This window comes from Kosakonia sp. BYX6 (assembly GCF_038449125.1).
Lineage (GTDB): Bacteria > Pseudomonadota > Gammaproteobacteria > Enterobacterales > Enterobacteriaceae > Kosakonia > Kosakonia calanthes.
Map to the genome: position 1 here is coordinate 1,255,339 of NZ_CP151800.1, position 115,343 is coordinate 1,370,681.

A 115,343-nucleotide genomic window follows, 5' to 3' on the forward strand; every position below is an offset into this window, starting at 1 on the left:
TAGACTTTCCTCAGAATGTTCATGCGGGAGATTCTTTATTCCTGCTCCCGACTAAGACCAGCTACAATAGCACACTATATTAAACGGCGAAGCCGTAAAACCCAACGTTAACGAAGAAGCTGTATATGGCACAACTGGTACAACTCACCGCAACGGTATCCGAAAATCAACTCGGTCAACGCTTAGATCAGGCTTTGGCCGAATTGTTCCCGGATTATTCACGTTCGCGCATAAAAGAATGGATTCTCGACCAGCGCGTGCTGGTCAACGGCGTTGTCAGCGACAAGCCAAAAGAGAAAGTGTTGGGTGGAGAACGCATTGCTATCAATGCGGAGATTGAAGAAGAAGCACGCTTTGAGCCGCAAGATATTCCGCTGAACATCGTCTATGAAGATGATGATATCCTCGTCATTAACAAGCCGCGCGACTTGGTTGTTCACCCCGGCGCAGGCAATCCTGATGGCACCATTCTTAACGCACTGCTGCATTATTATCCGCCGATCGTTGATGTTCCGCGTGCCGGTATCGTGCATCGTCTGGACAAAGACACCACCGGTTTGATGGTGGTGGCAAAAACGGTTCCGGCGCAAACGCGTCTGGTTGAATCTTTGCAGCTGCGCGAAATCACCCGTGAATATGAAGCGGTAGCAATTGGTCATATGACCGCTGGCGGTACTGTTGAAGAGCCTATCAGCCGCCATCCGACTAAACGCACGCATATGTCGGTGCACCCGATGGGTAAACCTGCGGTAACGCATTACCGCATCATGGAACATTTCCGCATACATACCCGTCTGCGTTTGCGTCTGGAAACGGGGCGTACGCATCAAATCCGCGTTCATATGGCGCATATCACCCACCCGCTGGTGGGCGATCAGCTTTATGGTGGCCGTCCTCGCCCGCCGAAAGGCGCTTCGGACGCGTTCATCGACGCGCTGCGTAAGTTTGACCGCCAGGCGCTACACGCAACGATGTTGCGCCTTTATCACCCAATCAGCGGTATTGAAATGGAATGGCATGCGCCGATCCCACAAGATATGGTCGATTTGATCGATGCGATGCGCGCGGATTTCGAAATCCATAAAGACGACGTAGCCTGGTTATGACCAAACTGATCCTCCCGGACTGGCCGCTGCCGAAAGGTGTTGCGGCGTGTAGTTCGACGCGTATTGGTGGCGTAAGCCTGCCGCCATATGACTCGCTGAACTTGGGCGCGCACTGCGGTGACAATGCTGAGCATGTGGAAGAAAACCGCAAACGGCTGTTTGCCGCCGGCGGTTTTCCTTCCAAACCCGTATGGCTTGAGCAAGTGCATGGCACTGATGTTCTTAAGCTTAGCGGCGAACCTTATGTGTCGAAACGGGCGGATGCGTCATACAGCAACACGCCCGGCGCGGTCTGCGCGGTAATGACTGCCGACTGTTTGCCGGTGCTTTTTTGTAACCGAGACGGAACCGAAGTTGCCGCCGCACATGCCGGCTGGCGTGGTTTATGTGCCGGTGTTTTGGAAGAAACCGTTGCCTGTTTTGCCGACAAACCAGAAAACTTGCTGGCGTGGCTTGGCCCGGCGATTGGTCCGCAAGCCTTCGAAGTTGGCCCGGAAGTGCGCGAAACGTTTATCGCTCATGATGTGCAGGCCGACAGTGCATTTCGCCCACACGGTGAGAAATACTTTGCTGACATTTACCAGCTCGCGCGCCAAAGGCTGGCGAGTGTGGGTGTGGAACAGGTGTTCGGCGGCGAGCATTGCACCTTTAGCCAGAAGGATGATTTTTTCTCATACCGCCGGGACAAGACGACCGGACGTATGGCAAGTTTCATTTGGCTGATATAACCTAAAGAATCAAGACGATCCAGTACGCGTAAGTTTTCTTTCGCATAATTCAGGTCATTCACCTTGAATAATTGAGGGATGACCTCATTTAATCTCCAGTAGCAATTTTGACCTGTTATGGGAGGAGTTATGCGTCTGGATCGTCTTACCAATAAATTCCAGCTTGCTCTCGCCGATGCCCAGTCACTCGCACTGGGGCACGACAACCAATTTATCGAACCCCTTCATTTAATGAGCGCTTTGCTGAACCAGGAAGGCGGTTCGATTCATCCTTTATTAACCTCTGCCGGCGTTAACGCTGGCCAGTTACGCACAGCCATTGAACAGGCGTTGAGCCGCTTACCGCAGGTGGAAGGCACTGGCGGTGATGTGCAGCCATCGCAGGATTTGGTACGTGTGCTTAACCTTTGCGACAAGCTGGCGCAAAAACGGGGTGACAATTTTATCTCGTCGGAACTCTTTGTTCTGGCGGCGCTGGAATCACGCGGCACGCTGACAGATTTGCTTAAATCAGCGGGTGCAACGACGGCCAATGTGACTCAGGCGATTGAACAAATGCGTGGGGGAGACAACGTGAACGACCAGGGGGCTGAAGATCAACGTCAGGCCTTGAAAAAATTTACTGTGGATCTGACTGAACGTGCTGAACAGGGCAAGCTTGATCCGGTGATCGGCCGTGACGAAGAGATCCGCCGTACTATCCAGGTGTTGCAACGCCGTACCAAAAACAACCCGGTGTTGATTGGTGAACCGGGCGTCGGTAAAACCGCCATCGTAGAAGGTCTGGCGCAGCGTATTGTTAACGGCGAAGTGCCGGAAGGTCTGAAAGGCCGCCGTGTACTGGCGCTGGATATGGGGTCGCTGGTGGCCGGGGCGAAATACCGCGGTGAGTTTGAAGAGCGTTTAAAAGGCGTCCTCAACGATCTGGCGAAACAGGAAGGCAACGTCATTCTGTTTATCGACGAACTGCACACCATGGTCGGTGCGGGTAAAGCCGACGGCGCAATGGATGCGGGCAATATGCTGAAGCCTGCGTTGGCACGTGGTGAACTGCATTGCGTCGGTGCAACCACGCTGGATGAGTATCGTCAATATATAGAGAAAGACGCTGCCCTTGAGCGTCGCTTCCAGAAAGTGCTGGTGGCTGAGCCAACGGTGGAAGACACCATCGCTATTTTGCGTGGCCTGAAAGAGCGCTATGAATTGCACCATCATGTGCAAATCACGGACCCGGCGATTGTCGCGGCGGCAACGTTGTCGCATCGCTATATTTCCGACCGGCAACTGCCGGATAAAGCCATCGACTTAATCGATGAAGCCGCGTCCAGCATTCGGATGCAGATCGACTCAAAACCGGAAGAACTCGACCGGCTCGATCGCCGTATCATTCAGCTCAAGCTGGAACAGCGGGCATTGATGAAAGAGTCTGACGAGGCCAGTAAAAAACGTCTCGAAATGCTTAATGAAGAGCTGGAAGATAAAGAGCGTCAGTACTCCACGCTGGAAGAAGAGTGGAAAGCTGAGAAAGCTTCCCTCTCCGGAACGCAGACAATTAAGTCCGAACTGGAGCAGGCGAAAATCGCCATGGAACAAGCTCGTCGTAGTGGTGACCTGGGAAGGATGTCGGAATTGCAGTACGGCAAAATTCCGGAGCTGGAAAAACAGCTCGCTGCGGCAACGCAGGCAGAAGGGAAAACTATGCGACTGCTTCGTAACCGTGTTACCGATGCCGAAATTGCCGAAGTACTGGCGCGTTGGACCGGCATTCCTGTGGCACGGATGATGGAAGGCGAGCGTGAAAAATTACTGCGGATGGAGCATGACCTGCACCATCGCGTAATTGGTCAGGATGAAGCGGTTGAAGCGGTATCGAACGCCATTCGTCGTAGCCGCGCAGGTTTGTCGGATCCGAATCGGCCTATTGGCTCGTTCCTGTTCCTTGGGCCTACTGGCGTGGGTAAAACTGAGCTGTGCAAATCGCTGGCGAATTTTATGTTCGATAGCGACGATGCAATGGTGCGTATCGATATGTCCGAGTTTATGGAGAAACACTCCGTTTCGCGCCTGGTCGGTGCGCCTCCGGGATATGTCGGTTATGAAGAGGGCGGTTACCTGACAGAAGCGGTACGTCGTCGTCCTTATTCCGTCATCCTTCTGGATGAAGTGGAGAAAGCGCATCCGGATGTATTCAACATTCTGTTGCAGGTGCTGGACGATGGTCGTCTGACGGACGGGCAGGGCAGAACGGTCGACTTCCGTAATACGGTGGTCATTATGACGTCCAACCTTGGCTCTGATCTGATTCAGGAGCGCTTTGGCGATCTGGATTACGGTCATATGAAAGAGTTGGTACTGGGTGTGGTCAGCCAGAGCTTCCGCCCGGAATTCGTCAACCGTATTGATGAAGTGGTGGTGTTCCATCCGTTAGGCGAAAAACATATTGCTTCTATTGCGCAGATTCAGTTGCAGCGTTTGTACAAACGTCTGGAAGAGCGTGGTTATGAAGTAACGATCTCTGATGAGGCGCTGAAACTACTCAGTGCGAATGGTTATGATCCGGTGTACGGCGCGCGTCCATTAAAACGTGCAATCCAGCAGCAGATCGAAAACCCGCTGGCGCAGCAAATCCTCTCCGGCGAACTGATTCCGGGCAAAAGGGTTCAGCTTGTCGTGAAAGACGATCGCATAGTTGCCGTGCAGTAAGTGATGAAAAAACAAAAACGGGCTCTTCGGGGCTCGTTTTTGTTTAAAAAGCAGGCGGAAATGTTTGTGCTACACTCATTTAGCTCGAAAAATAAGCAGGCGGTAACTTTTTCCAAATTAGGGGTTGCCAGCCGGAATTAACTCCCTATAATGCGCCTCCACTGACACGGCACAACGGCAGACACACCGGCCTGTCAGGTGAATAATTCTGAAAATAATCAGTTGACTTCACGGCGGGAAAGCGTAATATGCACACCCCGCGCCGCAGCGAAAAGCGAGGCGGCACTGCTCTTTAACAATTTATCAGACAATCTGTGTGGGCACTCAGGGGATATGGATTCTTGAACGTCGCAAGACGCTAAATGAATACCAAGTCTCACGGGTGAACACGTAATTCATTACGAAGTTTAATTCAGTGAGCATCAAACTTAAATTGAAGAGTTTGATCATGGCTCAGATTGAACGCTGGCGGCAGGCCTAACACATGCAAGTCGGACGGTAACAGGAAGCAGCTTGCTGCTTCGCTGACGAGTGGCGGACGGGTGAGTAAAGTCTGGGAAACTGCCTGATGGAGGGGGATAACTACTGGAAACGGTAGCTAATACCGCATAACGTCGCAAGACCAAAGAGGGGGACCTTCGGGCCTCTTGCCATCAGATGTGCCCAGATGGGATTAGCTAGTAGGTGGGGTAAAGGCTCACCTAGGCGACGATCCCTAGCTGGTCTGAGAGGATGACCAGCCACACTGGAACTGAGACACGGTCCAGACTCCTACGGGAGGCAGCAGTGGGGAATATTGCACAATGGGCGCAAGCCTGATGCAGCCATGCCGCGTGTATGAAGAAGGCCTTCGGGTTGTAAAGTACTTTCAGCGGGGAGGAAGGGGAAATGGTTAATAACCATTTTCATTGACGTTACCCGCAGAAGAAGCACCGGCTAACTCCGTGCCAGCAGCCGCGGTAATACGGAGGGTGCAAGCGTTAATCGGAATTACTGGGCGTAAAGCGCACGCAGGCGGTCTGTCAAGTCGGATGTGAAATCCCCGGGCTCAACCTGGGAACTGCATTCGAAACTGGCAGGCTTGAGTCTCGTAGAGGGAGGTAGAATTCCAGGTGTAGCGGTGAAATGCGTAGAGATCTGGAGGAATACCGGTGGCGAAGGCGGCCTCCTGGACGAAGACTGACGCTCAGGTGCGAAAGCGTGGGGAGCAAACAGGATTAGATACCCTGGTAGTCCACGCCGTAAACGATGTCGACTTGGAGGTTGTGCCCTTGAGGCGTGGCTTCCGGAGCTAACGCGTTAAGTCGACCGCCTGGGGAGTACGGCCGCAAGGTTAAAACTCAAATGAATTGACTGGGGCCCGCACAAGCGGTGGAGCATGTGGTTTAATTCGATGCAACGCGAAGAACCTTACCTGGTCTTGACATCCACAGAACCTGGCAGAGATGCCGGGGTGCCTTCGGGAACTGTGAGACAGGTGCTGCATGGCTGTCGTCAGCTCGTGTTGTGAAATGTTGGGTTAAGTCCCGCAACGAGCGCAACCCTTATCCTTTGTTGCCAGCGGTCCGGCCGGGAACTCAAAGGAGACTGCCAGTGATAAACTGGAGGAAGGTGGGGATGACGTCAAGTCATCATGGCCCTTACGACCAGGGCTACACACGTGCTACAATGGCGCATACAAAGAGAAGCGACCTCGCGAGAGCAAGCGGACCTCATAAAGTGCGTCGTAGTCCGGATTGGAGTCTGCAACTCGACTCCATGAAGTCGGAATCGCTAGTAATCGTGAATCAGAATGTCACGGTGAATACGTTCCCGGGCCTTGTACACACCGCCCGTCACACCATGGGAGTGGGTTGCAAAAGAAGTAGGTAGCTTAACCTCCGGGAGGGCGCTTACCACTTTGTGATTCATGACTGGGGTGAAGTCGTAACAAGGTAACCGTAGGGGAACCTGCGGTTGGATCACCTCCTTACCTGAAAGAACCTGCCCCTGCAGTGCCCACACAGATTGTCTGATGAAAAGCAGAAAGCAAGGCGTCTTGCGATTGAGACTTCAGTGTCCCCTTCGTCTAGAGGCCCAGGACACCGCCCTTTCACGGCGGTAACAGGGGTTCGAATCCCCTAGGGGACGCCACGCGTTAACTGATGAGGTTGAACCTCGCAGGGGACGCCACTTGCTGGTTTGTGAGTGAAAGTCACCGGCCCTGATATTTCAAAACTGACTTGTAAAGTCACGTTTGAAATATCTGCTCTTTAAAAATCTGGATCAAGCTGAAAATTGAAACGCGGAACAGTGCGAACTGTTCCGTGAGTCTCTCAAATTTTCGCAACGTGATGATGCGTAAGAAACATCTTCGGGTTGTGAGGTTAAGCGACTAAGCGTACACGGTGGATGCCCTGGCAGTCAGAGGCGATGAAGGACGTGCTAATCTGCGAAAAGCGCCGGTAAGGTGATATGAACCGTTATAGCCGGCGATGTCCGAATGGGGAAACCCGGTGCACTCAGGTGCATCATCACAGCATGAATCCATAGTGCTGTGAAGCGAACCGGGGGAACTGAAACATCTAAGTACCCCGAGGAAAAGAAATCAACCGAGATTCCCCCAGTAGCGGCGAGCGAACGGGGAACAGCCCAGAGCCTGAATCAGTTTGTGTGTCAGTGGAAGCGTCTGGAAAGTCGCGCGATACAGGGTGAAAGCCCCGTACACGAAGATGCACATGCTGTGAGCTCGAAGAGTAGGGCGGGACACGTGGTATCCTGTCTGAATATGGGGGGACCATCCTCCAAGGCTAAATACTCCTGACTGACCGATAGTGAACCAGTACCGTGAGGGAAAGGCGAAAAGAACCCCGGCGAGGGGAGTGAAAGAGAACCTGAAACCGTGTACGTACAAGCAGTGGGAGCCTCATTAATGGGGTGACTGCGTACCTTTTGTATAATGGGTCAGCGACTTATATTCTGTAGCAAGGTTAACCGTATAGGGGAGCCGAAGGGAAACCGAGTCTTAACTGGGCGTTAAGTTGCAGGGTATAGACCCGAAACCCGGTGATCTAGCCATGGGCAGGTTGAAGGTTGGGTAACACTAACTGGAGGACCGAACCGACTAATGTTGAAAAATTAGCGGATGACCTGTGGCTGGGGGTGAAAGGCCAATCAAACCGGGAGATAGCTGGTTCTCCCCGAAAGCTATTTAGGTAGCGCCTCGTGAATTCATCTCCGGGGGTAGAGCACTGTTTCGGCTAGGGGGCCATCCCGGCTTACCAACCCGATGCAAACTACGAATACCGGAGAATGTTATCACGGGAGACACACGGCGGGTGCTAACGTCCGTCGTGAAGAGGGAAACAACCCAGACCGCCAGCTAAGGTCCCAAAGTCATGGTTAAGTGGGAAACGATGTGGGAAGGCCCAGACAGCCAGGATGTTGGCTTAGAAGCAGCCATCATTTAAAGAAAGCGTAATAGCTCACTGGTCGAGTCGGCCTGCGCGGAAGATGTAACGGGGCTAAACCATGCACCGAAGCTGCGGCAGCGACGCTTATGCGTTGTTGGGTAGGGGAGCGTTCTGTAAGCCGTTGAAGGTGTGCTGTGAGGCATGCTGGAGGTATCAGAAGTGCGAATGCTGACATAAGTAACGATAAAGCGGGTGAAAAGCCCGCTCGCCGGAAGACCAAGGGTTCCTGTCCAACGTTAATCGGGGCAGGGTGAGTCGACCCCTAAGGCGAGGCCGAAAGGCGTAGTCGATGGGAAACAGGTTAATATTCCTGTACTTGGTGTTACTGCGAAGGGGGGACGGAGAAGGCTATGTCGGCCGGGCGACGGTTGTCCCGGTTTAAGCGTGCAGGTGGAACGACCAGGCAAATCCGGTTGTTTTTAACACTGAGGCGTGATGACGAGGCACCACGGTGCTGAAGTGACAAATGCCCTGCTTCCAGGAAAAGCCTCTAAGCATCAGGTAACACGAAATCGTACCCCAAACCGACACAGGTGGTCAGGTAGAGAATACCAAGGCGCTTGAGAGAACTCGGGTGAAGGAACTAGGCAAAATGGTGCCGTAACTTCGGGAGAAGGCACGCTGGTGCGTAGGTGAAGTGACTTGCTCACGGAGCTGAAACCAGTCGAAGATACCAGCTGGCTGCAACTGTTTATTAAAAACACAGCACTGTGCAAACACGAAAGTGGACGTATACGGTGTGACGCCTGCCCGGTGCCGGAAGGTTAATTGATGGGGTCAGCGCAAGCGAAGCTCCTGATCGAAGCCCCGGTAAACGGCGGCCGTAACTATAACGGTCCTAAGGTAGCGAAATTCCTTGTCGGGTAAGTTCCGACCTGCACGAATGGCGTAATGATGGCCAGGCTGTCTCCACCCGAGACTCAGTGAAATTGAACTCGCTGTGAAGATGCAGTGTACCCGCGGCAAGACGGAAAGACCCCGTGAACCTTTACTATAGCTTGACACTGAACACTGAGCCTTGATGTGTAGGATAGGTGGGAGGCTTTGAAGCGTGGACGCCAGTCTGCGTGGAGCCGACCTTGAAATACCACCCTTTAATGTTTGATGTTCTAACGTGGACCCGTGAACCGGGTTGCGGACAGTGTCTGGTGGGTAGTTTGACTGGGGCGGTCTCCTCCTAAAGCGTAACGGAGGAGCACGAAGGTCAGCTAATCCTGGTCGGACATCAGGAGGTTAGTGCAATGGCATAAGCTGGCTTGACTGCGAGCGTGACGGCGCGAGCAGGTGCGAAAGCAGGTCATAGTGATCCGGTGGTTCTGAATGGAAGGGCCATCGCTCAACGGATAAAAGGTACTCCGGGGATAACAGGCTGATACCGCCCAAGAGTTCATATCGACGGCGGTGTTTGGCACCTCGATGTCGGCTCATCACATCCTGGGGCTGAAGTAGGTCCCAAGGGTATGGCTGTTCGCCATTTAAAGTGGTACGCGAGCTGGGTTTAGAACGTCGTGAGACAGTTCGGTCCCTATCTGCCGTGGGCGCTGGAGAACTGAGGGGGGCTGCTCCTAGTACGAGAGGACCGGAGTGGACGCATCACTGGTGTTCGGGTTGTCATGCCAATGGCACTGCCCGGTAGCTAAATGCGGAAGAGATAAGTGCTGAAAGCATCTAAGCACGAAACTTGCCCCGAGATGAGTTCTCCCTGAGACTTAAAGTCTCCTGAAGGAACGTTGAAGACGACGACGTTGATAGGCCGGGTGTGTAAGCGCAGCGATGCGTTGAGCTAACCGGTACTAATGAACCGTGAGGCTTAACCTTACAACGCCGAAGATGTTTTGGTGTGAGAGAGAGAAGATTTTCAGCCTGATACAGATAAAGCCGGGTGCGGAGGAGAAGTCTGCACGCGGTAAACAGAATTTGCCTGGCGGCAACAGCGCGGTGGTCCCACCTGACCCCATGCCGAACTCAGAAGTGAAACGCCGTAGCGCCGATGGTAGTGTGGGGTCTCCCCATGCGAGAGTAGGGAACTGCCAGGCATCAGACAAGTGAAGAGGCCATCCGTCGGGATGGCCTTTTTGCGTTCTGTCTTCTGGTTGTCGGTGGGCATTCCACCGGCAGCCGGAACAAACAGACAAGCCTCATGCGAAAGCATGAGGCTTGTTGTTACTCTTCCCCATCGGGGCATATTCTCATTTCATTATCCTGCTAAGCTAAATTGTGATATGCATCACTAATCGGTGATAACAAATATGTAACATTCCTACCTTTGCACAGTGGTGAGCATGGATGTTCACTGTCAGAAAGCAATCCTTAGCGTTGGCAGGAGTAAAATTAGAATGGCTGAAAGCAGCATGACAACCCGCGAATCGCTCACCGGTAGCGATACCCGACGCCGGGTGTGGGCAATTATCGGTGCCTCATCGGGTAACTTAGTGGAATGGTTTGATTTTTACGTCTATTCCTTTTGCTCTCTTTATTTTGCCCATATCTTTTTTCCAGCAGGAAATACCACCACTCAGCTACTACAAACCGCAGGTGTTTTTGCTGCAGGCTTTCTGATGCGACCAATCGGCGGCTGGCTTTTCGGCCGCATTGCCGACAGGCGCGGACGTAAAACATCGATGCTGATCTCCGTTTGCATGATGTGTATGGGTTCGCTGGTGATTGCTTGCTTGCCTGGCTACGACAGTATCGGTACGTGGGCTCCTGCGTTATTACTGTTGGCGCGTCTGTTTCAAGGGCTCTCGGTTGGTGGAGAATATGGTACCAGCGCCACTTATATGAGTGAGGTCGCGGTTGAAGGGCGCAAAGGGTTTTATGCCTCATTTCAGTACGTTACCCTGATTGGTGGTCAATTATTGGCGTTGCTTGTTGTAGTTATATTGCAGCAGGTTCTGGAAGATGAGGCTCTGCGATCCTGGGGCTGGCGTATCCCGTTTGCCATCGGCGCAGTACTGGCCATCGTCGCGCTTTGGCTACGTCGTCAGTTGGATGAAACCTCGCAACAGGAAGTCCGTGCTTTGAAAGAGGCCGGTTCGATGAAAGGGTTGTGGCGAAACCGCAAAGCTTTTCTAATGGTGCTTGGTTTTACCGCCGGTGGTTCGCTCACGTTCTACACTTTTACGACTTATATGCAGAAGTACCTCGTTAATACAGCGGGTATGCATGCAAACGTGGCGAGCATCATTATGACTGTCGCCTTGTTTGTCTTTATGTTGATCCAACCGGTTATCGGCGCTTTGTCCGATCGCATTGGCCGCCGTACTTCAATGCTGCTTTTTGGTGGGCTGGCGACGATATTTACCGTGCCGATCCTGAGTGCGCTGCATAGCGTAAACTCACCTTATATAGCATTTGCGCTGGTCATGCTGGCTCTGATAATTACCAGCTTCTATACCTCGATCAGTGGGATCCTGAAAGCAGAGATGTTCCCGGCGCAGGTTCGTGCGTTAGGGGTTGGGCTGTCCTATGCCGTAGCGAATGCGGTGTTTGGCGGCTCAGCCGAGTATGTCGCCCTGTCGCTGAAATCCGTCGGTTTCGAAACCGCTTTCTTCTGGTACGTCACTGTGATGGGCGCGTTAGCGTTTCTGGTTTCTCTGATGCTGCATCGCAAAGGAAAGGGTATTCGTCTTTAGTGTTCCGCCAGTTGCCACACGGCATAGCCCGTTGTGGCACCAGCAACGTCCCACGCAAAATCCTTCCAGCTCCAGCCGCTCCCCGCCGGGCGGCTGTCCCACAGTTCTTTCGAAGCCCCAAGACTCAAGGAAAACATCACCCCTAATACCGCGCTACGATCGCGACTGATGCCCTGATGCTGTGCATACTCATTTCCGGCTGCGGAAAGCATCGCTGAGCCAAGAAAGTGTTGCGCTTTATCCTGACCAGTCCAGTTATCGTTTGCCATATGGCTGCAACCCGTCAGCAGTAATGCGCTTAACAAGAAGGTGTATTTCATGAGGGAAGCCTGAAAAAAAGCCCTGTCGCAGGACAGGGCTTTGATTTAAAGAATACGGCTAATTAACTTATCGATGCGGATACGGCGCAAGCGGCGAATCAGCTTACGCACTTTCACCGGATAATCGGCAATGCTTTGCAGATCGCGATAGTGATTAACGACCGTGGTATGTGTGCGGATAAGCTCAAGCTCTTTATCACGCTGTGCCGCCAGTTCGTGCTTCGGATCGTGGATCAACACCGCGTTTTCCAGGTCCAGGCGCCAGGCGCGCGGGTTCAGGTTATTCCCCGTCAGCAAGATCCACTCATCATCAACCCACATGCCTTTCAGGTGATAGCTGTTATCGTCATCTTTCCACAGCCGAACCACTAGCTGATCGGTATTCACGTAATATTGCAGGCGGCTCAAAAAGCGGCGCAGGTTGATCTCATAGAGATAAGGCAAAGCGCCGATGATTTTAAACGGCTGATCTTCAGGGATAAAAAAGTCATTCGCCGTTTTATCACCCACGATAATTTCTACCTTCTTGCCTTCGCGGAGTAGCTGGATAACATTGCGCACCAGCACTGCGGGCAGGTTGAAGTACGGTGTACAAATGGTCAATTTGTGTTCCGCACACGGCATCAGGTGGAAAATCGTTTTGTTCAGCAGGCTGGATTTACCCAGACCGACCAGCGGCGTTACGGCCAATTGTTCATTATCGGCATCGCCCTGGAAATGGAATGTGGCATCACGCAATTCCTGACGGAACTGACGAATATCATTTTTGATTTCCGGGCTTTTCGGTCGCAGAGGATCGTCAAGACGATTAACGCCTCGACCCTGAATCAGGTTTTTATCCACCCAATCACGCATCACATCCGCCATTTGCGGGTTGCGGATCAGCTGATAACGGTCATAACGATATTTTTCATGCTGATGCAGGTAAACATCATTAATGCTCGCGCCGCTATACAGCACACTGTCATCAATGATGAAACCTTTGAAATGGAGTACGCCGAGCGCTTCACGCGTATTGACTGGTACGCCATAAACCGGAACGACGACGCCAGGATTTTCCTGAGCGAGGTGGCAATACCAGTCGGCGTTGGTGTTTGACGCCGCCGCGCCAATGCGCCCACGCTGTGCGCGGTGCCAGTCGACGAGGACACAAACATCCAGTTCAGGGCGCTGGCGTTTTGCTTCATACAGCGTGTTCAGAATTCCTTTCCCGCCATCGTCCTGTTCAAGATACAGGGCAATGATATAGATTCGGCGCGTCGCGCTGGCTATCTTCGCAAGCAGCGTCTCCCGGAAATCAGCCGGTGCATAGAAGAACTCTACATCATCAACTGACTGGGAAATCTTGGGTAGTTGGGCAAGGTGTTGTTGATGTTTATTACGCTTAAATTTTGACAACATCACAGTGCGTTTCTTCTCTGTTTATTGAAGGGTCTTCTGTACCATGCAGACGACATAAGCGGGCAATAATAACACCGTGCCTACTAAAGTGGTCAACATTTCCAGTACCTTACTCAGGATTGATCCGTCTGCGCCAGCGGGAGCGACAAGCCCACGATCCCATCTTCCAGCTGAATATCGACATCGAATCCCAGTTTACGCGCCAGTGTCACCATGCCGCGATTGTTGGGCATAGTAATACCATTCAAGCGTTTAAGTCCGTGATCCCGGGTATAACTGATAAGCTTCTCAAGCAAACGCCGCCCAAGCCCGAGTCCTTTTAAATCAGAACGTACTAATACGGAAAACTCCGCATCAATATTGTCCGGATCGGATATTGCGCGGGTGACCCCCAGAATCTCTTCGCCTTGCTCCGTGTGGCGCACTGCTACAAATGCCATTTCCCGATCGTAGTCGATCTGCGTCATATTCGCTAAATCATCGTGGGTAAATTCGTTGATCTCGCTAAAGTAGCGGTAATAAAGATCCTCTTTCGTCACGCGCGCGATAAACTGCTGGAGCTGCGGCTCATCTTCAGGAAGGATCGGTCGGAACAGACAAAGTTCGCCATTTTTCATCCTGACTTGCTCTTCAAGGTGTTGCGGATAGGGGCGGATAGCCAACCGAGATTCGCCATTTTTGACCGATGATGTGATGGTCATGCTTACATCCAGCGCCGTAAACTCGCTGCCGGATGCCAGCAGCGGGTGAATATCGAGCCGTTCGATTTCCGGGCAATCAACAATCAGGTTTGAAACCTGCACCAGAAACTGGCTTAAACCGGCGATGTCCAGCGCGCGTAACGCGCTACGACCGCGGATCTTTTTGCTTTTGATCGCCTGAATAACCAGGTAACGCGCAAGGTTCATATTCAGCGGGGGCAGGGCGACAGCTGCTTGATCTTCCGCCCGCCATTCAACGCCGCCTTCACCCAGCATAATCAGCGGGCCAAATACCGGATCGTGCTCGACCACTACGCGCAGCTCCTGCGCGCCGGCACGGTTCGCCATACTTTGCACCTGCAAACCGTGGATCCGCGCCTGAGGCCAGTTTATCTTCACGCGTTCGATAATCGCATCTGCCGCCTGTTGAACCTCCTTCGCGGTGCGTAGATAAAGCATGACTCCCTGAACTTCCGATTTATGCGGAATATCCGGCGAACGCAATTTCAACGCGACCGGGTAGCCAATTTGTTCGGCAATATGTACCGCCTCGATGCTGTCGCTGGCGATCCATGTCGGCAGCGTTTGCAAACCCCAGGCACGCAAAATCGGTTGCACTTCGTGGGTGTCCAGCAGGGTTGCGCCGTCGGCGAGCGCTTGTTGCAGCAAGTTATGCGCTTCGGCGGTATCTGCCGTCAGGCTCAGCGAAATTGCCGGCGTTTCACGTAGCTGTTTTTGGTTGCGGCGGTACTCCACCATATGCATAAACGCGGTGATGGTGCCTTCCGGCGTGCGGTACGTTGGCAACCCCGCTTCGCTAAAGAAACGCCGTGCTTCCTGGGATGAAAATTCACCACACCAGTTGGTCAGCACTGTGACATATTTCCCGCGAGGATGATTTTTCAGCACATCAATCAACGCCTGCGCACTTTGGCTACCCGGTGCTGCCGCGCTTGGGGAATGAATCACCATTAACGCATCGTAATCATGGCTGTTCAGTAGAATGTTGAGTGCGGTGGCATAGCGCGCATTACCGGCATCATCCCGCAAATCCAGCGGATTACCGGGCGTGACATACTCCGGGAGCGCCGCGCGGAGTTGCGCCAATGTCTCTTCGCTAAGCGTTGCCAGCTTGCCATTGCGTAACCACAGTTCATCAAGCGCCAGCGCGGCTGGCGCTGCACCGTTACTGATGATCATCAAACGCTCACCGCGCAGCGGGCGCATATGGCTAAGGGTTTCAACGGCTGAAAACAGTTCATGGGTGTCCTGAACGCGCAGCAGACCGGCACGTTGAATAGCCGCGTCCCAGGCCGGATCAAGGCCCGAATGCGTATGTAAAAGGCGCTGGGCTTCCGGGCTGCGGCCGCTTTTGATCACCAAAATAGGTTTGTTACGCGACGCACTACGCGCAGCCGATACAAAACGGCGCGCATCGCTTAAATGTTCAAGATAAAGAAGAATGGCGCTGGTTTTACTGTCACGGGCAAGGAAATCCAGCAGTTCATCGACATCAATATCGAGGCTATCGCCCAGCGCGATAAAGTAGGAAAAGCCCATTTCCCGCTGCTGCGCCCAATCGAGAATGGTGTTGGACACGGCAGCAGATTGGGAAATAAACGCCAGTTTGCCGCGCGTAATCGGTACCGGAGAGAAACTGGCATTCAGACCTTGCCACGGTGCCAATAAACCCAGGCTGTTGGGGCCAAGCAGGCGCATTTGGTAGCGGCCCGCGCAGGCGAGCAGTTCTGCGTGTTGCTCAGGCGGCGCGGAAAGAATAATGCAGGTCTTACAGCCTTTTTGCCCGAGAGCGTCGAGCAATTCCAGGTTTCGTTTGTAGTGGGTGCATAACACTGCGAGGTCGGGGGTAAAAGGCAAGCTGGCGATATCCGGCCAGGCCAGCACGCCTTGTACGGCTTTATACGCCGGTGTCACCGGTAATACTGGCCCGGCGAAACCGCCTGCCAACAAGTTGCGCATCATCAGGAAACCGGCGCGATCTGGTTTCATCGACGCGCCCACTACCGCAATCGATCGGGGACGCAATAACGCTTCCAACCCTCGTTGGCTCATACCGGCCTCCACAAATGAGTGACCCGATGATATTAAACGCTTTCGGCTGCGTTTGCTGTGACGGTTGACGAATGATGCGGTTTCCCTGCCAGGTAACGCTCGCGAAAGAGAGTGAAATGGTCGCTTAGTGCCTGCGCAGCGGTGTTATCACAGGCCAAATCCAATAGCGCAATCGCCACTTCCGCCGTGCAGTATTGATCGTCGGCGTGGGCTTCACGCAACCGGTAAGCGGAAACGCGCGATAAATCGACGGAAATAACCGGTAATGCATCCAGATAAGGGCTTTTGCGAAACATTTTGCGCGCCTCGGTCCAGGTTCCGTCGAGCATAATAAACAGCGGTGGTTTGCCCGTTGGCGGTGCGCTCAGAACCTGGCGCTCACTGCCTGCATAAGAAGCTGGAAATACCACCATTGGCTGGTATTCGTCGCTGGCACATAAGTCAATAAGCGCCTGCGGCGGCTCGGTGCGCGACCACTGAAAAGCCAGCGTGTCCGGTAACACATCGGCAATCAATCGCCCGGTATTGCTGGGTTTCATGGGTTCGGTATCAAACATGACCAGGCAAAATCGGCTGGTGGCCGTCGACGGTTTTAGCGTTTCACACAGGCATTGACGCAGTGGCAGCAAGCAGCGCTGGCAGCGGCGGATTCGATTGCCACGCGCAAGAAACGGGCGAGTCGAGCGGGCAAGACGCTCAGCGCGGAGTTGGAGAACGGCGTTATGGTTCATGGGCATCGCGTTAGAAAAACGCCATTGTCGCAGAGGTAAAAACGGGGCACAAGATGCGCCCCGGTAGGATCACAGCGATTCGTTGAGCCAGCTGTCAAACGGTGCTTTCGGCATTGCGCCGCTCAGCATGTCCACCACTTCGCCATTTTTGAACAGCATAATGGTCGGAATGCTGCGGATGCGAAAACGCGCGCTCAGTTCACGTTCTGCTTCGGTGTTCACTTTGACGAAACGTACTTTACCGCTGCGCTCTTCCGCCACGTCTTCAAAGATCGGCGCAAAGTTGCGGCACGGGCCACACCACGGTGCCCAAAAATCCACTACTACGGGCAGATCGTCTTTCAGCAGTTTATCCAGCGTTTCGCCGGTGGCGTTAATCACATCGCCATCAAACAGCTCATGTCCACACCGTCCACATTTGGCGCTGTCGTTCATTCTTTCCTGTGGAATGCGGTTCAACGCCTGACAGCTTGCACATACGGTATTCATAACTAACCTCAGGGAAGCGATGATACAAAGCGGCTTGTCGCCGTTATGTTTCTACAATGTTACATATTATTGATGGGAAGGTTTTAAACGACAATGTGTTTTATTCAATGGGTACAATAGTCGAGAGCTTTTGAACGAATTAATGGCGAAGCGACAGGACATCAGGTAATCTGCGCGCTTCGCGCAGCGCTGGTGGAGAAAAGCATGAACGATGAATTAAAGAATAAAAGCGGCAAGGTCAAAGTGATGTATGTCCGCAGTGATGATGATTCCGACAAACGAGGTCACAACCCGCGTACCGGGAAAGGCCCAGCGCGTTCAGGATCGTCCTCGCGTGCCGATGATGGCCGTCGCCCTTCGCGTGATGACAAAGGTCGTCCGGGCCGTGACGACAGAAGCCGTTTTTCCCGTGATGATAAAGGTCGTTCTGCTCGCGATGACAGAAGTCGCCCTCAGCGTGATGATTTCAGCTCCCGTGGTGATTCGCCGTGGCGCACCGTTTCCCGCGCACCGGGCGACGAGACGCCGGAAAAACCGGATCACGGCGGTATTAGCGGTAAAAGTTATATCGATCCAGAAGTTCTGCGCCGTCAGCGTGCAGAAGAGACACGCGTTTATGGTGAAAACGCCTGCCAGGCGCTGTTCAGCAGCCGTCCGGAATCCATTGTTCGCGCTTGGTTTGTGCAGAGCGTGACCCCACGTTTTAAAGAAGCATTGCGTTGGATGGCTGCGAACCGCAAGGCTTACCATGTGGTTGATGAAGACGAGCTGGCGAAAGCGTCCGGCACTGAACACCATGGCGGTGTTTGCTTCCTGATTAAAAAACGCAATGGCTTGAGCGTCCAGAAATGGGTTGCCAACGCGGGTGAAGAAGATTGTGTGCTGGCGCTGGAAGATGTGGGCAACCCGCATAACCTCGGCGCAATCATGCGTAGCTGTGCTCACTTCGGTGTGAAAGGCGTGGTATTGCAGGATGCGGGCGTGGTTGAGTCCGGCGCGGCAGTGCGTACGGCAGAAGGCGGTGCGGAACATGTTCAGGCGATCACTGGCGATAGCTTTGTTGATGCGCTGGAAGATTTCCGTCAGGCCGGTTATGCGTTAGTCACCACCTCCAGCCATAATGGTACTTCGTTGTTCAAAGCCGAGTTGCCGAAAAAGATGGTGCTGGTTTTGGGCCAGGAACGCGACGGTCTGTCTGATGCAACGCTGTCCCGCGCGGATCTCAGTGTGTCAATTGATGGTACCGGCAACGTTGAAAGTCTTAACGTTTCTGTGGCAACCGGCGTGTTGCTGGCAGAGTGGTGGCGTCAGAATAAAGTGTAATAATAATGCCCGGTAGCATTTATGCTTCCCGGGCATTCCAAATCACGAACTACTCACTTTCCGCCGGTAATGTCGGCATCCAGTCGATCTGTTTCTCGCCGTGTTGCTCCAGCCACTGGTTCGCCAGCACAAAATGATTGCTGCCAAAAAAACCGCGGTGCGCCGACAGCGGCGACGGATGCGGCGCTTTCAGCACATGATGGCGATTGCGGTCAATAATCGCGCCTTTCTTCTGCGCATGTGAACCCCAAAGTAAAAACACCACGCCTTCGCGATGTTCGTTAATCAGGCTAATGACCTTATCGGTGAAGGTTTCCCACCCGAGACTGGCATGTGAATGCGCCTGGCCTGCTCGCACAGTAAGCACCGTATTAAGTAGCAACACGCCCTGACGCGCCCAACTTTCCAGATACCCATGATCAGGACGAACAAATCCCGGCACGGTATTTTCTAATTCTTTATACATATTCAGCAGGGAAGGGGGAATGGCGACACCAGGGCGCACAGAAAATGCCAAACCGTGCGCTTGTCCCGGACCGTGATAAGGATCCTGGCCGAGGATTACGACTTTAACGTCACCCAATTCGGTGAAACGAAAGGCATTGAACACCTCTTTCTGCGGCGGGTAAATTGTCACGCCGGCCTGGCGCTCAGTAGCGACCGTACTGAGGGTGTTAATAAAGTAAGGCTGCTGCTTTTCGTCTGCCAGCACATCATGCCATGTCAATGAAGTGGTCATCCCGCTCTCCTGCGAATTTTGTTAGCCGTAGCTTAACTGCTTCTTTCCCCGGAACAAAATGCACAGTCATCTTTGGTGGTCAATCCTAAAATAATTTTGAAAATTTACGCAAATTTTAAGTTCGGCAAAATGGCCTAACTTGATATAAAACAAGAACAATCCCTTATCGCCATTTTCGCTACGTGGTTTTTATTGATTTAAATCAAAGATTGGCTCGTATCGGGCTGGTATATAAACAACCAGACAACAATGGTTTTACCAATTGGCCGGAAGGCGTCCGGCTAATCAAATAATGTGCCTAAGGGAGGCTATTCATGATTACTGGTATCCAGATTACTAAAGCTGCTAACGATAACCTGTTGAACTCGTTCTGGTTGCTTGATAACGAAAAAGGCGAAGCGCGTTGTGTTTGTGCAAAAGCTGGTTATGCAGAAGATGAAGTGGTTGCCGTCAGCAAACTGGGCAACATCGAATACCGTGAAATTCCGATGGAAGTGAAACCGGAAGTTCGCGTAGAAGGAGGCCAGCATCTGAACGTTAACGTACTGCGCCGTGAAACCCTGCTCGACGCCGTTGAGCACCCGGAAAAATACCCGCAGCTGACGATTCGTGTATCCGGTTACGCTGTGCGTTTTAACTCTCTGACGCCAGAACAGCAGCGCGACGTTATTGCTCGTACTTTCACTGAAAGCCTGTAATTTCAGACGCTAATAAAAAAACGCCGGGTTCCCCCGGCGTTTTTTTATTCTTCATTTTTTTGCTGTTCGTTGTTCGCAGCGCTGGGCTTACGTCGCTTACCAATATTCTTGGTATCACGGTGGCGTTGCTTGACGCGCGGTTTCTCTTTGTCTTTCTCTTTCTTCTTCTCTTCGCGCTTCGCCAGCACTTTTTTCGATGGCTTGCCTTGCAGCTTTTCGCTTGGCGCGCGGGTCGTTGGGCGTAATTCATCAATTACGCGGGCTTTTAGCGGCTCTTCAACATAGCGGCCCACTTTACCCAGCAACAAATAATCGTGCGCTTCGACCAGTGAAATGGCGATGCCTTTACGACCAGCACGGCCGGTACGGCCGATACGGTGCAGGTAGGTATCGCCACTGCGCGGCATATCGAAGTTGAAGACATGGCTAACGTCAGGAATATCAATCCCGCGCGCGGCAACATCGGTAGCAACCAGTACGTTAACGCGGCCATCCGTCAGGCGTTTAATCGCTTCATTACGCTTCGCCTGCACCATCTCACCTTCGAGGTAACAGTTATTGATGCCCGCTTCGCGAAGCCAGTTTGCCAGCTCATGCACGCGCTCACGTTTGCGCACAAAGACGATGGAACGGCTGGTTTCAGGCTGTTTCAGCAGATGCACCAACAACGCGGTTTTATGCTGAACATCATCGGCACGGTAGTACCATTGATGGATTTTCTTACGCTCGCGTGTGGACGGTGTGGCGGATACTTCCACCGGATCTTCCAGCAGACGTTCTGCAAAATCTTTAATCGCATTGCCTTCAAGCGTTGCGGAGAACAGCATGGTCTGTTTACGCCAGCGCGTTTCGCCAGCGATTGTCTCAATGTCCTGCGCGAAACCCATGTCGAGCATGCGGTCGGCTTCATCCAGGATCAGCGTTTCAACCGCGCGGCAATCGAAGTTCTCTTCTTTTATGTATTGCAGCAGTCGGCCTGTGGTCGCTACCACAATATCCTGGTTTTCGCTGAACACTTCGGCGTGGTTCATATATGCAACGCCGCCGGTGATGGTGGCGATATCAAGATGAGTATTAACTGCCAGTTCACGCGCGTGATCGGCAACTTGCATCGCCAGCTCACGGGTTGGCGTCAGGATCAGGATACGCGGCGGGCCGGATTTCTTACGCGGAAAGTCCAGAAGGTGTTGCAACGCCGGCAGCAAATAGGCTGCGGTTTTACCTGTCCCGGTTGGCGCGGAACCGAGGACATCACGCCCCTCAAGCGCAGGCGGAATGGCAGCAGCCTGGATGGCGGTCGGGCGTGTGAAGCCTTTATCCTGGAGCGCGTCCAGAAGGCTGTCGTCAAGTTCGAGTTCGGAAAAAGTCGTTACAGTCATGATCTACCTCTGTGTGGGGCGCTGATTATAGACGTTACGGCTGCAATCTTCATCTGTTGTCTGCTTATCGCTTTTCCAGCGCTACGCTTTCCCCTATGCTACACCGGTTTCCGTATTGAGGTTGTTAAGATGTCTCAGTCAAAGGCCCAGTTCCGCCGCGATGGCTTCACGTTCAAAGAGTGCTTTATCGCGCACGATCGCTGTGCCATGAAAGTCGGCACCGACGGGGTCATGCTGGGTGCCTGGTCGCCCGTTTCAAAAGCCCGACGTGTATTAGATATTGGTACTGGCAGCGGTTTGTTGGCTCTGATGTTAGCCCAGCGCACGCCTTCGACGGTGACCATCGATGCGGTCGAACTTGATGAAGAAGCCGCAGCGCAGGCGCAGGAAAATGCTCAGGCTTCACCGTGGGCGGATCGCATTACGGTGCACAGCGCGGATATTCGCCAGTGGAGTAAAGAGAATACGACGCGCTACGATCTGATTGTCAGCAACCCTCCCTATTTTGAGGAAGGAGTGAAATGTGCGACGCCAGAACGGGAGCGCGCGCGTTACACCACGACGCTCGATCATCAAGCGTTGCTGGAAATTGCCGCGACACTGATCACCGAAGAGGGTTTTTTCTGCGTGGTTCTGCCGATCGAAGCCAGCGACGCGTTTACCGCGAAGGCGCTCAATCTCGGCTGGCATCTGCGTTTACGTACGGATGTCGCCGAAACCGAAGGCCGCTTGCCGCACCGCGTGTTATTGGCGTTTTCGCCTCGCCAGTGCGAGCTCTTTGCCGATCGGCTGGTGATCCGCGGGCCGGATCAGCGTTATTCAGATGGCTACACCGCACTGACCGAGGCTTTTTACGTGTTTATGTGAGTTTGCGGCGAGAGTACTGTTGGGCCGGATTCTGGCAGCAAATCCGGGTAATCGAGCGTGTAATGCAGGCCGCGGCTCTCTTTACGCGCCATCGCGCAGCGGACAATCAGCTCCGCCACCTGCACCAGGTTACGCAGTTCGAGCAGGTTATTGGAAACGCGGAAATTGGCGTAATACTCATCAATTTCCTGCTGCAATAACGTAATGCGGCGCAATGCGCGCTCAAGGCGTTTAGTTGTGCGCACAATGCCGACGTAGTCCCACATAAACAGCCGTAACTCATGCCAGTTGTGCTGCAAAATAACCCGCTCATCGGCGTCATCTACGCGGCTTTCATCCCACGCCGGTAATGCTGTGGCGGTTTCTGTTTGCGGCATACGCCGGGAAATATCTTCCGCTGCCGACCAGCCGTATACCAGGCACTCTAACAATGAATTAGACGCCATGCGGTTCGCGCCGTGCAAGCCGCTATAACTCACTTCACCCACCGCATACAGACCATCCACATCGGTACGCCCATGATCGTCGATCATCACGCCACCGCAGGTATAGTGCGCTGCTGGCACAATCGGCACCGGTTCTTTTGTTAAGTCGATCCCCAGACCGAGCAGTTTTTCATAGATTGTCGGGAAGTGATGGCGAACGAACTCTTGCGGCTTATGGCTGATATCCAGGTACATACAGTCCACACCGAGACGCTTCATTTCATGATCGATCGCGCGGGCGACAACATCGCGCGGCGCTAATTCGCCACGGGGATCAAAATCCGGCATAAAACGCGTGCCATCAGGGCGTTTCAGATGCGCCCCTTCGCCGCGCAGCGCTTCCGTCAGCAGGAAGTTTCGCGCCTGCGGATGAAACAGCGCCGTTGGGTGAAACTGGTTGAATTCAAGATTTGCTACCCGGCAGCCCGCGCGCCAGGCCATCGCGATGCCGTCGCCCGATGAAATATCCGGATTGGTGGTGTATTGATAAACTTTCGACGCGCCGCCGGTCGCCAGCACAACGGCCGTCGCGCGGCAGGTTTCGACATGTTCTTTATCACGGTTCCATATCCATGCGCCCACAACGCGGCGTGTTCCGGGCAAACCGATTTTGTCGGAAATAATCAGATCCACCGCATTGGCGCGTTCCAAAACACGAATATTGGGGTGATTGAGCGCCTGGCTGACCAGCGTGTTTTCCACCGCTTTGCCTGTGTGATCGGCGGCATGCAGAATACGGCGATGGCTGTGGCCGCCTTCGCGAGTCAGATGATAACTGGCGTCACCATTCTCGGTGATTTCAGTATCGAACAATACGCCCTGGTCGATCAGCCATTGCACGCAGGTGCGCGCGTTGCTGGCGACAAATTCTGCGGCATGGCGTTCAACGATACCCGCACCGGCAATCAACGTGTCTTCGACGTGGGATTCAATGCTATCGGTTTTATCGAACACCGCAGCAATGCCGCCTTGTGCATAGAATGTCGAGCCTTCGCTAATCGGCCCTTTACTTAAAACGATGACATTGTGATGTGCCGCCAGGCGTAATGCCACCGAGAGACCAGCCGCACCGCTGCCGATGATCAGCACATCACAGGAGAGTTCAGGAGTCATTTTCATGGTGTGTTTAATTTACTAAACAAATGATTGCTGAGCATAGCACCGGGGTCGCTTTATGCGCACTGTTTTTTGATTTTTTGTACTGCTCACTAAACGGTGCTGTGATGAGATCAACGCCAATAGCCGAAAAAAATATTAAGAAGCAGTTTGTTAGCTAAGGTGTATTAGAGATGAAAAAAAAGCGGTATTAGGATACTCTCTGGCGATCTTGATGACTTTCGTTAAGAACACACAATGTTCAACGTTTGCAGATTTATAACGAGCGATAATGAAATTCTGTGGAACGATGCACAAAAACAAAGGCGTAACGGAACTTTATTACAGACCTGCTCTCTAAATGGCTGCTTGCTCATAGTGCAGTATTGGAGTGGCGTTTCTGGATACGCGTGGAAATTGGTTTTGGGGAGACTTTACCTCGGATGAGCGAGCAGTTAACGGATCAGGTTCTTGTTGAAAGGGTCCAGAAAGGAGATCAGAAATCGTTCAACTTACTGGTGGTGCGCTACCAGCATAAAGTGGCGAGTCTGGTTTCCCGATATGTCCCTTCAGGCGATGTGCCTGATGTCGTACAAGAATCATTTATAAAAGCCTATCGCGCGCTTGATTCATTCAGGGGGGATAGCGCTTTTTATACCTGGCTATACCGTATTGCTGTCAACACAGCGAAAAATTACCTGGTTGCCCAAGGGCGCAGGCCGCCATCCAGTGATGTGGATGCAAATGAAGCAGAAAACTTCGAAAGTGGCGGTGCACTGAAAGAAATTTCGAACCCTGAGAACTTAATGTTGTCAGAAGAACTGCGACAAATAGTTTTCCGAACCATTGAGTCGCTCCCGGAAGATTTACGCATGGCAATTACGTTGCGGGAGCTGGATGGCCTAAGCTATGAAGAAATTGCGGCCATAATGGATTGCCCGGTAGGTACAGTGCGTTCACGTATCTTCCGTGCTCGTGAAGCTATTGATAATAAAGTTCAACCGCTTATCAGGCGTTGACGATAGCGGGATACTGGAAAAGGTATTAGGCATGCAGAAAGAAACACTTTCCGCTTTAATGGATGGCGAAACGCTGGATAACGAGCTGCTCGTTGAGCTGTCTCAGGATCCTGAAATGCAGAGAACCTGGGAGAGTTATCATCTCATTCGCGATTCTATGCGCGGTGATACTGCCGATCTCCTCCATTTCGATATCTCAGCCCGTGTGATGGCCGCGATCGAGAATGACGCTGTTCAACCTACAACACTGTTGATTCCTGAAGCGCAGCCCGCACCGCATCAATGGCAGAAAATGCCGTTCTGGCATAAAGTTCGCCCGTGGGCAAGCCAACTTACTCAAATGGGCGTAGCGGCGTGCGTATCACTGGCTGTCATTGTGGGCGTCCAGCACTATAATGGGCAAGCTGAATCAACCCAACAACCCGAAGCGCCAGTGTTTAATACGCTGCCGATGATGGGGAAAGCCAGTCCGGTTAGTCTGGGTGTTCCTTCTGATGCAACGGCGAGTGCCGGTCAGCAACAGCAGGTGCAGGAACAGCGTCGTCGCATCAATGCGATGCTGCAGGATTACGAACTGCAACGCCGCCTGCACTCCGAACAGCTTCAGTTTGAACAGGCACAAACGCAGCAGGCTGCGGTACAGGTGCCAGGAAATCAAACTTTAGGAACGCAATCGCAGTAATGAAGCAACTTTGGTGTGCCATGTCTTTTGTGGCTACTGGCCTGTTCTTCTCTGTTAACGCCTCGGCTGATGTTTCGTCCGGGGCGTTGTTGCAGCAAATGAATGTGGCGAGTCAGTCCCTCAATTACGAACTCTCTTTTGTCAGCATCAATAAGCAGGGTGTTGAGTCGTTGCGTTATCGTCATGCGCGACTGAACGACCAGCCTCTCGCACAACTGTTGCAAATGGATGGTCCTCGCCGCGAAGTCGTACAACGGGGCAACGAAATTAGCTATTTCGAGCCAGGTCTTGAACCGTTTACGCTCAACGGCAATTACATTGTCGATTCGCTACCCTCGCTGATTTATACCGACTTTAAACGTCTGTCCCCGTATTACGATTTCATCTCCGTAGGGCGTACGCGCATTGCCGACAGGCTGTGCGAAGTGATCCGCGTTGTCGCGCGTGACGGGACCCGCTATAGCTATATCGTGTGGATGGATGAAGAAACCCGTCTGCCAATGCGCGTCGATCTGCTCGATCGCGATGGTGAAACGCTGGAACAGTTTCGCGTCATTGCTTTCACGGTGAACGGCCAGGTAACCAACAGCATGCAAACGCTGGCAAAAGCCAGTTTGCCGCCGTTGCTCTCTGTACCGGTCGGCGACAAAGTGGACTTTAACTGGTCAGCGTCCTGGTTACCGCAAGGTTTCAGCGAGGTCTCCAGCAGCCGTCGTCAATTGCCAACGATGGATGTGCCTGTTGAGTCGCGCCTCTATTCTGATGGGTTATTCAGCTTCTCGGTTAACGTCAATCGCGCTAACCAGAACAGCGCCGATCAGATGCTGCGCACCGGACGGCGTACCGTCAGCACAACCGTGCGTGACAATGCCGAAATCACGATCGTCGGCGAACTGCCACCGCAAACCGCAAAACGTATTGCGGATAGCCTCAAATTCAAGGCCGCACAATGATTAAAGAGTGGGCAACCGTCGTTTCCTGGCACAACGGCAACGCACTGGTTGAATGTGATGTTAAAGCCTCCTGCAGCAGCTGCGCCTCGCGCGCCAGTTGCGGTAGCCGCGTGTTGAACAAACTCGGCCCGCAAATAACGCATACTATCGCCGTACCCAGCGCTGAGCCGCTGGTGGTCGGGCAAAAAGTTGAATTGGGTATCGCCGAAAGCAGTTTGCTGGGTTCGGCGGTGCTGGTTTATATGTCGCCTCTCCTTGGGCTGTTCGTGATGGGCGCTGTTTTCCAGACGTTGTTTAGTCAGGATCTCGCCGCGTTATGCGGTGCGGTGCTTGGCGGCGTGGGCGGTTTTTTACTGGCGCGCGGTTTGTCACCAAAGCTGGCTACCCGTAGCGAATGGCAGCCCATTATCCTGAGCGTAGGTTTGCCTCCAGACCTTGTTCGCGTCGACGATGCATCCGCTGAAAGCCGCCCGTAATTCCGCCGTTTAAGTCTTACGATACCAGGCTGGTATGAGCATTTCCCCGCATTGTGGTTGTAGTGTAGAATGCGGCGTTTCAGTACATTGACGTCAGGCGCGAACAGGCCTCTTAGTTACCCGTAAGGCATAAAATCTCACTATATGAAGAATATTCGTAACTTTTCGATCATCGCTCATATCGACCACGGTAAGTCGACGCTGTCTGACCGTATCATCCAGATTTGCGGTGGTCTTTCCGATCGCGAAATGGAAGCCCAGGTTCTGGACTCCATGGATCTTGAGCGCGAGCGCGGCATTACTATCAAAGCACAGAGCGTGACGCTGGATTACAAAGCCACCGACGGTGAGACTTACCAGCTCAACTTTATCGATACCCCAGGTCACGTCGACTTCTCCTATGAAGTTTCCCGTTCTCTTGCCGCCTGTGAAGGGGCACTGCTGGTGGTTGACGCCGGTCAGGGCGTGGAAGCGCAGACGCTGGCGAACTGCTACACCGCTATCGAAATGGATCTGGAAGTTGTGCCAGTACTGAATAAAATCGACCTGCCGGCCGCCGATCCAGAGCGCGTAGCGGAAGAGATTGAAGATATCGTCGGCATCGATGCCACCGACGCGGTGCGCTGCTCGGCGAAAACCGGCGTCGGCGTACCGGATGTGCTGGAGCGTCTGGTGCGTGACATTCCGCCGCCGGAAGGCGATCCGGACGCGCCGTTGCAAGCGCTGATTATCGACTCCTGGTTCGATAACTACTTGGGCGTTGTTTCTCTGGTGCGTATCAAAAATGGCACTATGCGCAAAGGTGACAAAATCAAGGTGATGAGCACCGGTCAGGTTTATAACGCTGATCGTCTCGGCATCTTCACGCCGAAACAGGTTGATCGCACTGAACTGAAGTGCGGTGAAGTAGGCTGGTTGGTCTGCGCCATTAAAGACATCCTCGGCGCACCGGTAGGGGATACCCTGACTGCCGCCCGCAACCCGGCGGATAAAGCGCTGCCTGGTTTCAAAAAGGTCAAACCGCAGGTCTATGCCGGCCTGTTCCCGGTCAGCTCCGACGATTACGAAAACTTCCGCGACGCGCTCGGCAAACTGAGCCTGAACGACGCATCTCTGTTCTACGAACCGGAAAGCTCCACCGCGCTGGGCTTTGGTTTCCGCTGCGGCTTCCTGGGTCTGCTGCACATGGAGATCATTCAGGAACGTCTGGAGCGTGAATATGACCTGGATCTGATCACCACCGCGCCAACCGTGGTGTATGAAGTTCAGACCACCAACAAAGAAGTGATTTACGTCGACAGCCCATCCAAGCTGCCGCCTCTGAACAATATTGAAGAGCTGCGCGAGCCTATCGCGGAGTGTCATATGCTGCTGCCGCAGGAGTATCTGGGCAACGTCATCACGCTGTGTGTGGAAAAACGCGGTGTGCAGACCAACATGGTTTACCACGGTAAACAGGTCGCGCTGACGTACGAAATCCCAATGGCGGAAGTGGTGCTGGACTTCTTCGATCGTCTGAAGTCGACCTCGCGCGGTTACGCCTCGCTGGATTACAACTTCAAACGCTTTCAGGCTTCCAACATGGTTCGCGTGGACGTGCTGATCAACAGCGAGCGTGTTGATGCGCTGGCGTTGATCACCCACAACGATAACGCGCCGTATCGCGGTCGTGAGCTGGTGGAGAAGATGAAAGAACTGATTCCACGCCAGCAATTTGATATCGCGATCCAGGCGGCCATCGGCAACCATATTATTGCCCGTGCGACCGTGAAACAGCTGCGTAAAAACGTTCTGGCAAAATGCTATGGCGGCGACGTTAGCCGTAAGAAAAAGCTGCTGCAGAAACAGAAGGAAGGTAAGAAACGCATGAAGCAGGTCGGCAACGTCGAACTGCCGCAAGAAGCGTTCCTCGCCATTCTGCACGTCGGCAAAGAGAGCAAATAACCTTAAGGAGTTGGCATGGCGAACATGTTTGCCCTGATCCTGGTGATAGCGACCCTGGTGACGGGATTTTTATGGTGCGTGGATAAATTTATTTTTGCACCGAAACGCCGGGAACGTCAGGCCGCTGCGCAGGTTGCGACAGGTGATGCACTCGATTCGGCGACGTTGAAAAAAATCGGTCCGAAGCCAGGTTGGCTGGAGACCGGTGCATCGGTTTTCCCGGTGCTGGCGATTGTGCTGGTGGTGCGTTCGTTTATTTACGAACCGTTCCAGATCCCGTCGGGTTCAATGATGCCAACGCTTCTGATCGGTGATTTTATTCTGGTGGAGAAATTCGCCTACGGAATTAAAGATCCGATCTACCAAAAAACGCTGATTGAAACGGGTCATCCGAAACGTGGAGATATCGCGGTATTTAAATATCCGGACGATCCGCGTCTGGATTACATCAAACGCGTGGTGGGTTTGCCTGGTGACAAAGTCAGTTACGATCCGGTGAGCAAACAGGTTACCGTGCAACCGAATTGCAGCTCCGGTCAGGCATGCGGTAACGCATTGCCTATCACCTACAGCAACGTTGAAGAGAGCGATTTTGTGCAGACCTTTGGTCGCCGTAGCGGCGGTGAAGCGAGCAGCGGTTTCTTCCAGTTGCCGAAAGGTCAGACCATGTCTGATGGCGTGCGTCTGACGGAGCGTAAAGAGACATTGGGTGATGTCACGCACCGTATTTTGACCGTGCCTATCGCGCAGGATCAACTGGGGATTTATTATCGCCAGCAGAACCAGCCATTAGCCACGTGGATTGTGCCGCCGGGTCATTATTTTATGATGGGCGACAACCGTGACAACAGCGCCGACAGCCGCTACTGGGGCTTTGTGCCGGAAGCGAATCTGGTTGGCCGCGCCACGGCAATCTGGATGAGTTTCGAAAAACAAGAAGGTGAATGGCCGACAGGTGTACGCCTGAATCGTATCGGCGGAATTCATTAATTAAGCGGGGCGCAGTTTTTCAGGTTGCGCCCCGAATTATTTCCAGGATTATTCCCTTCAGACTAACGACAACCCTCATCGTTGCGTATAGAATATTCCCCCGAAGTTTAAGGCTGGTCCCTAACGGGTGCCACAGCACACGAAACCGCGTTGGTTTTCTCAGGTCGGTTTCGTGTGCTGCATTGTTGACGCATTTATCTATTGGTATCGCATGAATCCCATCGTAATTAATCGGCTTCAACGGAAGCTGGGCTACACTTTTCAACATCACGATCTGTTGCAGCAGGCATTAACCCACCGCAGCGCCAGTAGCAAACATAATGAGCGTCTCGAATTCCTGGGCGACTCCATTTTAAGTTTTGTGATTGCGAATGCGCTTTATCACCGCTTCCCGCGCGTGGATGAAGGGGATATGAGCCGCATGCGCGCAACGCTGGTGCGCGGCAATACGCTGGCGGAAATCGCACGTGAATTCGAACTGGGCGAATGTCTGCGTTTAGGGCCGGGTGAATTGAAAAGCGGCGGTTTTCGCCGTGAATCGATTCTCGCGGACACCGTTGAGGCATTAATTGGCGGGGTATTTCTCGATAGCGATATCCAGACCGTCGAACAACTGATCCTAAGCTGGTATCAGACTCGCCTGGACGAAATCAGTCCTGGCGATAAACAAAAAGATCCGAAAACGCGCCTGCAGGAATTTTTGCAGGGTCGCCATCTGCCGCTGCCGTCTTATCTGGTGGTGCAGGTGCGTGGCGAAGCGCACGATCAGGAATTTACTATCCACTGCCAGGTTAGCGGCCTGAGTGAACCGGTGGTTGGCACGGGTTCCAGCCGTCGTAAGGCGGAGCAGGCTGCCGCCGAACAGGCGCTGAAAAAACTGGAGTTGGAATGAGTACTGAAACAGAAAAAACATATTGTGGGTTTATCGCTATCGTTGGGCGTCCTAACGTTGGCAAATCCACCCTGCTGAACAAACTGCTCGGGCAGAAGATCTCGATCACGTCCCGCAAAGCACAAACCACGCGCCATCGCATTGTTGGCATCCATACCGAAGGGGAATATCAGGCGATTTACGTCGATACCCCGGGTCTGCACATGGAAGAGAAACGTGCGATCAACCGTCTGATGAACAAAGCTGCCAGCAGCTCCATCGGCGACGTTGAGCTGGTGATTTTCGTTGTGGAAGGCACGCGCTGGACGCCGGACGATGAAATGGTGCTGAACAAGCTGCGCGACAGCAAAGTGCCGGTGATCCTCGCGGTCAACAAAGTGGACAACGTGCAGGAAAAAGCCGATCTGCTGCCGCACTTGCAGTTCCTGGCAAGCCAGATGAATTTCCTCGACATCGTGCCGCTCTCTGCGGAAACCGGTACCAACGTCGACACTATCGCAAGTATCGTGCGTAAACATTTGCCGGAAGCGATCCATCACTTCCCGGAAGATTACGTCACCGATCGTTCACAGCGCTTTATGGCCTCCGAAATCATCCGCGAAAAGCTGATGCGTTTTCTCGGCGCGGAACTGCCGTACTCGGTTACTGTTGAAATCGAACGTTTCATTACCAACGAACGTGGCGGGTATGACATCAACGGGCTGATCCTCGTTGAGCGCGAAGGACAGAAGAAGATGGTGATTGGTAACAAAGGTTCCAAAATCAAAACCATCGGCATCGAAGCGCGTAAAGACATGGAAGAGATGTTCGAAGCCAAAGTTCACCTCGAACTGTGGGTGAAAGTAAAATCCGGCTGGGCCGATGATGAACGCGCCCTGCGTAGTCTCGGTTATGTAGACGACCTTTAAATACAGAGGTTATTCTCTATGACTTTCGGGTTGCAGGAAGGCGGCAAGGCCGGAAATCCCCAGGCGCTTACACAGGTAAGTGACTGGGGTAAGCGGGTGCAGCCAATGTACCTGAAGCCCGAAAGACGACGAGAATAATATGGAAGGTTGGCAGAGAGCCTTCGTTCTGCATAGTCGTCCCTGGAGCGAAACCAGCCTGATGCTGGACGTCTTCACGGAAGAGTCGGGTCGCGTGCGCCTGGTTGCCAAAGGCGCACGTTCCAAACGTTCCAATCTGAAAGGTGCGCTTCAGCCTTTCACCCCTCTGTTGGTACGCTTTGGCGGGCGTGGCGAGGTCAAAACGCTACGCAGCGCAGAAGCGGTTTCACTGGCACTGCCGCTCAGCGGCATCACCCTCTATAGCGGTCTCTACATTAACGAACTCATCTCCCGCGTGCTGGAGCATGAGACGCGCTTCTCTGAACTCTTTTTCGATTACTTGCATTGTATCCAGGCGCTGGCGGGCGTCACCGGCACACCTGAACCGGTGTTACGCCGCTTCGAGCTGGCGCTGCTCGGCCATTTGGGTTACGGCGTGGATTTTCTCCACTGCGCGGGGAGCGGCGAACCGGTTGATGATGAGATGACCTACCGTTATCGGGAAGAGAAGGGGTTTATCGCCAGTATCGTGGTGGACAACAGCACGTTTACCGGGCGGCATTTGCGCGCTCTGGCCGAGCGGGAATTCCCCGATGCCGACACGCTCCGCGCGGCAAAGCGCTTTACCCGTATCGCGTTAAAGCCGTATCTTGGAGGCAAGCCGTTAAAAAGCCGGGAACTGTTCCGGCAATTTGTGCCAAAACGTTAGCGGTTGGTTAACTGGCCAGGCGAGGCGAAGACCGCGCCGGAACCAATGAAAAATACTGAGGATTGTCATGGCTGAATTACTGTTGGGCGTCAACATCGATCATATCGCCACCCTGCGCAACGCGCGTGGAACGGCGTATCCCGATCCGGTACAGGCTGCGTTTATTGCCGAGCAAGCCGGTGCTGATGGCATCACCGTGCATCTGCGCGAAGACCGTCGCCATATTACCGACAGAGACGTGCGCATTTTGCGTCAGACACTGCACACGCGTATGAACCTCGAAATGGCGGTCACGGAAGAGATGCTGGCAATTGCCTGCGAAACCAAACCGCATTTCTGCTGCCTGGTGCCGGAAAAACGCCAGGAAGTGACCACTGAAGGCGGTCTGGATGTTGCCGGTCAGCGCGAGAAAATGCGCGACGCCTGCCAGCGTCTGGCGGCGGCGGGTATTCTGGTGTCGCTGTTTATTGATGCGGATAACGAGCAGATCAAAGCCGCCGCTGACGTCGGCGCGCCGTATATCGAAATTCACACCGGCTGTTATGCCGATGCCGAAAGCGATGCAGATCAGGCGAAAGAGCTGGAGCGCATTGCTAAAGCGGCGACCTACGCAGCAAGCCTTGGGCTGAAAGTGAATGCCGGTCACGGCCTGACCTATCACAACGTGAAAGCCGTTGCGGCGCTGCCGGAAATGCACGAGCTGAATATCGGCCACGCCATTATTGGCCGTGCGGTGATGAGCGGCCTGAAAGACGCGGTAGCGGAAATGAAACGCCTGATGCTGGAAGCGCGCGCGTAATGGCGATTCTGGGATTAGGTACGGACATCGTTGAGATAGCCCGCATCGAAGCGGTGATCGCCCGCAGCGGCGATCGCCTCGCAAAGCGGGTACTGAGCGCCAGCGAATGGGCGATTTACCAGGCGCACCAGCAACCGGTACGCTTTTTGGCGAAACGCTTCGCGGTCAAAGAAGCGGCGGCCAAAGCTTTAGGGACAGGCATTCGCAACGGGCTGGCATTTAATCAGTTTGAAGTGTTCAACGATGAACTCGGCAAACCGAGCCTGCGCTTGTGGGATGAAGCGCAGCGGATGGCGCAGCGGATGGGCGTGCGGACAATGCACGTGACGCTGGCGGATGAGCGTCACTACGCCTGTGCAACGGTGATTATCGAAAGTTAGATTTTGTCGGCGTGGTGCATAAGGACAAACTTGTCCCATAGCTGTTCTTCTGTTTCCACGCGCGTCGGATCTTTTAGGATGGTATTGGGGATCGGGCACACTTTCTGGCAAGTCGGGGTTTCATAATGGCCGACACACTCGGTACAACGATCGCTGTTAATTTCATAAATGCTGTCGCCCATCGAAATCGCCTCGTTCGGGCATTCCGGTTCGCACATATCGCAATTAATACAGCGTTTGGTAATTAATAAAGACATTTCAAAGGATTACCGCTAAAGCAATTAAAAATCAGTAAGTTACAAAGGTTTTGTATTATCCACTATTATTGGCTTACTGTCATCCGCGCTCACCAGAAAAATCTTTGTCGCTTGCGCAGGAAAACAATGCCATCTTCAGATGGCATCGCTTTATCGCTATGCTTTTTTCAATAAGTACTTTCTAAAGAGCGAACTCAGCTTTTTCTCTAATAAATAATATGAAATAAAAGCAAGGACATAAGAAAGTATGACCGAAAGAGCAAACATCGTTATCCCGGCGTATACCGAATGAGTAAAGTTGAATCCTTTTTTGAGTAAAGATTTTGCCCGGAAGTGAACAAGGTAAAGCGAAAAGGAAATTTTACCGGTTGTCAGCACGGGTTTGGGAGCCCGGAAGGAATAGAGCGATTCGTGATTTGCCAGGGTAAAAACAAGCGCAAAAGCAGAGATAATATAAACAAGGCCACCTATTCTGCTGCAATGGGACAATACCACAAAAAGAAATAACACGAAGCTTAACGTCATTAATACATAGCTGATGTTTTTTCCGTAAGTGATTTTTTTATTAATAACCAGCCAGGCCGTAAACGTTCCGACAACAAACTCAAGCATTAAACTATTGGTGAAAGTAGCCAGGTAGCCTGGATAGTTATAATTATTTGCAGGGGAGATCGCGGTATTATTAATCAATGCGGGAATGGCCACCGCTAATATCAATGTAATAAAAAGGACGATATTTTTTCTTGAGCGGAAAAGCATGCACACTGTAAATAGCGTATAAAAGATAAATTCGTAATTTAACGTCCAGCCAACGAATAATTTAGCCACGCCAAACCAGGGGGCAGGTTGCGTAATGTCTAATGGAATGAAGAGTAATGATTTCGCCGTTTGCAGCCAGGACTCAATACTGTTCCCGGCGACCAGCAGTGTAATTGCAAAATAGGGTGGGAATACGCGGCAAAACCGTTTAAGAAAAAATCGCTTTGCTGATGCGAGCCCTCCGTTATCGTCCTGGGTTATATAATATATTATGAACCCGCTGATAACGAAAAACAGATCAACGCCGATATCGCCATTGAGAAATAGCTTATCTCCCCAGCCCTCAAATGATTGATTAATGTAGCTCTTAAAGTGAAAACACATCACTAACACAGCAGCAAGCGCTCTCAACGCTTGTATTGAGTAAAAATTCTTATCAGTCATTCCATCATCCGTATTGTTTTAAAATTCTAAAAATAAAAAATATTAAATTGATGCACCTGTTTGAATCGTAGCGCATCCTTTTATTTTATTAATCGCGCTATTGTTTTTTGTGAATTAGCGCATCTGTCGTAATGGCGATAGTTTCGGTAATTGACAACGCCATCAGGAAAATCTCAGAAACATGACTAACAGGGCGGGACCTTGCTCAAACCAGTTTTTTCACCAGCTCCTCGCTATGGCGAATGCGCTCTGGCGCATGTTCCAAATCCTGCTGTACCAATGCCATAAACAGTAAATCCGTCAGCATCAATTGTGCGCTGGTGGAGGATATTGCCGCGCTGCGCGTGGCCTGCTCTTCTGCGATAGTGTAAAGGCAACGAGTCGCGCGTTGCTGCAACGCATTGGGCGTGAAACCGGTGATTGCGAGGATCTTCCCGCCAACGCGCAGCGTTTCATCCGCCGCCATGTTGATCTCGCGCCGTTCGCCGGAATAAGAGACCGGCAGCAGAAGATCGCCAGGTTCCAGCGCTTGCACGGTCGCCAGCAGGGCGTGCATATCCTGTTCAACAATCGCGTTAAGGCCGATTTTCATCAGCTTCCAGCCAAAGTTACGCGCCACCAGGCCGGACGCGCCAATGCCGGTCAGGATAATGCGTCGCGATTCGCGCAGCAGACGTACGCACTCCAGCAGCTTCTCTTCGCTATTCACATCCAGCGAAGCGTGCATCGCGCTTTGGTACTCTTTGATCAGTTTTTCCCCGACGACGCGTAGCGGATCGTCGCCGCGAATCTGGTTATGCACTGGTACTGACCAGGGGTTGGAATTGCTGGCCAGAGCTTCGCTGATGGCCAATTTCATCGCCGGAAAGCCTTTGAAATCCATCTTTTGGGCGAATTTCACCACACTGGACTGACTAACACCGGCTTCGGCGGCGAGTTGTTGTGAGCTTAAATGGCGGGCGCGGTCGGGGTTTTCCAGCAAAAACTCCGCCAGCTTTTTATCACTCTGAGCAAGGCTGGGGTAGCGCTGGCGAATGCGGATTAAACAATTCATCGGATCTCCGGAGGTTCACGTTATTCACTGTCGCAGTGCATCACGCGGGTGAATTAACTATTCCATCCATAGATGGTGATTATGAATTAAAAATTCTATTGATACAAAGCTTCAATTTCCTGCTTTTGATAGCGATCAAGGAGAACCGATGGTGCTGCCCGTTTTCACCTGCGGTGAATTATCCAGGCGGCGAATAGCGGGAACCAGGCTGGCAGCCGCGCAGGCTAGCACCACGGCCAGCGCCGACGCCTTCAGCACGTTGCCGCTGCCATAATGCAGCGCCAGCGGTCCGGCGGCCAGTTCACCGACTGGAATGGCGATAAACGATCCCATCGCATCGTACGCATACACACGAGCCAGTTTCTCTGGCGGAATATGCGTTTGCAGCGACTGCGCCCACGCGACGCCGAACAGGCCAAACGTCACGCCAGCAATAAAAAATCCCGCAATCAGCCACGGCGTCGCGGCAACCTGGCCGAGCAGATAAATCGGTACTGCGCAAAGTGCCACCAGCATCACACCAATAAACAGATCGCGCCGAGGACGCCAGCGCAACGCAAGGAATGAACCGACAATCAGGCCAACGCTTTGCGCGGCGACAATCATGCCCCACTGTGCGCGGCCAAATGAGGTATCGGCAATCACCGGGCCGAGCACCATCACGATGCCGCTAAACGCTGCATTAATAATGGTGAACTGCACGACAATCGACCAAACCCAGGCGCGGCTGATGAACTCTTTCCAGCCGTCGCGCAAATCTTGCAGGATGTTGGTGGCGGACGCCGCCGCCTGGATGGCGCCAATGCGAATGCACAGGTAGAGCGGCGCAGAAGCGGCAAATCCCAGCGCATCAATCGCCAGACCCCAGCCAGGCCCGACCGCGCTGGTGAGAATGCCGCCCAACGACGCGCCGATCACCGTTCCGCTATAAATGCCTAATTGAACGAGCGCATTCGCTTCCCGCAAGTTATGTGTCGGCACAGTTTGCGGCACTAGCGCTGATGACGCGGGCAACGCAATACCCGCCGCCGCGCCATTGATCATCCCCAATATCGCCAGTCCCATCACGCTGGCGGAACCCTCAAGCACCAGCCAGGCGACAACGCCTTGTGATAAAGCGGCAACCAGCGAAGAGAGCACCAACACCAGGCTTCGCGAATAACGGTCTGCCAGCACGCCGCCAAGCAACAAAAACGCGACGTTAAACAGCGAGCGGGCTGCAACGACAATGCCGAGATCGGCCGCCGAACCGCCAATGTCCAGCACCGCGAAAGCCAGTGCAATCGGCGCAATGCCATTACCGAGCACGGTAAGCAGGCGAGCAAAAAAGAGATGGCGAAAAGCGGCGTAGTGAAAGGCGCGTCGGGGCATTGTTGTTTTGGCTGTCGTCATTGTCGCAAGGGCTTATTTAAGGTGAGGGCGGTACAGGCTGTACAACCCGGCGCTTATTATTACAGGGATTTGTGACAGGTTGTTACCGGAAAAGTGAGGTTCTATCTGTTAGGCTGTTTAGAGAGCGATCGCCAAACGGAACCGCCGGCGGTTGGGGTTTAATCAGTAGAGGAATACCATTTGGCTACCAGTGAACGCCGCGTCGTTTTTTTTGACCTCGATGGAACATTACATCAGCAGGACATGTTCGGGACGTTTCTCCGTTATGTTTTGCGTCATCAGCCCATAAACTTGCTGTTAGTGTTGCCGCTGCTGCCGGTGATTGTCGGTGGGCTGGTGATTAAAGGTCGCGCCGCGCGCTGGCCGATGAGTTTACTGCTGTGGGGCTGCACTTTTGGTCACAGCGAAAAGAAGCTGACCGCATTGCAACAGAAGTTTGCCAGTTGGTTTCGCGGGCATGTGACGGCGTTTCCGGTGGTGCAGATGCGGCTCACCAACTACCTTGCGGCGTCCGATGCGGATATCTGGTTGATCACCGGTTCGCCGCAGCCGCTGGTCGAACAGGTCTATTTTGATACCCCCTGGCTGCCGCGCGTGAATGTTATCGCCAGCCAAATTGAACGTCGTTATGGCGGTTGGGTGTTAACGATGCGCTGCCTCGGTCACGAAAAAGTGGCTCAGCTTGAGCGTAAAATTGGCACTCCGCTGCGCTTGTACAGCGGTTACAGTGATAGCAAGCAGGACAACCCGCTGCTCTATTTTTGCCAGCATCGTTGGCGCGTGACGCCGCGCGGTGACTTACAGCAACTCGAGTAGTGTCGAACAGGTGAGGGCTGTGTATAATGCGCCCCGCCTGAATCACTGGAGTACTTTTCTTTGTCCAATCCCGAACTGAATCACGATTATTGGATGCGTTATGCGTTGACGCTGGCGAAGCGTGCCCGGGACGAAGGTGAAGTGCCTGTCGGCGCGGTGCTGGTGCATAACAATCAGGTGATTGGCGAGGGGTGGAACCGCCCGATTGGTCGCCACGATCCGACGGCGCATGCGGAAATTATGGCGCTGCGTCAGGGCGGGCTGGTGTTGCAAAACTATCGTCTGATTGACACCACGCTCTATGTCACGCTGGAACCTTGCGTGATGTGCGCAGGCGCAATGGTGCACAGCCGCATTGGGCAATTAGTGTTCGGCGCGCGTGATGCCAAAACCGGCGCGGCCGGTTCGCTGATGGATGTGCTGCATCATCCGGGAATGAATCACCGGGTGGATATCACCGAAGGGGTATTGCGCGACGAATGCGCCGCGATGCTCAGCGATTTTTTCCGCCAGCGCCGGCAGGAGAAAAAAACGCAGAAATTATTGAAATCGTAGGCCGGATAAGCGCAGCGCCATCCGGCAATCTGCCATCCGGCAACCTTCTTACCGGTTCACTTTCAACTGCAATGCATCCGGTACCGGTATGGGGTTGTGCGAGAACGCCTCATTGCCGGTAAAGGCGCTAAACGGCAGCACGCCGTAAGCCGGGCGATTGAGCTCATCCGTCGACACCGCCGGGTAGCTTTGCGCCAGTTGCAGCGCTTTGGCGGCCTCTTTCTCTTTCTCCAGCAAATACCCGACCAGGCTTATCTCGTATTTGCGGATATTTTCCACATAAGCATAGGCTTCATGCCCGCGGGCATAACCGTAGGTGAGTTTGCTGTAATACTGTTTTTGGCTCAGCATCGGCAGGCGCTGTTTCACATCGGCCCAGCTATCCGGGTTGCCTCTGGTTTTCGCCGTCAGCGCGCGGGCATCCAGCATATGCGCATAGCCCATGTTGTAAGCCGCCAGCGCAAACCAAATCTTCTCATCCTGCGGCACCGTGTCCGGCACTTTGCTCATCATATCCTGCAAGTAACGTGCGCCACCGCTGATGCTCTGCTCGGCGTCGGTACGATCGCTTAAGCCCAAACTTTGCGCCGTGTTACGCGTCAACATCATTAGCCCGCGCACGCCGGTCGGCGAGGTGGCCTGCGAATCCCAGTGTGATTCCTGATAAGAGATAGCCGCCAGCAAACGCCAGTCGATCTCCTGGGCATACTTTTCAAACAGCGGTTGTAAGTCTGGCAACACGCTGTCGACGGCGCGCAAAAAAGTGCGGGTATCAACATAATCGAAATCTTCGCCGTGCCCGAGGTACTTCTCTTCCAGCCGGGCGAGCGTACCGTCTTCATTAATATTGTTGAAGAAGTCGAGCATCGCCGCTGACAGGGTATTATCGTCGTCGCGCTGACTAAACCAGGTCACCGGTTGTTCATCGGTAATATCAAGCGCCACCGCCAGTTCGGGATGCACGCGCTGGAACAGACTGATCGCCACGGAATCCGCGACGGTATAGCTCAACTTGCCTTCCACGACCTGCTCAAGCAGCGCGGTCGTGCCGAGTTTCGGATCCACTGTCCAGCTTAAGTTCGGGTATTTCTTCTCTTTTAGCTCGCGCAGATCGTCCAGCGCCACATGGCCTGGCGCGACGGTTAACTGGCCTTCGTCGACGTTTTCCAGGGTGCGTGGTCGATAGCTGCCCACGCGATACACCAACTGCTGGGAAACCGAATAGTAGACCGGTCCGGTCTGGTAACTCTTCACGCGTTCATTGTTATACACCAGCCCGGCGGCGAGCATATCGGCGTTGTCATTATCCAGATCGTCAAACAGTTGGCTGATGTTTTGTCGCACCGTCATTTTCAGTTTGACGCCAAGATAGTCGGCGAAATGCTGTGCTAAATCGTAATCCAGCCCATAAGTTTTGCCGTCGATAGTGGTGTAAGTGAGCGGCGTGGCAATGGTACTGACGCGCAATTCCCCGCGCGCTTTAATCGCCGCGATGCGGTTGTCGGCTTTGCCGAACCAAGGGATTGACGGCCACAAGGCCGCTGCCAGCAGCAGGGTGACGATGCCGATGAGCAGATAATTAATCTTAAATCTTTTCAAGGAGTTAATTCTCTGCGCCGTGCTTTGCCTCAGGGGGTTTTTGACGTTAAACCAGTAAGGTTTATCGGTGATTGAGCGGCATTTTGCGCAACAAAACGCCAATTGGCAACTAATTAGAGTGTTTAGGTAACAGCTATTGTTAAAAATTGGTGGGGATTTTATTTCGACGCAAACGGTTTCGTCGGCGCGCAGGATTCTCTATAATGACGCCCGTTTTCCCCTGGTGCACACTTTAAGCGTCCCCGACGCTTCGTAATCGAAGACGAGAGACTTATGATGGAAATTCTGCGTGGTTCGCCTGCATTGTCCGCTTTCCGTATCAACAAACTGCTGGCACGCTTTCAGGCCGCCAACCTTCCGGTGAGCAATATTTACGCTGAGTATGCTCACTTCGCCGATCTGAATGACACGCTCACCGAAGAAGAATATGCCCGGCTCCAGCGCCTGCTGAAATATGGGCCAAGCCTCAGCAGCCACACGCCGACCGGAAAATTACTGCTCGTCACTCCTCGTCCTGGCACCATCTCTCCCTGGTCTTCCAAAGCTACCGATATCGCCCATAACTGCGGCCTTGACAAAATCAATCGCCTCGAGCGCGGCGTGGCGTACTACGTCGACGCGGCCGGGCTGAGCGACACCCAGTGGAATGACGTGGCTGCATTGCTGCATGACCGCATGATGGAGAGCGTATTCGCAGCGCAATCCGACGCCGCACGCCTGTTCGAACACCACCAGCCTGCGCCGGTACAGAGCGTGGATTTACTCGGCGAAGGCCGCCAGGCGCTGATCGACGCTAACCTGCGTCTCGGCCTGGCGCTGGCCGACGATGAAATTGATTACCTCCAGGATGCATTTACTCGCCTGGGGCGCAACCCGAACGACATTGAACTCTACATGTTCGCGCAGGCGAACTCGGAGCACTGCCGTCACAAAATTTTCAACGCCGATTGGATTATCGACGGCGAGCAACAGCCGAAGTCGCTGTTCAAAATGATCAAAAATACCTTCGAACAAACGCCGGATTTCGTGCTGTCTGCCTATAAAGACAACGCGGCGGTGATGGAAGGTTCAGAAGTCGGGCGCTTCTTCGCCGATCGCGGGGAAGGCCGTTACGATTTCCATCAGGAACCGGCACATATTCTGATGAAAGTCGAAACCCATAACCACCCGACGGCCATTTCGCCGTGGCCGGGTGCCGCAACAGGTTCCGGCGGTGAAATCCGTGATGAAGGCGCAACCGGGCGCGGCGCGAAGCCAAAAGCGGGGCTGGTCGGTTTCTCTGTCTCGAATTTACGCATTCCGGGCTTTGAACAGCCGTGGGAAGAAGATTTTGGTAAGCCGGACCGTATCGTCAACGCGTTGGATATCATGACCGACGGCCCGCTCGGCGGCGCCGCGTTTAACAACGAATTTGGTCGCCCGGCGCTGAATGGCTACTTCCGTACTTACGAAGAGAAAGTGAACAGCCACAACGGCGAAGAGCTGCGCGGTTACCACAAGCCGATCATGCTGGCAGGCGGCATTGGTAACATTCGTGCCGACCACGTGCAAAAAGGCGAGATCACCGTTGGCGCGAAACTGATCGTCCTCGGCGGCCCGGCGATGAACATTGGCCTCGGCGGTGGCGCGGCATCCTCTATGGCGTCTGGTCAGTCTGATGCGGATCTCGATTTCGCCTCGGTACAGCGCGACAACCCGGAAATGGAGCGTCGTTGCCAGGAAGTGATCGACCGTTGCTGGCAACTGGGCGATGCCAACCCGATCCTCTTTATTCACGATGTTGGTGCGGGCGGTTTGTCCAACGCCATGCCGGAGCTGGTGAGCGACGGCGGTCGCGGCGGGCGTTTCGAGCTGCGCGATATTCTCAGCGATGAGCCGGGCATGAGCCCGCTGGAAATCTGGTGTAACGAATCTCAGGAGCGCTATGTGCTGGCGGTTGCCGCCGATCAACTGGCGCTGTTCGACGAACTGTGCCGCCGCGAGCGCGCGCCGTACGCGGTCATCGGTGAAGCCACAGAAGCGCAGCACCTGACGCTCAATGACAACCATTTCAACAACCAGCCGATCGATATGCCGCTGGATGTGTTGCTGGGCAAAACGCCGAAAATGACCCGTGATGTGGCGACGCGTCAGGCGACGGGCGACAGTTTTGACACCCGCACGATTACGCTGGCTGACGCGGTAAACCGCGTGCTGCACTTGCCAACCGTGGCGGAAAAAACCTTCCTGGTGACTATTGGTGACCGTACCGTTACGGGTATGGTGTCGCGTGATCAGATGGTTGGCCCGTGGCAGATCCCGGTCGCAAACTGCGCCGTTACGACCGCCAGCCTCGACAGCTACTATGGCGAAGCGATGTCGCTGGGCGAACGCGCGCCGGTCGCGCTGCTGGACTTCGCCGCCTCTGCCCGTCTGGCGGTCGGTGAAGCATTAACGAACATCGCGGCGACGCAGATTGGCGATATCAAACGCATCAAACTGTCGGCGAACTGGATGGCGGCGGCGGGTCACCCTGGCGAAGACGCCGGTCTGTACGCCGCGGTAAAAGCCGTGGGTGAAGAACTCTGTCCGGCGCTCGGCCTGACCATTCCGGTCGGCAAAGACTCAATGTCGATGAAAACCCGCTGGCAGGAAGGCAGCGAGCAGCGCGAGATGACGTCACCGCTGTCGCTGGTGATCACCGCGTTTGCCCGCGTGGACGATGTGCGCGGCACCGTTACACCGCAACTCTCCACCGAAGAGAACGCCCTGCTGCTGATTGATCTTGGCAACGGCAGTAATGCGCTGGGTGCAACGGCATTCGCGCAGGTTTACCGCCAGTTGGGCGACAAACCAGCAGATGTGCGTAACGTAGAACAACTGAAAGGTTTCTTTGATGCGATTCAGGCGCTGGTCGCGGATCGCAAACTGCTGGCATATCACGATCGTTCCGACGGTGGTTTGCTGGTAACGCTGGCTGAGATGGCTTTCACCGGGCATTGTGGCGTCAACGTGGATATCGCCGCGCTGGGTAGCGATCATCTGGCTGCACTGTTTAACGAAGAGCTGGGTGCGGTCATTCAGGTTCGGGCGGCCGATCGCGAAGCGGTTGAAAGTGTGCTGGCAGCCTACGGTCTTGGCGATGCGGTTCACTATCTGGGTCACGCGGTTGCGGGCGATCGCTTTGTTATCGAAGCCAACGGCCAAACCGTGTTCAGCGAAAGCCGCACTACGCTGCGTATGTGGTGGGCGGAAACCACCTGGCAGATGCAGCGCCTGCGTGATAACCCGGAGTGCGCGGATCAGGAGCATGAAGCGAAAGCCAATGACAACGATCCGGGCCTCAACGTGAAGCTCACGTTCGATCTCAACGACGATATCGCCGCACCTTATATCGCCACCGGCGCGCGTCCGAAAGTCGCGGTGCTGCGTGAGCAGGGTGTTAACTCCCATGTGGAGATGGCGGCGGCGTTCCACCGCGCTGGTTTCGACGCGTTCGATGTGCATATGAGCGATCTGCTTGCCGGGCGTACTGGGCTTGAAAACTTCCAGGCGCTGGTGGCCTGCGGCGGTTTTTCCTACGGCGATGTGCTGGGCGCGGGTGAAGGCTGGGCGAAATCCATTCTGTTCAACGACCGTGTGCGTGATGAGTTCGAAACCTTCTTCCATCGCCCGCAAACGCTGGCGCTCGGCGTGTGTAACGGTTGCCAGATGATGTCTAACTTGCGCGAACTGATCCCAGGCAGCGAACTGTGGCCGCGCTTTGTGCGTAACCACTCCGATCGCTTCGAGGCGCGTTTCAGCCTGGTGGAAGTGACGCAAAGCCCGTCATTGCTGCTGGGTGGCATGGTCGGTTCACGCATGCCAATCGCGGTTTCTCACGGCGAAGGCCGCGTGGAAGTGCGCGATGCGGCGCATCTGGCTCAGTTGGAAAGTAAAGGGCTGGTGGCGCTGCGCTATGTCGATAACACCGGCAGCGTGACGGAAACCTACCCGGCAAACCCGAACGGTTCACCAAACGGTATCACCGCCGTGACCAGCGAAAGCGGCCGCGTAACCATTATGATGCCGCACCCAGAACGTGTATTCCGCACGGTTTCCAACTCTTGGCACCCGGAAAACTGGGGCGAGGACAGCCCGTGGATGCGTATTTTCCGCAACGCCCGTAAGCAATTGGGGTAAGCGACGTTCGGTAGTGAAGAAGCCTTCTTCCTTTTAGGGAGAGGGCTTTTTTATTGCCAGCGAGAATACCTGCCAAAAGTGTCTTCATTTCCCGACATCAGACATTTATCAGTGTCGCCAAACGGAGACATTTAATTTATTGATTTTTAATGTTTTATTTTTTGTTCCGAATGGGTGTAGCTAAATAGCGACAGGTCGTTGAAATAATGAGCAGAAGAGTATTTTGAAGATTGACTATAAAGCCATTAATAATCAATGCATTAAATTAGTTGTTTGTAAGTTGGCATAGTACGTGCATAATACCCGGCAGTGGCTCATTCACCTTCTTATGTCAGCCCCTTCGGGACGTGCTACATAAACTTCGAATGACGCACTTAAAGGTGCCTGCCGTCCACCTGCTGATCATCGCGTAAGCTTTATCAGACATCGGGCGAAACGTCGAGTTAGGCACCGCCTAATTTCATAACAAAGCCGGGCTTTTGCCCGGCTTTGTTGTTCTTTACCCCGGCACTCAGCTAGCATCTCTGTACCTTTTATTGTGAGAGTACTGCATTGAAACGCTGGCCTGTCTTTCCCCGCTCGTTACGCCAACTGGTGATGATGGCGTTCCTGCTGATTTTGCTGCCGCTGCTGGTACTGGCCTGGCAAGCGTGGCAGAGCCTGAACGCACTTAGCGCGCAGGCATTACAAACCAACCGAACCACCCTGATTGATGCCCGTCGCAGCGAAGCGATGACCAACGCCGCGCTGGAAATGGAGCGCAGCTATCGCCAATATTGCGTGCTGGATGACGCGACGCTGGCACGTGTCTACCAGAACCAGCGTAAACGCTACAGCGAAATGCTGGACGCCCACGCGGGCGTGCTGCCGGATGACAAGCTCTACCAGGCGCTGCGCCAGCATCTCAACGAGCTCGCTCAACTGCAATGTAACAATAGCGGCCCCTCAGCGGCGGCTTCCGCGCAGCTTGAGGCTTTTGCCGCCGCCAACACAGAAATGGTGCAATCGACCCGCGCGGTGGTTTTCTCCCGTGGGCAGCAGTTGCAGTTGGAAATCGCCGAGCGCGGCCAGTTTTTCGGCTGGCAGGCGTTGGTCCTGTTTTTGGTCAGCCTCGCGCTGGTACTGCTCTTCACCCGCATGATTATCGGCCCGGTTAAAGGCATCGAACGGATGATTAACCGGCTGGGAGAGGGACGTCCACTTGGTCACACAGTGGTGTTTAAGGGGCCGCGCGAATTGCGCTATGTCGGCGAGCGTATTATCTGGCTCAGCGAAAGGTTGGCCTGGCTGGAATCTCAGCGCCATCAATTTTTGCGGCATATCTCACACGAACTCAAAACGCCGCTCGCCAGCATGCGCGAAGGCACGGAATTGCTCGCCGATCAGGTCGTTGGGCCGCTCTCGGCGGAACAAAAAGAGGTGGTGGAAATTCTTGATGCCAGCAGCCGAAATCTGCAAAAACTGATTGAGCAACTGCTTGATTACAACCGCAAACTGGCAGATGGCGCAGTTGAGCTTGAGCAGGTTGATTTAGCGCCGCTGGTCGATATGGTGATCTCCGCCCATAGTTTGCCGGCGCGAGCTAAAATGATGCATACCGATGTCGCCCTGGAAGCAGCGACTTGCCAGGCGGAGCCGATGTTACTGATGAGCGTACTGGATAATCTTTACTCCAACGCGGTGCACTATGGTGCTGAATCCGGTAACATTTATCTCCACAGTTATCTCGCCGGCGCGCGGCTCTGTATCGATGTGGCGAACACCGGCACATCGATTCCTGAAGCGGAACGCGAAATGATTTTTGAGCCCTTTTATCAGGGAAGTCACCAACGAAAAGGGGCTGTTAAAGGCAGCGGGCTGGGGTTAAGTATTGCCAGAGATTGTATTCGCCGCATGCATGGCGAATTGCATCTGGTCACTGACAGCAAGGCTGATGTCTGTTTCCGTATTGAGTTACCGCTCAATGCGCCGGAAAAATCCACTAAATGAATCTAAAACTGGTGAGTATGTCGCATGTTTTTTCCCGCGTTGTTAACGCGATCGCACAGCAAAACACCTGGCTTCGCGCGCTTCCCTGCCTGTTACTGGCCGGATGCGTGACGCAAACGCCGCAAAGCGCCATCCATGACAACCAGGAAGAACGGCTCCCTGAGCATCAATTGGCTGATTTTCTCTCTACGGATTGCAATGAAATTTGGTCGCTGTCCGGCGAAAACGTCGACAGCAACCCGCTTTACTGGCTACGCGGGATGGACTGCGCTCAGCGCTTATTGCCCGCTTCTGCGCGCGCCGAAGCGCGTTCGTGGTCGGACAATAACTGGCAGGCGACATTCCGGCGCGGCATTTTATTGTCGAACGCTAAAATCTCGCCGCTGGAACGCCGGGATTACACCGAGCGGCTGGATGCCCTCAGCCCGTCCATTCCCGCGCAAGTGCGCCCGATATTCCAGCTATGGCGCGATGGGGAAATAGCGCAGTTACAGTTATCGGAAGAGCGCAGCCGCTACGGCAAGTTGCAACAATCTACCGATAGCGAGCTGGACAGCCTGCGCCAGCAGCAACAATTTTTGCGCGAGCAACTGGAAACCACCACGCGCAAGCTGGAGAACCTCACCGATATCGAACGGCGTCTCTCCACGCGCAAACCTGCCGCCACCGATCTGCCGGATAGCACACACCCGTCCAAAAGCGACGGGAATCAAGAGGACGTGAAACCATGACGAGCCGCAAACCTGCCCACTTATTGCTGGTGGATGACGATCCTGGCCTGCTCAAACTGCTGGGGCTGCGCCTCACCAGCGAGGGCTACAGCATTGTCACCGCAGAAAGCGGGCAGGAAGGGCTACGCATTCTCGGGCGTGAAAAGATTGACCTCGTGATCAGCGATTTGCGCATGGACGAGATGGATGGCATGCAGTTGTTCGCCGAAATCCAACGTGTGCAGCCGGGCATGCCGGTGATTATCCTGACGGCGCACGGTTCGATTCCGGACGCGGTCGCTGCCACGCAGCAAGGCGTGTTCAGCTTCCTGACCAAACCGGTCGATAAAGACGCGCTGTATAAAGCCATCGATGATGCGCTGGAACACAGCGGGTCGGCGAGTGACGATCAATGGCGTGAAACCATTGTCACCCGCAGCCCGGCGATGTTGCGTCTGCTCGAGCAGGCGCGGATGGTCGCGCAATCGGATGTCAGCGTGCTGATCAACGGCCAAAGCGGGACCGGGAAAGAGATTCTGGCGCAGGCCATTCACACCGCCAGCCCGCGCAGTAAAAGCGCATTTATCGCCATCAACTGCGGCGCGTTGCCGGAACAACTTCTGGAATCAGAACTGTTTGGTCATGCTCGCGGCGCGTTTACGGGCGCTGTGAGCAGCCGGGAAGGGCTTTTCCAGGCCGCAGAAGGTGGCACGCTTTTCCTGGATGAGATTGGCGATATGCCGATTCCTTTGCAGGTCAAATTGTTACGCGTTTTGCAGGAGCGCAAAGTGCGTCCGCTTGGCAGCAATCGCGATATTGATATCAACGTGCGGATTATTTCGGCGACGCACCGTGACTTACCGGAAGCGATGGCGCGCGGCGAGTTTCGTGAAGATCTCTACTATCGTCTGAATGTGGTGAGCCTGAAAATCCCGGCGCTCTCTGAACGCGCGGAAGATATTCCCCTACTGGCAAACCACCTGCTGCGCCAGTCGGCGGATCGGCACAAACCGTTTGTCCGCGCCTTTTCGACCGACGCCATGAAACGCCTGATGACCGCCAGTTGGCCCGGAAACGTGCGCCAATTGGTTAACGTGATTGAGCAATGCGTGGCGCTGACCTCTTCGCCGGTGATCAGCGATGCGCTGGTGGAACAGGCGCTGGAAGGGGAGAACACCGCGTTACCGACCTTTGTCGAAGCGCGCAATCAGTTCGAACTCAACTATCTGCGCAAGCTGCTGCAAATCACCAAAGGTAACGTGACGCACGCCGCGCGAATGGCCGGGCGCAACCGCACTGAATTTTACAAATTACTCTCGCGCCATGAGTTGGACGCCAATGACTTTAAAGAGTAAAGGCGAAATGATTATGGTACTGTGAGCAACCGATTACGATGCAGCAGATTGGCAAGAACGTGTAAGGAACGACCATGAAAAAGATTGATGCGATTATTAAACCTTTCAAACTGGATGATGTACGTGAAGCCCTGGCTGAAGTCGGCATCACCGGGATGACGGTAACGGAAGTGAAAGGTTTTGGTCGCCAGAAAGGCCACACCGAACTGTACCGTGGCGCAGAATATATGGTGGATTTTCTGCCGAAAGTGAAAATTGAGATCGTGGTGACCGACGATATCGTTGATACCTGCGTCGACACCATTATTCGTACCGCGCAGACCGGCAAAATCGGCGACGGTAAAATCTTCGTCTTTGACGTCGCGCGCGTGGTACGTATTCGTACTGGCGAAGAAGACGACGCCGCCATCTGATATTTCTCCCTCACCCCGCCGGGTGAGGGAATCTCGCGTTACAGCACTTTATGTGGACCAAAGCATTCGTAGTGAATGTGCTCTTTGGCAATTCCCAGCGTGACCAATTGTTGCGCCGCAAACTGCATAAACCCAACCGGGCCGCACAGGTAAAACTGCATCGCCGGGTCACTAAAATTCCCTTCCAGCGACATTAAATCCATCAAACCCGTACTGTGAAAACACCCGGCTTTTTCATCCGCTGCATTTGGCTGGCGATACCAGACATGCTGATAAAAACGCGGCAGCGCAGCGCCGAGCTGGTTTACTTCGTCGGCAAAAGCATGAACTTCGCCGTTTTCAGCAGCATGGAACCAGTTCACCTGCGCGCTGTGCTGTGATTGCGCCAGCACATTTAGCATCGCTAACATCGGTGTTTGACCCACGCCCGCGGAAATCAGCGTCACTGGCGCGTTGGCGGCGACATCCATAAAGAAATCCCCGGCTGGCGCGGCCAGATGCACGATATCGCCCGGTTTTGCGTCGTTATGCAACCAATTCGATACCTGGCCACCATCTTCACGTTTTACCGCGATGCGGTAACTTTTGCCGTTCGGCTGACGAGTCAGTGAATATTGACGGATTTCCTGATGGACAAAACCGTCAGGTTTCAGCCAGATAGCGAGATACTGGCCTGGCTGGTAAGCCGCAACGGGTTGGCCGTCCACTGGCGCAAATTCAAAACTGGTGATCAGCGCGCTTTGCGGCGTTTTTTCCACTAAACGGAAGGCACGAGTCCCTTGCCAACCACCCGGTTTTTCGGCGTGCTCGGTGTAAATCTGCGCTTCGCGGTTGATAAACACACCCGCCAGCACGCCATAGGCTTTCCCCCATGCCTCTAATACTTCCTGCCCTGGGCTGAACATTTCATCCAGCGTCGCCAGCAGATGCGCACCGACAATGTCATATTGCTGTGGCTGAATCTGGAAACTGGTGTGCTTCTGGGCGATTTTCTCAACCGCTGGTAACAGCGCGGCGAGATTGTCGATATTGCTGGCATACGCCGCAATGGCATTAAACAGCGCTTCACGCTGATCGCCATTGCGCTGGTTGCTCATGTTGAAAATCTCTTTTAACTCGGGATTGTGGGTAAACATCCGATCATAAAAATGGGCGGTCAGTTTGGGGCCAGTCGCGGCGAGCAGGGGAAGGGTGGCCTTCACCGTAGCGATGGTTTGCGCGTCGAGCATGAGTGCTTCCTTAACAAATGATGATTTAAAGTTGTATTTTAAATGCATCTTATAATCTTCAGCCGATAGTTGTAAAGAGAACGCCCCCGCGGCGAAGAGTTTCATCGTGAAGAAGTTGCATCACAAACCTGAAAAGAAATCCGCTTAAATGGCGAAGTATGTTATCGCTCAAACCCTTGTGTGGCGCGGAGCCAATCGTTTGCGCAAAAACCTTTGTCAAGACCTGTTATCAGAATATTAATCAGTTATACTGTCAGCCGTTCCCGAAATTGGGCCCTCATTTAGAGTTGTTTTTGTTAGCTGAGTCAGGAGATGCGGATGTTAAAGCGTGAAATGAACATTGCCGATTATGATGCCGAACTGTGGCAGGCTATGGAGCAGGAGAAAGTACGTCAGGAAGAACACATTGAACTTATCGCCTCCGAAAACTACACCAGCCCGCGTGTAATGCAGGCTCAGGGTTCTCAGCTGACGAACAAATACGCTGAAGGTTACCCAGGCAAACGCTATTACGGCGGTTGCGAATACGTTGATATCGTTGAACAACTGGCAATCGATCGCGCGAAAGAGCTGTTCGGCGCGGATTATGCCAACGTGCAGCCGCACTCCGGTTCTCAGGCTAACTTCGCGGTTTACACTTCTCTTCTGGAGCCGGGCGATACCGTACTTGGTATGAACCTGGCGCACGGCGGTCACCTTACGCATGGTTCCCCGGTTAACTTCTCCGGCAAGCTTTACAACATTGTGCCTTACGGCATCGACGAAACCGGCCACATTGATTACAACGACCTGAACGAGCAAGCGCAGAAACACAAACCGAAAATGATCATCGGTGGCTTCTCCGCTTATTCCGGCGTGGTTGATTGGGCAAAAATGCGCGAAATCGCCGACAGCATCGGGGCTTACCTGTTCGTCGATATGGCGCACGTTGCCGGTCTGGTTGCCGCAGGCGTTTACCCGAACCCGGTTCCGCACGCGCACGTTGTTACCACCACTACCCACAAAACCCTGGCAGGCCCGCGTGGCGGCCTGATCCTGGCGAAAGGCGGTAGCGAAGATCTGTATAAAAAACTGAACTCCGCTGTGTTCCCTGGCGGCCAGGGCGGCCCGCTGATGCACGTGATTGCCGGTAAAGCGGTCGCATTGAAAGAAGCGATGGAACCGGAGTTCAAAACCTACCAGCAGCAGGTTGCGAAAAACGCCAAAGCGATGGTGGAAGTGTTCCTGAACCGTGGCTACAAAGTGGTTTCTGGCGGTACCGACAACCACCTGTTCCTGCTCGATCTGGTCGACAAAAACCTGACCGGTAAAGAAGCAGATGCCGCGCTGGGCCGTGCGAACATCACCGTTAACAAAAACAGCGTACCGAACGATCCGAAAAGCCCGTTTGTCACTTCCGGTATCCGCATCGGTAGCCCGGCGGTAACGCGTCGTGGTTTTAAAGAAGCGGAAGTGAAAGAGCTGGCTGGCTGGATGTGTGACGTGTTGGATAGCATCAATGACGAAGCGGTCATTGAGCGCACCAAACAGAAAGTACTGGATATCTGCGCCCGTTTCCCGGTTTACGCATAAGATTCAGGTAGCAATAAGCCCGCTTTATCAAGCGGGCTTTTTTTGGCTTATTGCAGCCCGGCATAGCCGTGAACGCCCATATACACACCGACAAGTGCTATCAATACGCTGGAAAAATAGGGCGCTTTGCGGGCGAGGGTATTAAAGCCGGACCAGCGTTTCGCCGCTTGTTGCACACTGATTGCCGCTCCCACACCAACCGCCACCAGCGTCAGCGCCAGGCCAATACTGAAACAAATCACCAGCGTCGCGCCTAGCGTTATCGCCTTCAACTGAATACAGATCAGCAAAATCGTGATCGCCGCCGGGCAGGGGATTAACCCGCCGGTCAAACCGAATAGCAGGATCTGCCCGTTGGTCACCTCGCTGCCGGTAAAACGCCGTTCGATATCCCTTGCGTGCGCCAGTTCGTGCGCATCCTGATACGCCTCCTGTGGCGCCATTTTGCGGATCGACAGGATCGCGGGTTGCCCCTGCACAACAACAGATGGCTGCGGCTGGAGGATCTTCGCCTGATGATGGTGATGAGCGTGATGATGCCCGGCGTGCCAGCCACTTTCCCCTTGCCAGGTACGCCTGAACATCCACGCGGCGGTTGAAATAATTACCACTGCGGAAACCAGTTGCAGCCAGGGTTCCACCGCTTGCGCCGTAAATTTATTGCTGAGATACATGCCGCCGAGGGCGATTAACCACACCACAATTGTGTGCGACAGCGTGGCGGCCAGCCCCAGCATAATGGCTTGTTTGATAGTGCCTTTGATGGCGATGATAAACGCCGCCATCATGGTTTTTGAGTGACCCGGTTCCAGGCCGTGCAGGGCGCCGAGAAGTATTGCGCTGGGGATAAAAAACCAGGCATTCCCTTGCTGAAAAAGTGTGGTGAAGTCATTCATGAGAGACGTTCTCGTAACTTTTAAGTGCGCTCAAATCTACTCCCCCCCAGTAAAAAATACTACCTCCCAGTAGAATTAAACTCCCCCCAGTTGATGCGTGGTATGCTAACGCTCGTTTACGCACAGTCGATTGAGGTTTGTATGTCGCATACCATTCGGGATAAAAAAAAGCTGAAAGCGCGGGCGAGCAAAATTGAAGGGCAGGTGGGCGCTCTGAAGAAAATGCTGGATGAACCTCATGAATGCGCTCAGGTTTTGCAGCAAATCGCGGCGATCCGTGGCGCGGTAAACGGGTTAATGCGCGAAGTCATCAAAGGTCACCTGACCGATCATATTGTTCATGAGAACGACGAAATCAAACGTGAAGCTGACCTGGATGTGGTGCTCAGCGTGCTGGATTCCTATATTCGTTAATTACCTGCGCCAGCGCAGGTTTGTTATCTGATTGTTACTTGCCAGCTCAGACGTTTACCGCCAGACTATCGCCTCCATTCCAGGAGGAAATCATGGTTCTGCAGTCCACGCGCTGGCTGGCGCTCGCTTATTTCACCTACTTTTTTAGCTACGGCATTTTCTTACCTTTCTGGAGCGTCTGGCTCAAAGGCGTTGGGCTGACCCCGGACATCATCGGTATGCTGCTTGGCGCAGGCCTTATCGCCCGTTTTCTTGGCAGCCTGCTTATCGCCCCGCGCGTGAGCGATCCTTCCCGGTTGATTACCGCGTTGCGCGTGCTGGCGCTGGCAACATTGCTGTTCGCGCTGGCGTTTCATGCCGGTAGTCATGTCGCATGGCTGGCGGTGGTGATTGTTGGTTTTAACCTCTTTTTCTCGCCGCTGGTGCCGCTTACTGACGCGCTGGCGGGCACCTGGCAAAAACAGTTCCCGATGGATTATGGCCGCGTGCGGTTATGGGGTTCGATTGCCTTTGTGATTGGTTCGGCGCTGACCGGCAAACTGGTCAGCCTATATGATTACCCGGCGATTCTGGCGATGTTGACGCTAGGCGTTGCCTCGATGTTACTTGGAATGCTGCTGCGACCCTCTATTTTGCCGCAGGGTGAAAGCCGTCATCAGGACGGCGCGGGCTGGCCGGCGTGGCGGGCGTTGATTGTGCAGAACTGGCGTTTTCTGGCCTGCGTGTCGATGCTGCAAGGTGCGCACGCGGCCTATTACGGTTTCAGCGCCATTTATTGGCAGTCGGCGGGGTACTCCGCATCAACCGTCGGTTATTTGTGGTCGTTAGGCGTGGTAGCGGAAGTGGTGATTTTCGCGCTCAGCAACCGGCTGTTCCGCCGCTTCAGTGCGCGTGATTTGCTGCTGCTTTCTGCCGTTTGTGGGCTGGTGCGCTGGAGCCTGATGGGCTGGACCACCGAGCTGCCGTGGTTGATCGTCACGCAAATCCTGCACTGCGGAACGTTCACCGTTTGCCACCTGGCCGGCATGAGGTATATCTCTGCGCGGCAGGGCAGCGAAGTCATCCGTTTGCAGGCGATTTACTCCGCCGTGGCGATGGGCGGCAGTATCGCGCTAATGACCATGTTCGCCGGTTTCTTGTTCGAGTATCTGCACCAGGGGCTGTTCTATGTCATGGCGTTACTGGCTATTCCGGCGCTGTTTCTGCGCCCGGCCGTCGCACCTAAGGTGAGTTAGCCTTCCAGCATGGCGCGGATGTGCTGCTGTTGCTGCTCACTCAACGGCCCGTCGGTATGAATCAACGGCGGCGAAAAGAGCGGCAACGGCGTGGTGTAAGGTGTGATGATTAATGTCACGTCTTTTGGGGCACCGGCGTTGCGAAACTCGGTCAGCGACAGGTATTTAATGGTGAGCGGCAGCAGCGTCAGTTCACGCAATTGCTGTTCGATCTCCTGCTCTCTGGCGCTATCTTCCCCGGTAATCAGTATCACCTGCTTTTCATGCAGGTCGCTCTCTTGCATCAGCCAGGCACCAAAAATGACCGCCACCAGCCCGGCTTCTTCATCGCTCAAGCGCAGACCATACTCCTGTTCCAGACTTTCCAACGCGATGCGAGTGGTGCGCATCAATCGTGGGTAAAGCTGGTGGATCTCCTCGGGCAGCGTGTTATCAATGCCGATGCCAAAGAAACTGCGATCCAGCGCCTGCGCCAGGTGGACATAAAGCTGGGCCGTTAGCCCTTGTTCGTCGCTGAAACGCATCTCGGCGAGTTGGCGAAACCGCGTAATCATTCGACTGATGGCGCGTTGTAAGCGGCGATCTTGCTGGTGATCGTCACGGGTCGGATCCGGTGTGCGCACCAGCATAAACATCAGCGATAGAAAGAAATGCTCATTCTCATGAGCATGGGCAGAAACCCGCCGTTCCCAATGGCGCACGATATCCTGTGCAACCTGATATTCGACGCGCATTTGCGTCCACTTTTGCTGCACCGGGTTGAATTCGGGCGTATGGCCGTAATGGTGTTGCAGCAAACAGTACTGCAAATAGAGGCGCAAAAACTGCATATCGCGGCATTCAAATGAGCGCTGCAACCGGCGCGAGCAGAGGTTAATCAAGGCGCGCAGGTTGGTATCGTCATAAAGTGTGCGAGCAATGCCTTGTGCTTTCAGCGCATTTTTTAACGCCGGGGTAAAGTGTTGCGTGATAAATTGCGGGCACAACCGTAATGCGCGGCGCAGCCAATGCAGCAGGCATAAGCGCTGATCGAGTAGTGTGCCTTCAATCCGGTAGCTGCCGTTGGCGTGGGTGACAATGGAAAGCCGGTGGTAACGTTGGATTTCGCTTTGCGTTTCTGCAAGATCCTGTTGAGCCACCGCGTCGTCCACTCCGTTTATGGCGCTGATATTTTCCATGGTGGTACTTTGCCCGGGTAACGCGAGCATCAGCAACACCTGGCAGCGACGCTGCGGACTGGAGAGTGCAGATGGCGGAGCCAGTGTAATAGTCATCTGTCAGATTCCAGGTAGGGTATTTGATAAGCGTAGTTAAAGGTATGCTTAGCGACAGCGCAGCCGGAAGTGTTTCAATCAGGATTGCCGGAGAGCATCACAGAATTTTTCACGTGAGGAATACATGCAAGCAGTTAAACAATGCGCCCTGGGGCTGTTTCTCGCACTTTTATCGCTTTCTGCCAGTGCGCACCCGCATAGTTTTATTCGTATGAAAACGCAGGTGTTAGCCGACAACGGCCAGTTCACCGGCCTGAAAATGCGCTGGACGATGGACGAGATTACCTCGGCGGATCTGCTGTATGACGCGGGTAATGCAAAACCCGGTGATGAGATTTGGAAAAAGCTGGCGGCGGAAGTGATGGCGAATGTGCTTGGTCAGCACTATTTCAGCGAAGTCTGGCATAACGGGCAGAAGGTTAAGTTTCTTAATCGCCCAACCGAATATGGCATGGAACGCGAAGAGCACCAGGCGGTGCTGACGTTCATTCTTCCGCTGGCGCAACCGCAGCCGCTGAGCGGCCAAAAATACACCCTTGCGACGTTCGATCCCACGTATTACGTCGACATGAGTTACGAACAAGATAGCGATGCGATGCTGCCCGCCTCGTTACAAACGACCTGCAAAATAAGCATTCATACTCCTCATCCTGGCGAAGAGGTACTGAATTACGCCCAACAGCTTGATAAATCCGATGCCCCGGAGGAAGACATGCAACTGGGTAAACAGTTTGCTCAAACGGTGACATTGCTATGTCAGTAATCACTGGTCAGGTCATACGCAAACGGCGTTTGCTGCAACTATGGCCGTTGCTGCTGTTTCTCGTCTGTGTCGCTGTTGGCGGTTTTTGGCTGTGGCAGGCGTGGCCGCAGGTGCTGATGAAAAGTGTGCTCTGGCAGCGTGAAGTGAATATGCAGATGAGCACATTACTAAAACGCGTAGCGGAAAACCCGACGAAAGCGGGCGGTTCGCTGCTGCTATTTAGCTTCGTTTATGGCGTGCTGCATGCGCTCGGGCCGGGACATGGCAAAGTGGTGATCACCACCTGGCTTGCCACGCATCCTTCGAAACTTAAATCCGGGATTGCGCTGACGCTGGCATCGTCGCTATTGCAAGGGCTGGTGGCGATTGGGTTGGTAGTCGTGATGTTGAGCATACTGGCACTGCCTGCGCGGCAGTTGCATTTGAGTGGTTACTGGCTGGAGAAGGGCAGTTATCTGCTGGTTGGTGTGCTGGGTTTATTGTTGTGCTGGCGAGCGGTGAAGACATTACGCGCGCTGCTTAATGCGCCAAAATTCCGCGCTTTTACCCCGCATCATGTGCACCACGACGGTTGCGGTTGTGGCCATCAGCATGTGCCTTCGCCATCGCAACTGAAAAGCGGCGAGGACTGGCGCGCCCGTTTAATGATTATTTTGTCGATGGGCATGCGCCCGTGTTCCGGGGCTATCATGGTGCTGTTGTTCAGTAAAGTGATTGGCGTGTTTGCCTGGGGCGTGGCGTCGGCGCTGGCGATGGCCGCAGGAACGTCGTTAACCATCAGCGCGCTGGCGTTGCTGGTGCACGGTTTTCGTCATCTGGCGGTGAAATTGAGTGGTCATCAAACACCTGTTTTGTGGCGACAGGTTGGCTGGACGACGCTGGCGTTAGCCGGCGGTGTTGTGCTGGTGAGTGCGGCGGTGGTGATGTGGGTCAGTGCGTTGCCGCCGGGCGGCGGATTAAGACCATTTTGATAATGCCTTATCAGGCCTACAAATTTCGTAGGCCTGATAAGCGCAGCGCCATCAGGCATTTCACCTTATCCGGCCTACAAACCCTGCAACAACTGGCGGATTAACGCTTCAGCGCGTCGCTCAGTTCTTCGCGCATATTCGCCAGCATCGATTTCACAACGCGTGGGTTACCTGCAACGAGGTTGCCGGTCATCATATAGTTATGACCGCCGGTGAAATCACACACCAGACCGCCCGCTTCACGCACCAGTAGTTCGCCGGCGGCGAAATCCCACGGCTTCAGCGCGATTTCAAAGAAACCATCAACACGGCCAGCAGCAACATAGGCCAGGTCCAGCGCGGCGGAACCGGTGCGACGGAAATCGGCGCATTCGGTAAACAGTTTGCCAACGATGTTCATGTAGGTCTTTGCGTGTTGTTTGGCTTTGAACGGGAAGCCGGTCGCCAGGATGGTGCCATCCAGATCGCGAGCCGTGCTGCCGCGCAGACGATAACCGTTCAGCTGTGCGCCTTGACCGCGCGTTGCGGTGAACAGTTCGTTACGCATGGGATCATAAACCACCGCGACTTCAGTGCGGCCTTTAATACGAACGGCGATAGATACCGCGAAGTGCGGCAGACGTTTGATGAAGTTGGTCGTGCCATCCAGTGGATCGATAACCCATTGAACATCCTGATCTGTGCCTTCATGCTCACCACTCTCTTCAGTGATGATGGTGTGTTGCGGGTAAGATTTGCGGATGGTGTCGATAATTACAGCTTCGGCTGCTTTATCAACGTTGGTCACGAAATCATTGCTCCCTTTTTGACTTGTTTCGACGGTGTCAGGGGTTTCGTAGTTTTTGGCAATTAAATTACCCGCCTTGCGCGCAGCACGCACGGCGATGTTCAGCATCGGATGCATCGGTCTCTCTCACTGGATGTTAAAGAACGGAAAACGGCGCGTATGATAGCAGTGAATTCGAATTATGTCTCCGCTTTATGATAGTATCCGCCAATATTCTTTAGCCGTTGAAAATCTATGCTGCAAAATATTCGAATCGTACTGGTGGAAACTTCCCACACCGGCAACATGGGCTCTGTTGCCCGTGCAATGAAAACAATGGGTTTAACGAATCTCTGGCTGGTCAATCCGCTGGTGAAACCGGATTCTCAAGCCATCGCGCTGGCCGCAGGTGCCAGCGATGTGATTGGCAATGCGCAAATCGTCGATACGCTGGATGAAGCGTTAGCTGGTTGCAGCCTGGTGGTTGGCACAAGTGCGCGTTCCCGCACACTGCCATGGCCGATGCTCGATCCGCGCGAATGCGGCCTGAAAAGCGTCGCCGAAGCGGAACATGCGCCAGTCGCGCTGGTATTTGGTCGCGAACGCGTTGGCCTGACCAATGACGAATTACAGAAGTGTCACTATCACGTAGCAATTGCCGCCAACCCGGAATACAGCTCGCTGAACCTGGCGATGGCGGTGCAGGTTATCGCGTATGAAGTGCGCATGGCTTGGCTTGCGAAACAAGAAAGTGATGCGCCGGCAGTAGAACATGAAGAGACGCCTTATCCGCTGGTGGACGATCTCGAACGCTTCTATGGGCACCTGGAACAAACGCTGCTTTCTACCGGTTTTATTCGCGAAAACCACCCCGGCCAGGTGATGAACAAACTGCGCCGCCTGTTTACGCGCGCTCGCCCGGAAAGCCAGGAACTGAATATTCTGCGCGGTATTTTGGCGTCTATTGAACAGAAAAATAGAGAGTAACAGGGGCTGAATCGTAGGCCGGATAAGGCTTCGCCGCCATCCGGCAACACATTGAGCACGAAACGGCAAATACTTGACTAAAACAGTCAACTAAATAGTTGACCAATTTAGTCGGGAATGTCAGACTTGCCTCTGCTATGCAACATTAACATATTAAAAATACACCCCGGGCAGGGGCGAGTTTGAGGCTTGTAAGACATGAGACTGACATCTAAAGGGCGTTATGCCGTGACCGCAATGCTGGACGTTGCACTCAACTCCGACGCGGGCCCGGTTCCGTTGGCTGATATTTCCGAGCGTCAGGGGATTTCCCTGTCCTACCTGGAACAGCTGTTCTCCCGCTTACGTAAAAATGGCCTTGTGTCCAGCGTACGTGGTCCGGGCGGCGGTTACCTGCTGGGTAAAGACGCGAACAGCATCGCTGTTGGCGAAGTTATCAGCGCTGTTGACGAATCCGTTGACGCCACCCGTTGCCAGGGTAAAACCGGCTGCCAGGGCGGTGATAAATGCCTGACCCATGCTCTGTGGCGCGATCTGAGCGACCGTCTGACGGGTTTCCTGAACAATATCACGCTCGGCGAACTGGTGAATAATCAAGAAGTTCTCGACGTGTCTGACCGCCAGCACAGTAACGAATCCCATCGCACCACCCGCGCTCAAGACGCAATCGACGTTAAACTGCGCGCATAATAAAAAACAGAATTCAGAATCGGGCCAGGGCACAGATATGTGCCCTGTTAACACGGTCGTACATCCAGCCGGTTGCCTGATTCCTTGCATTAGAGCGATGTACGGAGTTTAAAGAGCAATGAAATTACCGATCTATCTCGATTACTCCGCAACCACGCCGGTGGATCCGCGTGTTGCCGAGAAAATGATGCAGTTTCTGACCCTGGACGGGACCTTTGGTAACCCTGCTTCCCGTTCACACCGTTTTGGCTGGCAAGCTGAAGAAGCGGTAGATATCGCCCGTAACCAGATTGCTGAACTGGTTGGCGCTGACCCGCGTGAAATCGTCTTCACTTCCGGTGCAACCGAATCCGATAACCTGGCGATCAAAGGTGCTGCCAACTTTTATCAGAAAAAAGGCAAGCACATCATCACCAGTAAAACCGAACATAAAGCCGTGCTGGACACCTGCCGCCAGCTGGAGCGCGAAGGGTTTGAAGTGACCTATCTCGCCCCGCAGCGCAACGGCATTATCGACCTCAAAGAGCTGGAAGCCGCGATGCGTGACGACACCATCCTGGTTTCCATCATGCACGTGAACAACGAAATCGGCGTGGTGCAGGACATCGCAACCATCGGCGAAATGTGCCGTGCTCGCGGCATTATCTATCACGTTGATGCGACCCAGAGCGTGGGCAAACTGCCTATCGACCTGAGCCAGCTGAAAGTGGATCTGATGTCCTTCTCCGGCCATAAAATCTACGGCCCGAAAGGTATCGGCGCGTTGTACGTACAGCGTAAACCGCGTATCCGCATTGAAGCGCAGATGCACGGCGGCGGTCACGAGCGCGGTATGCGTTCCGGTACGCTGCCTGTTCACCAGATCGTCGGCATGGGCGAAGCGTATCGCATCGCGAAAGAAGAGATGGCGAGCGAAATGGAACGTCTGCGCGGTCTGCGTAGCCGTCTGTGGAACGGCATCAACGATATCGAAGAAGTTTACCTGAACGGTGACCTCGAACACGGCGCGCCGAACATCCTTAACGTCAGCTTTAACTACGTTGAAGGCGAGTCGCTGATCATGGCGCTGAAAGACCTGGCTGTTTCCTCCGGTTCTGCCTGTACTTCTGCAAGCCTGGAACCGTCCTACGTGCTGCGCGCGTTGGGCATGAATGATGAGTTGGCGCACAGCTCCATCCGTTTCTCTTTAGGGCGTTTCACCACCGTAGAAGAGATCGACTACACCATCGAGCTGGTACGTAAATCCATCGGCCGTCTGCGTGAACTCTCTCCGCTGTGGGACATGTTCAAGCAGGGCGTGGATATCAATTCCATCGAATGGGCTCATCATTAATTTAGGTTGCGGAAACAGGAGAATTTAAAAATGGCTTATAGCGAAAAAGTAATCGATCACTACGAAAACCCGCGCAACGTTGGCTCCTTCGACAATGGCGACGACAGCGTAGGTAGCGGTATGGTTGGCGCACCGGCTTGCGGCGACGTCATGAAGCTGCAAATCAAAGTTAACGATAAAGGCATTATCGAAGACGCGCGTTTCAAAACCTACGGCTGTGGCTCTGCCATCGCGTCCAGCTCGCTGGTAACCGAGTGGGTGAAGGGTAAATCCCTGGACGAAGCGCAGGCGATCAAGAACACCGATATTGCCGAAGAGCTGGAATTGCCGCCGGTGAAAATCCACTGTTCTATCCTCGCTGAAGATGCGATTAAAGCCGCGATTGCGGATTACAAAAGCAAACAAGACGCGAAATAAGGCGGGAGGTTGTTGTCATGTCCATTAGCCTGAGCGACAGTGCTGCTGCACGTGTGAACGCCTTTCTGGCCAACCGCGGTAAAGGGTTTGGCCTGCGTCTGGGGGTCAGAACCTCTGGCTGTTCTGGTATGGCCTATGTACTGGAATTTGTCGACGCGCCGAACGAAGAAGACACGGTGTTCGAAGACAAAGGCGTGAAGGTAGTGGTTGACGGCAAAAGCCTGCAATTCCTTGACGGCACTCAACTGGACTTCGTGAAAGAAGGCCTGAACGAAGGGTTCAAATTCACGAACCCGAACGTGAAAGACGAGTGCGGTTGCGGCGAAAGCTTCCACGTCTAATCGCCATCTTCTGTTTACCCCACCGCAGCGCCCTGCGCGTGGGGTTTATTACGATTGCACACCCGGAATTGTTATGGATTACTTCACCCTCTTTGGGTTACCGGCCCAATACCCGCTCGACATTCAGGCGCTGGCAACACGTTTCCAGGATCTGCAACGTCAGTTCCATCCTGATCGCTTTGCAAGCCGCCCGCAGGCGGAGCAACTCGCTGCCGTTTCGCAATCCGCGACCATTAATCAGGCATGGCAAACGCTGCGCAATCCGTTGACGCGCGCTGAATATCTGCTGTCGCTACATGGCTTTGATTTAGCCTCTGAACAGCACACCGTGCGCGACACCGCTTTTTTAATGGAACAGCTTGAGCTGCGCGAAGAGCTGGACGATATCGAACAGGCTGAAGATACGGCCCGTCTCGAAACGTTCCAGAAACGCATCAAAGGGATGTATGACGCACGCCATCAGCAGATGGTAGAACAGCTCGATACTCAGGCGTGGGACGCGGCGGCGGATACCGTGCGCAAACTGCGTTTTCTCGATAAACTGCGCAGCACAACAGAACAACTCGAAGAAAAACTGCTCGGTTTTTAATTTTTTTGGAAGCACACAATGGCCTTATTACAAATTAGCGAGCCGGGTCTGAGCGCCGCGCCGCACCAGCGTCGGCTGGCGGCGGGCATCGATCTTGGCACCACCAATTCGCTGGTTGCCACCGTGCGTAGCGGTCAGGCTGAAACACTGGCCGACAGCGCCGGGCGCCATCTCCTCCCCTCAGTGGTCAACTACCAGGCCGATAGCCATAGCGTTGGCTTTGACGCGCGCAACAATGCGGCGCTGGACTCGGTAAACACCATCAGTTCCGTCAAACGCCTGATGGGCCGCAGCCTCGCCGATATCCAGGCGCGTTACCCGCATCTGCCGTGGCAATTCCAGGCCAGCGAAAACGGCCTGCCGATGATTGTCACCCGTGGCGGTCTGGTTAACCCGATCCGCGTCTCTGCCGACATCCTCAAAGCCCTTACCGCGCGCGCGCAAGAATCCCTTGCCGGCGATCTTGATGGCGTGGTGATCACCGTTCCTGCTTATTTCGACGACGCACAGCGTCAGGGCACCAAAGACGCCGCGCGTCTGGCGGGCCTGCATGTGTTGCGTTTGCTGAACGAACCGACCGCCGCGGCGATTGCCTACGGTCTGGATTCCGGCAAAGAGGGCGTTATCGCCGTTTACGATCTGGGCGGCGGCACTTTTGATATCTCTATTCTTCGCCTCAGCCGTGGCGTGTTCGAAGTGCTGGCGACCGGCGGTGATTCGGCGCTTGGCGGCGACGACTTCGACCATCTGCTGGCGGATTACATTTGCGAGCAGGCGGGAATCACCGAACGTGGCGACGCTCGCCAGCAGCGCGAACTGTTGGATGCGGCAATTGCCGCCAAAATCGCCCTTAGCGATGCCGAAAGCGTAAACGTCAACATTGCAGGCTGGCAGGGCAGCGTGACGCGCGAGCAGTTTGACGCGCTGATCTCGACGCTGGTCAAACGCACGTTACTCTCTTGTCGCCGCGCGCTGAAAGATGCGGGCGTTGAAGCGCAAGACGTGCTGGAAGTGGTGATGGTCGGCGGTTCAACCCGCGTACCGCTGGTGCGTGAACGCGTGGGCGAATTCTTTGGCCGCCCGCCGCTGACCTCCATCGATCCCGATAAAGTCGTGGCTATCGGCGCGGCTATTCAGGCGGATATTCTGGTCGGCAATAAGCCGGACAGCGAAATGCTGCTGCTGGATGTCATCCCGCTGTCGCTGGGGCTGGAAACGATGGGCGGGCTGGTTGAGAAGGTTATCCCGCGCAACACCACTATTCCGGTGGCGCGCGCGCAGGAGTTCACCACTTTTAAAGACGGGCAAACCGCGATGTCGATCCACGTGATGCAGGGCGAGCGTGAACTGGTGAGCGATTGCCGTTCGCTGGCGCGTTTTGCGTTGCGCGGCATTCCGGCGATGCCGGCGGGCGGGGCGCATATTCGCGTCACCTTCCAGGTGGATGCTGACGGTCTGCTGAGCGTCACTGCGATGGAAAAATCGACCGGTGTCGAAGCCTCCATTCAGGTGAAGCCGTCTTACGGCCTGACCGATGGCGAAATCGCCAACATGATTAAAGACTCCATGAGTTTCGCCGAGCAGGACGTGAAAGCACGTATGCTGGCGGAGCAGAAAGTGGAAGCCGCGCGCGTACTGGAAAGTTTGACCGGTGCGATCGCTGCGGACGCCGCGCTGTTAAGCGCCGCAGAGCGAGCGGTTATCGACGAGGCGGTGGCGCAATTGCGCGCCGTTGCCGACGGCGATGATGCCGACGCAATAGAACACGCCATTAAAAATGTAGATAAACAAACCCAGGAATTCGCCGCGCGCCGTATGGATCAATCCGTACGTACCGCGCTGAAAGGCCATTCCGTCGACGAGGTTTAATATGCCTAAAATTGTTTTTCTGCCTCATCAGGACCTCTGTCCGGATGGCGCAGTTTTGGAAGCAAAGAGCGGTGAAACCATTCTGGATGTTGCCCTGCGCGGCGGCATCGAGATTGAGCACGCCTGTGAAAAATCCTGCGCCTGCACCACCTGCCACTGTGTGGTTCGTGAAGGTTTTGACTCCCTGCCGGAAAGTACGGAAGACGAAGACGACATGCTGGATAAAGCCTGGGGTCTGGAGCCGGAAAGCCGCTTAGGTTGTCAGGCACGCGTCACCGATGAAGATCTGGTGGTCGAGATCCCGCGTTACACCATCAACCACGCGCGGGAGCATTGATATGGGGCTGAAGTGGACCGACAGCCGTGAAATCGGCGAAGCGCTGTATGACAGCCGCCCGGATCTGGATCCAAAGACCGTGCGTTTCACCGATATGCACCAGTGGATCTGCGAGCTCGATGAGTTCGACGATGATCCGAATGCATCGAATGAAAAAATTCTCGAAGCGATTCTGCTAGTCTGGTTAGACGAAGCATCGTAATCATTCAACGGGCTGCCTTCGGGTGGCCCGTTTTCATGAATGCAACCGTAGTCCGGAGAAGGCAACGACGCCATCCGGCATCTGCTGATAAGGACAAATACAATGACAGAAGCTATGAAGGTCACGCTGACCACGCAACCTGCCGACGCGCGCTGGGGTGAAAAAGCCGCGTACAGCATCAATAACGACGGCATCGCACTGCATTTGACGGGAAAAGACGACCTGGGGCTTATTCAGCGCGCCGCGCGCAAAATCGACGGTCTTGGCGTCAAGCATGTGGCCCTGAGCGGCGAAGGCTGGGACGCGGATCGTAGCTGGGCATTCTGGGCCGGTTACAAAGGGCCGAAAGGCATGCGCAAAGTGGAATGGGCACAATTGGGCGAAGCCGAGCAGAAAGAGCTCGATAGCCGCCTGAAAGTGATCGACTGGGTGCGTGACACCATTAACGCGCCAGCGGAGGATCTGGGGCCGGAACACCTGGCGCAGCGCGCCGTCGATCTGCTGTACAGCGTTGGCGGCGACAACGTTTCTTATCGCATCACCAAAGGTGAAGATCTGCGCGAGCAGAACTATATGGGTCTGCATACCGTGGGTCGCGGTTCTGAACGCCCGCCGGTCTTGCTGGCGCTGGATTACAACCCGACCGGCAACCCGGACGCGCCGGTGTATGCCGCGCTGGTGGGTAAAGGCATTACTTTTGATTCCGGCGGTTACAGCATCAAGCAGAGCGCCTTTATGGATTCGATGAAATCCGACATGGGCGGCGCGGCGCTGGTCACCGGCGCACTGGCGTTTGCCATCAACCGTGGTCTGAACAAGCGCGTCAAACTGTGGCTGTGCTGCGCTGACAACATGGTTAGCGGCAATGCGTTCAAATTGGGCGATATCATTCATTATCGCAACGGCAAAACCGTTGAAATCATGAATACCGATGCCGAAGGGCGTTTGGTGCTGGCCGACGGGCTGATTGACGCGTCAGCGCAAAAACCGCAGCTGATTATTGATGCCGCCACCCTGACCGGTGCCGCGAAAACCGCGCTGGGTAACGATTATCACGCGCTGTTTAGCTTCGATGACGCGCTGGCTGGCCGCCTGCTGAGCAGCGCAACGGCGGAAAACGAGCCGTTCTGGCGTCTGCCGCTGGCCGAGTTCCACCGCAGCCAGTTGCCGTCCAACTTCGCCGAACTGAATAACACCGCCAGCGCGGCGTTCCCGGCAGGCGCGAGCACCGCTGCCGGTTTCTTGTCGCACTTTGTTGAAAACTACCAGCAAGGCTGGCTGCATATCGATTGCTCGGCAACCTACCGTAAAGCCGCTGTTGATCAATGGGCGGCAGGCGCGACAGGCCTTGGTGTGCGTACTCTTGCCAATTTGTTAACCGCAGAGTAAGGGTTGTGCCGGGTGGCGCTTCGCTTACCCGGCCTACAAACTGCAGCCCAAGAGTAGGCCGGATAAGACGGTAGCCGCCATCCGGCAATAAAACGAATCAGAGAACCTATGTCACAAACCAAAAATGAATTAGAAACCCTGCTGGAACAGGCGGCGACCGAGCCTGCTTACCGTCCGGCATTTTTCCGCACCCTGCTGGAATCTACCGTTTGGGTACCCGGCACCGCGGCGGAAGGTGAAGCCATTGTTGAAGACAGCGCACTCGATCTCCAGCATTGGGAAAAAGACGACGGCGCGTCGGTGATCCCGTTCTTTACCTCGCTCGAAGCCTTGCAACAAGCGGTGGAAGAGGAACAAGCCTTTGTGGTGATGCCCGCGCGAACACTGTTTGAAATGACCCTTGGCGAAACCCTGTTTCTTAACGCCAAACTGCCGACCGGTAAAGAGTTCACCCCGCGTGAAATCAGCCACTTAGTCGGTGAAGAGGGCAGCCCGCTTAGCCAGCAAGAAATACTGGAAGGCGGCACCGCGCTGTTGCTGTCGGAAGTCGCCGAACCGCCCGCGCAAATGATTGATTCCCTGACCACGCTATTTAAAAGCATCAAAACCGTGAAGCGCGCCTTTGTCTGCTCCATCAAAGAGAAAGCGGACGAGCAGGCCAACCTGCTGATTGGTATCGAAGCCGAAGGCGATATCGAAGAGATTATTCACGCGGCGGGTAGCGTGGCGACAGACACTCTGCCGGGCGATGAACCGATCGATATCTGTCAGGTTGTTGAAGGCGAAAAAGGCATCAGCCACTTTATGATGGCGCACATTACGCCCTTCTATGAACGCCGCTGGGGCAGCTTCCTGCGCGATTTTAAAACCAACCGCATTATCTGATTACCAGGCAGCGCGCGCGTTTTCAGGGTGAATTTTTATGGATAAAAAAAGCCTGTTCTACTGTTTTGGTCTTCCGCTTCTGTTACTCGCCTGGTCATTATGGCAATGCTCGCGCATCAGTGAGAATGAGGCCTGGGTGGTTATCGAGTGGGGAACGCGCGCGCATAACCTCCACACCGAAATTTCTCGCCTCTGGCTGGCATACCTTTCCCTCTTCCTTTCGGCGCTCGCGCTGTTTGCCAGCACGAGCGCCGTTATTTTATGTTTGCGAAGCGTGCAAAAAGCGCGTTTGTCGCGAGACCAGCTTGTCGCCGCGTTTAAGCGTTGTCGTAACATTCTGCCGGTCGCGATGGTTACCCTCATGTCGGGAATCGGTTTTGCCCTGGTTTGCCTGCTGTTTTCTGAATACTTATCCGTACTCACTTTCAAGGACACCACCGTTATTCCCGGCACTGTGCTTCTGCTGCCGGGGATAATCCTGGCTTCGCTGATTTTTATGGTGTTACGCAGCCTGGTGCGGCTCAAACGCTGCTTCACGCTTTTTCAGCCGCAGGACAGGCAGGTGTATGGCGCGGCGGTTTTGGATATAGACGCGCCGGAGCTCTGGCGTTGGGTGAGGGAACTGGCGCAGCGCGCGCAGGCTCTCACACCGGATAACATTGTCGTTGGCCTGTTCGAGGGCTTTTACGTGACCGTAAGCCCGGTGCAACTGGCCAGCGGCGCGAGGCTGACCGGCAAAACGCTTTACTTCCCATTGGCCTACGCCGCGTTGATGAACCGACAAGAAGTCGCCGCCGTTATTGTTCATGAACTGGCACACTTCACCGGCCGCGACACGGATTACACGCTGCATTTCGCCGGGCTCTATTCCGGCATGGAAACCAGCCTCGATTATTTCCACCGCGATCTCACTAACAGCGACTGGCTCGACAGATTGGCGCTTTATCCGACCTTACATCTTGGCGTCTGGTTCTTTAACCAGTTTCACGAAACGGTCAATGGCTGGAGCCGTGAGCGCGAACTGGCGGCAGATGCGCTCGGGGCGAGTATCAGTTCCCCGAGGGCGCTGGCCTCTTCATTGCTGCGTCTTCCGGCGTTAGACGCGCATTTCGATGTAATAAAGACGATGTTTTTTGAGCGCAAACTCAGGACCACCAATCTGGTGGACACGTTTTACAATTCGCTGCGCGACATCAAAGGGCTGGATGTTTCCGCGTCACTGGACCAGACGCTGGCGCACCCGACCGACAGCCATCCGCCGACGGGCGTGCGTATTGCGCATTTAACTATGACGCTGGATGAAGCGCTGCTGATGCAGGCTTCCCGCCCCGCTAGTGAAGCCGACTATGCATGGATGCGCAGTCTGTTTCGGGATAGTTACGCGATTTGTGAAGTATTGACCGGCGCAATGAACAATCAGCTGGCCGCGCAATACGGCGCTTACCGGGAAAAGCTGGAAAACATCGCGGCGCAGGCGATGGATTCCGTGGTGGTGACGATGCCAAAAAACAACGTTTGGGGGTTTGTGGTTATAAGCATTCTCTTTGGCATCAGTTCGGGAGTGTTATGGGGGTTAAGTCGGTTCTGGCACATCAGGATCGATCAGGTAGACATCATTGTGGTGGGTTTGCTGGTGCTGGCGGCGAGCTTCGGTTTTGGCGGCTGGTGTAGCTGGAAACGAATACGCCATCCCTTACTTACGCTGCATCCGCAGCAGATTACCAGCGACGAACTCAGTGCGCCGCTCGCGCTGGCGAGTATCGAAAATACCCATTTCGGTAAAAGGAAGGGTCAGCTGTTTATCGATCTGTACTGGCGTGAGGGTTATCAACCGCCAAAAAGTACGGTTAGCCGGTATTTGCGGGCCTTCATCATTACACCAAAAAAGCGCCGGGTTTCGATAAGTATGCTAAGCAAGGTATTGAGAAATGCGCAGGGCGAAAAAATCGCATCCGCCGAGCTTTACGCATTGATCAACGATTACATCCGCGCCGCCCACGCCCGCGAAGCGTTGAACAATTCGTAGGCCTGATAAGCGCAGCGCCATCAGGCAATGGCGTGGATTGTGCCGGATGGTGGCTAACGCCTTATCCGGCCTACAAATTCGACCCAACTCCGACAACAAACCCGTAGGCCTGATAAGCGCAGCGCCATCAGGCGTTTTTCGGCCTATGTTTGCGTCGCTTCCAGCAGCAATAAATCCATCAACAGCACCAGGTTCGATTCAAACGAGGTGATCCCCGCCGCTTCTGCCGCGAAATGCACCGCTTCGTCATACAACGCAAAATGCACATCCGCTAATGCCGCCAGGGAATTCGCTGACGCGCGAGTAAAAGCCACGACGGTCATGCCGACCGTCCGTGCAATACGCGCTTTATCCAACACTTGTTCGGTTTCGCCGCTGCGTGAGACGGCGATAAACACCTGGTAGCGCGCGGCATTACTGAGAAAAATATTGCGGCTGTCGCCAGGGCCGGAAATAAAGGCCGTTTTCCCCAGCACCTGCAATTTCTTGGTCAGGTACTCGGCAAACAGATACGAAAACCCGGCGCCATACAGAAAAAAGCTTTCCCGGTCACGCAACAGGCTGGCGAACTGGCGTCGCCTCTCTTCGGTCACCCACTGAAACGTGTGCTGGTAATTGACCATAAACTGCTGGAAAAGCGCGGGCAGCTCGCTGGTCTTTTCGCTATGCCGCTCGGCAATGTGCGGCGTATCCGATAACAACTGTTTGCAGTGCCAGATAAATTCGCTAAAACCGCTAAACCCCAGCTTCTGGCACAGGCGAATAATGGTGGCGGTCGACACATACGTCGCTTGCGCCAGCGCGCGCACGGTAATATTGCCAACCAGCAACGGATGTTCTGTCAGGTGCGCGAGCACGCGGTATTCGGCGCGGGAAAGCGATTCCCCGCGCGTCAGCAAAGGCGCAAGTCGGTTATCCATTTACGCCGGTTCGACTGGCAAATCGTCGCGTGCGCCCCATTCACTCCAGGAGCCGTCATACAGCGTCACGTTGCCAGCGCCAAGCGTTGCCAGCGCCAGCATCACTACCGCTGCTGTCACGCCAGATCCGCAACTGGCAATGATCGGTTTATGCAGGTCAACGCCCTGGCGGCGGAAAATCGCCTGTAGTTCATCGGTGGTTTTCAGTTCGCCTTCCACCACCAAATCAATCCACGGCACATTCAGCGCACCGGGAATATGGCCGCGTTTGAGGCCAGGGCGAGGTTCATCCACTTCGCCATTAAAGCGGGGAGCAGGGCGAGCATCGACAATTTGCGCCGTGCCTTCGTGGCTTGCCAGCAGCACATCGGTCAGCTTTTTGACCACAGAAGGGTCGAAATTGGCGGTGAAATCAGACTCCGGCAGCGGAACATCACCTTTTTGCAGCGGCAGCGCATCGCGTTGCCAGCCCGCCAGGCCACCGGCCAGAATTGAGACATTCTCCACGCCGACATTACGCAACATCCACCATGCGCGCGGGGCGGAGAACAGATTGCCTTCGTCGTAAACCACCAGATGCTTATCCTGGCTGATGCCTAACTCGCGCATCGCCACGGCGAACGCCTCCGGGCGCGTCAACATATGGGGCAGCGGTGAGGTGTGATCGGAAAGGGCTTCGATATCAAAAAAGACCGCACCGGGAAGGTGCCCGGCGCGATACTCCGCTTTCATATCGCGATGCTCCTGGCCAACCGGGGCCATCCTGGCGTCAATCAGCTGAATTTCAGGGTCATCGCTGTGTTCTATTAGCCAGTCGGCCGCGACAAAAAACGAGGTGGACATGGTCGTCTCCGGGTTATCAACGTTAACCTGAATTGTTAACGTTTTTTCACGACCCGACAAGCGACCTTCGCCAACCTCGCGAGCAACCTCGTAATTTTATATTTCCTTACCGTTCTCCCAGGCTTTTTGCAGCGCGGGCCAGTAATCCCGGTTGGCCTCGATCATCTCATCAAGAATCGCTTTCGCATGCTGCATGGTCGGCACGGTGCGGTTTAGCGTGAACGCCTGCAACGCCTTTTCGTAACTGCCTTCGAGGGTCGCTTCCACCAACAGTTGCTCCGACGCCAGTTGCTGCATCAGCAAGGTTTGATGGAACAGCGGCACCGCGCCCATGCGTACCGGCTCCGGCCCATGATTTGTGATATACGCCGGGACTTCCACCATCGCGTCGTAAGGCAAATTGGCAATGGCGCCTTTGTTTTCAACGATCACCAGGTGACGCTGGCGCAGGTTGAACGCGAGCGAGCAGGCGACATCGACAATAAACGCGCCATGCACGCCAACATGGAACGCATCGGGCAAAATTCCGCTGCGCTTGTACTCTGCGGCCGCGGCAAACAGCTTTTTCTCACGCCCGTCCATCACTTCATTCGCGCGGGTGTAATGCGGATCCTGATGCGCAACAATTTCGTTGGGCATCAGGTAATACTGCAAATACGGGTTTGGCAGATACTGCGGGAAGTGATCCATCATCGGCTTAATGTTGCGCCAGGTTTTCACCCACGACGGGTCGGCATGTTGCGGATCCGTCTGCGCCGCGTCTTCGGTAAGCAGGCCAAAACGGGCGACATGTTCGCGCAACTCCGGCAGACGATCTTCGCCGTCGACGCGCACCTGCGTAAACCAGCCGAAGTGGTTCAGACCAAAGTAGTCGACTTCCAGCTTATGGCGATCAACCCCGAGAATCGCGCCCATATTGCGCATCGCCGCCACCGGCATATCGCAGATGTTCAATACGCGCGCGTCCGGTCGCAGGCGGCGCACCCCTTCGGCAACAATCGCCGCCGGGTTGGAGTAGTTCACGATCCAGGCGTTTTTATCAGCGTAGCGCTCCACCAGATCGATCAGCTCCACCATCGGCAAAATGGTGCGCAAACCGTACGCCAATCCGCCGGGGCCACAGGTTTCCTGGCCGACAACCCCGTGGCGCAGCGGGATCTTTTCATCCTGCTCACGCATTTTGTACTGCCCAACGCGCATCTGCGCAAAGACAAAGTGCGCACCGCTGAAGGCCGTTTCGGCATCGCTGGTGACGATAAATTTGATGCTCTGGCTGTGGTCGCGAATCACTTTTTCCACCACCGGCGCAATGGTGTCCTGGCGGGCTGCGTCGATATCGTAAAGGCGAATTTCCGCCAGCGGGAAATCTTCCAGCCGCACCATCAAGCTTTTGACGATGCCCGGTGTGTACGTGCTGCCGCCACCGGCGATGGATAAAATAAACGGGGGTTTAACCATTTCTGGACTCCTTCAGAGAAACATCTCAACGGCTTCTCGCATTTTTTTGACATGCAGCCCGTAGACCACCTGAACGTTATTACCTTGTTTGATAATGCCTTTTGCGCCCGTGGCTTTCAGTTGCGGTTCGTTGATTGCCGCCACATCTTTCACCGTTACGCGCAGGCGGGTGTAGCAGTTGTCGACCACTTCGATGTTGGCCCGTCCTCCCAGCCCATCAATAATGGCTTCGCCAACCGCGTCGTTATTGCCTTTCGCCTGATACTCCTGCTTGCTGTACAGCCGCGTCTCTTCGTCGTCCTCCTCGCGCCCCGGGGTTTTCATCTGGAAACGTAAGATCAGGAAACGGAAGATAAAGAAGTAGAGGGTGAACATGACAAGCCCGACGAGGATGTACATCGGCCAGTTCGATTTTTCGGTGCCGAGCGGCAGGTTATAGAGAATGAAATCGATAATGCCGTTCGCGCCGATGGCGTGAACCCCGAACAGCGAGAACAGCATCATGCCGATACCGGTCAGCACGGCGTGCACCACAAACAGCAGCGGCGCGACAAACAAGAAGGAAAACTCAATCGGCTCTGTGACCCCGACCAGCAGCGAGGTCAGTGCGGCGGGGATCAGAATCGCTTTTGCTGCGGCCTTACGCTCTGGTTTCGCCGTCACATACATTGCCAGCGCAGCGGCGGGCAGACCGAACATTTTGCTGATGCCACGCGCATCCCATACCACCGTGCTACTCAGTTTTGTGACACTGGGACAGGCCATCTCGGCGAAGTAAATATTACGCGCGCCCTGATACGTGCTACCGCAAACGTCCGCCGTGCCGCCCAGTTCGGTATAAAGGAAAGGGGTATAAACCAGATGATGCAGCCCGGTCGGCACCAGAATGCGTTCAAGAAAACCGTACACCGCCACGCCAAACGGCCCGGCGCCTTTAATCGCCATCGCCAGCGCGCTGATGCCATGCTGAGCGAAAGGCCACAGTTCGCTCATCACTACGCCGAGCACCATCGACACCGGCAACATGATAATGGCGACAAAGCAGTGACCGGAGTAAATCGCCATCGCCCCGGAAAACTGCACGCTGGAGTATTTATCGTACAGATAACCCGACAGCGCGCCGGTGAGGATCCCGGCGAACACGCCCATCTCCAGCACCTGCACGCCCAGCACCATGCCCTGACCTGCGGCTTTCATCTGATCCGCCGGGGCGAGAGCGCCTTGTAGTTGCAGGGTGACATTCATCGCATTGATAAAAACGATAAAGGTCACCAGCCCAATCAGCGCCGCATAGCCTTTGTCGCGTGTTGCCAGCCCGACCGGGATCCCCACGGCAAAGACCAGTGCCAGGTTGGCGAGCACTGAAACGGCGGATTTGGCGATGAGCTGGCCAACGTTCTGAATGATCGGGTGGCCCAGAAAGGGCAAATATTCCGCTAAATTCCCGTTGCCAAAAATATTTCCGAAGGCAATAAACAAGCCGACGATGGGTAAAATGAGCACCGGACCAAAAAGAGACTTACCAAAATTTTGTAGGGCGTTCACGGCTCTGGACATAATGTTCTCGCTTATTAGCACCGCGTATAAAGGGATACAGACACCCTAACGTTAGCAGCCGGGCAGGCTTTCGCACCATCTATCTTATTGTTTTAAAAACAAATGACTCGCAACGTCACATGTTACGTTGCGGGATGTGATCGGGTTAACAGCGCGAAGAGATGAGGAAAAATCTGCTTTGCGAGGCGCTTTCCAGAATCGCCCCGCCGTTTTGTAATTCACGACGTTGCGACTAATAATGTTCAGGCATCTTTCAACAGGTTGATGAACCAGGGATAAAGAATGAAACTGCTACGTTATGCGGCGCTGACTTTTGCGCTACTCACTACTTTCACGCTCGCTGGCTGTGATAATAACGACAAACCGACAGCCGCCAGCGCGCCGGAACCTGCATCGGCGTCATCCACAGCGCAAAAACCACAGGCCGCAAAGCCGGACAAAGCGAAACTTGCCGAACTTGCCGCGCGTAGCGAAGGGAAACCTTTAACCTTGCTGGATGCCTCAGAAGTGCAACTGGAGGGCGCCGCCACGCTGGTGCTGACTTTCTCTGTACCGCTGGATCCCGATCAGGATTTTGCCTCCACGGTGCACCTGGTGGACAAAAAGAGCGGCAAAGTCGACGGGGCGTGGGAACTGGCGCCGAACCTAAAAGAGCTGCGCCTGCGTCATCTGGAGCCAAACCGCGAACTGTTGGTGTCGGTGGATAGCGGCCTGAAGGCGCTTAACAAAGCCACCTTTGGCAAAGATGACGAAAAGACGCTCACCACCCGCGATGTGCAGCCGAGCGTCGGCTTTGCCAGCCGCGGTTCGCTGCTGCCGGGCAAAGTGGTGGAAGGGTTACCGGTCATGGCGCTGAATGTCGATAATGTCGACGTCAATTTCTACCGCGTGAAGCCGGAATCGCTGGCGTCGTTTGTCAGCCAGTGGGAATACCGCAATTCGCTCTCAAACTGGGAGTCCGACACGTTACTGAAAATGGCCGATCTGGTTTATACCGGCCGTTTTGATCTCAAACCCGCGCGCAATACCCGTGAAAAGCTGATGCTGCCGTTAAGCAGCATCCAGCCATTGCAACAGGCCGGGGTGTACATCGCGGTGATGAACCAGGCGGGGCATTACAACTACAGCAATGCCGCCACGCTATTCACCCTCAGCAATATTGGCCTTTCTGCGCACCGTTACCATAACCGGCTGGATATCTTCACGCAGGGGCTGGAAAACGGCGCGGCGCTTTCTGGCATTGATGTCACGCTGCTCAATGAAAAAGGGCAAAGCCTGGCGCAGGCCACCACCGATGGCGACGGTCACGCCACGCTGAATACCGATAAAGAAGCGGCGCTGGTGCTGGCGCGCAAAGACGGCGAAACCACGCTGCTGGATCTGAAACTTCCGGCGTTGGATCTCGCGGAGTTCGCCATTTCCGGCGACCCGGGCTACAGCAAACAGTTCTTTATGTTTGGCCCGCGCGATCTCTATCGCCCTGGCGAAACGGTGATCCTCAATGGCCTGCTGCGCGACAGCGACGGCAAACCGCTGGCAGAACAGCCGGTGAAGCTGGAGGTAGTGAAACCGGACGGGCAGGTGATTCGCTCGGTGGTCAGCCAGCCGCAAAATGGGCTGTATCACTTTAGCTACGCGCTTGATACCCGCGCGCAAACCGGCATGTGGCATATCCGTGCCAACACCGGTGATAACCTGTCGCGCGACTGGGGCTTCCAGGTTGAAGATTTTATGCCTGAGCGCATGGCGCTGAATATCACGCCGCAGCCGACGCCTCTTGCTCCGGCTGCGGATGTGATCTTTAACGTGAACGGTCATTATTTGTATGGCGCACCGGCCAGCGGCAATACTTTGCAGGGCCAGCTTTTCCTGCGCCCACTGCGCGACGCCGTTGCAGCGTTGCCAGGCTTCCAGTTTGGCGATATCGCCGAAGAGAACCTCAGCCGCAGTCTGGATGAAACCCACCTGACGCTGGATAACCAGGGCAAAGGTGAAGTCACAACCCCAAGCCAGTGGCAGGAAACGCATTCGCCGCTCCAGGTGATTTTGCAGGCCAGCTTGCTGGAATCAGGCGGTCGCCCGATCACGCGCCGTGCTGAACAGGCAATTTGGCCTGCGCCATCGTTGCCGGGGATTCGCCCGCAGTTCGCCTCCAAAGCGGTGTATGACTACCGCACCGATACCACTGTCAATCAGCCGATTGTCGACGAAGGCGGAAACGCCGCATTCGATATTGTCTATGCCGATGCCACTGGCGCGAAAAAAGCGGTCAGCGATTTACACGTGCGTTTGATTCGTGAACGTCGCGACTACTTCTGGAACTGGTCGGAAAGTGAAGGCTGGCAGTCGCAGTTCAACCAGAAAGATTTGGTGGAAGGCGAGCAAAGCCTGAACCTGGCGGCGGATGAAACGGGCAAAGTCAGTTTCCCGGTGGACTGGGGTTCTTACCGCCTGGAAGTGAAAGGGCCGAACGAGACTGTCAGCAGCGTGCGTTTCTGGGCTGGTTATAGCTGGCAGGACAACAGCGACGGTGCCGGTGCGGCGCGACCGGATCGCGTCACCATGAAGCTCGACAAACCGGCTTACACAGCGGGAGATACCGTGAAGCTTCACGTCACCGCGCCTGCCGCCGGCAAAGGCTACGCGATGATTGAGTCCAGCGAAGGCCCGTTGTGGTGGCAGGCGATTGACGTGCCGGCCGACGGCCTCGATCTCAGCATTCCCCTCGATCAAAAATGGCAGCGCCACGATCTCTATATCAGCACGCTGGTGGTCCGTCCTGGCGATAAATCGAAATCAGCCACGCCAAAACGCGCGGTTGGCTTGTTGCACCTGCCAACGGGCGATGAAAACCGCCGTCTGGATATTGCCCTTGATACGCCACCCAAAATGCGCCCCAACCAGCCGCTGGCGGTCAAAGTAAAAGCGACGGCGAAAAACGGCGAAACACCAAAACAGGTTAACGTTCTGCTCTCCGCCGTGGACAGCGGCGTGCTGAACATTACCGACTACGTGACGCCGGATCCGTGGCAGGCGTTCTTCGGGCAAAAGCGCTACGGCGCGGATATTTACGACATTTACGGGCAGGTGATTGAAGGGCAGGGGCGTCTTGCCGCACTGCGCTTTGGCGGAGATGGCGATGAAATGAACCGTGGCGGTAAACCGCCGGTGAATCACGTCACCATTATTGCCCAGCAGGCGCAGCCGGTAATACTTGATGAGAACGGCGAAGGCACCGTGACTCTGCCGATTGGCGATTTCAACGGTGAATTGCGCGTGATGGCGCAAGCCTGGACCGCAGATGATTTTGGCAGCAGCGAAAGCAAAGTGGTGGTGGCCGCGCCGGTGATTACTGAACTCAATACCCCGCGTTTCCTCGGTAGCGGCGACACCTCACGCCTGACGCTGGACATCAGCAACCTGACCGATCAACCGCAAACGCTGAACGTCGCGTTGACGGCCAGCGGGTTGCTGTCACTGGAAAGTGCTCAGCCCCAGCCGGTGCATCTGCCAGCCGGGGAACGCACCACGCTGTTTATCCCGGTGCGGGCGCTGGATGGCTTTGGCGACGGTGAAATCAGCGCGCAAATCAGCGGCCTGGCGCTGCCGGGTGAAACTTTCGCGCCGCAGCAGAAACAGTGGAAAATCGGCGTGCGCCCACCGTTTGCCGCGCAGACCATCAACAGCGGCGCCATGCTCAACCCAGGCGAAAGCTGGCGTGCGCCGGGGCAGCATTTAGCGGGCATTTCACCCGCGACCGTGCAGGGGCATTTGCTGCTTAGCGGCAAACCGCCGCTGAACATTGCGCGTTACATTCAGGAACTGAGAGCTTATCCGTACGGCTGCCTTGAACAAACGGCCAGCGGGTTATTCCCCTCGCTCTATACCAATGCGGCGCAGTTAAAAGCATTGGGCATTAAAGGCGAAAGCGACGAACAGCGCCGTGCGGCGGTGGATATTGGTATTTCCCGCTTGCTGCAAATGCAGCGTGACGATGGCGGCTTTTCGCTGTGGGATAAGAGCGGGCCGGAAGAGTATTGGTTAACGGCTTACGTCACGGATTTCCTGGTGAGCGCCTCGGCGCAGGGGTATAGCGTTCCGGTGGAAGCCCTGAACAATGCCAACAACCGCTTGCTGCGTTACTTGCAGGATCCGGCGGCTATGGCTGTGCGTTACAGCGACGATGTTCCGGCGACGAAATTTGCCGTGCAAAGCTACGCCGGGCTGGTGCTGGCGCGCCAGCAAAAAGCACCTTTGGGAGCACTGCGTGAAATATGGCAGCGCCATGATCAGGCCAAAGCGGCATTGCCGTTGATGCAATTGGGCATTGCTCTGAAACTGATGGGGGATGCGCAGCGCAGCGAACAGTCTCTGGCGCTGGCGCTGAAAACATCGCGCCCGCAATCTAACCGTTGGTTGGCGGATTACGGCAGCGAACTGCGTGATAACGCGCTGATGCTAGCTTTGTTGCAGGACAATAAATTGTTGCCACAAGAACAGCCGCGCCTGCTGGCAACGCTGTCTGAGCAGGCTTACGGCCAGCGCTGGCTATCAACGCAGGAGAGCAACGCGCTGTTTATGGCGGGACGCAACCTGCAAAACAGTTCCGGAGCATGGCAGGCGCAAACCTCGCTGGAAGCTGCGGCGCTGGGCGGCGATAGCGCGCAAACCCGCAATCTCGATGCGGATCAACTGAGTGCCTTACAGGTTACCAACAGTGGCAGCACGCCGCTGTGGCTGCGCCTCGATAGCGCCGGCTACCCTGAACAGGCACCGACACCATCCGGCAATGTGCTGCATATTGAACGCAACATTCTCGGTACAGACGGGCACAGCAAATCCCTCTCATCGCTGAAAAGCGGTGAACTGGTGCTGGTGTGGCTGGAAGTGACGGCCAGCCAGAATGTGCCGGATGCGCTGGTAGTGGATCTGTTACCTGCCGGGCTGGAACTGGAAAACCAGAACCTGGCCAGCAGCAGTGCCAGTTTGCAGGAGAGTGGCAGTGACGTGCAGGAGTTGCTCAACCGCATGCAGCAAGCGGATATCCAGCATATGGAGTTTCGCGACGATCGCTTTGTGGCAGCGGTTCCGGTAAATGAAGGCCAGCCGGTCACGCTGGTTTATCTGGCGCGAGCGGTGACGCCAGGGACTTACCAGCTTCCGGCGCCGCAGGTGGAATCCATGTATGTTCCGCAGTGGCGGGCAACCGGTGCGACCAGCGGCCCGCTGATTATCGTGCCGTAACGTGAAAATCGTATATCTGATTCGCACCCGCTGGCGCTGGCTGGTGGGTGTGCCCCTGCTGTTGGTACTGGCGGTTATCGCCGCCGATAAAATTTGGCCATTACCGCTTAGCGAGGTCGACCCGGCGCGAGTGGTGGTGGCTGAAGATGGAACACCGCTGTGGAGATTTGCCGATGCCAACGGCATCTGGCGCTACCCGGTGACCATCGAAGAGGTTTCGCCGCGCTATTTGCAGGCACTGATTCAATATGAAGACCGCTGGTTCTGGGATCACCCTGGCATCAATCCGTTTTCGATTGCGCGCGCGGCCTGGCAGGATTTGCGTTACGGGCGCGTTGTCTCCGGGGGCAGCACGCTGACCATGCAGGTGGCACGTCTGCTTGACCCGCATTCGCGCACGTTTGGCGGCAAGGTTCGTCAGGTTTGGCGCGCCTTGCAACTGGAGTGGCACCTTTCTAAACGTGACATCCTGACGCTCTATCTCAACCGCGCGCCCTTTGGCGGCACGCTGCAAGGCATTGGCGCGGCAAGCTGGGCTTATTTGGGCAAACCGCCTGCGAAACTCAGCTATGCAGAAGCGGCGCTCTTAGCCGTGTTGCCGCAAGCGCCAAGCCGTTTGCGCCCGGACCGCTGGCCGCAACGTGCGCAGGCCGCACGAGACAAAGTGTTGGATCGCATGGTGACGCAAAACGTCTGGCCCGTTTCGCAGGTTAAAGAGTCGCGGGAAGAACCGGTCTGGCTGGCTCCCCGGCAGATGCCGCAACTGGCGCCGTTGTTCGCCCGGCGCATGCTGGGGGTTAACAATGCTCTGAAAGTGACAACGACGCTGGATGCCAGCCTGCAAAGGCAGCTCGAAGAACTGGCGTTAGGTGTGAAATCTCGCCTGCCGGCGCGCAGCTCGCTGGCGATGATTGTTGTTGATCACACCAATATGAAAGTGCGCGGCTGGGTGGGTTCGGTGGATATTAACGACGACAGCCGTTTCAGCCATGTCGATATGGTCAGCGCCGTTCGCTCGCCGGGGTCAGTATTAAAACCGTTTATTTATGGCCTCGCGCTGGACGAAGGGCTGATCCACCCAGCGTCGTTATTGCAGGATGTGCCGCGCCGGGTTGGGGATTATCGGCCCGGTAACTTTGACAGCGGGTTTCACGGCCCGGTGAGCATGAGTGAGGCGCTGGTGCGCTCGCTGAATCTTCCTGCTGTGCAGGTGCTGGAAGCCTACGGGCCGAAGAAGTTCGCCGGGAATCTGCGCAATGCCGGTTTGCCGCTGATCTTGCCGCCGGATGCTGAACCTAATCTGTCATTGATCCTCGGCGGTGCGGGCGCACGGCTGGAAGATATCGCGGCGGCTTACAGCGCCTTTGCCCGCCACGGCAAAGCCGGAAAGCTGCGTCTGACGCCGGGTGCGCCGCTGGTGGAGCGCCGACTGATGTCGCCGGGCGCTGCATGGATTATCCGCCGTATTCTGGCAAACGAAGCTCAGCCAGTGCCGGATAATGCGCTAGCACAGGTGGTGCCGCTCGCCTGGAAAACCGGCACCAGTTACGGCTACCGTGATGCCTGGGCGATTGGCATTAACGCTCGCTATGTGATTGGCATCTGGACAGGGCGACCGGACGGTACGCCTGTTGCCGGGCAATTTGGTTTTGCCAGCGCAGTCCCGTTGCTTAACCAGGTCAATAATTTGTTGCAGCCGCGCTCAGCGCTTGAAAGCGCGCGCTTGCCACGCGACCCCAGACCACAAACGGTCAGTAGCGGCGTGATCTGCTGGCCGGGTGGGCAAAGTTTATCGCCAGGCGACAGCAACTGCCGCCGCCGTCTGTCCACTTGGTTGCTTGAGGGGAGCCAGCCGCCGACGCTATTAATGCCGGAGCAAGAAGGGCTACACGGCATTAATTTCCCGCTATGGCTTAACCGCGAAGGGCACCGTGTGGCGGTAGATTGCCCCGACGCGCAGCAAAAAACCTGGATCGTCTGGCCGTTACCGCTGGAGCCATGGTTGCCCGCGGGCGAACATCGTGCCGCACGTTTACCGGCGGCGGATAAAGTTTGCCCGCCGCGCGATGATAATGCGCCACCGCCACTGTTACTGAGTGGCGTGCGCGAAGGCGCGGTCATTAAGCGTGTTCCCGGCCAGGCGTTTGCGTTGCTACCGTTGCAAAGCAGCGGCGGGGAAGGCGGGCGCTGGTGGTTCTTAAACGGCGAACCGCTGTCGGCGCATAGCCATTTATTGAGCCTGAAACTTGATAAAAGTGGGGAGTATCAGTTGTTGGTGATGGATGATGCGGGGCAGGTCGCAACGGTGCACTTCGTTGTGCAATAAACACTTAAATAGCGAGTTTAGTGAATGGTGTTGCTCAAACTCGTCTTATTTTAAAAAAATGTTACCTTCATCCATAGGCAACGCCCGCATTGCTCTTTATAATCCGCGCCACACCTATTCAGGGCAACAGAACAACTTACAGAGGTAAACATGGCTATTGAACGTACTTTTTCCATCATCAAACCGAACGCGGTGGCAAAAAACGTTATTGGCAACATCTTCTCTCGCTTTGAAGCGGCAGGGTTCACCATCGTTGGCACCAAAATGCTGCATCTGACTGTTGATCAGGCGCGTGGTTTTTACGCTGAGCACGAAGGTCGCCCGTTCTTTGACGGTCTGGTCGAGTTCATGACTTCCGGCCCGATCGTGGTTTCCGTACTGGAAGGCGAAAACGCCGTTCAGCGTCACCGTGATCTGCTGGGCGCAACCAACCCGGCAAACGCGCTGGCTGGCACTCTGCGTGCTGACTACGCGGACAGCTTTACCGAGAACGGCACCCACGGTTCCGATTCCCTGGAATCTGCCGCGCGTGAAATCGCTTACTTCTTCGCTGAAGGCGAAGTTTGCCCGCGCACCCGTTAATTTCCGGTTAATCGTGTAACGAGATTTACACTTTAATTTGTGAAATGCCGCGTGCAAACGTGGTATCTGTGCGTCAGAATTTGTACAATGCTGCGCCCCAGGATGAGCCGATGCTTGCCTGGGGCGCTTCTTTTTAACCCTCCACGGGCCACAACGTGTAATAACGAGGCCGGAATAGATTATGTCTGAACAAATTGCCATGCCTGAGAACGACGCTCTCACGGTTCCAAACAAAGATGCAAAAATCAACCTGCTGGATTTAAACCGTCAGCAGATGCGCGAATTTTTCAAAAACTTAGGCGAAAAACCCTTCCGCGCCGATCAGGTGATGAAGTGGATGTATCACTATTGCTGCGACGACTTTGATGAGATGACTGACATCAACAAAGTTCTGCGTGGCAAATTAAAAGAGGTCGCGGAGATCCGCGCGCCGGAAGTGGTAGAAGAACAGCGCTCTTCCGACGGCACCATCAAATGGGCGATTGCCGTAGGCGATCAGCGCGTTGAAACCGTCTATATCCCGGAAGAAGACCGCGCGACACTGTGCGTCTCTTCACAGGTGGGTTGTGCGCTGGAGTGTAAATTTTGCTCCACGGCGCAGCAGGGCTTCAACCGTAACCTGCGGGTTTCTGAAATCATCGGCCAGGTGTGGCGCGCCGCGAAAATTATTGGTGCGGCGCGTGTAACCGGCAACCGCCCGATCACTAACGTCGTGATGATGGGTATGGGGGAGCCGCTGCTCAACCTGACCAACGTGGTTCCGGCGATGGAAATCATGCTGGATGACTTCGGTTTTGGTCTCTCTAAACGTCGCGTTACGCTCTCCACCTCCGGCGTGGTTCCGGCACTGGATAAACTGGGCGATATGATTGACGTTGCGCTGGCTATCTCTTTGCATGCGCCGAACGACGAAATCCGCGATGAAATTGTGCCGATCAACAAAAAGTACAATATTGCGACCTTCCTGGCGGCGGTGCGTCGTTACCTGGATAAGTCCAACGCCAACCAGGGCCGCGTGACTATTGAGTATGTGATGTTGGATCACGTCAACGATGGTACTGAACATGCGCATGAACTGGCTGAGTTGTTGAAAGATACGCCGTGCAAGATCAACCTGATTCCATGGAACCCGTTCCCGGGCGCGCCGTATGGCCGCAGTTCGAACAGCCGTATCGATCGTTTTTGTAAAGTGCTGATGAGCTATGGTTTTACCACCATCGTGCGTAAAACACGTGGTGATGACATCGACGCGGCGTGTGGACAGTTGGCAGGCGATGTGATTGACCGTACCAAACGTACGATGCGTAAGCGTATGCAGGGCGAGCCGATCGAAATCAAAGCGCTGTAAGCATAGGATTTGGCACGAATAATGTGCTGTGTTTTGCGATTATGTTGAATATATGGCCTGTACATATACAGGCCATTAATAATTACGGTGCGTTTCTTCTGACTTTGAGGCAGTATGTAGTGATGGAACAACGGCTTAGCAAAAAGTGCTGAAAGCTGTTCTGTTATGACGAGCCTGACAGTCTTATACTGTGGGTCTACTTTTAACTGACCCGGTTTTTTCGCGGCGCGTGTAGGCAATGCAGTTATGCGCGCCTGAATGTTTACTTTCACGTACCAGTAGTTGTAGCGAATGAATACTGAAGCCACTCAAGACCAAAACGAAGTACAAACCACTGGCGTACGTTTGCGCAGCGCCCGTGAACAACTTGGACTCAGCCAGCAAGCGGTTGCCGAACGCTTGTGTCTGAAGGTCTCCACGGTACGCGATATCGAAGAGGACAGGTCGCCCGCCGATCTGGCTTCGACGTTTGTGCGTGGTTATATCCGCTCCTATGCCCGCCTGGTGCACATTCCTGAAGAAGAACTGCTGCCCATTCTCGAAAAGCAAGCGCCGATCAGAGCCGCAAAAGTGGCGCCGATGCAGACTTTCGCGCTGGGCAAACCGCGTAAAAAACGCGATGGCTGGTTGATGAGCTTTACCTGGCTGGTGCTGTTTGTCGTGGTTGGCCTTACCGGTGCCTGGTGGTGGCAGAACCATAAAGCGCAACAGGAAGAGATCAGCACCATGGCCGATCAATCTTCTGCCGAACTCAATGCTGGAAACAGCAACGCGCAGAGTGTGCCGCTGGATACCACCGATACTAATACCGCTCCGGTAGACAACTCTTCAACGCCGGTTGAAACCCCGGCACCTGGCGTAACCGCGCAAGCGCCGGATGTTGCAACGCAAGTGCCAGCCAATACCGCTAACCAGAACGCAGTGGTTCCGCCTTCGCAAGCCAATGTCGACCCGGCAACGCAGCAGCCTGCCGCTACGGCGGATAACAGTGCGCAGTTGCCGACCGATCAGGCCGGTGTTGCGGGCGCGCCTGCCGAGACCAATGCGCTGGTAATGAGCTTTAACGCTGATTGCTGGCTGGAAGTGAGCGATGCAACCGGTAAAAAATTGTTCAGCGGATTGCAACGTAAAGATGCCACGCTGAACCTCACTGGCCAGGCACCGTACAAACTGAAAATTGGCGCACCGTCAGCAGTACAGATCCAGTATCAGGGAAAACCTGTTGATCTGAGTCGTTTTATCAGAACTAACCAGGTTGCGCGTCTGACCCTCAATGCCGAACAATCAGCAGCACAGTAACAGACGGGCAACGCGGGAGATCATTCATGCATAACCAGGCTCCGATTCAGCGTCGGAAATCAAAACGGATTTATGTTGGTAATGTGCCGATTGGCGATGGTGCTCCCATCGCCGTGCAGTCTATGACAAACACCCGCACCACGGATGTTGAAGCAACGGTCAACCAAATCAAAGCGCTTGAGCGCGTCGGCGCGGATATTGTCCGCGTTTCCGTTCCCACCATGGACGCGGCTGAAGCATTCAAACTTATCAAACAGCAAGTGAATGTTCCGCTGGTCGCGGACATCCATTTCGACTACCGCATCGCGTTGAAAGTCGCAGAATACGGCGTCGATTGCCTGCGTATCAACCCAGGCAACATCGGCAATGAAGAGCGTATTCGCACGGTTGTTGATTGCGCCCGCGATAACAACATTCCTATCCGTATCGGCGTGAATGCCGGTTCGCTGGAAAAAGATCTACAGGAAAAATACGGCGAACCGACGCCGCAGGCATTGCTCGAATCCGCAATGCGCCATGTGGATCATCTCGATCGTCTCAACTTCGATCAATTCAAAGTCAGCGTTAAAGCCTCGGATGTGTTTCTGGCCGTCGAATCCTATCGCCTGCTGGCGAAACAGATCGATCAACCGTTGCATTTGGGCATTACCGAAGCCGGTGGCGCACGCGCAGGCGCGGTGAAGTCAGCCATTGGCTTGGGGCTGCTGCTTTCAGAAGGGATTGGTGACACGCTACGTATTTCTCTTGCCGCCGATCCGGTTGAAGAGATCAAGGTTGGTTTCGATATCCTGAAATCGCTGCGTATTCGTTCGCGCGGTATCAACTTTATCGCCTGTCCTACTTGCTCCCGCCAGGAATTCGATGTTATCGGCACGGTTAACGCCCTTGAGCAGCGACTGGAAGATATCATCACGCCAATGGATGTTTCCATTATTGGTTGTGTGGTTAACGGCCCGGGCGAAGCGCTGGTCTCCACGCTTGGCGTAACAGGCGGCAACAAGAAAAGCGGCCTGTACGAAGACGGTGTGCGCAAAGACCGCCTCGATAACGGCGATATGATTAGCCAGCTTGAAGCCCGTATTCGCGCGAAAGCGTCAATTCTGGACGAAGCGCGTCGTATCGATGTGCAGCAGGTAGAAAAATAAGGTTGCCGCCAAGGCTGGCTTCCCGTGTATTATGAACCCGCCCGGCGCGACCCATGTTTGTCGTCGCCCTGAGGGTTCATTTTTTGTATCAATAAAGAGAATAAACGTGGCAAAAAATATTCAAGCCATTCGCGGCATGAACGATTATCTGCCTGGCGAAACCGCCATCTGGCAGCGCATTGAAGGCACCCTGAAAAACGTGCTCGGCAGCTACGGTTACAGTGAAATCCGTTTGCCGATTGTAGAGCAGACCCCGTTGTTCAAACGCGCGATCGGTGAAGTCACCGACGTGGTTGAAAAAGAGATGTACACCTTTGACGATCGCAACGGCGATAGCCTGACACTGCGTCCCGAAGGTACGGCGGGCTGTGTACGCGCCGGCATCGAACATGGTCTTCTGTACAATCAGGAACAACGCTTGTGGTACGTCGGGCCGATGTTCCGCTACGAGCGCCCGCAAAAAGGCCGCTACCGTCAATTTCATCAGTTGGGTGTGGAAGTGTTTGGCCTGCAAGGGCCGGATATCGACGCCGAACTGATTATGCTCACCGCCCGCTGGTGGCGCGAGCTGGGCATCGCTTCTCACGTTGCTCTCGAACTCAACTCTATCGGTTCGCTGGAAGCGCGCGCGACGTATCGCGACGCGCTGGTGGCTTTCCTTGAACAGCATAAAGACAAGCTGGACGAAGATTGTCTGCGTCGCATGTATACCAACCCGCTGCGCGTGCTGGACACGAAAAATCAGGACATTCAGGCGCTGCTCAATGATGCGCCGAAACTGGGTGATTACCTCGACGAAGAATCCCGTGAACACTTTGCTGGCTTATGCGCTTTCCTGGATGCCGCCGGTATCGCGTATACCGTTAACCAACGTCTGGTGCGCGGTCTGGATTACTACAACCGCACCGTTTTCGAATGGGTGACGACCAGCCTTGGCGCGCAGGGAACTGTCTGTGCGGGCGGCCGTTATGACGGTCTGGTTGAACAACTTGGTGGCCGCGCGACCCCGGCGGTTGGCTTCGCGATGGGCCTCGAACGACTTGTTTTGTTAGTTCAGGCAGTTAATCCGGAATTTAAAGCAGAATCCGTTGTCGATATATACCTGGTGGCGTCTGGCGCCAATACGCAGTCCGCAGCCATGTTGTTGGGCGAACAGGTGCGCGATGCGCTCCCTGGCGTACGGCTGATGATGAACCACGGCGGCGGCAATTTTAAAAAGCAATTCGCACGTGCTGATAAGTGGGGCGCTCGCGTCGCACTGGTGCTCGGCGAATCTGAAATTGCCGACGGTAATGTTGTGGTGAAGGATTTACGCTCTGGTGAGCAGAGTACGGTAACGCAGGAGAGCGTTGCGGCGCATTTGCGCACACTACTGGGCTAATCTCCCCGGTAAATTATCGTTAAGGAGAAGGACTGCGTGGAAATTTACGAAAACGAAAACGACCAGGTAGACGCGATTAAGCGCTTCTTTGCCGAGAATGGCAAAGCACTGGCCGTTGGGGTTGTTTTAGGTATCGGTGCGCTGGTTGGCTGGCGCTACTGGACCAGCCATCAGGCGGATACGTCCAGAGCCTCTTCGCAGGCTTATGAAAACGCGGTTTCCGCGCTTCAGGCGGATAAGTCAGACTCGTTCGCGGCGGCGGAAAAATTCGCGGCTGACAACAAAAACACTTACGGTGCACTGGCTTCGCTGAAACTGGCGCAGCAGTACGTTGAGAAGAACGAGCTGGATAAAGCCGCAGCCCAGTTACAGCACGGGCTTGCTGCCACATCGGATGAAAATCTGAAGTCGATGATCAATGTCCGCCTGGCGCGCGTTCAGGTACAACTGAAGCAGCAAGACGCGGCGCTCAAAACGCTGGATGCCGTGAAAGGTGAAAGCTGGTCGGCGATCGTTGCGGATTTACGCGGCGAAGCTCTGCTGAGCAAAGGCGACAAACAAGGTGCGCGCACCGCATGGGAAAACGGCATCAAAAACAATGCTTCTCCTGCGCTGAGTGAAATGATGCAGATGAAAATTAATAATTTGTCCATCTAAGAGGGACCCGATGCAATTGCGTAAATTACTTCTGCCAGGGCTGCTTTCCGTCACGTTATTGAGCGGTTGTTCTCTGTTCAATAGCGAAGAAGATGTTGTCAAAATGTCCCCGCTGCCGACGGTTGAAAATCAATTCACCCCTTCAACGTCGTGGAGCACTTCCGTTGGCAACGGTATCGGCGATTTCTACTCTAACCTGCATCCGGCATTTGCCGATGGCGTGGTTTACGCCGCCGATCGCCACGGCGTGGTGAAAGCGGTCAGCATTGATGACGGCCGTGAAATTTGGTCGGTGAATCTGGCTGAAAAAGATGGCTGGTTCTCGACTCGCTCTGCACAGCTTTCCGGCGGCGTGACCGTTTCCGGCGGTCATGTGTTTATCGGCAGCGAAAAAGCGCAGGTTTATGCGCTGAACACCAGCGATGGTTCTCAGGCCTGGCAGACGAAAGTCGCCGGTGAAGCGCTTTCCCGCCCGGTTGTGACCGACGGCCTGGTGCTGATCCATACCAGCAACGGCCAGTTGCAGGCGCTGAATGAATCCGATGGTGCTGTAAAATGGACCGTCAACCTGGATATGCCTTCGCTCTCTCTGCGCGGTGAATCCGCACCGACCTCCGCGTTTGGCGCGGCGATTGTCGGCGGTGATAACGGTCGCGTTAGCGCAGTGTTGATGCAACAGGGTCAGCTGATTTGGCAGCAGCGTATATCCCAGGCTAACGGCCCGACTGAAATCGACCGCCTGAGCGACGTGGATACCACGCCGGTAGTGGTCAATAATGTGGTGTACGCGCTGGCGTATAACGGCAACATGACGGCTCTGGATCTGCGCAGCGGTCAGATCATGTGGAAACGCGAATTGGGTTCAGTGAGCGATTTCGTTGTCGACGGCAACCGTATCTTCATCATCGATCAGAACGATCGCGTGCTGGCGTTAACCACCGACGGTGGCGTGACGCTGTGGACGCAAAGCGATCTGCTGCATCGTAACCTGACCGCTCCGGCGCTCTATAATGGTTACATTGTGACAGGCGATAGCGAAGGCTATGTTCACTGGATCAACGTTGACGACGGGCGCTTTGTCGCGCAGCAGAAAGTCGACAGCTCTGGTTTCCTGACCGAGCCGGTCGTTGCCGATGGCAAACTGCTGATCCAGGCGAAAGACGGCACGCTGTACGCTCTCTCGCGCTAAGCGCGCTGAGGTTGTCGTTTCTGAAAGACGGCTCCTGTTGCAGGGGCCGTTTTCCTGTTTTTAAAACGCCGCGTAAACCGCGACGTTTTGCTAATGAATTTTCTGTAATGAGGCTTTAAAAATGGTACCTGTGGTCGCGCTTGTCGGTCGCCCTAACGTTGGGAAATCCACGCTTTTCAACCGTCTGACGCGCACTCGTGATGCGCTGGTGGCGGATTTTCCGGGTCTGACTCGTGACCGTAAGTACGGTCGTGCTGAAGTAGAAGGCCGCGAATTTATCTGTATCGATACCGGCGGTATTGATGGCACGGAAGATGGTGTGGAAACGCGCATGGCGGAACAGTCGCTGTTAGCGATTGAAGAAGCCGATGTGGTGCTGTTTATGGTAGATGCCCGCGCGGGCCTGATGCCAGCCGACACCGCCATCGCTAAGCACCTGCGTTCTCGTCAAAAACCGACTTTCCTGGTGGCGAACAAAACTGACGGTCTGGACCCGGATCAAGCTGTTTCTGATTTCTACTCGCTGGGCCTGGGAGATATCTACGCTATCGCCGCTTCTCACGGACGCGGTGTGACCAGCTTGTTGGAACACGTGCTGATGCCGTGGATGGATGAGCTGAACCCACCGGAAGAGGTGGATGAAGAAGCGGAATATTGGGCGCAGTTCGAAGCGAATGAAAACGGCGAAGCAGAAGAGCCGGAAGACGATTTCAACCCGCAGGATTTGCCGATCAAGCTGGCGATTGTTGGGCGTCCGAATGTCGGTAAGTCCACACTAACCAACCGTATTCTCGGTGAAGACCGCGTGGTGGTGTACGACATGCCGGGCACCACGCGTGACAGCATCTACATTCCGATGCAGCGCGATGAACGTGAGTACATACTTATCGATACGGCGGGCGTGCGTAAGCGCGGCAAAATCACCGACGTGGTTGAGAAGTTCTCCGTAATCAAAACGTTGCAGGCAATTGAAGATGCCAACGTGGTGATGCTGGTGATCGATGCCCGCGAAGGCATTTCCGATCAGGACCTGTCGCTGCTGGGCTTCATTCTGAACAGCGGCCGCTCACTGGTGATTGTCGTCAACAAGTGGGACGGCCTGAGCCAGGAAGTGAAAGAGCAGGTGAAAGAGACGCTGGACTACCGTCTGGGCTTTATCGACTTTGCGCGCGTGCATTTTATCTCTGCGCTGCACGGCAGCGGCGTGGGCAACCTGTTCGAATCTGTGCGCGAAGCCTACGATAGCTCAACGCGTCGTGTAAGTACCGCGCTGCTGACCCGCATTATGAACATGGCGGCAGAAGATCATCAGCCACCGCTGGTGCGTGGTCGCCGCGTCAAGCTGAAATACGCCCACGCCGGGGGGTACAACCCGCCGATTGTGGTGATCCACGGCAACCAGGTGAAAGATCTGCCGGACTCCTATAAACGCTATCTGATGAACTACTTCCGCAAATCGCTGGAAGTCATGGGTACGCCAATTCGTATCCAGTTCAAAGAAGGGGAAAACCCGTTTGCTGACAAACGTAACACCCTGACGCCGAACCAGCTGCGTAAGCGTAAGCGCCTGATCAAGCACATCAAGAAAGGTAAGTAACCGTTCACTTAACCCGCCGCTGGCGGGTTTTTCGCTTCTGGCGGTGTATGATTGAGCCAGTGCGAAAGCGTCATTATCAGGAGTGCGTTATGGATCTTAAATGCCCGACATGCCACAACCCGCTGGAGCTGGTGGGAACACACGCTCACTGCTACGGCTGTGATAAAGATATTGAAGTGCAGGCGTCCTGCCCGGAGTGCCATCAGCCTCTGGAGGTGTTGAAAGCCTGTGGTGCGGTGGACTATTTTTGCCAGCACGGTCACGGGCTGATTTCGAAAAAGCGCGTGGAATTTACACCGCTTTAGGGCTTGCAGATACAGGCTTCACCTTCGCGCCACAGTTCGACAAACGACGGTGGCGCTTTGCTTTCTGGGATCAGCAATAGCATGTCTGGCTGCTGTGAAGTCCAGGTGATTTGCAATCGGTAAAAGCGCTGATCGCCGCGTCCCGGCGAATCGGTTTTCCCCGGCTGCTGCCCGAGCGGCAGCGCCTGGTGCAGGATGTCGACCAGACGCTGGCGCTGCTCCGCGCTGAGCTGGGCAATCACAATGCGCCGTGTGCCCGCGAGCTTCGGGATAAAAGCCAACCCGCCTTCACGGGCTAGCTCGACCACCGCATCGTCGGTTAATTCGGGTTCGTTCATCATAATACTCCGACATCTTTCCAGGCCTGTTCGATAGCCGCCGCCACCTGTTTACCGGAACGTTTCTCGCCATGCTTGATGGTCAGCTTCGCGAAGGCGGCAAAATCCGCATTTTGCGCCAGCGACTTATCGCAGACGGTATCGTACCAGGCGTAACCGGTTTTTTCCCACGCATAACCGCCAATTGCTGTTGCCGCCAGATAAAACGCGCGGTTAGGAATGCCGGAATTCAGATGGACGCCGCCGTTATCTTCCCGGGTTTTCACAAATGCATCCATATGCGCGGGCTGCGGATCTTTGCCGAGTAACTCATCATCATATGCGGTGCCGGGTTCAGACATTGAGCGTAAGCCCTTGCCGTTAATCCCTTTTGCCAGCAAGCCTTCACCGATGATCCAGTCCGCCTGTTCCGCTGTTTGCTGCTTGTGGTATTGCTTGACCAGCGAGCCGAACACATCCGATAACGACTCGTTCAGCGCCCCGGACTGCTCAAAGTAGATCAGCGCCGCTTCCGATTCTGTGACGCCGTGGCTAAGTTCATGCGCTACCACATCAATGGCGATGGTAAAACGGTTGAAAATTTCCCCGTCGCCATCGCCAAACACCATCTGCTGACCATTCCAGAACGCGTTCTGATATTCATGCCCGTAATGTACCGTGCCGCTCAGCACCAGACCCTGGTTATCCAGCGAGTTTCGTTTCCACGCTTTCCAGAAAAAATCATGCGTGACGCCGAGGTAATCATAAGCTTCATCAACCGCCACATCGCCATTTGACGGCTGACCTTCATAACGCACCTGTTCGCCCGGCAGTGTCTCTTTTTGTTGAGCATCATAAATGTCGCGTATCAGCTCGCCACGCGAAGTGGCCTGCGGCGCGCTGGGTTTCCCGTGGCTATGCGCCATCAGCGTTTGCACATGGGTTAACGTTTGTTGGGCGCAGCGCTTTTGCAGCTCGGAGCCCTGGTCAATGATGCGACGAAGGATATAGGGAGGAATAACGCTATGCAGCCGACGTGGGTCCATGTTGATCTCCTTGATAAATCATGAAAGAACAACAAAAAGTATAGGTTCGTTAAACCGACTGGTCGGACAAATTACGGGGTTTTACGCTTGCGGGGCTTTTTCGCCGGGATAATGCCGCTGACTTCGCTCTCGACCCAGCCATCATTGAGCCGGGTGGTCAGCTTATCGCCCGCTTTCACCTGTTTGGTTTGCTTGAGCACTTTGCCGTCTGTTGCGGTGGTCACGCTGTAACCGCGCGCCAGCGTCGCCAACGGGCTAACCGCTTCCAGGTGGGTAATCGCCGTGCCAAAACGCTCGCGCGTGTTGCTCAGCCGATCGCGAATATTCTGGGCAAGGCGATATTCAAGCTGCTGCACGCGCGTTTGCGCCCGGTGAATATGCGGCTGTGGGTTTTGTTGATTCAGACGTTGCAGAACACGTTGCTGGCGTGTCGAAGCGCGCTTCAACTGGTTATCCAGCGCGTGCTGCATCCGCTGCTGTAACCTGTCGAGCACCGTTTGCTGGCGCGCCAGGCGAAGCTGCGGATGTTGTTGTTGCAGGCGATGGTTAAGCTGCGCAAAGCGGCGGTTGCGGCCCGCGAGATAATAATCCATCGCCATTTCCAGGCGTTGCTGCATCGCTTGCACCTGGCGCAACAACTCAAGTTGGTTGCGGCTGACAATTTCCGCCGCGGCGGAAGGCGTTGGTGCGCGCAGGTCGGCGACAAAATCCGCGATAGTGACATCAGTTTCGTGGCCTACAGCGCTCACTACCGGAATGGCGCTTGCGAAAATGGCCCGCGCGACGCGCTCATCGTTGAAGCTCCATAAATCTTCCAGCGAACCGCCGCCGCGCCCGACGATTAACACGTTGCACTCCTGGCGGCTATTGGCAAGGGCGATGGCACGAACGATTTGTGCAGGCGCATCTTCACCCTGTACAGCGGTGGGATAAATCACCACCGGCAGTGACGGATCGCGACGTTTAAGAACATGCAGAATATCGTGCAGCGCCGCACCGGTTTTTGAAGTGATCACCCCAACGCAGTGGGCAGGCGAGGGCAGGGGGTGTTTGAATTGCTGATCGAAAAGCCCTTCGGCCGCGAGCTTGCTTTTAAGCTGCTCGTATTTCTGTTGCAGCAGGCCTTCGCCAGCAGGCTGCATACTTTCGACGATGATTTGATATTCACCGCGCGGCTCATAAAGCGTGATATTGGCACGCACCAGAACTTGTTGGCCGTGCTGCGGGCGAAAAGTGACGCGGCGGTTGCTGTTGCGAAACATCGCACAGCGCACCTGCGCGGTGTCATCTTTTAAAGTGAAGTACCAGTGACCCGAAGAGGGCTGGGTAAAATTGGAGATTTCGCCGCTGATCCATACTTGCCCCATTTCACGTTCCAGCAGTAATCGCACCGACTGGTTAAGGCGGCTGACTGTAAAAATGGAAGGAGTTTGGAACGATGACATGTGAGCTAGATCAAATTTTAAATCAGCAGGTTATTCGTTCGATAGTAACCCGATACGAGGCGATAGCAAGTATTTTTCTAAAAAAGTGTGGATGCAATCGGTTACGCTCTGTATAATGCCACGGCAATATTTAACCATCCAGGTCAGAGATATTGCCCATGCTACGTATCGCTAAAGAAGCCCTGACGTTTGACGACGTCCTCCTCGTTCCCGCCCATTCTACCGTTCTGCCGAATACTGCCGACTTGAGCACTCAGCTCACCAAATCCATTCGCCTGAACATTCCTATGCTCTCAGCGGCGATGGATACCGTGACGGAAGCGCGCCTGGCGATTGCCCTGGCACAAGAAGGCGGCATTGGCTTTATTCACAAAAACATGTCTATTGAACGCCAGGCGGAAGAAGTTCGCCGCGTGAAAAAACATGAATCCGGCGTGGTTAAAGATCCGCAAACTGTTCTGCCGACCACCACGCTGCGCGAAGTGAAAGAACTGACCGAGCGTAATGGTTTCGCCGGTTACCCGGTTGTAAACACCGACAACGAACTGGTTGGCATCATCACCGGTCGTGACGTGCGTTTCGTGACCGATCTGAACCAGCCAGTTAGCGTTTATATGACGCCGAAAGAGCGTCTGGTTACCGTGCGTGAAGGTGAATCCCGCGAAGTGGTTTTCGCGAAAATGCACGAAAAACGCGTTGAAAAAGCGCTGGTTGTCGATGACAGCTTCCACCTGCTCGGCATGATCACTGTTAAAGATTTCCAGAAAGCAGAACGTAAACCGAACGCCTGTAAAGATGAGCAGGGTCGTCTGCGCGTTGGCGCGGCGGTCGGTGCGGGCGCCGGTAACGAAGAGCGTGTTGATGCGCTGGTTGCCGCAGGCGTTGACGTGCTGCTGATTGACTCCTCCCATGGCCACTCCGAAGGCGTGTTGCAGCGCATTCGCGAAACGCGCGCTAAATACCCGGATCTGCAAATCATCGGCGGCAACGTCGCCACTGGCGCAGGTGCTCGCGCACTGGCCGAAGCGGGCGTAAGCGCGGTGAAAGTTGGTATCGGCCCTGGCTCCATTTGTACTACCCGTATCGTAACTGGTGTGGGCGTTCCGCAAATCACCGCTGTCTCTGACGCGGTTGAAGCGCTGGAAGGCCTGGGCATTCCGGTTATCGCTGATGGTGGCATTCGTTTCTCTGGTGATATCGCGAAAGCGATCGCCGCTGGCGCAAGCGCGGTGATGGTTGGCTCTATGCTGGCAGGCACCGAAGAATCTCCGGGCGAAATCGAACTCTTCCAGGGCCGTTCTTACAAATCTTATCGTGGCATGGGTTCGCTGGGCGCGATGTCCAAAGGCTCTTCCGACCGCTACTTCCAGACCGATAACGCCGCCGACAAACTGGTGCCGGAAGGTATCGAAGGGCGTGTGGCGTATAAAGGCCGCCTGAAAGAGATCATTCACCAGCAGATGGGCGGCCTGCGTTCCTGTATGGGTCTGACTGGCTGTGGTACTATCGACGCCCTGCGCACTAAAGCGGAGTTTGTGCGTATTAGTGGTGCGGGCATCCAGGAAAGTCACGTTCACGACGTGACCATCACCAAGGAATCCCCGAACTACCGCATGGGTTCTTAATGATTTTCGCGCCCGGTTTTTACCGGGCGCTGACCTTTCGCCTTTTGCCTCGGAACAAACGTCAATGACGGACAATATTCATAAACATCGTATTCTCATCCTCGACTTTGGCTCGCAATACACACAACTGGTCGCACGTCGCGTGCGTGAACTGGGCGTCTATTGTGAACTGTGGGCGTGGGATGTCACCGAAGCGCAGATCCGCGGCTTCAATCCAAGCGGCATCATCCTTTCCGGTGGCCCGGAAAGCACCACAGAAGATAACAGCCCCCGCGCGCCGCAATATGTTTTCGAAGCCGGTGTTCCGGTGCTGGGTGTGTGCTACGGCATGCAGACCATGGCGATGCAACTCGGCGGCCACGTTGAAGGTTCCAACGAGCGCGAATTTGGTTACGCGCAGGTTGAAGTACAGACCGACAGCGCGCTGATCCGCGGTATTGAAGATTCCCTGACCGCAGAAGGCAAAGCGCTGCTGGATGTATGGATGAGCCACGGCGATAAAGTGACGGCGATCCCGTCCGACTTCGTGACCGTTGCCAGTACCGAAACCTGCCCGTTCGCGATCATGGCGAATGAAGAAAAACGCTTCTATGGTGTGCAGTTCCACCCGGAAGTGACGCACACCCGCCAGGGTTTGCGCCTGCTGGAGCGTTTTGTGCGTGATATCTGCCAGTGCGAAGCGCTGTGGACACCGGCCAAAATCATTGATGACGCCGTTGAACGCATCCGCCAGCAAGTGGGTGGCGATAAAGTCATTCTCGGCCTTTCCGGCGGTGTTGATTCTTCCGTTACCGCGATGCTCCTGCACCGCGCAATCGGTAAAAACCTGACCTGTGTCTTCGTCGACAATGGCCTGCTGCGCCTGAACGAAGCTGAGCAGGTGTTGGATATGTTCGGCGACCATTTCGGCCTGAACATTGTTCACGTTCCGGCAGAAGAGCGCTTCCTGAGCGCGCTGGCGGGCGAGAACGATCCAGAAGCGAAACGTAAAATCATCGGCCGCGTGTTCGTTGAAGTGTTCGACGAAGAAGCCCTGAAACTGGAAGATGTGAAATGGCTGGCGCAGGGTACGATTTACCCGGACGTTATCGAATCTGCTGCTTCCGCCACCGGCAAAGCGCACGTCATCAAGTCTCACCATAATGTCGGCGGCCTGCCGAAAGAGATGAAGATGGGCCTGGTTGAGCCGCTGAAAGAGCTGTTCAAAGATGAAGTGCGTAAAATCGGTCTGGAACTCGGCCTGCCGTACGACATGCTGTACCGCCACCCGTTCCCAGGCCCAGGCCTTGGCGTTCGCGTGCTGGGCGAAGTGAAGAAAGAGTACTGCGACCTGCTGCGTCGTGCCGACGCCATCTTTATTGAAGAGCTGCATAAAGCCGATCTCTACAACAAAGTGAGCCAGGCGTTCACCGTCTTCCTGCCCGTTCGCTCCGTTGGCGTGATGGGCGACGGTCGTAAATATGATTGGGTTGTCTCTCTGCGCGCAGTGGAAACCATCGACTTTATGACCGCGCATTGGGCACACCTGCCGTATGATTTCCTCGGTCGCGTCTCCAACCGCATCATCAACGAAGTTAATGGCATTTCCCGTGTCGTGTATGACATCAGTGGCAAGCCGCCAGCAACGATTGAGTGGGAATAAGATTCCTGCCAGTTGAATAAAACGAAACCCGCGAAAGCGGGTTTTTTTATGACATTGCCCCAGCGCTAAACCCGACGTTACGGTAAATACACACAAAAAAATGTTCGTCCGATTTTCGGTTGTGAGGGTTCAGTTGGATGCCCTAGATTCATCCTGGTCACCACATAAGGAGAAAATCATGGATTTCACTGAACTTCATCATCAAAACAAACCGTTACTTATCGCAAATGTCTGGGATGCTGGCAGCGCGCGTGCAGCGCAGCGGTCGGGCTATCAGGCTTTGGGAACATCAAGTGCAGCGATTGCCGCGATGTTAGGTTATGAAGACGGCGAAGCTATGTCATTTGATGAGCTGTTCTACATTGTTACCCGTATTAAATCAGCCACTTGCCTGCCATTAAGTGTTGATGTTGAAGCTGGCTTTGGTGAGACGGCAAACGAAATGACCACGAATCTTAAACGTCTCGCCCAGCTTGGCGTTGTGGGTGTCAACCTTGAGGATAGCCGCGTTGTTAATGGTGTAAGACAACTCGATAATGCCGTGACATTTGCCAGCAGATTAAAAGAGATTCGTAAGCAGCTGGCTGATGAGAATTATCCATTGTTTATTAATGTTCGCACCGATACGTTTCTTCTTAATCATCAACAGGCATTGCAGGAAACACTGTTACGTGGTCGATTATATGAGCAATCTGGCGCCGACGGCCTTTTTGTTCCCTGCCTGACGGCTGAAAACGATATTGAGACCCTGTCCCGGGAGATTAATTTGCCGCTAAACATCATGTGCATGCCCGATCTTCCGAGGTTCGACAGACTAGGACAATTAGGTGTGAATCGAATTTCTATGGGTAATTTTGTTCATTCGGCTCTTCAATTGAAGCTTGAAAATATCATGCAAACTATCCAGTCGCAGCAGTCCTTTGCCGGAGTAGTTGGTTAATGAAAGTTCTTGATAATGACCAATGCAATGTCTGGTACCAGGCACTTCTTGAGCGTGATTCGGAGTACACGGGGGTGTTTTTTGTTGGTGTTAAAACGACCGGCGTATTTTGTATTTCTGTCTGCCGGGCGCGAAAACCGAAGCGCGAAAATGTTGAGTTTTATAAAGACGTTAAATCTGCTCTGGATGCAGGGTTTCGCCCTTGTAAGGTTTGCAAACCAACGGAAAATGCCCATAGCGCCCCGCTTTTCATTGAGCAAGCGCTTGAACTGGTGCGTGCCAATCCTAAAGCACGCATAAGTGATACCGAGCTTCGTAAGCAAAGCATCAGCCCCGAGCGGGTGCGGCGCTGGTTTCTACAACATCACGGTATTACCTTCCAGGCTTTTCAACGCATGCAGCGGGTGAATATCGCACTTCAGGAGCTGAAAGGAGGGCGTTCCGCCACCGAGGTTGCTTTTGATAGCGGCTACGAATCATTAAGCGGTTTTGGCTATACCTATAAACGGATTACGGGAGCAGCCCCGACTGAACAACGCGATGTGATCATGATTCACCGTTTTACCACGCCGCTTGGCCCCATGTTTGTTTGCGCAACCGAACGTGGCGTTTGCCTGCTGGAATTTACCGACCGTCGCATGCTGGAAACCGAATTTCGCGATCTCCAGCGTTTACTCAAAGCGCGAATCATGTCCGGGCAAAATAGTCATACCCGGCAAGCGGAAAATGAGATGAGCGAGTATTTTTCCGGGACGCGCCAGCAGTTTGACCTTCAACTTGATACGCCTGGCAGTGATTTTCAGCAGGCGGTCTGGCAGGGACTGCGTGCGATTCCTTATGGTCAAACATCGCACTATCAAGCACTTGCTGGGCAAATCGAAAAGCCCAATGCCGTAAGAGCCGTCGCCGCTGCAAATGGTGCAAATCGAGTGGCAATCGTCATTCCTTGCCATCGGATTATCGGCAAAGACGGCACGATGACCGGCTATGGCGGCGGTGTCGCGCGCAAGGAGTGGCTTATTAAGCATGAACAAACAATGTGTCATGATGCCGACCAAAAACAAAAGTAAGTAAGCCGGGAGCACAATATTTCTATCGATCACTATGTGACAGAAATAATGAATCGACGCGCTGTGGCGAAATGAAAGTAACGAAACCGATAATGCCATGAGCCCCGGCTTTATTAATGTTTGCATAACGACACTAGGCCCGTGTAATCACGAGCCTTTTTCCGGGTATTATTCAAATCTCAGTTCATTCTCATCATCACGTTTTCTTTCTTCTTCTCGTTCAGCTTCGATCCGCTGCAAAATCGTCACTATGGTTTTGGCCGCTGCTTCTGCAATCCGCTTATCGTGATGGTCTGCTAAGGTTTCGAAGATTTTTACCCTCGTTTGCAGTACTTCAGAGCGAGGGCCAGACCATGACATGGGCTCAATTTGGTGTGCGTACATTTGCAAAATTTGCCCGACGTCAGGGGCTTCTTCCAAAAAATGCAGCGCTTTCGGATTTAACGTTAGAGAGCCCTCATTCCCAGCGTTTACCCATAAAGGAATACCGCTGGCAATGACCTGCCAGGCATCAGATATCGCTTGTTTCTGGCACCAACGAATGAGGATCTCTACATCTATATCTGCCAGAGGAAGGTTTTTTTGATCCTCGTTTTGAATGAACAATTTGCGTTTTCGTTGTGACTTTTCATCACCGGAGAATATTCGTTGCAGAAATGCTTCCGGCATTTTTGCAGCGGTCGCCTGGAAGGTACGCTCGAAGTCATGTGCGTATCCGTAGTGTGTGTCGATGTAGGCGAAAATGGCGTCAAGCCATGAAACTTTTTCTTGCTCGTTACCCTGAAAGGACAGCACTGCGTCTATCACTATCTCAATGTTGTAATCCTGCTCTCGTCCAGCTTGTTGTAAGCGCTGAGCAGCAGCTAATAAGCCGATACGACGTAATTCCGCTCCAAGGACATCTTTATTGGGATCTTTATTATGAAGTTTCATCGCGAGCCCATCCAAAACGAAGCTCGCTCCTAAATCCTTTTCAAGTAATCGCTCTGCAAGCGTAATGATTTGATTTTGCGAGAGCGAATAAGATTCTCTCCACAGCATTCTTTCATACAACCAACCACTGACGTCCTCATAATTCAATGCTTGCATGCAGCGTTGGAATGCATTGTTGTCAAAGTATTGTTCAGGTTGTAACCCAACCAAAATAGCCCGAAGCTGACTACTTTCCAGACATTGATCTAAGAGTTCTTCCGCCATTGGGCGAGCTTGCAGAGTAAGTTGTTCGATAAAGCCACATAGCAAGGCGATGTTAAAACTGGAGTAACCCAAGGTATGCAGGAACGTAACCAACTCTTCCCAGGTTGCCTTAGGATCATGGGAACCTTTTGCTAAACCTTTGCCAAACGCTTCTCGGTGGGGCATTCCTTTTGGTGAAAACAGATCTGCTCCCAGCATCGATACCGGATTACCAGAGCAAGCATAAGCTTCACCTAACTCTTCAGCTTTTGCCGCTAATCTTTCTTTTACAAGACGATGTCGTTCGCCCGCGTCGCCATCAAATTCGCCATCCATTACCCAATGTGCATGCCCATCTCCAAGAACAAATGCTTTAATATTGTCCATCAGATCTGTTGGCGTGAGCTCAGCTGCAAGCGCAACCAGGTCGACTGGAGGTTGCGGTACACTTCCATCGGCCTGCTTATCGTTGTAGTCATATTGGATAATTAAACGAACGGCGCTCCATCCTTCGATCCACGTTTGACTGCGGTTTAAGGTCCTTGCTGCTTCTACTAATTTTTCCCGGATCGCCTGATGACGCCATAGTGAGCGGAATTTTTTAGCAAAAACCGATCTCGCCCTGGTTGCCAGTTCGACATGACTATTAAGCCCAATAGCAACCGCGAGATCGATAAACTGATGCCGCCAGGCGACGAGTTCCTCTTTATTGGGTTCATAACCATAATCTCGTGGGCGAGCGCCAAAATCATGCATCACCGCCCCATGCCAGGGGGGTCCATCTAAGGCGGAAGAAAGCATACGTAAACCAAGCGATTGTCTCTTGGGATCACTGGATAACAATGTGTCCTTAACCATCGATAATCGTTGCGTCAAAGAAGCACGCGTACCGGACAAATAAGGCTGAAATAAACCGAGGATTTTAGTGTGTGATGACTCAAAATTATTCGATTCATCCTCAAAATCAGCCATCCGGAGAAGAAGAGAAACACACCTGTTGAACATGTCAGCGTCATAAGCAATTAACTCAAGAAGATTAAGTATTGTTACTCGGCAAGGGCTATAAGCCGGCTTTATTCCGCAAAAGGCGGCGGCGCTTATTACCTCATCAATTCTTTTGAGAACTGCATTCGGCACAACAGGAGCAATGTATTCAAGAATACGCAGTTCTCGATCCTCAAGATCGAGAAGGTTATAGAGGAAACCACCCTCAGTAAGCCATGCTTCGGCAATGTTTTGCGCTACCGGATGCTCATGCAAATATCCCAATCGGTGAGCAAACGACATCAGAAGCCTTTCACTGCCCGGCGCCTCAAATGTATTTTGTAGCATCTCTATGGGGATGTTGGTCAGCGCTCCGCTTGCCAATCTATTCGCTATTGCATGAGGAAGAATCGCTCGCCAGTGCGCGCGTTTTTGGGCAATGTGACGCGCGATAAGTGTGCCAACAGAACGAAATAACTGCGTTCGTGTTATCTCGCATAGAGAGGCGAGAACGGCTAACTCATCAATCTCTGTTTTTGAAGAATCATCGGAAAACGAATAGACGAGTGAAAGCGATTCTGCATGCGCTCGCAGATTTTCATCAGGTTGGTTCCTTTGCTCAAACAAGCGATCAAACAACTGGTTATCTGAAAGGTGAGCGAGTGATTCTCCCACTTCAACCCTTTCAGCCACAGCAAGGGAAATCCGGGCGTTACCATCAGCGAAATCCGCTATTTTTTTTGCATTCAACTGACCTATTTTCGGAAAGCGGCGCAGCAATAATGTTTCGGCCATTTCAGCATGTGCCGCTTCGATATGAATCACGTCAGTCTGCTGGGGTTTGTCATCTCTGATGTCATATTCGACGGTGATTAAAGAAACTTGTGATCGTTGCGAGACTAAACGTGAGGCCAGTTGAGCGTGTAGATCTGAAGGGCAGTTGTCGAGCACCATAATGGCGCGTCTGCTTTCAGCCAGAAGCGTTTCCAGCATCGATGTTGCAGAAGGCGAAGGCCCTTCACCGACATCGGCATAAATAGCGACAGTTTTGTCGAGTGCTTCAGCACCAAACTCCTCTTCGAAAAGAGACTGGACTATTCGGGTTTTCCCTGTACCTGATAACCCTGCGATACGAATCGCTTTGCGTGTCGATCTGACCAGCTCACGAATGTGTGGAATGGCCTCTTTAAGTCCTGACCGGATGCCTGAAGGCATCGTGACTGAAACGCCTGGCGCGAGGATTAATGTATCGTCAGCACCGAGAGGAGGGTTGCTCCATGCGCCAAACGGTCTCCAGCCTGAGTGGCTCAACCCCAGCACACTGCGCACCCACAGCATCACTGCGGGGTGCTGCCTTAACCATTGATGTAACTTTGAGGGATCAAAGAAATCTAAATGAAGGTTGTGACCGTTTGGATCACTCTTCACTGCTTCACGCATTGCCTGTAAGCGGGATTTTCTCATGGGCGGAGAACAATCATCTTCAAGGCTTACGATGACGTAGCTTCCACCCGTTGCGGCGAGTTCGGCGAGAGTGGCTGACAATATCCCTTTGGGACACATCTCTTTTTTAATTGATGAGGCCTTCATGGAATGCTTTTTGGCTTGAAAAACGGTATTCGGCTTGACGATAAACCCAGTTTTGAAATCTGCGTTGGCAACATTTACCAAAATATCGATTCCGTCGTCTGGTGCGGTAATTGAACCACCCCAAAAAACCTGCGCGGGGCTTTCTCCGACAGATGCTAATTCGGCTTCAGCCAGGCGAGCAATCAGCTCTTCTAACTGCTCATCGGAAAGCTGTCGCAACTTTTCCTTTTCCAAATCAAAAATGTTCACCCACGCTCCTTGCCGAAATTAACTGCGATGATGGCATGAATATACACCCAGTGGTTGAGGCATTCATATTTATGATAAAGACATGAGTCATTTCCGCGCGTTACAGATGACGCCCCGCCTTTTTACGGCTACGCTTTTACTGCCTAAAACCTCACTCAACAAGACAATCGCCATGTTTAAACGCCTCCTTTCTGCTATCACCAGCAAAAATTCACCTGAACCTGAAAGCCCCGCAACCGAGCCCCAGCAAAACGAAGCGTTGATCGTCGCGTATGACGCGTACGGGCGCGAGATGCATATCACCCGCAGCGAATGGCGTGAAAAAGTGTTCCTGCCTTCGTTACAGGAAAAGTGGCACGATGCCGCCGAACTTTATGATGCGATCCTTTCTGGTCTGAACGATGGCTTTGTCGCCGATCTGATCCCCGCGGCGGAGCGGTTGGTCGAAATCGATGACATCCCGGAACGCAGCCACACCGCGCAGGGCATTGTGTTGATGGAAAACGGTCAGCTAGATGCGGCGGAAAATTCGCTGCGTGCCGGTATCGGTAAAGTCGGAGCGACGGGCACGTTGCTGACCAATCTGGCGAAAGTATTTGCCGGGCGCGGGGAAGACGATCGTGCGGACGAAATTTTGTGGCAGGCTGTGCAGGCGGATCCCAATCAGGACAACGGCTTGCTGTGGTGGGCGACGATTGCGCGTGAGCGCGGCGGCGAGGCCGGTTACCTGGCAGCGTTGAACACCGCTTCGGCATTGCCCGGCAGTTGGCGGGCGCAATTATGGTTAGCACGTCATCATCTGGAAAATAAAGAGGTTGCGGCGGCGCGTGCCTTATATGAACAGGTGCTGGCAGGTGGCAAGTACGACGGCGGCGCGCTGATGATGATTTCCGGCGATCTTGGCAACAATGGCGAGATCGCGCTGATCGGCGAATTGATCGCCCCCGTTTATGACGAACACAAACACGATCCGATGGCCGGCCTCAATTTGCTGCGGGCCTGGCAGGCGCTCGGCAATGTAGAAGAGGGCGAAAAACTGCTCGCGCGCCTCTACGCGCTGGGTTACGCGCCGCTGAAACAGCCTCTTGATGAGTTCGCGAAGGCTTTTCAGCAGATGCGTCAGCAGGAAGCGCAGGCGGTGCCTGCCGATCCGCAGCAGTTGCAAGTCAGTACGCTGGCATTGACCCAACCGATTTGGCACTACGGTTTGGCCAGCGCCGACTGGTTGTTCACCCATAAACCGGAAGGTGCACCGCAAGTCGGTTTCTTCGCGCTGTCTAAGATTTCCAATGGTATTGAGCGCACTGAATCGCAACGTGAAGATGATATCGGGCGGTTGACGCGCGCCATTCCGCTCTATTTTGCCGAAGCGGTGCATTACTGGAGCGATTACGCAAGCTGCTGCTATGTGCAGGTGGTCGAAGGCGGCGGTCCGGTTGTTTTAGGTGGCGAACTGGATGGCAATGACCTGTTCACCATTGTACCGCCGACCATGAAGTATTTTGTCACCGGTGAAATGGGCTATACCGGCGAAGGCGACGTGCGGGAATGGCAGATATCACTCAGCCTCTGGAACTGCATCACCCGCGAAAAACAGGCGACCGAAAGCGCTCGCGTCGCGCAACCGGAACTCGGCGCGTTAATTCTGGGCCTTGAGCAACGACTACTCGCGCATGTCGGCGAACAACGTGAACAGCCGCAGGATGCGTTCTACCTGCGTCCTTCCACGGAAGCGATGGACATTTACCTGAGTGAGCTGGGCCAGGCGTTCACCCTGACGCTGGTCGCCAATGAAAAATTGCCGCGCTCGGCGATTTGGGGCGAACGGGCAATGCTCGACTGGCCGCTGCATATGGCATTGCAATGGCCGCAGACGGAAGTGTCAAAGCTGATGTATCTTTCGGGGCTTGGCAAAGCGTTCGATTACAAATCCGACGTGCTGGCGGAGTACCAACAACGCAGTCTGGAGCTGCTGCGCGATGCCGAAACAACCCAAAGTGTGGCGGCAAAACTCGCGCCGCTGGTGTGGAAGATTTTCGGCATGACGGATGAATTCAACGCGCATCGGCAGAACTTGCCCGCAGAAGCGAACGACGCGTATCTCGCCTGGCTGGCGCGCGTTGCTGAAAAATAATCCCAGGTGATGTTATCGAAATCGTCAGCCAACGCGTCTGTGTTGCTGACGATTTTTCTTTTTGGCGTGCTGACTTTTTTCAGGCGTACAAAAAAACCACGCTAGTTAGCGTGTCAATAAAATCGAAGAAAATCTTAGCGTTGTGCGGTGGGATCGATAGTTTGACTGATAGGTTGCAGTTGGTTTTTTTCCTGGTGATGGTACCAGGCACCAATAGAGGAATAGACGAAACGGCCGAAGAAAAAGAGGAAACTGATAAGAAGTACGATACGGGTCATGCGACTGTCAAATCGATGTCGTTTTCGCATACTGGTTGCCTGACTCACAATGGTTCCTTTAGGAATACCCGATCAACGGGCGACTCGGACATTAAGGCACACTCTTTCGAGAAGATCAATTAAGCCTGGTGCAAAAACGCATTGAATAAAATATCAGCAAGATTTATATAAGATAAATTAAATATTTATCTACAAAATAAAAAACGATGAGATCAGATTAAATCAGGGAAATAAAAAGGTGTCGAAGAAGGTTTTTTGATGTAGATCAATTGTCCGTTACTGTTCACATCTAGAATTCCACATCGCCCGCGTACTGGCACTTATCGTGCCCCGCACAGTCAGGTCGGATGCCTGCCTGAAACACCTACCGGGATCCGGGTATGTTTGTCGAGCATCTATGTCATTTATAAATAAGTACAATTACTACAAAGACAAATGGTGGGCTTTGCCGCTCATCGTGACGCCTGTTTTGTATCCACTGTTTAGCATGGCTAATACGTTTACCCTTATTTCCGGGCAGGAAGTCATTCTTTATTACCTGCCGATGGCGTTATTGATTGCCATGATGATGTTTTATGGCTGGGTGGCGTTGCCGGGCATTGTTATTGCGCTGATTTGCCATTACAGCTCCGCCGGGCCGCTGGGTGTGATGGTGAAAAGCCTGCATCTGCTGTTTCCTGTATTACTCAGTTGGCTGGGTTATCGCATTTTTGTCACGCGGCGGCATAAAGTGGCGTATGGCACGGCGGAACTGGTTTCCCAGCGCGTCTTCTGGCAGGTGCTTTGTCCCGCCTCCATCTATCTGATCATCCTTGAACTCGGCGTCTGGCTGAATTTTTACGATCGCCCGGTAAGCGAAAGCGGGGCGATGGCGTTCAATGTTCCGATGCTCATCAACTATCAGGGGCTGCTGGTGGGTTCTATCACCGGCGTTCCTTTTAGTTATTTATTGATACGGATTATTCGCCACCCGCGCTATGCGCTCTCGTGGTTCTCGCAGTTGCGCCAGGAAGTGGACCGCAAAGTCACGCGCACCGAGATGGTGGTCTGGCTTGGCATTATCACCATCATCCTGCTGCTATTGCTGCGACCGCTGAATAAAAACAGCACCATTTTCAGTACTAACTACACGCTCTCTCTGCTGCTGCCAGTAATGCTGTGGGGGTCGATGCGTTACGGCTTCCGCTTTATGTCGTTTATCTGGACGCCGATTCTGATCGTCTCCATTCACTTTTTTTACCGTTATTTGCCGCTTTTCCCCGCGTGGGATGTGCAACTGGCAATAGCTTCCTCAAGCTATCTGGTGTTCTCGTTTATCATTCTGGCGATGGCAGTAATGGCGACCCGGCAGCGGCTGGTGCACGATCGCGCCCGTCGGCTGGCGTTTATCGATCCTGTCGCCAATATGCCGAACCTGCGCGCGCTGAGCCGGGCGTTGGCTGATGCGCCCTGGTCGGTGCTCTGCTTTTTACGCATACCGGAACTGGAACTGTTAGGGCGAAATTACGGTGTTTTACTGCGCATTCAGTACAAACAACGCATGGCAAGCTGGCTCAAACCTTTGCTGTCGCCGGAAGAGAGCGTGTATCAGCTTTCCGGTCACGATCTGGTGATTCGGCTGAACACGCAGTCTCACCAGACGCGCATTGAAGAACTGGATGCGCGCGTGAAACAGTTCCGCTTTGTCTGGGACGACATGCCGCTGCAACCGCAGGTCGGGCTAAGTTATTGCTATGTGCGCTCGCCGGTTAAACATCTCTACTTGCTGCTGGGCGAAATGAGCACCATTGCGGATCTCTCACTTGCAACCAACCACCCGGAAAACCTGCAAAACCGGGGCGCGGCGAATTTACAGCGCAGCCTGAAAAGCAAAGTGGATGTGATGAACCGCCTGCAACTGGCGCTGGAGCAAGACCATTTTGAATTGATGGCGCAGCTGATTTACGGGGTGCGCGGCGATGACTACTACGAGATCCTGCTGCGCATGCGCGAAGAGAATGGCGCCAGTATCAGCCCGGACGAGTTTTTGCCGGTGGCGCATGAGTTTGGTTTGTCATCGCGCATCGATATGTGGGTTATCGAACATGTGTTGGGGTTTATGGCGCAACACCGCGAGGCGTTACCGGCCCAGCGTTTTTCCATTAACCTCTCCCCGGCATCGATTTGTCGCACGCATTTCGCCCAGGAAGTGCGCCGCTTATTGGACAAATACGCGGTCGAAGCCTGGCAATTAATTTTCGAAATCACGGAAAGCAACACTCTGACCAACTTGCAGCAGGCAAACCACACGCTGGCACAATTGCAACAGATGGGTTGCCGGGTGGCGATTGATGACTTTGGCACCGGTTATGCCAGCTATGCACGGTTAAAAACCGTGAATGCCGATATCCTGAAAATCGATGGCAGCTTTATTCGCAATATTGTTTCTAACAGCCTGGATTACCAGATTGTGGCGTCGATTTGCCATCTGGCGCGAATGAAGAAAATGCTGGTGGTGGCGGAATATGTTGAAAGTGAAGAGATACGCAGCGCGGCGATCGCGCTGGGTATCGATTATTTGCAGGGCTATCTGATTGGTAAGCCTGCGCCGTTAGAGCGGCTCGTCGCGCAGGCGTAATTCAACGCGTGGCGGATCAGGCCGCTACGTCCGGGGATTGCTCTTCTTCGATTTTCAATCGCCAGCCGGTAACCGCTTCCCAGTATTCCTGCTCTTTTTCCAGATCCAGCAACACCAGCGCGTTCTGGCTAAACCAGTCGTGCGGGAAGCTGAGCGTCCAGTGGTTGTCATCGGTTTTCAGGCGCAGCGTCGGCGGCGTGGTGGTCGCCTGGCGCTGGTTATTCAGCAACACGCCCAAACGTAGAATCTGCACCAGCGGCAAGAACTGCTTCTTTTTAAACAGCGTAAACCGCGGGATCTCATCGAGCTTGATAGCCTTACGATGGTAACGTACTAAGGTTGCCATCATCAGTTGCTGCTCCTGATTAAAACCGGGCAAATCGCTGTTTTGCAGAATATACGCCGAATGGCGGTGCATCCCGCTGTGGTTAATGTTCAACCCCACTTCGTGCAGCATCGCTGCCCATTTGAGCAGCGCCGCCAATTGCGGATTACTCAGCTTGGGGTTTTGCGCTTGCCACTGATCGTACATCAGCGTGGTGGTTTCCAGTACGCGACGCGCCTGTTCGCGGTCGATGTTGTACTGGCTGGCCAGGCTTTGCGCGGTGCGGCTGCGAATGTCCTGATGGCGGAAACGGCCTTCCATTTCGTACAGCACGCCTTCGCGCAATGCACCGTCGGAAAGACGCAGCTCGCGAATCGCCAGTGCATCGAACACGCCGCAAAGGATAGCCAAACCCGGCACAAACACCGCTTTGCGTTCCTCGGAAAGTCCTGGCAGGCTCAGTTCGCTGAAGCTTTTGTACTTCAGCACTTCTGCGACCAGTTTTTCCAGCCGATCCGGGGTGATAAGGCCATCTTTCTCGCCGGAGGCGATCAGCACTTCATACACCGCTTTGATACTGCCGGAGGCGCCCATCGCCACGTTCCAGCCCTGAATGCGGAACTGCCAGGCAAGGGACTCCAGCTTTTGCGTCGCCGCCATGCGCGCACGGCGGAAGTTTTCGCCGTTGATGGTGTCGCCCATAAAGTACATCTGCGCGAAGCTGACGCAGCCCATACGGCGGCTTTCAACCAGCTTCGGTTCGAAATCTTCGCCGATCACCAGTTCCGTTGAACCGCCGCCGATATCAATCACCAGCTTGCGGCCTTTTTCCGGCTGCGTGTGTTCCACGCCCATAAAAATCAGGCGCGCTTCCTCATTGCCAGGAATGATTTCAATCGGATAGGGGATCACTTTTTCTGCGCGTTTGAGAAACTCTGGCGCGTTTAACGCCTGGCGCAGCGTGTGTGTCCCCACAATGCACACGCTTGATGGCTCAAAGCCTTGCAGCCGCTCGGCGAAAAGCGACAGGCAAGCCAGCCCGCGTTCCATCGCCTCTTCACTCAGCATATTGTTGCTGTCCAACCCATCAGCCAGGTGGACGCGTTGCTTAAGACGGCCGATGATTTGCATCGCCCCGTCGACCACACGTGCAATCACCATGTGGAAACTATTGGAACCCAGGTCGACCGCGGCAAACTCTTCCGGTCGTGGCATCTTTTCTTGTATCGGCATAGATTAATCGGGTTGTTCGAGTGATTTGATGTAGTCGTAAATCGCCAGTTGCGCCCGCACTTTACGGCGATTGCCGCGCGGCACATAACGATTGCTCAGTTCTTTATCGATGTATCGGGCCTTCACGGTATCACTGAACAGCAGCTCAATGATATCCAGAACGCGCTGTTTAAGCCGCGGATCAAGCAGTGGGGCCGCCACTTCGATACGGTAATCAATATTTCGCGTCATCCAGTCAGCGGACGAGAGATAGACTCGCTTGTCGCCGCCGTTCTCAAAAATATAGATGCGATCGTGCTCAAGATAACGGTCAACGATGCTGATGACGCGAATATTTTCACTGATGCCTTCTAAATCCGGGATCAGCGAGCACATGCCGCGCACCAGCAGATTCACCGGCACGCCGGAACTGGAGGCGGCGTACAGGCGATCCACCAGGCTTTTATCCACGAGGTTGTTCAGCTTCAGCGTAATGCCGGATGGCTGACCGTTTTGCGCGTTGGCAATCTCGGCATCGATCATGTCATACAGCAAACGACGCGAGTTTTGCGGTGACACCAGCAGGTATTCGAAATTCACCGGGCGATAGGGGTTTTCGATAAAGTTGAACACCCGGCGCACTTCATTGGTGATGCGCGCATCGGCGGTAATCAGCGAATAGTCGGTGTAGATCCGCGCGGTTTTCTCGTTGAAGTTGCCGGTACCAATGTGCGCGTAGCGCACGATTTCCTCGCCTTCCATGCGTGAGATGAGGAACAGCTTGGCGTGAATTTTCAAACCTGGCGCGGAGAAGATCACTTGCGCACCAGCTTCTGTCAGCCGTTTCGCCCAGTGAATATTGGCTTCTTCATCAAAGCGCGCCTGCAACTCCACCACCACGGTGACTTTTTTGCCATTGTGCGCGGCGTGGATCATCGAATCGATAATGCGCGAATCTTTCGCCACGCGGTAAATATTGATTTTGATGGCCAGCACGTTCGGGTCGAACGATGCCTGTCGTAGCAATTCAAGGACATGCTCGAATGTGTGATATGGGTAGTAGAGCAGCACATCGCGTTCGCGGATGGCGTCGAAACCGTTGCGGAATTTATCAAACCAAACGTGGCGCAAACGCGGCAGCGGCTTGTTGACCAGGTTGGCTTTGCCGACATTCGGGAAGCCGATAAAGTCTTTGAAGTTATGGTAACGCCCGCCGGGAATGATCGAGTCGTAGCGGGAGATGGTCAGCTTTTCGCGCAGCATTTCGACCATCGCGTCCGGCATATCGCGCTGGTAAACAAAACGCACCGGCTCGGCGGTCAAACGCTGTTTCAGGCTTGATGACATCAGCTCCATCAGGCTCGATTCCATCTCGTGCACCAGATCATATTCGGCGTCACGGGTCATTTTCATCGAGTAGGCGTTCAGCGTGTCGTAATCAAAGAAGCCTTTGAAGATATCATCCAGGCAGTAACGCAGAATGTTATCCAGCAGGATCATTGGCTTGCGGCGGCGCGGTGTTTCCGGTGGCAGGTTGACGAAGCGCGGCACTTTGTCCGATGGGATCTCAAGCAGGGCGTAACGCGTATCGTCGCCGCGAATGATTTCCACCGCCAGATAGGTGTAATCATCTTTTAAGAAACGCACCAGGTTGGTTTCGCGGTTAATCAATGTCGGCGTGATGTGCTGGCGAAGATATTGTTTGAAGTAGCTACGCAGCCAGCTTTGTTGATTCTGGGAAAGCTGGCGTTCGTTAATCAGAAAGATTTGATTACGCGCCATCTCCAGCAGCAGATCGTTATACAGACCGTCGAACTCCTGATCGGCCTTCAGTACGCGAGACTGAATTTTTCCCAGCAGATGACGTGAATTGGTGGCAACACCTTGCTCTTCGCTGATGATCAGCCGACGTTTAAGTTCCGCGAAACGGACTTTGTAGAATTCATCAAGGTTATTGGAATAGATCCCCAAAAAACGCATACGTTCGATAAGAGGATTACTCTTGTCCGCCGCTTCTTGTAAAACGCGTTCGTTAAAGCACAACCAGCTTAGTTCTTTTTCGAGATATAACTTTTCCTGACCCATTCCTGTTTACACTCCGGTTCTATCTCGGGGCACGGCAAATCCCTCTCGCGCTCGCAGTACCCCGACTTACAGGTGAACGTTGCTGGCGTTCCTTCGTAAAACACAATTGATTATGGCGAGCTTTGCTATGAGATGTCCAACTATGACAAAAAAGTATGACAGTAATCTGTTTTATTGCCTGGCGGGATGAAAATACGCGAAAGATGAGGGAAAGTTTGTCCGGGGCGCGATGCTTACCGGGCCTACAAAACCCTGTAGGCCGGATAAAGCACCAGCCGCCATCCGACAAGAAAGATAAAACGCTGTACTTATGATTCGTCGGCGGCATAGCCTTCGGGGGGTAAACAAACCCCATCCAGCCAGGCGCTGTTCTCTTTCATGGTCAAGCGACCTTCAACAAACCAACTCACCACCAGCGGGTAAATGGCGTGTTCCTGCGCCTGCACGCGTTCGGTCACTTCGTCTTCCGTATCGCCATCAAACACCGGCACTTTCGCCTGCAAAATCACCGGGCCGCCGTCCAGCTCATCCGTGACAAAGTGCACGCTGGTGCCGTGCTCTTCGTCGCCGTTTTCCAGCACCTGGCGATGGGTATGCAAACCGGGATATTTCGGTAACAGGGAAGGGTGGATATTCAACAGGCGACCGGCATAATGCGCTACAAACGCCGGGCTGAGGATGCGCATGTAACCCGCCAGCACCACCAAATCCGGGGCGTAGGCGTCAATTTCCAGCATCAATTCACGGTCGAACGCATCGCGGCTGGCGAACTGTTCGGCACTCAGCGCATGAGCGGGAATGTTGGCTTCCCGCGCACGCTCAAGGCCGAAAGCATCGGCCTTGTTACTGAAGACTGCCCGCAGGGTGCCGTTGATTTTCTTCTGTTTGCAGGCATCAATAATCGCCTGCAAATTACTGCCGTTACCGGAAATCAGCACCACAATGTTTTTCATTCAATGACCACACGCTCACTGGAATCGGATGCTTTGATAATACCGATTTTCCACGCGTTTTCACCTTTGGTATTCAGGAAATCAATGGCTTTATCCGCTTCTTGCGCGGGAAGAGCGATAACCATCCCGACGCCGCAGTTGAAGGTGCGGTACATCTCATGGCGGCTGACATTCCCGGCGTTTTGCAGCCAGTTAAAGACGGCCGGCCACTGCCAGGAGGATTCATCAATCACTGCTTGCGTGTTGTCTGGCAGCACGCGCGGGATGTTTTCCCAGAAACCGCCGCCGGTCAGGTGAGCGATGGCATGCACGTCGACATTCGCAATCAGCTCAAGCACAGATTTCACATAAATGCGGGTGGGTTCCAGCAGATGGTCAGCGAGGGGTTTGCCTTCCAGTTGCGTGGTTAGCGGGTCGGCGCCGCTCACTTCGAGGACTTTACGCACCAGCGAATAGCCATTGGAGTGTGGGCCGCTGGAGGCCAGCGCCACCAGCACATCACCGTCAGCCACTTTGGTGCCATCGATGATTTCTGATTTTTCTACCACGCCGACGCAGAAACCGGCCACGTCGTAATCATCGCCGTGATACATCCCCGGCATTTCCGCCGTTTCGCCGCCAACCAGCGCACAGCCAGATTGCAAGCAGCCTTCGGCAATGCCGTTAATGACGCTTGCTGCGGTATCAACATCCAGCTTGCCGGTCGCGTAATAGTCGAGGAAGAACAGCGGCTCAGCGCCTTGTACCACCAGGTCGTTAACGCACATGGCCACCAGGTCGATGCCGATGGTGTCGTGACGTTGCAGATCCATTGCCAGACGCAGTTTGGTGCCTACGCCGTCAGTGCCGGAAACCAGTACTGGCTCACGATATTTTTGCGGCAGCGCGCACAGCGCACCGAAGCCGCCCAGACCGCCCATCACTTCCGGACGGCGGGTCTTCTTCACCACGCCTTTGATTCGGTCAACCAGAGCATTGCCCGCGTCAATATCAACACCGGCATCTTTATAGCTGAGAGAGGTTTTATCGGTCACTGCTTCAGTCCCCACGCGTTTATTTACTAGCGGTAGAAATAAAATTCGGCGCAATTCTAGCAGCCAAGGCAAACGTTTGCGAGTCCATTATTTCAGGGCACGCTGGATTCTTACGATATACTCTTTTCCAGTCTAATTGATCGCGATCAAGCAGCTGTCTATAGCGCAACGGAAAAAAAGCGGTATAATCCGGCGATTTTTTTTGTGGCTGCCACCTGTCTGGGGAAGGAGAAGAGTATGAAGGTCGTGGAAGTAAAACACCCACTCGTCAAACACAAGCTGGGCCTGATGCGAGAGAACGACATCAGCACCAAACGCTTTCGTGAACTCGCCTCGGAAGTCGGCAGCCTGCTGACGTATGAAGCAACAGCAGACCTGGAAACTGAAAAAGTCACCATCGAAGGCTGGAACGGCCCGGTGCAGGTTGACCAGATCAAAGGCAAGAAAATCACCGTTGTACCAATCCTGCGTGCTGGTCTTGGCATGATGGAAGGCGTGCTGGAGCACGTGCCGAGCGCGCGCATCAGCGTCGTCGGTATCTACCGAAATGAAGAAACCCTGGAGCCAGTACCGTATTTCCAGAAGCTGGTTTCCAATATCGACGAGCGTATGGCGCTGGTGGTTGACCCGATGTTGGCAACCGGTGGTTCGATGATCGCCACTATCGACCTGCTGAAAAATGCCGGCTGCCACAGCATTAAAGTGCTGGTACTGGTTGCCGCGCCCGAAGGTCTGGCGGCGCTGGAAAAAGCGCACCCGGATGTCGAACTCTACACCGCGTCGATTGACCAGGGCCTTAACGAACACGGGTACATCATTCCTGGTCTCGGCGATGCCGGCGACAAAATCTTTGGTACGAAATAACGAATTAAACATCGAAAGCCGACTTTGATAGTCGGCTTTTTTTTGGGATTCATAACACTGCCCGCCAACCTGGACGGGCAGACAACAACAACACTCAGAGGAAAACACTATGACGCGCCGTGCTATCGGGGTGAGTGAAAGACCGCCGCTTTTGCAGACGATCCCGCTTAGTTTACAGCACCTGTTCGCCATGTTCGGCGCAACCGTGCTGGTGCCAATCCTGTTTCACATCAACCCGGCCACCGTGCTGCTGTTCAATGGTGTCGGGACGCTGCTGTACATCTTTATCTGTAAAGGGAAAATCCCGGCTTATCTCGGCTCCAGCTTTGCCTTTATTTCCCCGGTATTGCTGCTGTTGCCGCTGGGTTACGAAGTGGCGCTCGGCGGCTTTATCATGTGCGG

The 115,343-nt window shown here is 54.2% G+C and carries 92 protein-coding genes, 1 tRNA gene and 3 rRNA genes (1 of these 96 running past the window's edge); 66 read left to right on the forward strand and 30 right to left on the reverse strand.

The window, feature by feature from the left end; genetic code table 11:
* Positions 1–125 precede the first annotated feature (125 nt).
* From rluD to AAEY27_RS05990, 8 genes are all read left to right on the forward strand, one after another.
* Complete coding sequence (rluD, locus tag AAEY27_RS05955; protein WP_342323978.1) at positions 126–1,106, forward strand: 23S rRNA pseudouridine(1911/1915/1917) synthase RluD; 981 nt, start codon at positions 126–128, stop codon at positions 1,104–1,106.
* A complete protein-coding gene (yfiH, locus tag AAEY27_RS05960) occupies positions 1,103–1,834 on the forward strand; it encodes a purine nucleoside phosphorylase YfiH (protein WP_342323979.1) in 732 nt (243 codons plus the stop codon). Before rluD ends, yfiH begins: the two co-directional genes overlap by 4 nt.
* A 129-nt stretch (positions 1,835–1,963) precedes the next feature.
* A complete protein-coding gene (gene clpB / locus AAEY27_RS05965; protein ID WP_342323980.1) occupies positions 1,964–4,537 on the forward strand; it encodes an ATP-dependent chaperone ClpB in 2,574 nt (857 codons plus the stop codon).
* A 430-nt stretch (positions 4,538–4,967) separates the two neighbouring features.
* Positions 4,968–6,509 (forward strand): 16S ribosomal RNA (locus AAEY27_RS05970).
* An 85-nt stretch (positions 6,510–6,594) separates the two neighbouring features.
* Positions 6,595–6,670 (forward strand) — tRNA-Glu (locus tag AAEY27_RS05975).
* 231 nt (positions 6,671–6,901) lie between these two features.
* Positions 6,902–9,807: ribosomal RNA gene (locus AAEY27_RS05980) — 23S ribosomal RNA — on the forward strand.
* Positions 9,808–9,909: 102 nt separating this feature from the next.
* A 5S ribosomal RNA gene (rrf, locus tag AAEY27_RS05985) occupies positions 9,910–10,025 on the forward strand.
* The 16S, 23S and 5S rRNA genes sit together here with 1 tRNA gene alongside, the layout of an rRNA operon.
* A 300-nt stretch (positions 10,026–10,325) precedes the next feature.
* On the forward strand, positions 10,326–11,624 hold the full coding sequence (locus AAEY27_RS05990; protein WP_342323981.1) for an MFS transporter: 1,299 nt from the start codon (positions 10,326–10,328) through the stop codon (positions 11,622–11,624).
* Here the strand turns inward: AAEY27_RS05990 and AAEY27_RS05995 are convergent.
* The 5 genes from AAEY27_RS05995 to trxC form a co-directional block, all read right to left on the reverse strand.
* Complete coding sequence (locus AAEY27_RS05995; RefSeq protein WP_342323982.1) at positions 11,621–11,944, reverse strand: YfiM family lipoprotein; 324 nt, start codon at positions 11,942–11,944, stop codon at positions 11,621–11,623. The genes AAEY27_RS05990 and AAEY27_RS05995 overlap by 4 nt on opposite strands.
* Before the next feature lie 45 nt (positions 11,945–11,989).
* Positions 11,990–13,345, reverse strand: coding sequence for a CDP-diacylglycerol--serine O-phosphatidyltransferase (pssA, locus tag AAEY27_RS06000; RefSeq protein WP_342325478.1), 1,356 nt, complete (start codon positions 13,343–13,345; stop codon positions 11,990–11,992).
* Positions 13,346–13,458: 113 nt separating this feature from the next.
* On the reverse strand, positions 13,459–16,119 hold the full coding sequence (locus AAEY27_RS06005; RefSeq protein ID WP_342323983.1) for a GNAT family N-acetyltransferase: 2,661 nt from the start codon (positions 16,117–16,119) through the stop codon (positions 13,459–13,461).
* 32 nt (positions 16,120–16,151) lie between these two features.
* On the reverse strand, positions 16,152–16,850 hold the full coding sequence (locus tag AAEY27_RS06010) for a tRNA-uridine aminocarboxypropyltransferase (RefSeq protein WP_342323984.1): 699 nt from the start codon (positions 16,848–16,850) through the stop codon (positions 16,152–16,154).
* 69 nt (positions 16,851–16,919) lie between these two features.
* Positions 16,920–17,339, reverse strand: coding sequence for a thioredoxin TrxC (trxC, locus tag AAEY27_RS06015; RefSeq protein WP_342323985.1), 420 nt, complete (start codon positions 17,337–17,339; stop codon positions 16,920–16,922).
* Between the two features lie 204 nt (positions 17,340–17,543).
* On the opposite strand from trxC, the gene AAEY27_RS06020 reads away from it, so the two are divergent.
* Positions 17,544–18,662, forward strand: a complete 1,119-nt coding sequence (locus AAEY27_RS06020) for a tRNA/rRNA methyltransferase (RefSeq protein ID WP_342323986.1) — start codon at positions 17,544–17,546, stop codon at positions 18,660–18,662.
* Positions 18,663–18,711: 49 nt separating this feature from the next.
* Here the strand turns inward: AAEY27_RS06020 and ung are convergent, their stop codons facing one another.
* Complete coding sequence (gene ung / locus AAEY27_RS06025; RefSeq protein WP_342323987.1) at positions 18,712–19,401, reverse strand: uracil-DNA glycosylase; 690 nt, start codon at positions 19,399–19,401, stop codon at positions 18,712–18,714.
* Positions 19,402–19,715: 314 nt separating this feature from the next.
* Between ung and grcA the strand changes: the two genes are divergently transcribed.
* The gene (gene grcA / locus AAEY27_RS06030) at positions 19,716–20,099 is read left to right on the forward strand and encodes an autonomous glycyl radical cofactor GrcA (protein WP_342323988.1); all 384 of its coding nucleotides are present in this window, start codon (positions 19,716–19,718) and stop codon (positions 20,097–20,099) included.
* 44 nt (positions 20,100–20,143) lie between these two features.
* On the opposite strand, the gene srmB is transcribed toward grcA, so the two are convergent.
* Positions 20,144–21,478, reverse strand: coding sequence for an ATP-dependent RNA helicase SrmB (gene srmB / locus AAEY27_RS06035; protein WP_342323989.1), 1,335 nt, complete (start codon positions 21,476–21,478; stop codon positions 20,144–20,146).
* Positions 21,479–21,607: 129 nt separating this feature from the next.
* Here srmB and trmN point away from each other — a divergent pair, with 129 nt between their 5' ends.
* Positions 21,608–22,345 carry a tRNA(1)(Val) (adenine(37)-N(6))-methyltransferase TrmN gene (trmN, locus tag AAEY27_RS06040; protein ID WP_342323990.1) on the forward strand — a complete coding sequence of 246 codons (738 nt, stop codon included), beginning with the start codon at positions 21,608–21,610 and terminating at the stop codon, positions 22,343–22,345.
* Here trmN and nadB read toward each other — a convergent pair.
* A complete protein-coding gene (gene nadB / locus AAEY27_RS06045; RefSeq protein ID WP_342323991.1) occupies positions 22,330–23,949 on the reverse strand; it encodes an L-aspartate oxidase in 1,620 nt (539 codons plus the stop codon). The two genes, trmN and nadB, sit on opposite strands and share 16 nt — an antisense overlap.
* Positions 23,950–24,183: 234 nt before the next feature.
* Between nadB and rseD the strand changes: the two genes are divergently transcribed.
* The 12 genes from rseD to acpS all read left to right on the forward strand — a co-directional run bounded on the left by rseD (position 24,184) and on the right by acpS (position 33,815).
* Positions 24,184–24,372: a rpoE leader peptide RseD gene (rseD, locus tag AAEY27_RS22405; RefSeq protein WP_425294657.1), complete on the forward strand. Its 189-nt coding sequence runs from the start codon at positions 24,184–24,186 to the stop codon at positions 24,370–24,372.
* A complete protein-coding gene (gene rpoE / locus AAEY27_RS06050; protein WP_342325480.1) occupies positions 24,369–24,944 on the forward strand; it encodes an RNA polymerase sigma factor RpoE in 576 nt (191 codons plus the stop codon). The genes rseD and rpoE overlap by 4 nt, the downstream gene beginning before the upstream one ends.
* A 31-nt stretch (positions 24,945–24,975) precedes the next feature.
* Positions 24,976–25,626 carry an anti-sigma-E factor RseA gene (rseA, locus tag AAEY27_RS06055; protein ID WP_342323992.1) on the forward strand — a complete coding sequence of 217 codons (651 nt, stop codon included), beginning with the start codon at positions 24,976–24,978 and terminating at the stop codon, positions 25,624–25,626.
* Entirely contained in the window at positions 25,626–26,579 is a 954-nt protein-coding gene (gene rseB / locus AAEY27_RS06060) for a sigma-E factor regulatory protein RseB (RefSeq protein WP_342323993.1), read from the forward strand. The genes rseA and rseB overlap by 1 nt, the downstream gene beginning before the upstream one ends.
* Positions 26,576–27,055: a SoxR-reducing system protein RseC gene (gene rseC / locus AAEY27_RS06065; RefSeq protein ID WP_342323994.1), complete on the forward strand. Its 480-nt coding sequence runs from the start codon at positions 26,576–26,578 to the stop codon at positions 27,053–27,055. The genes rseB and rseC overlap by 4 nt, the downstream gene beginning before the upstream one ends.
* Before the next feature lie 144 nt (positions 27,056–27,199).
* The gene (lepA, locus tag AAEY27_RS06070) at positions 27,200–28,999 is read left to right on the forward strand and encodes a translation elongation factor 4 (protein ID WP_342323995.1); all 1,800 of its coding nucleotides are present in this window, start codon (positions 27,200–27,202) and stop codon (positions 28,997–28,999) included.
* A 15-nt stretch (positions 29,000–29,014) separates the two neighbouring features.
* Complete coding sequence (gene lepB / locus AAEY27_RS06075; protein ID WP_342323996.1) at positions 29,015–29,989, forward strand: signal peptidase I; 975 nt, start codon at positions 29,015–29,017, stop codon at positions 29,987–29,989.
* A gap of 211 nt (positions 29,990–30,200) precedes the next feature.
* Positions 30,201–30,881, forward strand: a complete 681-nt coding sequence (gene rnc / locus AAEY27_RS06080; RefSeq protein ID WP_076768826.1) for a ribonuclease III — start codon at positions 30,201–30,203, stop codon at positions 30,879–30,881.
* The gene (gene era, locus AAEY27_RS06085; RefSeq protein ID WP_342323997.1) at positions 30,878–31,789 is read left to right on the forward strand and encodes a GTPase Era; all 912 of its coding nucleotides are present in this window, start codon (positions 30,878–30,880) and stop codon (positions 31,787–31,789) included. The genes rnc and era overlap by 4 nt, the downstream gene beginning before the upstream one ends.
* A gap of 139 nt (positions 31,790–31,928) precedes the next feature.
* Positions 31,929–32,636 carry a DNA repair protein RecO gene (gene recO / locus AAEY27_RS06090; RefSeq protein ID WP_342323998.1) on the forward strand — a complete coding sequence of 236 codons (708 nt, stop codon included), beginning with the start codon at positions 31,929–31,931 and terminating at the stop codon, positions 32,634–32,636.
* A gap of 67 nt (positions 32,637–32,703) precedes the next feature.
* On the forward strand, positions 32,704–33,435 hold the full coding sequence (pdxJ, locus tag AAEY27_RS06095; protein ID WP_342323999.1) for a pyridoxine 5'-phosphate synthase: 732 nt from the start codon (positions 32,704–32,706) through the stop codon (positions 33,433–33,435).
* Positions 33,435–33,815 carry a holo-ACP synthase gene (acpS, locus tag AAEY27_RS06100; protein WP_342324000.1) on the forward strand — a complete coding sequence of 127 codons (381 nt, stop codon included), beginning with the start codon at positions 33,435–33,437 and terminating at the stop codon, positions 33,813–33,815. Before pdxJ ends, acpS begins: the two co-directional genes overlap by 1 nt.
* Here the strand turns inward: acpS and AAEY27_RS06105 are convergent.
* The 4 genes from AAEY27_RS06105 to AAEY27_RS06120 all read right to left on the reverse strand — a co-directional run bounded on the left by AAEY27_RS06105 (position 33,812) and on the right by AAEY27_RS06120 (position 37,721).
* A complete protein-coding gene (locus tag AAEY27_RS06105; RefSeq protein ID WP_342324001.1) occupies positions 33,812–34,072 on the reverse strand; it encodes a YfhL family 4Fe-4S dicluster ferredoxin in 261 nt (86 codons plus the stop codon). The two genes, acpS and AAEY27_RS06105, sit on opposite strands and share 4 nt — an antisense overlap.
* A 156-nt stretch (positions 34,073–34,228) precedes the next feature.
* On the reverse strand, positions 34,229–35,275 hold the full coding sequence (locus AAEY27_RS06110) for an acyltransferase family protein (protein WP_342324002.1): 1,047 nt from the start codon (positions 35,273–35,275) through the stop codon (positions 34,229–34,231).
* Between the two features lie 205 nt (positions 35,276–35,480).
* On the reverse strand, positions 35,481–36,329 hold the full coding sequence (locus AAEY27_RS06115) for a MurR/RpiR family transcriptional regulator (protein WP_342324003.1): 849 nt from the start codon (positions 36,327–36,329) through the stop codon (positions 35,481–35,483).
* A 135-nt stretch (positions 36,330–36,464) separates the two neighbouring features.
* Positions 36,465–37,721: an MFS transporter gene (locus tag AAEY27_RS06120; protein ID WP_342324004.1), complete on the reverse strand. Its 1,257-nt coding sequence runs from the start codon at positions 37,719–37,721 to the stop codon at positions 36,465–36,467.
* Between the two features lie 180 nt (positions 37,722–37,901).
* Between AAEY27_RS06120 and yfhb the strand changes: the two genes are divergently transcribed.
* Both yfhb and tadA read left to right on the forward strand, forming a co-directional pair.
* Positions 37,902–38,537, forward strand: coding sequence for a phosphatidylglycerophosphatase C (gene yfhb, locus AAEY27_RS06125; protein WP_342324005.1), 636 nt, complete (start codon positions 37,902–37,904; stop codon positions 38,535–38,537).
* A 93-nt stretch (positions 38,538–38,630) separates the two neighbouring features.
* A complete protein-coding gene (gene tadA, locus AAEY27_RS06130; protein ID WP_425294672.1) occupies positions 38,631–39,092 on the forward strand; it encodes a tRNA adenosine(34) deaminase TadA in 462 nt (153 codons plus the stop codon).
* Between the two features lie 48 nt (positions 39,093–39,140).
* Here tadA and mltF read toward each other — a convergent pair whose 3' ends face one another.
* The gene (gene mltF / locus AAEY27_RS06135; RefSeq protein WP_425294658.1) at positions 39,141–40,691 is read right to left on the reverse strand and encodes a membrane-bound lytic murein transglycosylase MltF; all 1,551 of its coding nucleotides are present in this window, start codon (positions 40,689–40,691) and stop codon (positions 39,141–39,143) included.
* Positions 40,692–40,964: 273 nt separating this feature from the next.
* Here mltF and purL point away from each other — a divergent pair, with 273 nt between their 5' ends.
* From purL to glnB, 5 genes are all read left to right on the forward strand, one after another.
* Positions 40,965–44,852, forward strand: coding sequence for a phosphoribosylformylglycinamidine synthase (gene purL, locus AAEY27_RS06140; protein WP_342324007.1), 3,888 nt, complete (start codon positions 40,965–40,967; stop codon positions 44,850–44,852).
* Between the two features lie 552 nt (positions 44,853–45,404).
* Positions 45,405–46,841, forward strand: a complete 1,437-nt coding sequence (gene qseE, locus AAEY27_RS06145; protein ID WP_342324008.1) for a two component system sensor histidine kinase QseE/GlrK — start codon at positions 45,405–45,407, stop codon at positions 46,839–46,841.
* A complete protein-coding gene (qseG, locus tag AAEY27_RS06150) occupies positions 46,838–47,572 on the forward strand; it encodes a two-component system QseEF-associated lipoprotein QseG (RefSeq protein WP_342324009.1) in 735 nt (244 codons plus the stop codon). The genes qseE and qseG overlap by 4 nt, the downstream gene beginning before the upstream one ends.
* Positions 47,569–48,906, forward strand: coding sequence for a two-component system response regulator GlrR (glrR, locus tag AAEY27_RS06155; protein WP_342324010.1), 1,338 nt, complete (start codon positions 47,569–47,571; stop codon positions 48,904–48,906). Before qseG ends, glrR begins: the two co-directional genes overlap by 4 nt.
* A 74-nt stretch (positions 48,907–48,980) precedes the next feature.
* On the forward strand, positions 48,981–49,319 hold the full coding sequence (gene glnB, locus AAEY27_RS06160) for a nitrogen regulatory protein P-II (RefSeq protein ID WP_002438074.1): 339 nt from the start codon (positions 48,981–48,983) through the stop codon (positions 49,317–49,319).
* Positions 49,320–49,357: 38 nt separating this feature from the next.
* On the opposite strand, the gene hmpA is transcribed toward glnB, so the two are convergent.
* Positions 49,358–50,548, reverse strand: a complete 1,191-nt coding sequence (hmpA, locus tag AAEY27_RS06165) for an NO-inducible flavohemoprotein (RefSeq protein WP_342324011.1) — start codon at positions 50,546–50,548, stop codon at positions 49,358–49,360.
* Between the two features lie 318 nt (positions 50,549–50,866).
* Between hmpA and glyA the strand changes: the two genes are divergently transcribed.
* A complete protein-coding gene (glyA, locus tag AAEY27_RS06170; protein WP_342324012.1) occupies positions 50,867–52,120 on the forward strand; it encodes a serine hydroxymethyltransferase in 1,254 nt (417 codons plus the stop codon).
* 47 nt (positions 52,121–52,167) lie between these two features.
* Here glyA and AAEY27_RS06175 read toward each other — a convergent pair whose 3' ends face one another.
* Positions 52,168–53,016 carry a nickel/cobalt efflux protein RcnA gene (locus AAEY27_RS06175; RefSeq protein ID WP_342324013.1) on the reverse strand — a complete coding sequence of 283 codons (849 nt, stop codon included), beginning with the start codon at positions 53,014–53,016 and terminating at the stop codon, positions 52,168–52,170.
* A 141-nt stretch (positions 53,017–53,157) separates the two neighbouring features.
* Here AAEY27_RS06175 and rcnR point away from each other — a divergent pair, with 141 nt between their 5' ends.
* Complete coding sequence (rcnR, locus tag AAEY27_RS06180) at positions 53,158–53,430, forward strand: Ni(II)/Co(II)-binding transcriptional repressor RcnR (protein ID WP_065370335.1); 273 nt, start codon at positions 53,158–53,160, stop codon at positions 53,428–53,430.
* Between the two features lie 92 nt (positions 53,431–53,522).
* Positions 53,523–54,665 (forward strand): 3-phenylpropionate MFS transporter, encoded by a 1,143-nt coding sequence (locus AAEY27_RS06185; protein WP_342324014.1) that lies wholly within the window; start codon positions 53,523–53,525, stop codon positions 54,663–54,665.
* Here AAEY27_RS06185 and csiE read toward each other — a convergent pair.
* Positions 54,662–55,939, reverse strand: coding sequence for a stationary phase inducible protein CsiE (gene csiE, locus AAEY27_RS06190; protein ID WP_342324015.1), 1,278 nt, complete (start codon positions 55,937–55,939; stop codon positions 54,662–54,664). The two genes, AAEY27_RS06185 and csiE, sit on opposite strands and share 4 nt — an antisense overlap.
* 124 nt (positions 55,940–56,063) lie before the next feature.
* Between csiE and AAEY27_RS06195 the strand changes: the two genes are divergently transcribed.
* Entirely contained in the window at positions 56,064–56,702 is a 639-nt protein-coding gene (locus tag AAEY27_RS06195) for a DUF1007 family protein (RefSeq protein ID WP_342324016.1), read from the forward strand.
* Positions 56,693–57,673: a nickel/cobalt transporter gene (locus AAEY27_RS06200; protein ID WP_342324017.1), complete on the forward strand. Its 981-nt coding sequence runs from the start codon at positions 56,693–56,695 to the stop codon at positions 57,671–57,673. The genes AAEY27_RS06195 and AAEY27_RS06200 overlap by 10 nt, the downstream gene beginning before the upstream one ends.
* A 100-nt stretch (positions 57,674–57,773) precedes the next feature.
* Here the strand turns inward: AAEY27_RS06200 and suhB are convergent, their stop codons facing one another.
* A complete protein-coding gene (gene suhB / locus AAEY27_RS06205) occupies positions 57,774–58,577 on the reverse strand; it encodes an inositol-1-monophosphatase (protein ID WP_342324018.1) in 804 nt (267 codons plus the stop codon).
* A gap of 117 nt (positions 58,578–58,694) precedes the next feature.
* Between suhB and trmJ the strand changes: the two genes are divergently transcribed.
* The 12 genes from trmJ (at position 58,695) to AAEY27_RS06265 (ending at position 69,504) form a co-directional block, all read left to right on the forward strand.
* Positions 58,695–59,426: a tRNA (cytosine(32)/uridine(32)-2'-O)-methyltransferase TrmJ gene (gene trmJ, locus AAEY27_RS06210; protein WP_342324019.1), complete on the forward strand. Its 732-nt coding sequence runs from the start codon at positions 58,695–58,697 to the stop codon at positions 59,424–59,426.
* A gap of 198 nt (positions 59,427–59,624) precedes the next feature.
* Positions 59,625–60,116, forward strand: coding sequence for a Fe-S cluster assembly transcriptional regulator IscR (iscR, locus tag AAEY27_RS06215; RefSeq protein ID WP_342324020.1), 492 nt, complete (start codon positions 59,625–59,627; stop codon positions 60,114–60,116).
* A 118-nt stretch (positions 60,117–60,234) separates the two neighbouring features.
* Positions 60,235–61,449, forward strand: a complete 1,215-nt coding sequence (gene iscS / locus AAEY27_RS06220; protein ID WP_342324021.1) for a cysteine desulfurase — start codon at positions 60,235–60,237, stop codon at positions 61,447–61,449.
* Between the two features lie 30 nt (positions 61,450–61,479).
* A complete protein-coding gene (iscU, locus tag AAEY27_RS06225) occupies positions 61,480–61,866 on the forward strand; it encodes a Fe-S cluster assembly scaffold IscU (RefSeq protein WP_342324022.1) in 387 nt (128 codons plus the stop codon).
* Between the two features lie 17 nt (positions 61,867–61,883).
* Positions 61,884–62,207: an iron-sulfur cluster assembly protein IscA gene (gene iscA, locus AAEY27_RS06230; RefSeq protein WP_200580416.1), complete on the forward strand. Its 324-nt coding sequence runs from the start codon at positions 61,884–61,886 to the stop codon at positions 62,205–62,207.
* Positions 62,208–62,280: 73 nt separating this feature from the next.
* Positions 62,281–62,796, forward strand: coding sequence for a co-chaperone HscB (hscB, locus tag AAEY27_RS06235; protein ID WP_342324023.1), 516 nt, complete (start codon positions 62,281–62,283; stop codon positions 62,794–62,796).
* Between the two features lie 18 nt (positions 62,797–62,814).
* Positions 62,815–64,665 carry a Fe-S protein assembly chaperone HscA gene (gene hscA, locus AAEY27_RS06240; protein WP_342324024.1) on the forward strand — a complete coding sequence of 617 codons (1,851 nt, stop codon included), beginning with the start codon at positions 62,815–62,817 and terminating at the stop codon, positions 64,663–64,665.
* 1 nt (position 64,666) lies between these two features.
* The gene (gene fdx / locus AAEY27_RS06245) at positions 64,667–65,002 is read left to right on the forward strand and encodes an ISC system 2Fe-2S type ferredoxin (RefSeq protein ID WP_039055895.1); all 336 of its coding nucleotides are present in this window, start codon (positions 64,667–64,669) and stop codon (positions 65,000–65,002) included.
* Between the two features lies 1 nt (position 65,003).
* The gene (iscX, locus tag AAEY27_RS06250; RefSeq protein ID WP_342324025.1) at positions 65,004–65,204 is read left to right on the forward strand and encodes a Fe-S cluster assembly protein IscX; all 201 of its coding nucleotides are present in this window, start codon (positions 65,004–65,006) and stop codon (positions 65,202–65,204) included.
* 102 nt (positions 65,205–65,306) lie between these two features.
* On the forward strand, positions 65,307–66,593 hold the full coding sequence (gene pepB / locus AAEY27_RS06255) for an aminopeptidase PepB (protein ID WP_342324026.1): 1,287 nt from the start codon (positions 65,307–65,309) through the stop codon (positions 66,591–66,593).
* Between the two features lie 108 nt (positions 66,594–66,701).
* The gene (sseB, locus tag AAEY27_RS06260) at positions 66,702–67,478 is read left to right on the forward strand and encodes an enhanced serine sensitivity protein SseB (RefSeq protein ID WP_342324027.1); all 777 of its coding nucleotides are present in this window, start codon (positions 66,702–66,704) and stop codon (positions 67,476–67,478) included.
* A gap of 37 nt (positions 67,479–67,515) precedes the next feature.
* Complete coding sequence (locus AAEY27_RS06265; RefSeq protein ID WP_342324028.1) at positions 67,516–69,504, forward strand: M48 family metallopeptidase; 1,989 nt, start codon at positions 67,516–67,518, stop codon at positions 69,502–69,504.
* Between the two features lie 143 nt (positions 69,505–69,647).
* On the opposite strand, the gene AAEY27_RS06270 is transcribed toward AAEY27_RS06265, so the two are convergent.
* The 4 genes from AAEY27_RS06270 to AAEY27_RS06285 form a co-directional block, all read right to left on the reverse strand.
* Complete coding sequence (locus AAEY27_RS06270) at positions 69,648–70,424, reverse strand: MurR/RpiR family transcriptional regulator (RefSeq protein ID WP_342324029.1); 777 nt, start codon at positions 70,422–70,424, stop codon at positions 69,648–69,650.
* A complete protein-coding gene (gene sseA / locus AAEY27_RS06275) occupies positions 70,425–71,267 on the reverse strand; it encodes a 3-mercaptopyruvate sulfurtransferase (protein ID WP_342324030.1) in 843 nt (280 codons plus the stop codon).
* 96 nt (positions 71,268–71,363) lie between these two features.
* Positions 71,364–72,725 carry a 6-phospho-alpha-glucosidase gene (locus AAEY27_RS06280; protein ID WP_342324031.1) on the reverse strand — a complete coding sequence of 454 codons (1,362 nt, stop codon included), beginning with the start codon at positions 72,723–72,725 and terminating at the stop codon, positions 71,364–71,366.
* A 12-nt stretch (positions 72,726–72,737) separates the two neighbouring features.
* Complete coding sequence (locus tag AAEY27_RS06285; protein WP_342324032.1) at positions 72,738–74,282, reverse strand: PTS transporter subunit EIIC; 1,545 nt, start codon at positions 74,280–74,282, stop codon at positions 72,738–72,740.
* 282 nt (positions 74,283–74,564) lie between these two features.
* Between AAEY27_RS06285 and AAEY27_RS06290 the strand changes: the two genes are divergently transcribed.
* The 11 genes from AAEY27_RS06290 (at position 74,565) to AAEY27_RS06340 (ending at position 91,355) form a co-directional block, all read left to right on the forward strand.
* The gene (locus AAEY27_RS06290) at positions 74,565–79,526 is read left to right on the forward strand and encodes an alpha-2-macroglobulin family protein (protein WP_342324033.1); all 4,962 of its coding nucleotides are present in this window, start codon (positions 74,565–74,567) and stop codon (positions 79,524–79,526) included.
* A gap of 1 nt (position 79,527) precedes the next feature.
* Positions 79,528–81,852, forward strand: a complete 2,325-nt coding sequence (gene pbpC / locus AAEY27_RS06295) for a peptidoglycan glycosyltransferase PbpC (protein WP_342324034.1) — start codon at positions 79,528–79,530, stop codon at positions 81,850–81,852.
* Between the two features lie 150 nt (positions 81,853–82,002).
* On the forward strand, positions 82,003–82,434 hold the full coding sequence (gene ndk, locus AAEY27_RS06300; protein WP_342324035.1) for a nucleoside-diphosphate kinase: 432 nt from the start codon (positions 82,003–82,005) through the stop codon (positions 82,432–82,434).
* A 181-nt stretch (positions 82,435–82,615) separates the two neighbouring features.
* Complete coding sequence (locus tag AAEY27_RS06305; protein ID WP_342324036.1) at positions 82,616–83,782, forward strand: bifunctional tRNA (adenosine(37)-C2)-methyltransferase TrmG/ribosomal RNA large subunit methyltransferase RlmN; 1,167 nt, start codon at positions 82,616–82,618, stop codon at positions 83,780–83,782.
* A gap of 291 nt (positions 83,783–84,073) precedes the next feature.
* Complete coding sequence (gene rodZ / locus AAEY27_RS06310; protein WP_342324037.1) at positions 84,074–85,081, forward strand: cytoskeleton protein RodZ; 1,008 nt, start codon at positions 84,074–84,076, stop codon at positions 85,079–85,081.
* A 26-nt stretch (positions 85,082–85,107) separates the two neighbouring features.
* A complete protein-coding gene (ispG, locus tag AAEY27_RS06315; RefSeq protein WP_342324038.1) occupies positions 85,108–86,226 on the forward strand; it encodes a flavodoxin-dependent (E)-4-hydroxy-3-methylbut-2-enyl-diphosphate synthase in 1,119 nt (372 codons plus the stop codon).
* A gap of 106 nt (positions 86,227–86,332) precedes the next feature.
* Positions 86,333–87,607: a histidine--tRNA ligase gene (gene hisS / locus AAEY27_RS06320; protein WP_342324039.1), complete on the forward strand. Its 1,275-nt coding sequence runs from the start codon at positions 86,333–86,335 to the stop codon at positions 87,605–87,607.
* Positions 87,608–87,643: 36 nt separating this feature from the next.
* Entirely contained in the window at positions 87,644–88,264 is a 621-nt protein-coding gene (locus AAEY27_RS06325; protein WP_342324040.1) for a YfgM family protein, read from the forward strand.
* Positions 88,265–88,274: 10 nt separating this feature from the next.
* Positions 88,275–89,453: an outer membrane protein assembly factor BamB gene (gene bamB / locus AAEY27_RS06330; RefSeq protein WP_342324041.1), complete on the forward strand. Its 1,179-nt coding sequence runs from the start codon at positions 88,275–88,277 to the stop codon at positions 89,451–89,453.
* 121 nt (positions 89,454–89,574) lie between these two features.
* Complete coding sequence (gene der, locus AAEY27_RS06335) at positions 89,575–91,050, forward strand: ribosome biogenesis GTPase Der (protein ID WP_342324042.1); 1,476 nt, start codon at positions 89,575–89,577, stop codon at positions 91,048–91,050.
* Positions 91,051–91,139: 89 nt separating this feature from the next.
* Complete coding sequence (locus AAEY27_RS06340) at positions 91,140–91,355, forward strand: zinc ribbon domain-containing protein (RefSeq protein WP_342324043.1); 216 nt, start codon at positions 91,140–91,142, stop codon at positions 91,353–91,355.
* On the opposite strand, the gene AAEY27_RS06345 is transcribed toward AAEY27_RS06340, so the two are convergent.
* From AAEY27_RS06345 to xseA, 3 genes are all read right to left on the reverse strand, one after another.
* Positions 91,352–91,693, reverse strand: coding sequence for a protealysin inhibitor emfourin (locus AAEY27_RS06345; RefSeq protein ID WP_342325483.1), 342 nt, complete (start codon positions 91,691–91,693; stop codon positions 91,352–91,354). The genes AAEY27_RS06340 and AAEY27_RS06345 overlap by 4 nt on opposite strands.
* Positions 91,693–92,718, reverse strand: a complete 1,026-nt coding sequence (locus tag AAEY27_RS06350; RefSeq protein WP_342324044.1) for a M4 family metallopeptidase — start codon at positions 92,716–92,718, stop codon at positions 91,693–91,695. The genes AAEY27_RS06345 and AAEY27_RS06350 overlap by 1 nt, the downstream gene beginning before the upstream one ends.
* 71 nt (positions 92,719–92,789) lie before the next feature.
* Complete coding sequence (gene xseA, locus AAEY27_RS06355) at positions 92,790–94,163, reverse strand: exodeoxyribonuclease VII large subunit (protein WP_342324045.1); 1,374 nt, start codon at positions 94,161–94,163, stop codon at positions 92,790–92,792.
* 158 nt (positions 94,164–94,321) lie between these two features.
* On the opposite strand from xseA, the gene guaB reads away from it, so the two are divergent.
* The 4 genes from guaB to AAEY27_RS06375 all read left to right on the forward strand — a co-directional run bounded on the left by guaB (position 94,322) and on the right by AAEY27_RS06375 (position 99,440).
* The gene (gene guaB, locus AAEY27_RS06360) at positions 94,322–95,788 is read left to right on the forward strand and encodes an IMP dehydrogenase (RefSeq protein WP_342324046.1); all 1,467 of its coding nucleotides are present in this window, start codon (positions 94,322–94,324) and stop codon (positions 95,786–95,788) included.
* A 64-nt stretch (positions 95,789–95,852) separates the two neighbouring features.
* Positions 95,853–97,430, forward strand: a complete 1,578-nt coding sequence (gene guaA, locus AAEY27_RS06365) for a glutamine-hydrolyzing GMP synthase (protein ID WP_342324047.1) — start codon at positions 95,853–95,855, stop codon at positions 97,428–97,430.
* 178 nt (positions 97,431–97,608) lie between these two features.
* A complete protein-coding gene (locus AAEY27_RS06370) occupies positions 97,609–98,370 on the forward strand; it encodes an isocitrate lyase/PEP mutase family protein (RefSeq protein ID WP_342324048.1) in 762 nt (253 codons plus the stop codon).
* Positions 98,370–99,440 carry a bifunctional transcriptional activator/DNA repair enzyme AdaA gene (locus AAEY27_RS06375; RefSeq protein ID WP_342324049.1) on the forward strand — a complete coding sequence of 357 codons (1,071 nt, stop codon included), beginning with the start codon at positions 98,370–98,372 and terminating at the stop codon, positions 99,438–99,440. Before AAEY27_RS06370 ends, AAEY27_RS06375 begins: the two co-directional genes overlap by 1 nt.
* 168 nt (positions 99,441–99,608) lie before the next feature.
* Here the strand turns inward: AAEY27_RS06375 and AAEY27_RS06380 are convergent, their stop codons facing one another.
* Positions 99,609–103,439: a hypothetical protein gene (locus tag AAEY27_RS06380; protein ID WP_342324050.1), complete on the reverse strand. Its 3,831-nt coding sequence runs from the start codon at positions 103,437–103,439 to the stop codon at positions 99,609–99,611.
* Positions 103,440–103,611: 172 nt separating this feature from the next.
* Here AAEY27_RS06380 and AAEY27_RS06385 point away from each other — a divergent pair, with 172 nt between their 5' ends.
* Complete coding sequence (locus tag AAEY27_RS06385) at positions 103,612–105,573, forward strand: tetratricopeptide repeat protein (RefSeq protein WP_342324051.1); 1,962 nt, start codon at positions 103,612–103,614, stop codon at positions 105,571–105,573.
* A 134-nt stretch (positions 105,574–105,707) separates the two neighbouring features.
* Here AAEY27_RS06385 and AAEY27_RS06390 read toward each other — a convergent pair whose 3' ends face one another.
* Positions 105,708–105,899: a YfgG family protein gene (locus tag AAEY27_RS06390; RefSeq protein WP_342324052.1), complete on the reverse strand. Its 192-nt coding sequence runs from the start codon at positions 105,897–105,899 to the stop codon at positions 105,708–105,710.
* A gap of 349 nt (positions 105,900–106,248) precedes the next feature.
* On the opposite strand from AAEY27_RS06390, the gene AAEY27_RS06395 reads away from it, so the two are divergent.
* Positions 106,249–108,468 (forward strand): EAL domain-containing protein, encoded by a 2,220-nt coding sequence (locus tag AAEY27_RS06395; RefSeq protein ID WP_342324053.1) that lies wholly within the window; start codon positions 106,249–106,251, stop codon positions 108,466–108,468.
* Positions 108,469–108,484: 16 nt separating this feature from the next.
* Here AAEY27_RS06395 and ppx read toward each other — a convergent pair whose 3' ends face one another.
* From ppx to purM, 4 genes are all read right to left on the reverse strand, one after another.
* Entirely contained in the window at positions 108,485–110,026 is a 1,542-nt protein-coding gene (gene ppx, locus AAEY27_RS06400; protein ID WP_342324054.1) for an exopolyphosphatase, read from the reverse strand.
* A gap of 3 nt (positions 110,027–110,029) precedes the next feature.
* A complete protein-coding gene (gene ppk1, locus AAEY27_RS06405; RefSeq protein WP_342324055.1) occupies positions 110,030–112,090 on the reverse strand; it encodes a polyphosphate kinase 1 in 2,061 nt (686 codons plus the stop codon).
* 308 nt (positions 112,091–112,398) lie between these two features.
* Positions 112,399–113,043: a phosphoribosylglycinamide formyltransferase gene (purN, locus tag AAEY27_RS06410; RefSeq protein WP_342324056.1), complete on the reverse strand. Its 645-nt coding sequence runs from the start codon at positions 113,041–113,043 to the stop codon at positions 112,399–112,401.
* Positions 113,040–114,077 (reverse strand): phosphoribosylformylglycinamidine cyclo-ligase, encoded by a 1,038-nt coding sequence (gene purM / locus AAEY27_RS06415; protein ID WP_342324057.1) that lies wholly within the window; start codon positions 114,075–114,077, stop codon positions 113,040–113,042. The genes purN and purM overlap by 4 nt, the downstream gene beginning before the upstream one ends.
* A 237-nt stretch (positions 114,078–114,314) precedes the next feature.
* Between purM and upp the strand changes: the two genes are divergently transcribed.
* Positions 114,315–114,941 carry a uracil phosphoribosyltransferase gene (upp, locus tag AAEY27_RS06420; RefSeq protein WP_017458966.1) on the forward strand — a complete coding sequence of 209 codons (627 nt, stop codon included), beginning with the start codon at positions 114,315–114,317 and terminating at the stop codon, positions 114,939–114,941.
* Positions 114,942–115,050: 109 nt separating this feature from the next.
* A protein-coding gene (gene uraA, locus AAEY27_RS06425) for a uracil permease (protein ID WP_342324058.1) crosses the window boundary here: on the forward strand, positions 115,051–115,343 show its beginning. 997 nt of this gene lie beyond the right edge of the window; 293 of the gene's 1,290 nt are visible here — the first part of the coding sequence; it begins with the start codon at positions 115,051–115,053; its stop codon lies off the right edge, out of view.

Bases quoted from the DNA above. Each gene is read 5' to 3' on its own strand.
- iscR (WP_342324020.1), top strand. From the start codon at position 59,625: ATGAGACTGACATCTAAAGGGCGTTATGCCGTGACCGCAATGCTGGAC.
- recO (WP_342323998.1), top strand. From the start codon at position 31,929: ATGGAAGGTTGGCAGAGAGCCTTCGTTCTGCATAGTCGTCCCTGGAGC.
- suhB (WP_342324018.1), bottom strand. From the start codon at position 58,577: ATGCATCCGATGCTGAACATCGCCGTGCGTGCTGCGCGCAAGGCGGGT.
- rodZ (WP_342324037.1), top strand. From the start codon at position 84,074: ATGAATACTGAAGCCACTCAAGACCAAAACGAAGTACAAACCACTGGC.
- glnB (WP_002438074.1), top strand. From the start codon at position 48,981: ATGAAAAAGATTGATGCGATTATTAAACCTTTCAAACTGGATGATGTA.
- rcnR (WP_065370335.1), top strand. From the start codon at position 53,158: ATGTCGCATACCATTCGGGATAAAAAAAAGCTGAAAGCGCGGGCGAGC.
- rseA (WP_342323992.1), top strand. From the start codon at position 24,976: ATGCAGAAAGAAACACTTTCCGCTTTAATGGATGGCGAAACGCTGGAT.
- AAEY27_RS06350 (WP_342324044.1), bottom strand. From the start codon at position 92,718: ATGGACCCACGTCGGCTGCATAGCGTTATTCCTCCCTATATCCTTCGT.
- era (WP_342323997.1), top strand. From the start codon at position 30,878: ATGAGTACTGAAACAGAAAAAACATATTGTGGGTTTATCGCTATCGTT.
- hscB (WP_342324023.1), top strand. From the start codon at position 62,281: ATGGATTACTTCACCCTCTTTGGGTTACCGGCCCAATACCCGCTCGAC.
- rseD (WP_425294657.1), top strand. From the start codon at position 24,184: ATGTTCAACGTTTGCAGATTTATAACGAGCGATAATGAAATTCTGTGG.
- purL (WP_342324007.1), top strand. From the start codon at position 40,965: ATGATGGAAATTCTGCGTGGTTCGCCTGCATTGTCCGCTTTCCGTATC.
- AAEY27_RS06345 (WP_342325483.1), bottom strand. From the start codon at position 91,693: ATGAACGAACCCGAATTAACCGACGATGCGGTGGTCGAGCTAGCCCGT.
- glrR (WP_342324010.1), top strand. From the start codon at position 47,569: ATGACGAGCCGCAAACCTGCCCACTTATTGCTGGTGGATGACGATCCT.
- hscA (WP_342324024.1), top strand. From the start codon at position 62,815: ATGGCCTTATTACAAATTAGCGAGCCGGGTCTGAGCGCCGCGCCGCAC.
- AAEY27_RS06270 (WP_342324029.1), bottom strand. From the start codon at position 70,424: ATGGATAACCGACTTGCGCCTTTGCTGACGCGCGGGGAATCGCTTTCC.
- AAEY27_RS06005 (WP_342323983.1), bottom strand. From the start codon at position 16,119: ATGAGCCAACGAGGGTTGGAAGCGTTATTGCGTCCCCGATCGATTGCG.
- qseG (WP_342324009.1), top strand. From the start codon at position 46,838: ATGAATCTAAAACTGGTGAGTATGTCGCATGTTTTTTCCCGCGTTGTT.
- iscS (WP_342324021.1), top strand. From the start codon at position 60,235: ATGAAATTACCGATCTATCTCGATTACTCCGCAACCACGCCGGTGGAT.
- ppx (WP_342324054.1), bottom strand. From the start codon at position 110,026: ATGCCGATACAAGAAAAGATGCCACGACCGGAAGAGTTTGCCGCGGTC.
- AAEY27_RS06385 (WP_342324051.1), top strand. From the start codon at position 103,612: ATGTTTAAACGCCTCCTTTCTGCTATCACCAGCAAAAATTCACCTGAA.
- AAEY27_RS06265 (WP_342324028.1), top strand. From the start codon at position 67,516: ATGGATAAAAAAAGCCTGTTCTACTGTTTTGGTCTTCCGCTTCTGTTA.
- glyA (WP_342324012.1), top strand. From the start codon at position 50,867: ATGTTAAAGCGTGAAATGAACATTGCCGATTATGATGCCGAACTGTGG.
- AAEY27_RS05995 (WP_342323982.1), bottom strand. From the start codon at position 11,944: ATGAAATACACCTTCTTGTTAAGCGCATTACTGCTGACGGGTTGCAGC.
- ispG (WP_342324038.1), top strand. From the start codon at position 85,108: ATGCATAACCAGGCTCCGATTCAGCGTCGGAAATCAAAACGGATTTAT.
- sseB (WP_342324027.1), top strand. From the start codon at position 66,702: ATGTCACAAACCAAAAATGAATTAGAAACCCTGCTGGAACAGGCGGCG.
- pssA (WP_342325478.1), bottom strand. From the start codon at position 13,345: ATGTTGTCAAAATTTAAGCGTAATAAACATCAACAACACCTTGCCCAA.
- AAEY27_RS06290 (WP_342324033.1), top strand. From the start codon at position 74,565: ATGAAACTGCTACGTTATGCGGCGCTGACTTTTGCGCTACTCACTACT.
- pepB (WP_342324026.1), top strand. From the start codon at position 65,307: ATGACAGAAGCTATGAAGGTCACGCTGACCACGCAACCTGCCGACGCG.
- lepA (WP_342323995.1), top strand. From the start codon at position 27,200: ATGAAGAATATTCGTAACTTTTCGATCATCGCTCATATCGACCACGGT.
- clpB (WP_342323980.1), top strand. From the start codon at position 1,964: ATGCGTCTGGATCGTCTTACCAATAAATTCCAGCTTGCTCTCGCCGAT.
- rseC (WP_342323994.1), top strand. From the start codon at position 26,576: ATGATTAAAGAGTGGGCAACCGTCGTTTCCTGGCACAACGGCAACGCA.
- AAEY27_RS06375 (WP_342324049.1), top strand. From the start codon at position 98,370: ATGAAAGTTCTTGATAATGACCAATGCAATGTCTGGTACCAGGCACTT.
- AAEY27_RS06195 (WP_342324016.1), top strand. From the start codon at position 56,064: ATGCAAGCAGTTAAACAATGCGCCCTGGGGCTGTTTCTCGCACTTTTA.
- AAEY27_RS06370 (WP_342324048.1), top strand. From the start codon at position 97,609: ATGGATTTCACTGAACTTCATCATCAAAACAAACCGTTACTTATCGCA.
- rluD (WP_342323978.1), top strand. From the start codon at position 126: ATGGCACAACTGGTACAACTCACCGCAACGGTATCCGAAAATCAACTC.
- grcA (WP_342323988.1), top strand. From the start codon at position 19,716: ATGATTACTGGTATCCAGATTACTAAAGCTGCTAACGATAACCTGTTG.
- iscX (WP_342324025.1), top strand. From the start codon at position 65,004: ATGGGGCTGAAGTGGACCGACAGCCGTGAAATCGGCGAAGCGCTGTAT.
- srmB (WP_342323989.1), bottom strand. From the start codon at position 21,478: ATGACTGTAACGACTTTTTCCGAACTCGAACTTGACGACAGCCTTCTG.
- xseA (WP_342324045.1), bottom strand. From the start codon at position 94,163: ATGTCATCGTTCCAAACTCCTTCCATTTTTACAGTCAGCCGCCTTAAC.
- AAEY27_RS06280 (WP_342324031.1), bottom strand. From the start codon at position 72,725: ATGGTTAAACCCCCGTTTATTTTATCCATCGCCGGTGGCGGCAGCACG.
- AAEY27_RS06115 (WP_342324003.1), bottom strand. From the start codon at position 36,329: ATGAATTGTTTAATCCGCATTCGCCAGCGCTACCCCAGCCTTGCTCAG.
- acpS (WP_342324000.1), top strand. From the start codon at position 33,435: ATGGCGATTCTGGGATTAGGTACGGACATCGTTGAGATAGCCCGCATC.
- hmpA (WP_342324011.1), bottom strand. From the start codon at position 50,548: ATGCTCGACGCGCAAACCATCGCTACGGTGAAGGCCACCCTTCCCCTG.
- guaB (WP_342324046.1), top strand. From the start codon at position 94,322: ATGCTACGTATCGCTAAAGAAGCCCTGACGTTTGACGACGTCCTCCTC.
- sseA (WP_342324030.1), bottom strand. From the start codon at position 71,267: ATGTCCACCTCGTTTTTTGTCGCGGCCGACTGGCTAATAGAACACAGC.
- AAEY27_RS06110 (WP_342324002.1), bottom strand. From the start codon at position 35,275: ATGACTGATAAGAATTTTTACTCAATACAAGCGTTGAGAGCGCTTGCT.
- bamB (WP_342324041.1), top strand. From the start codon at position 88,275: ATGCAATTGCGTAAATTACTTCTGCCAGGGCTGCTTTCCGTCACGTTA.
- der (WP_342324042.1), top strand. From the start codon at position 89,575: ATGGTACCTGTGGTCGCGCTTGTCGGTCGCCCTAACGTTGGGAAATCC.
- lepB (WP_342323996.1), top strand. From the start codon at position 29,015: ATGGCGAACATGTTTGCCCTGATCCTGGTGATAGCGACCCTGGTGACG.
- AAEY27_RS06020 (WP_342323986.1), top strand. From the start codon at position 17,544: ATGAACGATGAATTAAAGAATAAAAGCGGCAAGGTCAAAGTGATGTAT.
- upp (WP_017458966.1), top strand. From the start codon at position 114,315: ATGAAGGTCGTGGAAGTAAAACACCCACTCGTCAAACACAAGCTGGGC.
- tadA (WP_425294672.1), top strand. From the start codon at position 38,631: ATGCGTTATGCGTTGACGCTGGCGAAGCGTGCCCGGGACGAAGGTGAA.
- trmJ (WP_342324019.1), top strand. From the start codon at position 58,695: ATGCTGCAAAATATTCGAATCGTACTGGTGGAAACTTCCCACACCGGC.
- AAEY27_RS06285 (WP_342324032.1), bottom strand. From the start codon at position 74,282: ATGTCCAGAGCCGTGAACGCCCTACAAAATTTTGGTAAGTCTCTTTTT.
- AAEY27_RS05990 (WP_342323981.1), top strand. From the start codon at position 10,326: ATGGCTGAAAGCAGCATGACAACCCGCGAATCGCTCACCGGTAGCGAT.
- AAEY27_RS06200 (WP_342324017.1), top strand. From the start codon at position 56,693: ATGTCAGTAATCACTGGTCAGGTCATACGCAAACGGCGTTTGCTGCAA.
- guaA (WP_342324047.1), top strand. From the start codon at position 95,853: ATGACGGACAATATTCATAAACATCGTATTCTCATCCTCGACTTTGGC.
- fdx (WP_039055895.1), top strand. From the start codon at position 64,667: ATGCCTAAAATTGTTTTTCTGCCTCATCAGGACCTCTGTCCGGATGGC.
- AAEY27_RS06305 (WP_342324036.1), top strand. From the start codon at position 82,616: ATGTCTGAACAAATTGCCATGCCTGAGAACGACGCTCTCACGGTTCCA.
- AAEY27_RS06175 (WP_342324013.1), bottom strand. From the start codon at position 53,016: ATGAATGACTTCACCACACTTTTTCAGCAAGGGAATGCCTGGTTTTTT.
- AAEY27_RS06395 (WP_342324053.1), top strand. From the start codon at position 106,249: ATGTCATTTATAAATAAGTACAATTACTACAAAGACAAATGGTGGGCT.
- nadB (WP_342323991.1), bottom strand. From the start codon at position 23,949: ATGAAAATGACTCCTGAACTCTCCTGTGATGTGCTGATCATCGGCAGC.
- AAEY27_RS06105 (WP_342324001.1), bottom strand. From the start codon at position 34,072: ATGTCTTTATTAATTACCAAACGCTGTATTAATTGCGATATGTGCGAA.
- trxC (WP_342323985.1), bottom strand. From the start codon at position 17,339: ATGAATACCGTATGTGCAAGCTGTCAGGCGTTGAACCGCATTCCACAG.
- rseB (WP_342323993.1), top strand. From the start codon at position 25,626: ATGAAGCAACTTTGGTGTGCCATGTCTTTTGTGGCTACTGGCCTGTTC.
- ppk1 (WP_342324055.1), bottom strand. From the start codon at position 112,090: ATGGGTCAGGAAAAGTTATATCTCGAAAAAGAACTAAGCTGGTTGTGC.
- AAEY27_RS06185 (WP_342324014.1), top strand. From the start codon at position 53,523: ATGGTTCTGCAGTCCACGCGCTGGCTGGCGCTCGCTTATTTCACCTAC.
- rpoE (WP_342325480.1), top strand. From the start codon at position 24,369: ATGAGCGAGCAGTTAACGGATCAGGTTCTTGTTGAAAGGGTCCAGAAA.
- yfiH (WP_342323979.1), top strand. From the start codon at position 1,103: ATGACCAAACTGATCCTCCCGGACTGGCCGCTGCCGAAAGGTGTTGCG.
- purN (WP_342324056.1), bottom strand. From the start codon at position 113,043: ATGAAAAACATTGTGGTGCTGATTTCCGGTAACGGCAGTAATTTGCAG.
- csiE (WP_342324015.1), bottom strand. From the start codon at position 55,939: ATGACTATTACACTGGCTCCGCCATCTGCACTCTCCAGTCCGCAGCGT.
- AAEY27_RS06010 (WP_342323984.1), bottom strand. From the start codon at position 16,850: ATGAACCATAACGCCGTTCTCCAACTCCGCGCTGAGCGTCTTGCCCGC.
- ung (WP_342323987.1), bottom strand. From the start codon at position 19,401: ATGACCACTTCATTGACATGGCATGATGTGCTGGCAGACGAAAAGCAG.
- trmN (WP_342323990.1), top strand. From the start codon at position 21,608: ATGTCTCAGTCAAAGGCCCAGTTCCGCCGCGATGGCTTCACGTTCAAA.
- ndk (WP_342324035.1), top strand. From the start codon at position 82,003: ATGGCTATTGAACGTACTTTTTCCATCATCAAACCGAACGCGGTGGCA.
- pdxJ (WP_342323999.1), top strand. From the start codon at position 32,704: ATGGCTGAATTACTGTTGGGCGTCAACATCGATCATATCGCCACCCTG.
- rnc (WP_076768826.1), top strand. From the start codon at position 30,201: ATGAATCCCATCGTAATTAATCGGCTTCAACGGAAGCTGGGCTACACT.
- AAEY27_RS06340 (WP_342324043.1), top strand. From the start codon at position 91,140: ATGGATCTTAAATGCCCGACATGCCACAACCCGCTGGAGCTGGTGGGA.
- AAEY27_RS06120 (WP_342324004.1), bottom strand. From the start codon at position 37,721: ATGACGACAGCCAAAACAACAATGCCCCGACGCGCCTTTCACTACGCC.
- iscA (WP_200580416.1), top strand. From the start codon at position 61,884: ATGTCCATTAGCCTGAGCGACAGTGCTGCTGCACGTGTGAACGCCTTT.
- iscU (WP_342324022.1), top strand. From the start codon at position 61,480: ATGGCTTATAGCGAAAAAGTAATCGATCACTACGAAAACCCGCGCAAC.